Genomic DNA, 115343 nt, shown 5'->3' on the forward strand with positions numbered 1-115343 from the left:
AGTACCCCCATGCAGCGGGTGTTTGATCAGATCCGACTGGTGGCCTCCTCGGATGTGACCGTGCTGATAACCGGGGAGTCCGGCACGGGTAAGGACCTGACCGCCCGGGCCATTCATGCCCAGAGTTCCCGGAAAGACAATTCCTATGTCCCGGTGAACTGCCCCACCATTCCGGAGCATATCCTGGAGAGTGAGTTGTTCGGATATAAAAAGGGGGCCTTTACCAATGCCGCAGGGGACAAGCAGGGGCTTTTCCAGGAGGCGGACAAGGGAACGATTTTTCTGGATGAAATCGGGGACATCGGACCCAGTATCCAGACCAAGCTTTTACGGGTTCTCCAGGAAAAAGAGATCAAGCCCCTGGGAGATACCAAGGTCAAGAAGGTGGATGTCAGGATCATTGCCTCCACCAACCGGGATCTGAAGCAGAAAATTGCCGACAATGAGTTTCGGGAGGATTTCTTTTACCGGCTCAATGTCCTTCCCATTGAACTGCCCCCCCTGCGGGATAGGATCGACGATATTCCTTTGATCACAGAGCATCTTGTGGCGCGGCATTGCAGAAAGTTCAATAAAAGTCCCAAGGAGATGTCCCGGGAAGCCATGGATTTTTTAATGAAACAGCCCTGGCCCGGAAATGTCCGGGAACTTGAAAATGTCCTGATCCAGGCCATTCTCTATTCAAAAGAGGACCGCATTTCCAAATCCGACATCATGATTAACGACATGGGCCGGAAAGACGAATGCCTGGATACGGGCAGCGTATCCAACCTGGCCTATAAGGAGGCAAAGGAAAATATCCTGAACCGGTTCAATCACGATTATATCGGGGCCAAGCTGTCCATGTCCCAGGGCAATATCACCCAGGCGGCCAAGCAGTGCGGCATGGACCGTCAGGCATTGCAGCAGATCATGAAGCGGTATAACATCGATGCCGCAGACTACAGGTGATCCGGATTCTTTTTTTGAAAGATCTCGTCAAAAATCCGGTCATCTTCCCGGATGCAGCGTTGTTTGAGTTCCCTGTATGTCTCCAGCAGGGACCTTCCCTCTGAGGTCAGCCGGGTTCCCTTTTTTCTGTCGGCCAGGACCACGGCCTTTCCGAAATTCTCTTCAGTGGATTTAATCTTGCTCCAGACGGTCTTGTAAGACATGTTCAGCTCTTTGGCGGTTTTGTTGATGGAACCGGTCCGGTCAAGGGTTTCCAGGATGGTCATCCTGCCGGTCCCCATGATGATATTCCCGTCGTCATTGACCAGGAGCTGACTGGATCGAATCTGCATAAAAAATTTTGTATCTCCATTTGGGTATTTAGCCTGAAGACTAAAGGGTCTCACCCGGAATCTTTCATCCTTCAGTTTGAACACCTTCATCCCATCCACCTGACATACATACAATGTCCGGGCCGGAATGTATATGTTTTTCAGGTAAAAAGGCAAAATTTCTTTGGTAAATCAGAGTTTTAACTTGACCTTATGTTAATTTTAACATAAGGTCGATTCAGCATATGGAATCATGGAAACGGAAATATAAATGAAAGATTTTGAAACCCTTTTGAAAGGCTCGGGCGAGGCCCACGGCCACCTTTGTCCGGGCCAGGTGGTGGGGGTGAAAATGGCCATGGAAGGATGCCGCCTCATCGGGCTGGACGAGCCCAGCATCCTGCCCCAGATCAAGAAACTCCTGGTTTATGTGGAAATGGACCGGTGTGCTGCCGATGCCATCTCCTATGTTACCGGGGCAAAGCTGGGCAGGCGCTCCCTCAAGTTCGTGGACAACGGCATCATGGCGGCCACCTTTGTCAACCTTGAGTCGGGCAGGGCCTTCCGCATCGTTTCCAGGGAAGAGGCCAGGGAACTGGCCCTTGTCCTTGCCCCGGAAATCCCGGATAAGCGGGGCCGGCAGATGGAAGCCTACAAGAGGATGAGCATTGAAGAGCTGTTTGACATTGAGGAGGTCCGGGTGGATGTCCCTGCCTGTGACATGCCCGGTCCCACCCGGTTCAAGGCGGTCTGCGCCCGGTGCGGACAGATGGTCAGGGACAAGCGGGAAATCATGAAAAACAATGAGATCCTCTGCAGACCCTGCGGCCTGGGATCCTATTTTCAACCGATAAATGAACAAGGAAAAGAGAATGTGCCAAGACGCAGAGCACAGGGCAGCCAAAACCCTGCCCTTTAAAACCATTCCTGTGGAAGAGGCGGTGGGAACCACCCTTGCCCACGATATGACCCAGATCATTCCGGGCAAGTTTAAAGGCCCTGCATTCAAAAAAGGGCACAAGATAGAGTCTTCCGATGTCTGCCGGCTCATGCGCATGGGGAAAAATCATCTCTATGTCCTTGATCTTGAGGAGGGCCAGGTCCACGAGGATGATGCGGTCTATGAACTGGCCTCTGCCCTGGCCGGTCCCGGCGTCATCTTTTCCGGCTCCCCCAGTGAGGGAAAACTGGAACTGAGAGCCGCCTATCCCGGTCTTTTCAAGGTCAACGTGGAGGGGCTCACCCAATTCAATATGACCCAGGACGTGGTCTGTGCATCCATCCACAACAACACCGCCGTTGAAAACGGCCAGAGCCTTGCCGCCACCCGGGCCATCCCCCTGGTGATCCAGCAGGAAGAACTGGACCGGGCCACGGCCATTGCCCGGGAAAATTACCCGGTCTTTTCCGTCCAGATGTTTAATCCCTTGAAGATCCGCCTCATTATCACGGGAAATGAAGTCTATAAGGGGCTGATCAAAGACCGGTTCCGGGAGATCGTGGAGAAAAAGGCCGCGGCCCTGGGGGCCAGTCTGGAAGAATCGGTTATCCTGCCCGATGACCGGGACAGGATCGCCTCCCAGGTCAAAACCTTTCTGGAAAAGGATACAGACCTGATCATCACCACCGGCGGCATGTCTGTTGATCCCGATGATGTGACCCGGGCCGGGATAGAAGATGCCGGTTTTGACGAAGTCCATTATTCAGCCGCTGTGCTGCCCGGTGCCATGTTTCTTCTGGGATACCGGGGAGACAAGGCTGTCATGGGGCTGCCGGCCTGCGGCCTCTACCACCGGATCACCGTGTTTGACCTGATCTTTCCCAGGATCATGGCCGGAGAACATCCCGGTAAAAAGGATCTGGCAACCCTCTGCCACGGCGGCCTCTGCCTCAACTGCCCCACCTGCAGGTTCCCGGCCTGCTCCTTTGGAAAGGCCGGCTAGTGAAGCCCTTCCATATCATCGGCCAGCCCGGATCAGGCAAGACCACCCTGATGGTGGATCTCATCAGCGAACTGGTCCGGCAGGGGATCCGGGTGGGGAGCATCAAGCACAGCGCCCATGTCCATGAACTGGACAAGCCGGGCAAGGATTCCTTCTGCCACAGAAAGGCAGGAGCCTCACCCGTGACCATGATGGCCGGGGACATGGCCGCCATCTATCTTCCCCTGTCCCGGGGGAATTCAAAGCCCACACCTCAGATGTTCCTGGAAAACCCATTGTATCAGAATCTGGATATGGTGCTGATCGAAGGCTGGATCAGCGGCCCCTATCCCAAAATCGAGATGTGGCGGAAAGAGGCCGGTCGTCCTCCCCTGTTCACAAAGGTTGAGGGAGTCAGGGCCCTTGTCACCGACGATTCCCTGGATCCTGACTCCTCATCAGAAGCCAAGTCTGCCGGACTCAGGCTTTTCCAACGGAAATCCCCCCGGGACATCGTGGCCTATCTGCTTGAATAGAATCCGGTATGGATCTGTTTCTGGTTTTAAAAATTCTTCTCTCTAATAATTCCAATGGAACACCCCAAGACCCAGGATATTCATGACAATGGGAACCGCATAAATAAAACCGATGGTGATGATCTTGGTCTTCATGGCTTTCCGTGTGATGACAAAGATGGCGGCGCAGAAAAAATGGAAATAGCCGATGAGAAAGATCAGCCAGACTCCTTGAAAGGACCTTTCCCAGAAAGGATACTCCCAGACCAGGTGACCTCCCATATTGAGAAAGCACTCGATAAATACGCTGAAAGCGGAATAGCCGATCGCCCAGAACCACATATCCGGAATCCCTAGGATCTTTGCTTTTCTGTCCGGATTCAGGGAATGATAGTAGACAATGCCCATGATGGAGAACATGAACATGATTTCAATGTTCCAGCCGACCAGGGTCCTCAGAGCCGTCTCCCCGGGGGTGGTCCAGAAGGCGGCCCGGCCCGAGAGCACCATGACCCAGGAATTCCAGGTCTCATTGAAAAAATCCATCCCGAATATGGTCAGGCCGGCAAGCACAGCATCCCAGTTCCGGGTCTGCCTGGCCTCCTTGATCTCCCGCGTATAGATGTAGAAAACGATGGCCAGCAGGGGAATGACATACCATTTGAGCATGGACAGGTCCCTCAGGTTCTCAAGGGCTTTAATCGTGGCTTCAGTCATAATCGCCTCCTTTGGTTTGCAGGAATCAGGACCGGAACACCAGTCCGGTAAGATTCAACCCAACTGCCTCAAATATGCTTTTACAGCCTTTTTTGTCAACTCAAAATCGGTATCAAGACCGCGCCGGTGTTTCCCTTTCAGCAAAGCCAGATACAGGTCAGAGGGATCGGCATAACCCGGCAGGGAGAGGCAAGGAGTGTTCCGCTAAATCATCTGCTCCCGTCCATGGGAGCAGATGAAGCTGAAAAGCCCGTGCTTTATCCGTCCTGGAATCTCGGTCTTTTAAGCCGCTTCAACCCCTTGCCTCCCCCTGCCTGACCCTCCTGGCAGGCTAAAAATCAATCCTCTTCAAAGGCCATGCTGTCGGGGAGGCTGTTGAGGGCCCTAGCGGAGACATCGGGTGGGATTCTTTACAGGCTCTTGGCTGCGCTTTTCTGCGAAAAAGGGGAATTGTTTGAACGAAGTGAGTTTTTCCCTTTCGGAAAAGTGCTGATTAGAGCCTGTCAGAATCGTTCACCCTGCGGAGCTGCGGCTCTCAACAGCCGGAGTTGGAATGGTCTTTTTCTTTCGGATTTGTACTCTATAGATCGGGAAAAATTAATCCGCAGATTACACAGATGAACTCAGATAAAATACATGAAAATAATCTGCGCCCATCTGAGTTATTCACAGATATTCTCCAAGTATTCCTAACAATGACCTTTCAAAAAACGATAAGGTAAGGTTACTCTCCAATAAACCTGAATTTTGGTTGTTTGGCACAACCACCAGATCTTGTGGTTGGGCAATTTCAGAAAAAGCGATCAATCATACCATAAGTGCACACTTGGACAGGATAAAATTGATTCAGGAATATTTAACTGATCGGCTTTTTACTCAGCCACATTTTCGAACAGGGGAATCTATGACATTTTCTCGCACCGCCTGAAACTATGAATATAAAATCTCTTAGCACATCAATGATTAACGCAAAAACCCTGCCTGTTAAAGCATTATCTTCTGTTATTTATAGGCATTAATTACCCTCTATTGACATCAGTTTTATTATTCGATAAAAATTTTGGGTACTGTTACATCCTGTTCTTATTTTTTTTCATCTGTGCCGAAAAATGATATTCAATTCTGTCTGTAGAATTTTACGGTTCGTTTATATTAGCTTGTAATCTGTTGTGTTCATTAGGCAAACAGCTAATGATTTAACCATTGATATTTCTTCAAAGCTTAAATGACATGAGGATAAATCAAATGAATAAAATAGATAGATACTTACTTTACAAAATGAAAGAGCAGAAAATAGAATCGTTCGGTGAAAATTCAAGGATAAACAATCTGATGATTCCATTTTTAATGAGAGTTAAATCAAAGGGATGGAAGCCTGAAGGTATTCCAGATCTCAAAATCATTTCTCGATTGGGTGTGGTCCTTGCCTGCCTGGGGTCACGCTCCACGTTATATGCATTAGAAGAAGATCAAGAAGTCATTTCAATAAATGCGAGTCGAGTAGGAGGAGGATTAGAATTAGATAAATCTAAACTATTTATTCAGGCAGATACTATTTTATCTCCACCACTATCTGAAAAAGGAGATCAATCAATTATAGCAATAATAGATTCAGGAATTGATATTTTACATGAGGCTTTTATAGATTCAAGGGGTAACACCCGAATTTTGGAAATATGGGATCAAACCGATGATAGCGGTACCGGCCCTTTGCTAAAAAATTTAGCAGGATTAGGGCAGACTTTTGGAACCATTCATACCGAAAAAGATATTAATAAATACATAAAAAAGAATAACGTGCCCAATAATTTGGGAAGAGACACAGATGGTCATGGGACACATGTTGCTAGCATTGCTGCAGGTAGTTGTAGTAAAACGTTTCCTGGAGGCGTCGCCCCTGAAGCTAAGTTGCTTATTGTTAAAACTAATAATTATATCAGAGTCAACCCAGGAGACCCAAAGAGTTTGGGGTATTCGATTGAACATCAAACAGCACTACAATATATAGAAGAATTTGCAGCTAAAATAAAATTACCAGTTGTAGTCAATCTGAGCCAAGGGATGAGTGCTGGGGCACACGACGGGAAATCAGCATTGGAAGCTTCATTTGATTCCTTTTCTGGTTTTGGTAGAAAACGAGGGCGTATTATTGTGAAATCTGCTGGGAATGAAAGAGGTGAGGATGGTCATGCAAGACTGAAGCTGTTAAGCAACACAATAGATTTCTTGCAATGGGAATCTAAAGATGTGTATCGGCAGGAAGATTATATTGAGTTGTGGTTTTCTTCTTCGGATGAATTTGAATTTAGGCTAAAAGATCCAAATGGTAAGGTTTCTCCTGTATTACGGTCTGGCGACAATTTTTCTGATACTTTTAAACAATCAAATAATGAATTTTTTATGGAGTATGAACGCTACAATTTGGATAACGGTGATAGCAAAGTGACAATTTCTATCCAACCTGGTCCAACAAGAGGTATACTGAAAGGAATTTGGGAACTTGAAATTGAAAGCAAAAAAGTAAAAACAAACACGCCAATTGATGCTTGGATTGAGAGAAGGCATAAAAGACCCATTCGGTTTCGAAACTATCAAGAAAACGGGACTACAATTAGTATTCCAGGTACTGCTGAGTCGATTCTTTGTGTTGCGTCTGTCCAAAATGAGAAAAAGCCCTTTATGGTTTCTAATTTTTCATCGCTTGGCCCCACAAGAGATGGAAGAGAGAAACCAGATTTATCCGCACCTGGTGAACTCATATGCGCCGCAAAATGTAACACTTATAGAGGGGTATGCTCAATGCAAGGTACAAGTATGGCCGCACCACACGTTTCAGGGGCAGTCGCTTTAGCTTTCTCATGTAAACAGAAAATTGATCCAAATACGGTCCCATCTGCAGCACAAATCCGTAAAATTTTGAAAGATACCGCTCAAAATTCAAGTGTGAATTTTTGTCAAAAAATGGGATTTGGCGTGCTGAGTGTAAAAGACTTTCTTAATTCGATATAACGAGAAAAAAAACACACCTGCGTCTATTTGCTTGCTTCTATTTTAATGACGCGAGGATCTTGTTCAAGGGACCGTATTGAATCCAAACTGCCCGTGCAGGCCAATATTTTACCCATTTTGGAAAAAATTTTTAAATCAGGAATTTTTTTTAAAGGCTCCCAGTTTTTAGTTTCAACCTGTACTAAAAATGGAACAATAATTTTACCAGGAAGGTTATTGTTTGTACATTTGTAATATAAATATTTATCCGTGATCATAGTACTCTATCTTTATATTAAAATCTTGATTTATCCATGCAATAAATACGCCTAACTATTATGTTTTTTATAAGATATTATAATCAAAACACATTTAGCTTTCGTTGTTTTGTGAATTTAAAAAGTGGAAAGGAAAATCTTTCCACAATGCACTTTATTATTCCAATTATTGTAACATAAAGTATATAATTTGTCCGATTCATTCCTTTATCAAGGATAAAGTACAGCCTCAACTTTTTTATATCTCAAAAATTTCAATCTTTTTTTGGTGTTTGTTCTTTTTGAATGAATTTAAAATATGTTTACACAATCTCAAAATACTGTTATTCAAATCTACATGCTTAATCGCTAATTCTTTAACGATAAAGACTTTTATATTCTGTTTGCTCCAGTTCGAATCCGTGTTTCTCGTGTATTTTGTCCCCTTGCTTGCTATGTATTGACGTCATTGCGAATAGGAAAGTTATCTTATCGGTGGAAAGGATTAATTTATGGCACGAACAGTCATCAGCAAAAAGGACGTGAAAGCATCGATAGAAAAAATATCACATGATTATAATACCTCTGTGTCGATTGAAAACAGGTTTATACCTATGATGAACACAGAAGACATCATGTGGACATGTAAATTCAGGAATGGGGTCATAAAGCGATTCAAATTTCCTATTCGTACAAGCCCTGAAGGCGAGAGTGTTAGTTACGAGGACTCAGAGGAAGGTTCTCAAAAATTAGCAAGTGAAGATCTGGGGTTGAACAGTTCTCCAGAGATAATTTCTGAGTTACCTTTGGAACCAGATAAATACAAATCAAGACTCTTAAAATATATTCCTGCTGAGATAATAGCTTTATATATGACTCTTGATTCGTTGATTCGATCTTTGGAAAAAACGCCAATAGGGATTTATTGGGTTATAGTGATTTTTTGTCTTGTAAGTACTTATTTGTACCTTTGGCGTGTGCAAAAAGTGAAAAAGCAAGCTCAACTTTTTATTTCGGTAATGGCTTGCTTAGTTTGGATCTTTGCGATAGGGGGGCCCTTTGCCTATCTGAACTGGTATAATCCAGTTTATGGAGGTTTATTATTGCCAGCATATACTTTCTCGATAGCCATTTTCGAAGCCTGAGAATCTTTAGAATTTTTTGCAATAAACGTGTGCAATCTGTCTATTAGGGCTCGTGTTTTTTGAGATTAACCCAGATACAACATGTTGTATTCAGAGAACTCCGGTCAAAACGACATTTCATACCGGTGCTTGGTCTACTGTGTGGTAAATTGAAAAAAATCATTTACTTTTGTCGGGCCAATGCCATGAAGGTTGATCCAATAACCCCTGATCCACCACCTGCGTTTGACCCAGGCTTTTCTCTAATTGAAGTGAATTACATTCATTTGAATCTTCCAATGCGGCAATTAATCTGGTGGCATGTGAAATCACCCAAACCTGAGTATTCTTTGCTGCCTGGATAATTAACCTGGCAAGTGCTGGAAGCAAATCGGGATGCAAGCTTGTCTCTGGCTCATTCAGTACCATCAGTGAGGGTGGTCTAGGTGTTAGAAGGGCGGCAACCCAAAGTAAATATCTCAAAGTACCATCTGACAATTCCGCCCCGGACAATGGCCTCAACAACCCATTTTGATGGAGGTTTACATTGAATCGCCCATCTTCTTGCACCGGAATGCTTAAGCTCGCACCCGGAAATCCATCGGCAATAGCATTTTCGAGTGCTGCGACATCTCCAATCTCCATAATTGTTTGGAGAGCTGCTGCTAAGTCTCTTCCATCATGATGAAGAACGGGTGTGCGAGTTCCGAGCTGGGGTAATCTTGCCGGTGCTTCCGAATCAGATCTAAAGTGATCATAGAATCTCCAGCTTTTTATCTCTTCTTTCATCGTTACTATTTCAGGTGCTTTTACAGGGTCAACCGCTTGACTGAAGATACTTTCAAAACTGCTGGCGTGCTGCGTAATAACTTCCCAGCTTCGATTTGTTCGAACCTTTATTGCGGGCCCTGACCGATCAACTAACGAACTTGACGGTCGATATACATTCCCAGCCCAGATGCATTCCTGCTTTATTTCTGGGTCTAAAGCAAAAGCTGTTGGTCCCAAGTTTCCAGGAGTAGGCAATCCTAGTGAAATGGAATAGCCGAATTCGTCGCCGGAAAAACCTAAGCGTAACCTGACAGCTTTTTTTTTCGGTCCTCCCTGAACCTTTACTTCTCCTTGACGCATCCGCTTTGTGATATTCTCTGGTCCGGCCCAGAATGTCGATTTTAGACCTCCTTCCCTAGCCAAAGAATTTATCACTCCACCTTGTGCTGTTTCAGATAATAATCTTAGCGCCTTGTATAAGTTTGATTTACCGCTGGCATTTTCACCGGTGATGACGTTTAGACTCCCAAAGGGAATAACTAAATTTAATAGAGATCTATAGTTTCCGATTGCGAGGGTTTTTATCATTCTGATTTAGCTATTTTAACGGATAATAAGTTTATCTGTGGTTTCCGTTTATTCTTCATGCCTATTTATCTATCGGGATAACATGTTTAAAATCAATTTAAATTGAAGATTAACCATCCCTGACAACGAAAGGCAAGATAAATTTAATATATTAACGCCTTCCTCTGTTTAAATCCCGAAAAAGGCGAGCATTGTGTCTATCAAAGCTCAGATTTTCAATTTTAGCTCCATCACTACATCTGGGGATTGCTACTTCCCGATGAGGATTCAATTTTATACATTATTTCCCTGACAGCCCGGAAATATCAGAATTAAAATTTCTATTGCTGCTACAAGCAGCCGGAGAAAAAAACGGCCGGTCCTGAAAAGGACCGGCCGCTGGCAAAGAAGGGGCAGGAAATTGAATGGGCCTAACCCCGGGTCTAAGCTTTGGACACTTTGACAAAATGTTCCTGGTAGGCAATGGCTCCGCCTGCCTTGTCCCAGATATCCATTCCGCCTTTCATGAACTTGTTGTCGGCCAGGCCTTTGCCGAAAGCCCGGGATTCGGCTTCCAGGCGGTGGCCGAAACCGTGGATGACAAAGACAGCCTCGGGGTGGATGATGTCCGTGACCTTGGCCTTAATGGTTTCCGTGTAACCGTCCTGGCTCACGTTGACCGTGTCCCCGTCTGAGATTCCCAGTTTTTCCGCCTCTTGGGTATGAATCCAGAGGACATTTTCCGGCATCTGCTCATAGAGCATGGGGTTGTTCACGGTGTGACCCTGGGTGTGGAGGGCGCACCGGCCAAAGGTTATCCTGAATTCGCCTTCCTCCGGCTTTTTCGGGGATTCATAGGGCTTGAGGGAAGGGATTCCGTTGTCTTCCAGTTTCTGGGAAATCATTTCGATCTTGCCGCTGGGGGTCTTGAACTTATAATCCTGAAAATCCAAATATACGGGCTTTTCCGCCAGGGAGACCATTCCTTTTTCATCAAAATCCTCTATGGTGAGGCCAGTGCCTTGAAGCTGGAAGTTCCAGACATCCTCCCGGGTCTCAAAGGCCAGTTCAGGCAGGTCCAGACGCTTGGCCAGGCCCGAGACGATTTCCCAGTCGGATTTGGTGTCATAGCAGGGATCCACGGCCCGGCGCCGGACAAAGAACTGGGGCTTAAGGGCATTTTTGGTGGCGATGATGCTTTCCCTCTCCAGATAGGGAGACAGGGGCAGGACAACGTCGGAATACCAGGCTGTGTCTGACCAGCTGAAGGTGACGGAAACCAGTAGGTCCAGCTTGTCCCACATCTTTTTGACCCGATCCGGATCCGGGTATCCCATGAGGGGATCATGGCGGTAGGCGATATAGGCTTTGACCGGGTAGGGATCTTCGGTTTCCATGGCTTCAAAGAGCAGGTGGGCAAGGCCCGGCCCCTCTTCAAAGTGTTTGTATTTCCAGCCGATGCCGTCGGCCCGTTTTTCTTCGGGCTTGGGGTATAGATCCATGAATTTTTTCAGGCCCTTTGCCCCCACATCTCCGGGCTTGCTTACAAAGGGAAGTCCGCCTTTGGCGCCGTAGGATCCCAGCAGGGCATTGATGATATAGATGGAACGGCAGATATAAAAGGAGTCCTTATACCGGGCCGCCATCCAGCCCGGATGCCAGATCACGGCAGGGGCGGCATCGGCAATCTCCTTGACAAAGCTTTTCAGGGTGTCGGCCGGAATTCCGGTTTCCTGTTCCGCCCATTCCGGGGTGTAGGGAACCACAAACTGCTCCAGATCCCTGAAGCCTTCGATATACTTTCTGACAAATTTATCATTGTAAAGACGCTTGTGGATCAGTTCGTGGATGACGGCCAGGTTAAAGGCATAATCGGTTCCCGGGCGGATTTTCATGAAATTATTGGCCTTGGAGGCCGAGACATTGGAGCGGATGTCGATGACGGAAAGGCGGCATCCTTTTTCCATGGCATCCATGAGGTTGTTGACCTCCTGGACATTGACGGATTCAAAGATATTCCGGAACTGGAGGATCACATGTTTGCTGTTCTTCAGATCATAGGCCACGGCTTTTCTTCCCATCCCGGTGAGGGAAAGGGCGGAGTGCTGGACGTTTCTGGCACAGGAGGAGTCATGGTTGTTGTAGTTCGGGGTTCCCAGTCCTTTGAGGAATGCCCGGTGAATGTCCCGGAAAGGGCCTCCCCGGTCCGTAAAGGCGATGGCCCTGGCCCCATGGGTCTCCTTGATCTGTCCCAGACGGTCGGCCACATGGTCAAAAGCTTCTTCCCAGCTGGCTTTCCGCCATTTCCCCTCTCCCCGCTCTCCCTCCCGGATCAGGGGGGTCTGGGGGCGTTCATGGTCGTATATCAGGCCGGTACCGGCCGCGCCCCTGGGGCATACAGCGCCTTTCATGGCAGGGACATGGGGATTGCCTTCGATAAAGGACACCCGGCCATTTTGAACCTGTACTTTGATGGGGCAGCGGACCGTACACATGCCGCATACGCTGAAAACAGAACTTTTTGCCATTGTTGCTCTCCTTAATAAATTCCTTGGCTGAAGTTTTACCTAAGGTTATATTTTATATAGCCTTTAATCTAAAATCATCATCACGAGTCATCATGGATATATAAGCCAGAATCATGCCAGTCTCTGATCCCGGCTTTAATTCCCATGAAGAGTGTCCGGGTTCAGGTCAGCCCGCAAAAGAAAGGTTTTTGGCTTATTCCGGATCCCGGGAAAAAGTGCAGTAAAATTACTGCATCGCATATTTTTTGTTGCGTGATCGATTTAGATCTTGACTTTGCATTCCATTATCGGGATTGATGGGAAAAGATCAATCGATACACAAGGAGCCCGGGATCTGAAATGAAAATAACCACCCTGGTGGAAAACACCGCTGAAAAGGAAAATCTCGTGTCCAGGCACGGGATCAGTCTGCACATTGAAATGGAGGATCAAAATATCCTCTTTGATACGGGTCCGGATGATTCTTTTATCAAAAATGCCCGGGACCTGGGCATTGACCTGTCCGGGGTCGATCTGGCCTTCATCTCCCACGGCCATTATGATCACGGCGGGGGAATCAAGGATTTTTTACGGGTCAATTCCAAGGCCAGGATCATCTTAAAAGATGGTGCTGCAGGCCAGTTTTACGCGAAAATACTCCATGTGATCAAAAAAAACATCGGCCTGAAACCGGATGAAATGGATAAAAACCGGTGTGAGTTCATCTCCGGCAGCCTAAAGGTCAACGATCAGATCCGGGTGGTTACCGATTTCAGCAAACCCGGGTTTATCCCCAGGGGCAATCACAGCCTTTTTAAAAAGAACCGGGCCGGCAGACTTGTTCAGGATGATTTTTCCCATGAGATCTGCCTTGTGCTGGAATCCGGGGGAAAGCATGTCCTGCTTACCGGTTGTTCCCATTCGGGCCTGGGCAATATGATGCGCAGTGTCAGGCAGGAGACGGGAATTGACCGTTTCGACCTGGTTCTGGGCGGTTTCCACCTGTACAATCCAGTCAGGAAAAAAACAGAGTCCAGACAGGAGATGGACCGGCTGCTGGACGAAATCCGTGCCTTTGAAACTTCGGTCTTTTATACAGGGCATTGCACAGGCCAGGTTGCATTTGAGTATTTGAAAGAGAAACTGGGGGACAGGGTAAAACCCTTTCGAACGGGAACGGTGATTGAAGTATAGTCTTGACCCCGGGGGCTGGAACCCAAAGAGATCTTTTTTTCTGTGAACCGGGTTTATGGATGATTTTTTATGTGCCGGGCCAGGTCCAGGCCCTCTTTTTCAAGAAGAGAGAGCTTCAAATCCATTCCTTTCAAGGCCTTTTCTCCTGGGGCAGACTCAAGGGCCTTGGCTGCCCTGGCTGCTTTTTCCGCCGTGAGATATCGGAGCATTCCCTTGAGTCTGTGGGCGGCCCGGTTCAGATGTCCGGCTTTCCCGGCCCGGCCTGCCGCCTTGATCTCCCTGAACATACCCGGCCATTCAGACAGGAAATCATTGAAACACTCCCGGACAAGTCCCGTGTCATTGTCCATGATCCCCATGAGTTCATTCATATTGATTATCCCTTCATCGGGACGGGGTTCCGGTACGATCTCCTCCCGTTAAAAGCCGAAGATTTTGCCGGGCATTCTTCCTGAAATCAGGACTCTTTTTTCTGATCCCAGAAATCGCGGCTTTCTTTGAGGATATCATTGATATCCTCATCAAGAACCTCCTCCTGGAGCAATTCTTCATCTTCCAGATCCATATTTTCCAGGCTGTTCTCTTCCGGGTCCTGGTCTGCCCCGTCTTCGGTTTCCTGTGTCAGGGGATCTGATTCCTCCAGGGCAGGGGATTGGCCGTCATCACCGGGTTCATCCTCCAGCCCGTAGTCCGGAAGATCAATCTGGAGTTCTTCCTCATCCTCATCAACAGGGGCAGGGTCGTCTGAATCTTCATTTTCGGACAATGGATCCATTTCGTCTCCGGGATCGTCCAAATCCATTGATTCAAGACTGCCGTCCATGGCATCGGATTCATCAATCTTATTTTCCGTTTCACTGTCCGGGTCCTGGTCCATGGAATCTTCCGAATCTATGTCCTCGGAGGAACGGATATGGTTTCCCTCCCGGTCAAACAGCAGGCTGCCGCTCAAGTGGACATCAAAATCAAGTCTGAAAGCCACTTGGTTGTCATGGACCACGATCTGCCCCCCTTTTGAAGAAAGGGATCTGGCCGTGAGCCTGTTTTTGATGATGTCTTTTACGGCATCCAGGTCCAGGTCTTCCTTGACCGCATCAATAAGGTCTTTTTCTCCGCTTTTAATGACGTCAGGGTCTGTTATTTTCATGGGCGACTCCTAGAGGTTATACGCCTTGTTTGCGAAATCCGGCTCAATGAATTTTTCCAGATCGATTATTTTACCGATTTCCATGACATCGTGCATGTACTTCTGAATTTTGTCCAGGTCTTTGGCATTGGGATACAGCCCGTCCCAATGGATGGCCTTGGGCTGGGAAAAAACGTTTTTCAGAACCTCGGGGTTGAGGCCCAGTTTGCCTTCAGGGTCGAGGAATTCCACGGCGATTCCGGCGGCTCTGACCTTATCGTTTTCAATGTATTCCCCGGTTTCAACGAGAAGGGATACAAATTCCTGGGCTGCCTCGGGATGGTTCTGGATAAAATCATCCTGCATGGCCACGATGCAGCAGGGATGGTCATCCCAGCGGGTGGCAGAGTAAAATTCAAGGTTGCCGACCTCGGTGGCAATGGCCTTTGTGGCCACGGGTTCGGCCACCATGAATCCGGCCACATCTTCGTTTTCCTTCATGATGCCCGGCATTTTTACCGGGGGAACCACCTCAAACCGGACGTTGATGGCCTTTTTCCCGGGGACCCCGGGTTTGAGTCCCAGTTCCTTTAGAAACTGGTGGGCCAGCATATGATGGACGGACATCTTGTGGGGAATGTCCACGACCTTGTACTTGTAGAAGCTCTGGAGGGAGTCGAACCTGTGGTCGTAATGCCTGGATCGGACAAAGGTGGATCCGTTCTTATGGGCGTACAGGACCAGACGGATGGGCGAATCATAGGCAAAAAGGTCCATGGCAATGGGAGCAAGGACAAAGGCACAGTCTATTTCCCCGGTTTCAAGCCCTTCCTGGATGGGATTCCATCCGCCTTTCATGCTGGTGGTCAGGTCAAAATGCTGGGGCTCCACATCCCCGTTCTCGATCCTGTGCTTGAGAGCTCCCAGGGCAAGGTGGTCTGTGATCTGGATATGGGCGACGTTGAGCTCGACTTTCCCGCCGATTACGCTTCTTTTCCTGGGGGTTCTGGCCGTGTCCTGGGTTTCCCCGGAAAATGCCTTTTCAATGGCTTGGCCGATCTGGTTCTCGTCAAAGGGTTTGGGAACATGACCGCTTCCCCCGGCCTCCATGATGGCGATCTGCTGGCCCTTGTCCGACTGGGCCGTAGCCATGATAAAGGGAAGATCCTTGAACTCTTCGGTCTTTCGCAGTTCCTTCAGGAACTCCAGTCCGTCCATCTGGGGCATATTCCAGTCGCTGACCACCAGGTCGGGCTTTTCGGATTTGACCTTTTCCAAACCGTCTGCGCCGTTCACCGCCATTACCAGGTTTTCATATCCAGCCTTTTTGAGGATCTGCTTGAACATGATGCGCATGGTTCCTGAATCATCGGCCACGACAATTTTAATATCCGGGTTTACTGCCATTGCAACGCTCCTTGGTTTTATATAATATTATGCTAATTTAAATTTTTGTTTATCCTTGTCCCCTTGGGGACCCTAAACGTATCTGCCCAAATTATTTATTCCAGGACCAGGCCAGCGACTGCTGGAGCTTTTGAAAAAAACGGTCCAATATAAAGCCCAGGATTCCGATGGCGATGATCATGGCCATGAGTTTGTCGTACTCCATGGTGTCCCTGGCATCATTGATGAGATATCCCAGACCGCTGGAAACTCCTAAAAATTCTGCAGGCACGAGTACGATCCAGGCCACTCCCAGGGCCAGCCTCAGGCTGGTGAGCATATTGGGAACCGCAGCCGGAATCACTATGGTTCGAATAATCTGAAAATTATTCGCTCCTTGATTCAAAGCCATTTTAATCCACTGGGGATTTATATTTAAAACACCTATGGTCGTGTTCAATATTATAGGACAAATGGTCGCCATTACAATCAAAAAATACACGGCAGACTCAAAGCTTGCAAATAAAAGCAGGGCAATGGGCATCCAGGAAAGGGGGCTGATCATCCGGATAAACTGAATGGGGGAGTAGGAAAGTCCGCGGAGTTTGGGGAAAAACCCCACCAGGATGCCGATGGGAAATCCCAGGATGGAGGCGAGCAAAATTCCCGCCAATATTCTTCTCAGGCTGGTAAAGACCGAAACCCAGAACTGGTTTTCCTGGAGGGCCCTGCCCAATGCGGCAAAGGTGGGGCCGGGCAGAAATCCGTTGAATTGGGAGAATTCAGGTTTTGAAAAAATCAGTTCCGCTCCCAGGATCCACACCCCGGCAAAGAAGGCAAGCCCCAGAAGTTCGTATTTCCAGCCAAACTCTTTGGTTCCGAAAACCGCATTGAGCCCCACCTGTTTCGCGTTTTTATAGATGAATTTATTAATTGATTTCAACGATCTCTTCCCTTGAGTAGGGTGTTGCCGTGGTGCAGTCGCAGAAGGCTTCAATCCCGCCCATCTGCTCGATTGCCTTTTTTACAAACCGGTCGTCCACCAGTTCTTTTGCGGCAAGATCCGTATCCAGGGCCTCTAGAAAATGAGTGTCCCCTTCCACCCGGGTAACTTTCATCTGTTCCAGGATAAATTTCGTGGCAGAGGGAAACGGATAGGGCTGGAACCCGATCCTTGACGGTTTCCAGTCCGGATGGACCAGTTCTCCGGGTTTGGGATCCTGGAACACTTTGATCAGAACTTTTTCAGGCAAAGGCAGGTATCCTTCTCCGTCCCGGCTCAAAAGATGGGCCGTCTCCCTGGGATTGTTCCTGCACCAGACCTGGGCCCGTACAATGGCGTTCACCGCCTTTTGGACAAGGACGGGATCTTTGTCGATCAGGGGCTGGCCTGTGACAATCACACAGCAGGGATGATTCTTCCAGATATCTCCGGTATACCGCATGATCTTTGCCTTGAATCTGGTCTGGGCCAGGGCGTTGAAGGGGTCGGCTACGATAAAGGCATCTATCTTTTTCCCCAGAAGAGCCGCGGGCATATCCGGGGGCGGCAGGATGAAGAGGTTGACCTGACCGGGACCAAGCCGGTCCGACTGGGGACGGATCACCGGTTCCAGCCCCTGGGTCCTCAGACCCAGCTGGAGAATGAGATTATGCATGGAATACCATGACGGGACAGCCACCTGGCGGCCGCCCAGGTCGGCAAAACCGTGGATGCCTGAATCCCCCCGGACGGTCACGGCACTGCCGTTGGTGTGATCCCAGGCCAGTACTTTGACCGGAAACTTGCGTTTGAATCTCATCCACACCGGGATGGGAAAGAGCATATGGGTCAGATCAAATTTCCCGGCCAGAAAGGATTCAGTCAGAATTTTCCATGACCGGACCATGACGGGACGTTCAACCTCAAGCCCTTCCTGGGAAAAATATCCCAGTCCGTGGGCCACCAGCAGGGGAGTGGCGTCGGTGATGGGCAGATATCCCAATTTTAAAACCGGCCTGGCGGAAAAGGCCTTCTGGGGAATCGCCAGGCCGGAACATGCGGCCGCTGCGGTTTTTAAGAAATTTCGCCGACTCATGGGCAGGGAATTTCCTTGGAAATTGTCCATCTAAAGCAGGCTCCTCTTGGCCAGATAGGCGGTTTTAAACCTGTCCAGGATCTTATGCCGGATTTCCTTGAACCGCATCTGGTTCCGGTCCCTTGGATAGGCTTCGTTTATTTCAAACGTCTGGGTGATATTGGCCGGCTCGCCGGCCAGGAGAATAATTTTATTGCCCAGACGGATGGCCTCGTCAATGTCATGGGTGACAAAAACAGCCGTGAACTGCTCGGAGAGCCAGAGGTTGACCAGTTCCTCCTGGATATGGGCCTGGGTAAAGGTATCCAGGGATGCAAAGGGCTCATCCAGGAGCAGAACCCTGGGATGACCTACCAGGGCCCTTGCCAGGCATACCCGCTGGGCCATGCCCAGGGAAAGCTGGTGGGGCATGGAATCGGTAAACCCGACCAGCCCCATGATCTCAAGGAACTGATTGACACGATAATCCAGGTCCTCCAGATCGCCCCGGATCCTGCATCCGTATGCCACATTCTCCTTTACATTCAGCCAGGGGATCAGGGCAGGCTGCTGAAAGAGAATGGACCGGGACGGATGAATTCCCAGGATGGGCTCCCCATCCCCGAGAATGGTGCCCGAGGTCGGCTGTTCAAGCCCTGCCAGAAGATTGAGAAGGGTGGTCTTGCCACAGCCGGATTCTCCCAGGATAACGATAAAATCTCCGGGTTCAATGGAAAAGGCAATATCCCTTAAAACAACGTGTTCGCCCTTTTGGGGATCGGTATAGGTTTTGGTGATTTTCTGGAGTTCAATTTTCAATAGTTACTTCCGATACGGCGTTTAACGCCCAGGTGGGGTTGAGAAAATCGTCCAGATCAATTTTGCCGGACAGGATGCCCATGACCTCAACCATATAGGTCTGGATCATGTCGATGATGCCGGGGTCCGGCACCAGTTTGGGCGGGTCAAAGCTGATCCTGCTTTCATAAAGGGCCTTTAAAACAATGGACTCTTCCTGTTCCAGAAAATCCAACATCCAATCCATCTCCCAGGACTCCTCTCCGGCCGCGATCTGCTCTTCCAGGAGCCGGGCAGAATGGAAAAAATGACGGATCAGCTCTTCCATGGCCGGAAAAGATTCCCTTGCAAGCTCCTTTTCAAGGACAAAAGCACAGCAGGGGTGGTCTTTCCACAGGCTGGCCGATGTGCAGAACAGGTCTCCGAAACCCCGGTTGACGGCCAGGGTGCCAAAGGGTTCGGCTGCCATGTACCCTCCGATATCTCCATCCCCGTCCGATTCCATGATCTGGGGCATGAGAAAGGGTGGGGTGACCTGCATGGCCACATCTGATGTGGATTCAGGTCCAAAGCGGATTCCGGAGGCTTCCAGGAGTCTGTGAAAAAGCATGTGCTGAACGGACAGTTCCGAGGGGATCAGAAAGGTCTTATTCTTAAATGATGAGATATTTGTACGGGTCTTGTTTTTAATGATCATACTGCCGGATCTGTGGGCAAACATCAGACATTCCAAGGAAAATCCGGATGCGTGCAGATCCATAGCCATGGGCAGGGGGATGAAAGCCCCCTGGATATCCCCCTGTCTGAGCCCGTCACAGACCTGATCCCAGGAGTTCATGGGAACGGGAACAAGATCTGAGTGAACCAGTTGCTTTTCCCTCTGCCTGAACGCTGACATGCCCAGGACCAGATGATCCAGGATTTTTAAATGCCCGATTCGAATCCCTGCCGGTTTTCCCCCCACGAATGTCTAAACTCCCTGATATCTAACTGCTTTATTTGCAAAAAAATAAAATATTCATCCGCTACTATTAGCACAGACACCCGGGTCTTGGCAAGAGAGAGGGCCGGAACCGGGAACCCGGGTGAAAAGCTAGGGTGAAAATAGAGATGTCAAAGAAATCCCCGGCCAAAGATTCGGGGTTGAACTCAAGGGGTAAATATTATAAAACCGGATTGATTCAAAATAAAAAACAACATGGATACACATTCTGAAAAACCAGTCCCCCTGGATTATTTTTTAAAACCGGGATACATTTATCTGCCTGAAAAACCCACGGTCATCTCCACGGTCCTGGGTTCTTCGGTTTCCGTCAGTCTTTTTGACAGATCCATGAAGAGCGGCGGCATGAGTCATTTTCTTTTCCCCTTTTCAAAACATCCTGAAAAGACAACGGCCCTGTACGGAAATATTGCCGTGGCCACCCTGGTGAGGATGATGCTTGAAAACGGATCCAACCGCTCGGATCTGGAGGCCCAGATATTCGGGGGAGCCTACAATCCCAATCTATGTGACCGGGATATCGGCCGGGACAATCTAAGGACGGCCCGGAATATTCTGAAAAGAAAAGGGGTGAAAATCGTTTCCCAAGACGTGGGCGGGGAACGGGGCCGGAAAATCGTCTTCAACACCCAGACCTGCGAGATCATCACGCTTAAGGTAGACCGCCTCCGGGACTCCGACTGGTATCCCTACGAGGGAGACCGGTAAGGACAGAACATTTTTCCAAACGGAAGTGGAAACGGCCTACAACCTGCCCTTTTTAATGATGGCCACCACCAGCCAGATCCCCATGACAGCGGCGGCAATGAATCCCACAATGCCGATGACGGATACCCCGAACATCAGGGGAGGGACATTGGAGTTCACCACAATGGCAGAGCCCAGGATCAGGGAGGCGATGATAATGGAAAAAGAGATCCTGTTGGAGGTCTGGTCCTGGGTTCTCATCATCTTTTCAATATGGTCGATGTTGACGCTGATATGGATTTTCCCAGTCTTGGCCAGTCTGAGCAGTTCTTTAATGTCTGCCGGCAGAATCCGGAGAAGATTGAAGGATTCCCGGGCGATCCCCAGAATATCCCGGGCAATCCTCGGAGGGGAATATTTCATGTACTTGGCATTTGTCGCATAGGGCATGGCGTGGGCGATCATATCAAAATCCGGATCCAGTTTTCTGGCCACCCCTTCAATGGAGATAAAGGCCTTCATCATCAGAAAGAGATCCGGCGGGATTCTAAGCCCATGGCCCGCACAGAGCTCAAGGAATTGATTGAGCATCTTGGCGGTTTTGATCTCTTTCAGGGACTTTGACAGATGAAGGGAAACAAAATGGGAGATGCCCTTTTCCAGGTCTGCCATGTCGGGCAGATCTTCATATTCGGCCAGCTCGCATAGGAGGCCGGCCGTGGCCTTTGCATTGTCCGAGGCAATGGAATGGATCAGGTCCACAAAGATCTCCCGGGTGGTCTGGTCCACAAATCCGGTCATGCCGAAGTCAACGGGACAGATTCTGTTGTTCTCCAGGATAAAGATATTTCCGGGGTGGGGATCTGCATGGAAAAATCCATATTTAAAGATCTGCTTCATGATAAAGTCAGCCCCCAGCCGGGTGATCCGTTTCCGGTCCAGGCCGGACCGGTCAATGGCCTCTATATCGTCTGCCTTGATCCCCTGGATGTACTCCATGGTCAGGACGCGCTCACTGGATTGATCGGGATAGGTTTTGGGAATGTGGATGGCCTTGTCACCGGCAAACTGCCGGGCCATGCGTTCCATATTGGCGGCTTCAACTGTGTAGTCGAGTTCCTTTTCAAGGGTTTTTGCAAATTCTTCAACAATTTTTACGGGCCTGAAAACAGCGGCTTCCTCTATATTCCTTTCGATGATGGAGGCGATGTGGTGCATGATCTCAAGATCCGCCTCAATGGTCTTGCGGATGGCGGGGCGCTGAATTTTTATGGCGATTCTGTGATTTTCACGGATGGATGCCCTGTGGACCTGACCGATGGAGGCCGAGGCAAAGGGCTCTTTTTCGATGGATTCAAAAATCTCATCGTAGGGACGGCCAAACTCCGATGCAATGATATTTTTGACATGTTCAAAGTCAAAGGAGGGGATTTTATCCTGGAGATGGGCAAGTTCATCGATCAGGTCCACAGGGATCAGATCCGGCCGGGATGAGAGAACCTGGCCCATTTTAATGAAGGTGGGGCCCAGTTCTTCCAGGGCCATCCGGATTCTCTGGTTCCGGTTGAGACGGTCAACTTTTTCCACGGATTCGGGTACGCCCATATGAATCAGCTTCAGACCCGATTCAATATAATGATCGATGTTCATGGCATCCAGGATATTTTCAAACCCGTACTTGAAAATGATGCCGATGATCTGCTGGTACCGGATGAGATGCCTGTACCTTTGGGTGACCTTTCCTATGGACTTGATGCTCAACATGGGCAGGCGTCTATTTTTCTATTTTTTCGGCAAGGGCGTCAATGCGGCGGTTGAGTTCCAGGAGATCGGACCGGGACGGCAGATCCAGCCTTTTTAAGACATTTTCAATGGCCGCCTCGATTTTTTTGTCCAGACCTGACCGGGCATCCTCGTATTTCTGGCGGCATTCATCCAGAAACTCCTCTGCCTCGGCCTGATTCATCTTGGCGTTTTCTGCAAATTCCTTTGCCATCTCTTCAATTTCGGCCTTGGATCTCAATGCCATGCCCACACCGGTCAGAACGCTTTTTTTCAGATATTCCAGCATGATCTTACCTCCAAATTCTATTGATGATGTTCAACAGCGGGAAGAGCAGGTGCTGCATCCGTTCAGACGGTTTCCGCTGCTTTCATCGTTCACCTTTTTATCCAAACAAAATATATTATTTTCCCCGGGTTGAGATGGATGCTTGCCCATATGCAGGGCACAGGAAATTCTGAAACCGGAGCGTACTTCCGTACGTGAGGGTTTCAGAATTTTGCAGCACCGCAGCAGATGGGCGAGATTCCATTCCACCCCTTTATTTTGATCCAAAGGAGACGTCGAGTATATCCTCCACACAGGAGTCCCCTTCCAGAATCGCGTCCATCTTACCATAAACCGAGGGCAGAAGGGTATGAATAAAAAACCGGGCCGTTTCCATCTGTCCCGAATAAAAGGCGGCATCCTTGTTCTTGGCCGCTTTTTTGGCCACGGCTTCTTTTTCAAGGGATCCAGCCTTTTTGGCCAGCTTGGGTGCGGCGACCGAGGCCCGCCACAGGTGCATCCAGGCAAAGGTGATCTCCCCGGTGATTTCCAGGAAGGGATGGGCAAAGGCATAGGCGTTGAGAGCCTTTTCCGACCTTGACCGCTGCTTCATCTCTGCGGCCAGCTCTTCCAGCCGGGTTAGGGCATGGGATACTTTCCCGGCCAGTTCCTCCACCCCTTGAATTTCCCGGGCCTTTGTAACGGTCTTTTGGATCTGTTCCAGGAAATAGTCAAAGGATTTGCCGTTGTTCATGGACAGTTTCCTGCCCAGAAGATCCATGGCCTGGATCCCGTTGGTGCCCTCGTAGATCATGAAAATTCTTGAATCCCTGAGCAATTGCTCCACAGGGAACTCCCTGACATATCCGTATCCGCCGTAAACCTGGATCCCGTGGGAACAGACCTCAAAGGATTTGTCCGTGACAAACCCCTTGACAATGGGGGTCAATACCTCAATAAGAGCGGCGGTATCTGCTTTTAATTCTTCATCATCCGTGGTGCGGACAATGTCCGAGCATTTGGCGTAATAGTAGATCAGGGAGCGCATGCCTTCGGTATAGGCCTTCATGTTTAATAGCTGGCGGCGCACATCCGGGTGCTGGATAATGGGCACGCTCTTGGCATCGGCAGCCTTGCCCGCGGTCAGGTGTCTGCCCTGGATCCTTGTCCGGGCATATTCCAGGGCATACATATAGGAGGCCGAGGCAACGGCAAATCCCTGCATGCCCACAAAGGCCCGGGCCTCGTTCATCATCTGGAACATCTCCGGCATGCCCTTGTTTTCCTCGCCCAGGAGAGTGCCGATGCATTCGCCTTTTTCACCCAGGGAGAGGGAGGCCGTGGCATTGCCGTGGATTCCCATTTTCTTTTCAAGGCCCGTGCAGACCACGTTGTTGAATTCACCTAGGGTACCGTCTTCATTGACATGAAATTTTGGGACCAGGAACAGGGAGATCCCCCGGGTTCCGGCCGGTGCTCCTTCAATTCTGGCCAGGACCGGATGGATGATGTTTTCGCACAGATCATGCTCCCCTGCGGATATGAAGATCTTGGATCCCTGGATGGAGTACGTGCCGTCTGCCTTTTTCCTGGCAATGGTGGTCAATGCCCCCACATCGGAACCGGCCTCGGGTTCGGTGAGCAGCATGGTGCCTCCCCAAGTTCCTGCAAACATCTTTTTCATATAGAGGTTTTTCTGGGATTCGGTTCCAAAGACTTCCACCAGCTTGGCAGCCCCGTGGGTCATACCGTAGTAGAGCATAAAGGCGGAATTGGCGCCCGTCATGTACTCCAGGGCCGCACACCCCACGGTCTTGGGCATGCCCTGTCCCCCCACTTCCGGAGAATCGCACATGGCCAGCCACTCCCCCTCGCAATAGAGTTCCCAGGCCCGTTTAAAGGAGTCGGGAACCTTTACCTTGCCGTTTTCAAGGATGCAGCCTTGTTCGTCTCCGTCCTTGAAGGTGGGCAGGATTTCCTTGATGGCCAGGTTCCTGGCTTCGGAAACGATCAGATCAACGGTTTTTTTATTGAATTCCTCAAAAAGCTCATGTTCAACCATTCCGACCTGTTCATGAAGTACAAAGTCAACATCCCTTCTGTCTGCGATAAGTTGTGCCATATCAGACGCTCCCTTTTAAAATTGAGTTATCCTCATTCTCATTTATTTCCCTAAGCGATAATATACGGCTTGTCAACGGGTGGAAGGCAGAAAGTTTGATATGATTTAACTTTTTTTAAAAATAATTAAATTTCATTAAATGAATCTGATTTGTCCGTGGTTTTCAGCCCTGTTTAAGAAAAAAATATTGATTTTCCTTCAGATTCATACGATTCTATATAAATTAAGTTAGGAACTGAATCTAATTTTAGCTCCATGTGGGAGAAACATGTATATTAAATGCTGGGGATCACGGGGTTCAATATCGGTATCGGGTCGGGAATACGCTGAATTCGGAGGAGATACCACCTGTCTGGAAGTGATTGCAAAAACCGGAGAGGTCATCATCATCGATGCAGGAACCGGAATCCGAAGGCTTGGCAAATCCCTGGTCCGGAGAAAGGCATCTGAATATTTCATGCTGTTAACCCATACCCACTGGGATCATATCCTCGGCATTTCTTTTTTTGCTCCCCTTCTGTATAAAGAAAACAGACTGGTCATCCAGGACCGGAAATTTGACGGGCTGAGCACCAGACAGGTCTTTGAAAATGTCATGAGACCTCCGTTTTTTCCCATAAAACTGACGGATTTTGATGCGGATCTTTATTTTGACCCTTCCCTGAACCAGAAGTTCACCATCGGATCCATAGAGGTGGAGGCCATCCCCACCAGCCATTCCGAGGACAGCATGGGGTATAAGTTCACGGAAGAAGGAAAGAGCTTTGTCTTTTTAACGGACAATGAACTGGGATACGACCATCCCCAGAGCCAGGGGGCTGAAGCGTATGTAAATTTTGCCCGGGGGGCCGACATCCTGTTCCATGATGCAGAGTACACTCAAGAAGAGTACAAAGACAAGATCGGCTGGGGTCACTCCTCTGTTTCAGATGTCCTTGACCTTGCCGTAAAGGCCGGAGTCGGTCAGCTGGGCCTGATCCACCTGAATCAGGACCGGACAGATGCCCAGATGAAGGAGATGGTCAGACAAAGCTGCCGGATTCTTGAAAACCGGGCCCGGAAAACCGGGGCGCCTCCCATTTCCTGCTTCGGGGTCCCTTCGGACCTGGAACTATCCCTTTGATATTTTTTCTGAAAAGATGAACCCTCCGCCCGTGCGAAACTGGCAGGAATCCGTGGCCGCTTTTTTCCATCCAAGGGTTTTGACCATGCTGGCCTTTGGATTTTCGGCCGGCCTGCCCCTTCTTCTGATCTTTTCATCCCTTTCCCTCTGGCTCAGGGAGGCAGGTGTGGAGCGCTCTTCCGTTACCTTCTTCAGCTGGGCGGCCCTGGGATATTCATTCAAATTTGTATGGGCTCCCCTGGTGGACCAGATCCCCATTCCCTTTTTAACCCGCACCCTGGGCCGGAGACGATCCTGGATGCTGGCGGCTCAAACCGGGGTGATCCTGGCGATTTTATGCATGGCATGGATTGATCCGGGTTCAGGCAGCCACCCCCTGACCTTCATGGCGGCGGCAGCGGTGATGCTGGGGTTTTCCTCGGCCACCCAGGACATCATCATTGACGCTTACAGGATAGAGTCTGCTGCCACAGAACTCCAGGCCCTCATGGCCTCATCCTATATCGCCGGGTATCGGACCGGGATGCTGGCGGCCGGTGCCGGTGCCCTTTTCCTGGCTGAGGTTTTCGGCTCTACCATGGGCAGTTACTCCTTTTCGGCATGGCACGCCACCTATTGTATCATGGCCGGGCTGATGCTGGTGGGAGTGGTGACCACCCTTGTGATTCCTGAGCCCGAGATGGCGGATGATTCCAGAAGAGGCCGCTCTTCAAGGGATTATTTGGGGTCTATTCTGGTATTTCTGGCCGGAGCTTCCATGTTTGTTACGGTCTTTTATTTGAGTGCGGGCCCTGCCTCAGCCGTTAAACACCAGTTGAATCAGATATTTCATAATCCGGGCCTTTCCGGATTTTTTATAGAGTTCTGCCGGTTGGGCCTCGGGATTACATCCTCGGCAATCCTGGGAAGGCTTCTCATGGCAACCGGGATGGTGAACAAAGAGATGATCCGGGAAACCTATGTGGAGCCGGTACATGATTTTTTCAGGAGATACGGCTTGTCCCTGGCCTGCCTCATGCTGGCCCTGATCGGTCTGTATCGGATTTCGGATATCGTATTGGGGGTGATCTCCAATGTGTTTTACCAGGACCTGGGATTTTCAAAAATAGAGATCGCCGGCATCGTAAAGACCTTCGGCCTTTTCATGACCATGGCCGGCGGATTCCTGGGGGGAATCCTCTCCCTGAGATTCGGGGTGATGAAAATTTTATTTGCAGGGGCCGTGCTCTCCTCTTTGACCAATCTATTGTTCATGACCCTGGCCCAGGCCGGGCCGAATCTGCCCCTGCTTTATCTGGTCATCTCTGCGGATAATCTTGCTGCGGGAATGGCCAGTGCCGCCTTTGTGGCCTTTTTATCCAGCCTGACCAGTATCCGTTTCACGGCAGTTCAATATGCTATTTTTTCCTCTTTGATGACCCTGATTCCCAAGGTGTTCGGCGGGTACTCCGGTTCTATTGTAGATTCCCTGGGCTATCCCGCTTTTTTTCTGATTACGGCCCTCATGGGAACGCCTGTCCTGGTTCTGATCTGGTTCAGTAATAAACTTCTCAAGTTGAAAGAAAAGAACCGGGAATAAAATTCTTGACAAAAAATTCTCATTTTTTTACTTAGGAATGGGGAAAGATAATCGTGTGACACCTGAGAAGTGAATTGTTGTGAATGAAAGCTGATTTCCTGTTGAGCGGGTAATTTCTGGGCGGCACTGGTTTGTGGTTGATGCGGAGACTGGTCTGAATAACCGGTTGATGCGACAAGAACGTTTCAGGCTATCATACTATTGAGTTATGAGCTGTGAAATTCCGAATACCGCTTGCAGATGATATGAGGTGCCAAATAGCTTATTCCAATATCACGCAGTCCACGCGTAACGATATATTGTCCATGGCCGGCAGAATTATCCGGCCAGGCAGAGCTTGCGGACAGAAACCGGCCGGGATATCGAAAACGGATTATCCGTTTTCAGGATGTGGCGGGCACGGTTTTCCAGTCTGTTTTCCGGCAGTCTCTTTTATCCTAAGTGGAGCAGGTTCAATGACCGGCTGATTGAAGAAATTCAATGGCCGGTTTTTTTATGCCCTTTGGCATACGGCCTGTTGTGTCATTGGACCATGGAAGACCGCTCATGATCAATGCGGCTAAAATAATGGTTAGGAGATAGAGATAATGACGCAAAATTCAACATCCGGCAAAGACCTTTCAGGTTCTGTTATGGTTCTCGGCGGCGGTATCGCAGGAATGCAGTCCGCCATTGATCTTGCCAATTCAGGGTACTATGTTTATCTGGTTGAGAAATCATTCGCCATCGGCGGTATGATGGCCCGGCTGGACAAGACATTTCCGACCAATGACTGTACCATGTGAGTGATCTCACCCAAACTGGTCGAGGTCGGCCGGCATCTGAACATTGAACTCCTGACAAACACAGAACTTCTCGAGCTTGACGGTGAACAGGGAAATTTCACTGCCAGGGTAAGGGAAAATCCGCGATTTGTTGATCTGTTAAAGTGTACCTCGTGTGGAGAGTGTACCAAAGTCTGCCCTGTGGATGTTCCCAGTGAGCACAACCAGGGACTGGCTCCGAGAAAAGCCATTTTTAAACAATATGAACAGGCCATTCCCGGAGGGTACGGGATCTCCAAACGTTCCGTGGCGCCCTGCAAGGCCACCTGCCCGGCCCATGTATCCATCCAGGGATTCATCGCCCTGATGAACCAGGGCAAGCACCATGAGGCCCTGAAGCTGTTCAAACAGGAACACCCCTTTCCCGGTTCCTGCGGCCGGGTCTGCCACCATCCCTGCGAGTCTGTCTGCACCCGGGGGGACGCGGACCAGCCCCTGGCCATCCAATATCTTCACCGGTACATTGCCCAGCTGGACCTGGACAGTGAAGAAGGTCCCTGGGTCCCCGATATTCTTGAAGAACGGCCCGAAAAAGTGGCGGTTGTGGGTTCCGGCCCTGCCGGGCTGACCGCTGCCTATTACCTGGCCCAGAAAGGGTACAAGGTCACCATATTTGAAAAGCTGCCCGTCAAGGGCGGGATGATGGCCGTGGGCATCCCGGAATACCGCCTGCCCAAGGCGGAACTTGCAAAAGAGATCGACGTCATAGAAAAACTGGGTGTTGAGATCAAAACCTCTGTGGAATTCGGCAAAGACATCACCCTGGAGAGCCTGAAAAAGGAGGGGTACGCCTCTTTGTTCATGGCCACGGGCCTGCACGGGTCCAGGGGACTGGGCGTCAAAGGCGAAGACCTTGAGGGCGTGCTCAAGGGAACCGAGTTCCTGAGAAATGCGGCCATGGGCAAGGGAGAGAAACTCTCCGGCAAGGTCATTGTCATCGGCGGCGGCAACGTGGCCGTGGACGTGGCCCTGACCGCCCGGCGCCTGGGCTCCGACGATGTGACCATGGTCTGCCTGGAAAAGCGGGACGAGATGCCGGCCTGGGATTACGAGATCGAAGAGGCCCTGGAAGAAAAGGTCCACATCGTCAACAGCCAGGGACCTTTGCGTTTCTACGGGGACGACTCCGGAAAAGTCAACGAGGTCGGCTTCCAGGAATGCACGGCCGTGTTTGACGAGAACGGAAGATTCAATCCCCAGTACGACGACTGCAAGCTCACCTCCTATGAGGCGGACACGGTGATCGTGGCCATCGGCCAGATGGGAGAGACCGGTTTTGCCGATAAAGAGGGCATCGCCCTGACCCCCCCGGGGGGATACGAGGCAGATCCTCTTACCCTCCAGACCCCCATTGACTGGGTCTTTGCCGGGGGGGACGCCTATTACGGCCCCAAATCCGTTGTGGACGCCATTGCCTCGGGCAAGACCGCGGCCGAGTCCATCCATAGATTCATCAACGGCCTGGACCTTGCCGAGGACCGGGAAAAGAGCTATGAGTTTGAAAAGCCGGAGATCGAGAATGTTCCCCGGCTGGACCGGGTGCACCCGGACAAGATCAGCGTGGCCGACCGGGAGGGCAACTTTAAAGAGGTCACCCTGGACCTGGCCCTTGAAGCCATTGAAAGGGAAGTATCCCGGTGCCTGTCCTGCGGGATCTGTTCCGAATGCTACCAATGTGTGGAGGCCTGTCTGGCCGGAGCCGTGGAGCACGATCAGCAGCCCCTGGTAAGGGATCTCGACGTGGGTGCCGTGATCATGACCACAGGCGCGGAAGTCTATGATCCTTCGGGCCTGGACGATATATACATGTACAAACGCTCCCAGAACGTCATGACTTCCCTGGAATTTGAGCGGATCTTAAGCGCCGGCGGTCCCACCATGGGACATCTGGTCCGGCCTTCGGATGAAAAGGAACCCGAAAAAATCGCCTGGCTCCAATGTATCGGCTCCAGGGATACCAACAAATGCGGTAATGGATACTGCTCCTCGGTATGCTGCATGTACGCCATCAAGGATGCCATGATCGCCAAGGAGCATTCGGAAAAAGAGCTGGATGCGGCTATTTTCAACATGGACATGCGCACATTCGGCAAGGATTACGAAAAATACTATAATAGAGCCGCTGAAGAGGAAGGGGTCAGGTTTGTCAAATCCAGGATCCATTCCGTGACCGAGGAACCGGGCACGGACAACCTGGTTCTCAAATATGCCGACGAACTGGGGCAGATACAGGAAGAGATTTTTGACATGGTGATTCTTTCCGTGGGCCTGACCATTCCCAAGGAGAGCGCAGACCTGGCCAGCCGCATCGGCGTGGACCTGGATAAGTACAACTTTGTGAAAACCACTACCTTCAATCCCCTGGAAACCTCCAGGCCCGGGGTTTACGTGTCCGGATCCTTCCAGGGACCCAAGGATATCCCCTCATCCGTAACCGAGGCATCCGGCTCTGCCGGGGCCGCCGGGGTCCATCTGGCACCGGCCAGGCATACCCGGACCAAGACCGTGAGCATGCCCGAGGAGAGGGATGTACTGGGTGAGGATCCCCGGGTCGGGGTCTTTGTCTGCAAGTGCGGGATCAATATCGCCGGGGTAATCGACGTGGAAGAGGTGGAAAAGTATACCAAGGATCTTCCCAATGTGGTCTACACCGGAGAGAATCTTTTCACCTGTTCCCAGGATACCCAGGTGACCATCAAGGAGGTGATTGACGAATATAAGCTTAACCGGGTGGTGGTGGCCTCCTGCACCCCCAAGACCCATGAGGGGATCTTCATGGACACCCTGGAAGAAGCAGGGCTTAACAAGTATCTTTTTGAGATGGCCAATATCCGGAACCAGGATTCATGGATGCATTTCCACGAGCCGGAAAAGGCCACTGCCAAGGCCAAGGACCTTATCCGCATGGCCGTGGCCAGGGTGACCACCCTGGGACCCTTGCACGACAAACAGATCACCATCATTGACAAGGCCCTGGTCCTGGGCGGGGGTGTGGCCGGCATGACTGCGGCCAGGGGACTGGCAGACCAGGGATTCCATGTAACCCTGGTGGAAAAGGAAGCCGAGCTGGGCGGATTTGCCTTAAAACTTCACCACACCATAGAAGGGGACGATATTCAGGCCTTTGTCAAGGATCTTGTGGCCGATGTTGAGGGCCATAAAAATATCGATGTGCTCAAGCAGGCCCTGGTGGTCGGATTCTCCGGCTACAAGGGCAATTTTAACACCCAGGTCATGGTGGGGCCCTCCATGGCCGAGAAAAAGATCGACCACGGGGTCATGATTGTGGCCACCGGAGCCCTGGAATATCAGCCCACTGAGTTCATGTACAATGAAAGCGAATCTGTGGTTACCCAGGTGGAGCTTGCCGACATGCTGGAAAAAGGCGAGGTCAAAGATCTTGACCGGGTGATCATGATCCAGTGCGTGGGATCAAGGAACGAACAGAATCCCAACTGCTCCAGGATCTGCTGCCAGGCAGGCGTCAAGAACGCCATTGCCATCAAGGAAAAGAGCCCGGATACGGATGTGTTCATCCTTTACCGGGATATGAGAATGTACTCCATGCTCGAGGAGTTTTATACCAAGGCCAGAAACCTGGGGGTGATTTTCTCCCGGTACGATAAGGAACATCCGCCCCAGGTGGAGAAGGGAGACGGCAAGAAGATGTCAGTGACCTTCAAGGATCATGTCCTGGACGCCAGGGTGGAGGCCGAGGCCGATCTGGTCATCCTGAGTACCGGGGTGACCGCCTCGGATACCGAAGAGCTTTCCACCATCATCAAGACCCAGAGAAATCCCGAAGGATTCTTCATGGAAGCCCATGTCAAGCTCAGGCCCGTGGATGCCGCCACAGAAGGGGTGTTTATCTGCGGAACAGCCCACGGTCCCAAGCTGATCACGGAAACCATTGCCCAGGCCATGGCAGCCGCTTCCCGGGCCACGACCTTCCTGGCCCAGGAGTATCTGACCCTGTCTGCGGTGACCGCAGAGGTTGACCCGTATCATTGCGCATCCTGTCTGGTCTGCGTCAGGTCCTGTCCCTATAATGTCCCCGTGATCAATGAGGACGGGGTTTCCTATATCGATCCTGCCCTGTGCCAGGGATGCGGTGTCTGTGCATCGGAATGTCCGGCCAAAACCATAAAACTGAATTGGTATGAAGACGATTCATTGCTAAGCAAGGTGGAATCTTTGCTGGAGGGAGTGATATGACAAAAGAATTCGAACCCGTTATCCTGTCATTCTGTTGTAATTACTGAGGGTATTCAGCCGCGGACCTGGCAGGTTCCATGCGATTGAAGATTCCCTCAAGTTTTCGAATTGTCCGGCTGCCGTGCACAGGCAAGCTCGATATTATTCACATCCTCAGGGCCTTTGAAAAAGGGGCGGACGGAGTTTACGTGGTCGGTTGCATGGAAGGGGACTGCCACTTTAACGAAGGAAATTTCAGGGCCAGGAAACGGGTGGAACAGGCTGCCAGAATTCTGGATCAGGTCGGCGTCGGCGGAGAGCGGGTCCGCATGTTCAATCTGTCTTCCGGGGAAGGCCCCCTGTTTGCCCAGTATTCCATTGAGATGGTGAACAAGATCAAGGAGCTGGGACCCAGTCCCATCCGGATCGCCAAAAAGAAAAAGGCCCAGGCCGCCTGAATCAATAAAAAATATTAATCGCTGTAGATGAGGTGAGCATATGATAATAGCAGAGAAAAAACCCCTGGAAGAGATTATCGAAGAGGTCAAGGATTTCGACCGGATATTGATCCTGGGGTGCAACGAATGTGTAACCGTGTGCGAGGCCGGCGGCAAAAAAGAGGTGGAGGTTCTGGCATCGGCCCTGAGAATGTATTTCATCACCCAGGGAAAGGAAAAAGTCATTTCCGAGAGGACCCTGGAGCGCCAGTGCGACCACGAATATCTGGAGGAGATCCGCTCCAATATCGATGATTACGACGCTGTTGTCTCCCTGGCCTGCGGAGTGGGGGTCCAGTTTGCAGCGGAAAAATATCTGACCACGCCTTTGCTTCCGGGCGTCAACACGGTCTGTCTGGGGGCCAATGAAGACCGGGGACTCTGGACCGAACGGTGCCAGGCCTGCGGCTCCTGTGTTCTGGCCAGGACCGGGGGAATCTGTCCGGTCTCCCGGTGCGCCAAGCGGGTGCTCAACGGTCCCTGCGGCGGGTCCACCAACGGCAAGTGCGAGCTGGGGCCGGACACGGACTGTGCCTGGCAGCTCATCATTGACCGGCTCAAGGCCCTGGGCAAAATGGATGACTACGAGAAAGTCGCCCCCATCAAGGACTGGTCCACAGACCGGGCCGGCGGCCCCAGAACCGTAACAAGGGAGGATGTGAAGATATGAGCGAGCTGATGACACAAAGCAGACTGGAAAAGATATTAAAGGCCGGCCACCTGGGCGTCACCTCCGAGTGCGGACCGCCCAGGGGAAGTGACGCGGAAGAGGTAAAGGAAAAAGGCCGGCTCATCAAGGATTATGTGGATGCCATCAATGTCACGGACAACCAGACCGCCATGACCCGGATGTCCTCTCTGGCCGCCTGTATCCACCTCAAGCTCATGGGCATTGAGCCGGTTCTGCAGATGGTGACCCGGGATAGAAACCGGGTGGCCCTCCAGAGCGATATCCTGGGCGCCGCCTCCTTTGACATCCCAAATATGCTCTGTCTTTCCGGGGACCACCAGAGCTTCGGGGACTGCGCCCAGGGCCAGAACGTCCATGATCTCGATTCCATGCAGCTGCTCCAGACCGTCCGCCACATGAGGGACCAGGGCAAGTTTTTGGGCGGAGACGACATCAAGCGTCCGCCCAAAATATTCGTGGGCGCCGCAGCCAACCCCTTTGCCGATCCCTTTGAGATAAGGGTGCCGAGGCTTGCCAAAAAGATTGCCTGCGGTGCCGAGTTCATCCAGACCCAGTGCATCTACAACATCGACAAGTTCAAAGAGTGGATCAAAAGGGCAAGGGATAGGGGCCTTACCCAAAAGGTCTTTATCATGGCCGGCATGACCCCCATGAAATCCGTGGGTATGGCCAAGTACATGGCCAAAAAAGTGCCGGGCATGGACGTGCCCGAGGAGATCATAAAGCGCCTTGCCGGGGTGGAAAAAGGCAAACAGGCCCAGGAAGGCATTGATATCTGTGTGGAGCATATCCAGGAACTCAAGGAGGTGGACGGGGTTGCAGGATTCCACATCATGGCCATTGAGTGGGAGGAAAAAGTTCCCGAGATCGTGGAAAGAAGCGGCCTGTTTCCCAGGCCTGAAGTGTAAGACTCCCACGAAAATCAGTCTTGCCGGTAAACAATAAATCCAAAGGATAGGCTTTAGGGCCCGGGAAAGGAAAGTTCTTTACCCGGGCCCTGTTTTATAATATGAGTATGGATTGATGAGTTTTGAGGATTAAGGCTTTCTCTCCTTGTCCGGGTCCGGGCAAGGAAAAAACAAGTGTTGATTCAGAAAGGATTTAAGGGAGATAAAATGGCTGTCATTGTAAAGTATATAGTGGTCAGGAATGGAGAGGAAAAAATGACATTTGCGACAAAAAAAGAAGCAGACGCCTATGATAAAATGCTTGATATTGCCGACAATTTGTTTGAATTCCTGGAAACCTCAAAGATCAAACTGAATGAAACCCAGATGGAAGCCGTGTCCCTTCTTTTTGCCCAGAACCGGGATGACCTGATTCCCATCCTCAGGGGAACCAAGCCCAAAAAAGCTCCGGCAACCCCTAAAACCGCTGCGGCCGGCAAAGAAAATCCCAAACCCAAAGGAACAAAATCCAAAAAATAATCTTTCCTTTCCCATTCGCAGTCCCATTTTACTCCTTATTGTGAAAAAAATTCGCAATTATGTGTTTAAAAGTACACAAAAAATATTACATTTTTTTCACAACTTTAGAATTTATTCTTTTATCCCATCCGGGATGAAAACCGCCTCATATAAAAATAATTTCCAAAATTTCAAGCGGTTGTATTGTTTTTCCTTTCGAGGATGAGGCTTTGGTACGCATGATGCAGTCGTACAAAGGCAACGTGGATGAATGAATCCGTAGATGTTCCAAAGCTGATGAAAGCGGAAACTGATTTGAACTAAAAATCCAACGGAAAAGAAAACCATGAAAACCTTGATGAATATATTGATATGCATGCTGATCCTGACCTGTTTTGCGGCAACAACCTGGGCTTTCTCCATCACCATGGGAAATGACATCCTCATGGGCAAGGAAACACTCAATCCCGAGCCCGCAACCATGATTCTCCTGGGATTCAGCCTCATCGGTCTGGCCGGTCTGGGCAGAAAGACCCTGAACAAAAAATAAAATCCTTTGGGCAGTGCCTGTCCGGGCACTGCCTTTTTTTTCCTTCCAAAGTATTCTCCGGTTCTTCCCGGTTTCCATTTTAAAAACCCCCTTTTAAAAAAGAATTTCATGGTATATAGAGATAACTTATTCTCCATTGACTTCATCCAGAGGAATTAAAATGGAAAATCAATTTCGATCCGGAAAAATTTTATCTTTTTTATTCAGACTCTTGCGGGTAATCCTGATTTTCGGTATTGCCGGCGCCATTGCCTTTGGGCTGGTTAAGGGCAGAAAGAAAACCCAAAAAAAAGAATGGGTCCAGACCCCGCCTTCCGTCCGTGTGGTAAAGGCGTCCCCTGAATCCCAGGCAATGGTGGTGGAGGCTTTTGGAACCGTAAAACCGAGAAAACTGGTCCGGGTTTCCGTGGAAGTTCCCGGTCGGATCGAGGTTATTCATCCCGCTTTTGTAGAGGGGGGATTCATCCCCAAAGGGGATCTGCTGGTTGGGATTGACCGGCGTGTCTACGACCTGGACCGGCAGGCCGCCGCCGTCAGGGTCCGGCAGACCCGGGCGGAAATCAGGAGTCTGAACCAGGATATTGAAAATCTTAAAAAAGATGTTGAGCTGTCAAAAACCAACGTGGAACTGGCCCTCAAGGAAATGAAACGGATACGGGCGCTGAGTATGAATGATTTTGCCTCAAAGAACAGCCTGGACAAGGCAGAGCAGGCCCATCTGGGGGCCCGGATCCAACTCCAGGGGATTGAAAACCGTCTCACCCTTACCGGTCCTCTGATGGAACAGAAAAAGGCTGCCCTGGCCATGGCAGAGGTGGACTTTCAAAGGGCCGACCTGGCCTTTCAAAAGGCAAGGATAAAGTCCGAGTTCAACGGCTGGGTCCTGGAAAAGCATGCAGAACTGGGAGAAGTGGTGAGTGCAGGACAGTTTCTGGGATCCTTTTATGAGCAGGGAGCCCTGGATGTGGATGTGAGGATTCCCCTGGAGGAGATGAAATGGATTGAAAGTTTTTTCAAGAACGGGAAAACCCCAAGGGCCAGGGTCATGGCATCCAATGGGGAGACCCTGGCCTGGGAAGCCCGGGTGGCCAGAATCAAGGCAAAGATCGATGAAAAGACCCGGACCCTGCCCATGACCCTTGAGATCCTCAACAAGGAGAACCCTTCTCCTGGAATCTTTGATCTAAAGCCGGGCAGTTTTGTCAAATGCAGGATCATGGGGGATGTCCATGAAAATATATTTGTACTGGACCGGGATCTTTTAAAATCCGGGGACCGGCTCTTCCTGGCCACGGGAAGTGTTCTTGAGATCCGCAAGGTCAGGGTGCTGCGAAAATTTGAGGACAAGGTTTATGTCAGCCAGGGGATCGGCCGGGAGGATCTGATCATATCTTCTCCCCTTCCCGGTGCCGTGGAGGGGATGGCCTTGAACATCAAGCCGGTAGAGGATGCACAATGAAAGCCCTGGGCAGATGGTCGGTGGAGCACAGGGTCTCCGTGAATCTGATCATGGTTTTCCTTATCGTGGCCGGACTCTATACGGCCATGAACATGAGGCGGGAGATGTTTCCCCAGTTCCAACTGGACATGATCAGCATCAGTGTATCCTATCCCGGGGCCACCCCGGAAGAGGTGGAAGAGGGGATCTGCATTAAGATCGAGGAGCAGTTAAAAAGCCTTGAAGACATCAAGAGCATGCATTCCACAGCCATTGAAGGAAACGGGTCCGTCACCCTGGAATTGGCTGGCGGGACCGATATCAATGAAAAACTGGATGAGGTAAAAACCGAGATTGACCTTATCGACTCCTTTCCCGAGGAGGCGGAAGATCCGGTTACCGTTGAAATCAAGAACAATGATCCGGCCATTTATGTGGCGGTTTACGGGGATGTGGAAGAACGTCTGCTCAGGGATACGGCGGAAAGAATCCGGGACGATCTGGTGGATACTCCTGAGATCTCCCTGGCGTCCCTTTCCGGTGTCCGGGAGTTTGAGATTTCCGTTGAGATCTCAGAACAGAGCCTGAGGCGGTTTAATCTCTCCTTTGACGATGTGGCCGAAGTCGTTAAAACCGGTAGCCTGGAACTTCCAGGCGGAAAGATCAAGACCAGGGGAGGGGAGTTTCTGGTCCGGGCCAAGGGGAAGTTGTACACGGGTGAGGAATTTGAAAGGATCCCCCTGGTGACCCGGGAAGACGGGACCCTGATCCGGCTCGGGGATGTGGCAAAGGTCAGGGACGGATTTGAGGAGAGCGACATCGAGGCCAGATTCAACGGGAAGCCCGCTGCCATGGTGGTGATCAGAAGGACGGATTCCCAGGATACCATCGCCATTTCCGACCGGGCCATCCAGTATATTGAAGAACACCGGGAATCCATGCCCAAGGGTATCAGCCTGGGGTATTGGTTTAACATGGCCGACCTGGTCCAGGACCGGATTGATCTTCTTCTTAAAAACGGGATACAGGGAATTTTACTGGTCTTTATCGTCCTGGCCCTGTTTCTCAATCTGGGGCTTTCCTTCTGGGTGGCCGTGGGGATTCCCGTATCTTTCATGGGGGCCTTTCTGGTTTTCGAATTTTTCGGGGCATCCATCAATATGCTCTCCTTATTCGGATTTATAATGACCCTGGGGATCCTGGTGGACGATGCCATTATCCTGGGGGAAAATGTCTATACCCATTTTTCCATGGGCAAGTCTCCCAGACAGGCTGTGATCGACTCCATGGATCAGATCGGAGCCCCGGTGGTTATGGCTGTGACCACAACCATTGTGGCCTTTGTCCCCCTCATGCACATCACCGGCATCATGGGGAAATTCCTGCGCATCATGCCCCAGGCCGTTGTCATTATCCTGGCCGTATCTCTGCTGGAAGCGTTCTTCATTCTGCCGGCCCACCTGGAGCATGCCCTGACGCCCCCCAATCCCAGGAAATCCCGATTCCAGAAGATATTTTTTTTCTGGCTGGAATGGCTGAAAACAGATATCCTGGCCGCCCACACATGGATCAGGGAAAGGGTGGAGCGCGTGCTCAACAGAACCATTGACTCGGTCTACATTCCGGTCCTAAAGTACAGTGTGAGGAACCGATATCTGACCCTGGCCCTGGGGGCGGCCTGCCTCATTGTATCCATGGGGCTTATGGCCGGGGGGCATGTGCCTTTTGTCTTTTTCCCCAAGACAGACTCCAACTGGATTATTTCAGAGGTGATCTACCCCCTGGGCACCCCCTTTGAAACAACGGAGAAAACCATAAAGCAGATTGAAGCGGGCGCCGTTGAAATCAACGGGTTTTTCAGGGACCGGGTCAGGGACGGACAGGACCTGGTCCTGAACACCTATTCCCAGGTGGGCGTGATTCCGAGAAGAGACTGGAAGCCCCCGGTATATGGAGGACACTGCGCAGAGGCCTGGGTCGAGATCCAGCCGGCTTCCCTGCGGCCGGGAATATCCGCCTCGGAAGTGGTGGCCAAATGGAGGGAGTTGACCGGAGATGTCCTGGGAACCGAGCAGCTGACCTTTACCACCATCGGCGGCGGCCCAGGCGGAAACCCCATAGAGATCCGCCTGGTGGGAGCCGATTTCGATCAGCTTGAGAAAGCGGCCCAGGCCCTTAAAGACGAGATCGCCACATTTCCGGGTACCTTTGATATTACAGACGATTTCAGGCCCGGAAAAATGGAAAAACAGGTTCATATCCGGGAAGGGGCAAAGTCCCTGGGGGTCACCATGGCCGATATTGCCACCCAGATCCGGCAGGCCTATTACGGGGACGAGGCCCTTAAGGTGCAGCGGGGCAAAAACGAGGTAAAGGTCATGGTCCGGTATTCCAAGGAAGAAAGAGAGTCTGAAGCCAGCCTAAGCGAACTCCGGATCCGGACCCGGGACGGAAGGGAGATTCCCTTGAACCAAGTGGCCCGGATAGAGGAAAAACAGGGATACTCCGCTATCCAGCGGGTGGACCGGAACCGTGTTATTACCGTGATTTCCGATATAGACGAGAATAGGGCCAATGCCAGGAATATCGTTGAGTCCCTGAAAGCGGAGTTTCTCCCCCGGCTTCAGACCCGGTTCCCCGGTGTTACCTACGACCTGGAGGGCCAGGCCAAGCGGACCCAGGAATCCCTTGACAGCCTTGCCAAAGGATTTTCCATTGCCGCCATGGTCATGTTTCTTCTCCTGGCCAGCCAGTTCCGGTCCTATGTCCAGCCCGTGATCATCATGACGGCCATTCCCTTTGGTCTGGTCGGCGCCGTTGCCGGACACCTGGTCATGGGTCTGGATATCACCATGTTCTCCATCTTCGGTATCGTGGCCCTGTCCGGCATCGTGGTTAACGATTCCCTGATCCTCATCGATTCTGTCAACACCCGGGTCAGGGAGGGGGCCGAACTGTTCCGGGCCGTGATAGACACGGGCAAAAGCCGGTTCCGGCCCGTGCTCCTCACCTCGGTAACCACGGTGGCAGGACTCTTTCCTCTGCTCCTGGAAACCAGCTTCCAGGCCCAGTTCCTGATTCCCATGGCCGTTTCCATCAGCTTCGGTCTCATCGCAGCCACCGGGCTGACCCTGGTCTTTGTTCCGGCACTTTACGTGGTAATTCAGGACATTGTGGAGCTCTTCATCCCGGGGGACAGAGATCCGGGGGGAGAGGGGAAGACCCATTCTCCGGCTGTTGAGAACCAGACATCAAGAATGATTGGATCATGACCCCTAAAGACCGGGAATTCTGGATAAAAGAGTGGGAGCGGGAAAAACCCGGGGACACCCATGCGGTTCACAAGGGGTTTGCCTCTCCGGAATACTGGGACAGAGCAGCCGCAAGCTATAATAAAAATCCCGACGAGGTCCGGGAAAGGCGGATGGACAAAACCCTGGAAATGCTCAGCCAAAAAGGGCTTCTCCATGAAGGGATACGGATTCTTGACATCGGCTGCGGCACCGGGCTGCATGCCATGACCTTTGCCCGCCAGGGCGCAAGGGTCACGGCCCTGGATTTTTCAAGGGGAATGCTGGACCGGTGCCGTCTGGATCTGGAAAAAGAACCCGGCCTGAAAGGAAAAATTCTTCTGCTCTGTGAAGACTGGCACGGGATCGACACCCGGAAAAGAGGCTGGGAGGGTCACTTCGACCTGGTCGTGGCCTTCATGTCTCCCGGGATCGCCACGCCGGATACTTTTCTCAAGATGATGGCCTGCGCCAAAAAGGGCTGCGCCATCCGGAGCTGGGCAGCCAAAAGAGAGAATCCGATTATGGAGGCCCTCTGGAAGAAGATCATGGACAGACCCCTGGAGGACAAGCCCCAGACGATCTTTTATAAGATCAATCTGCTTTTCTCCATGGGATTCTTTCCGGATGTGTTTTTTGATCCCGTGGCCTGGGATCAGAAGATCCCCTTGGAGGACGAATTCCGGAACCAGCTGGCTTTTTTTAAAAATGTCAGCCGGCGGCCCGGAAAAGAGCTTGCCGGTCTGATCCGGGCGTATCTGGAGGAGATTTCCGTTGACGGACATGTGATTAAACAGCTGGAAAGTGTGACTGCGACAGTGATCTGGACCGTATAGGAATGGATCAGGGACGGCTTGAGGAAGAGTCTATGTCAATGATTTCACCCTTGAGATAGGGCTTGGTTCGGTATTTGGTAATGGTCATCAGTTTTTTGGTGATGCTTCCCATGCGCTCTACCTGTTCTTTGATCTTCATCAGATTTTCAGTCTGGCCATGGCCCTCAGGCAGATCTTGCATCATGATTTCCGTAAGACCCTGGACGATCATCAATGGCTGGTTGATTTCATGGCATACGGCTCCCAGGGTCTTCATGACGGCGGACAGTTTTTCTTTTTCAACCAGGGTGCGTTCATGTTCTTTGGCTTCGGTCATATCTTCCAGGGACAGAAGGACTACCCGTTCCTTATCCAGGAGAATGGGAAGGGTGAATATCTTCAGATGTCTTTCCCCAAACTCTTTGAAAATCATGCTGGTTTCCACCATGTGATGGGGCTTTTGCAGGATTTCCGTGTCCAGGACGGTCTGCCTGAGGATACACTTTGAACAATCCGAACCGAATCCGCAGCCTTCCGGGGCGTCGTCGTGATGGATGCAGCCGAATGCCTTTCCGCTGACCTGACCCAGGATATGGGATTTGTCCTTCCCCAGGAACGTGGACGTGGCCTCATTGGCCAGAAGGATGGTTCTGTTTTTATTGATAACGGCAATGGAAATGGGCAGGGCGTCAATGACCTTTAAAAGGCTTTCACTGGTGTGGATTCCGGAGTCTGTTACCTGGAAAGTTTTCGGCAAAGCAAGGCCCTCCCTGTTTGAGGTTTCCAAGATATGAGTGAGCCGAACAGGGCAAGAATATCTGAAAATCAAGAATTCTTCAAATGATTTATCTGCGATTGTCGGTCCGGCGCACAATGAATTTGGATCCAACCCCCTTCCTTTTAATGTGAGGGCGCATGGCTCCTGTTCCACCAGCCTGAACTCTTCATCCATTGGAATCCCAGCAGGGCCAGGAGAATGACGGCCGATCCCCATTGAATAAAACGGGGAATGATATGGGGTGCCGTTCCTATCATGGCCTTGGCTTCCATGCCCGTGAACCCGTAGATCCAGTCCAGGAGAAATCCCATGCCCAGGGAACAGAGGGCCACCATGGACAAATAGATGACCAGGGTGCGGGTACTGAAAAGATCTTTCACCACATAGATGGCAGCTGCATTGGTGGCCGGCCCGGCCAGAAGAAAGACCAGTGCCGCTCCCGGGTTCAGTCCCTTGAGGATCAAGGCTGCTGCAATCGGGGTTGAGGAGGTGGCACAGACGTACATGGGGATGCCCGCACCGAGCATGACCAGCATGGATAAGAGCCTGTGGTCATTGGCCCACAGGGTGATATCCTCGGGGAAGAAAAAAGTGATGGCCCCGGCAATCAGGATGCCCAGGGTAAAGGGCAGGGCAATATCGGCCACCAGCTCTCCAAAGGCGTATTTCATTCCGTCCCCAAGCCTGGGAATCAGTCTGCGGGGTTTGGGCCGGTTTCCGGACGCACCTGCATCCGAGGAGCAGCCTCATGTGCTGCCGGAACAGGCCGGTTTGACCATTTTGACAGGCTCGAATCCGGGTTTGGGATTTGGGAGAGGATTGAAAAAATTTTCAGCCAATCCCGTTGATATGGCCGTAACAAAGGCGGCAACGGGACGGATCAGGGTCATGAGAGGATCAAGTATGGCCCAGGATATGGCAATGGAATCCACCCCTGACTCGGGTGTGGCAATCATGAAGGAGAGGGCGGCACCGTTGTTGGCACCCTGTTTTTTTAACCCTGTGACCACAGGGATGACCCCGCAGGATCACAGGGGGATGGGGATGCCGAAAAGGGCCGAAAGAAATACCGGCTTGATTTTTCCCCGGCCCAGGTATTTTTTAATCTGGTCGGCCTTGAAAAAAGCATGGAGCAGGCCGGCGATAAAAAAACCGAAAAGCATGAACACGGACACGTCCATGAAAATATCCCATGCTTCAATAAATATATTATAAATACTATCCAAAAGAGTTCTTCCTTATCATGGGTTTTCGTTCAAATTGGTTCACCAAAATCATCCCAGGCGGACATGGGTTAATGCCCGGGTTTCCTAGTGGTTAATATGGTCAAGGCTCATTTTGATCAAGGTTCTTACATGGTCATCGCTCAGGGAGTAGTAGATAATTTTGCCCTCTCTTCTGTTCTTGACAATTTTCAGGGTCCTTAGAATCCTGAGCTGGTGGGAAACGGCAGAGTCGGTCTGTCCGCAGATAACGGCAATATCACAGACACAATGCTCCCGGCAGGCAAGGGCAAGGACAATTTTCAGCCTTGAAGGATCGCTCAGGGCCTTAAAAATATCGGCCATCAGGCCCACTTTTTCCGTTTCCGGAAGGGAAAGAAGGGTTTTTTCCACCTTTTCTCTGTTAATGCATTTTCCCGAACAGATATCCATGCAACACCTCATCATATGAACAATTATTCATATGATAAATCGATTAAAGAGAGATGTCAATTCAAAAGTTTTAGATGGGATACTATTGAAATGCACACTTTGATCCGGGCTCCGATGGAGGGCCTTCGGACGGGCGGCAGCGAGCTAACCGGGGGCTGCCTGGGGAAAAGCAGCCTGACTGGATGATGGATCAGCAGTCGTTCTTCTTTATGAAGTCCGTGAACTTTTTATAGGTTTTTGAATCCATGATATGCTCCATCTGGCAGGCAGTGGCATCGGCGGTTTCTTCATCCACCTCCAGGATTCTGAAAAAGAAGTCCTTCAGAAATACGTGGCGTTTTTCAATGGCCTTGGCGATTTTTTGGCCCTTGGGGGTCAGGGTGACAAAGCCATAGGGTTCATAGTTGATGAACTCCTGGGCGGCCAGTTTTTTCAGCATGCCGGTAACAGAACCTCTTTTAATGTCCAGCTTCTCGGCAATGTCCTTTGAGCGGGCCACGGTGTTTTTTTCCTGGAGTTCAAGAATGGTCTCCAGGTAATCTTCAAGGCTCTCTGACAGGTCTGTTTTGTAGGTCATGATCATTCTCCTTAATCAATTACTGCTATTCTTATACCGAAAAAAACCGGAAGTCAACTTTTTACCAGGTTCTGTCCTTTTTTTGCTCTGCAGAAAAAACACTTGACACGAAAAAAAGTTAGCTATATAAAACAATCCACCGTATGGATTATTTTATATTTCACACTATACTTTTAAAGCATAGCCAGTAAGGAGATTGATTTGACTAAGATAAATTTGCGTGAGATGAAGGTCAACCAGGCCGGAAGGATATCGTCGGTAAAGGCCGCTGGAGAGCTTGGCAGAAGGATCAGGGACATGGGACTCATCCCGGGCAAGGAGATCAGAATCCAGGGCAGGGCGCCATTGTACGATCCGGTCTCCCTGAGGGTAATGGGATTTACATTGTCCCTGAGAAACAATGAGGCAGATCATATTCAAGTGGAGGTAGAATAATATGAGTACGGCGATTGCACTGGCCGGCAACCCCAATTCCGGCAAAACAACCCTTTTCAACGCACTTACCGGTGCCAGGCAGCACGTGGGCAACTACCCCGGGGTAACCGTGGAGAAAAAACAGGGGACCTGTTCCACAGAATCGGGACAATCCCTCCATCTGGTGGATCTTCCCGGAACCTATTCTCTGACGGCCTATTCCCTTGAAGAAGTTGTGGCCCGGGATTTTCTGGTCAATGAAAAACCGGCCATGATCATCAATATCGTCGATGCCTCCAACCTGGAAAGAAATCTCTATTTATCCCTCCAGTTCATGGAAATGGGCCTGCCGGTCTGCATTGCCCTGAATATGATGGATGTGGCCCAAAAAAGGGGGGTTCAAATCAATGTTGAGGCTTTGTCCGGTCTTTTAAACGTCCCGGTGGTGCCTACGGTGGCCCGGAGCGGTGAAGGAAAAAAGGACCTGTTGAAAACCATTGCCCAAAGCCTGGATAAAAGCTCGACCCGGCCATCCCAGCCCTTGAAAATATCCTATGGACTGGATATTGATGCGGCCCTGGATGAGATGGAATCCATCATTGCATCGGAAAATTTTCTTACCCAGACCTATGGGGCCCGGTGGATCGGTCTGAAGTACCTTGAAAATGATCATCAGATTATGGATATGGGCGATTCGGCCTCACCTGAAATCTCTGCCCGTCTCAAGGATATTACCAAAAAACTGACCCGTCACCTGGATGCCACCTTGAACGTCCATCCCGAGGGACTGATTGCCGATCAGCGGTACGGCTACATCCACTCCCTTCTCAAACAGAATGTCATCAACTATGTCCAGGACAGGAACCGGCTGCAGATCACCGATAGAATCGACCAGGTGCTGACCCACCGGCTGCTGGGGCCCGTGATCATGATTGCCATTCTCATGGGACTCTACCAGTTTACATTTGCCTATAGCGAGGCCCCTGTAGGATGGCTGGAAAACTTTTTCGGATGGCTTTCCGGTATGGCGGATTCCCTTCTTCCCGACGGCCTTTTAAAGTCCCTGGTGATATCGGGCATTATCGACGGCGTGGGAGGGGTGCTGGGGTTTGCCCCCCTGATCATGTTCATGTTTCTGGGGATCTCTTTTCTGGAAGACTCGGGCTATCTGGCCAGGATGGCCTTTATGCTGGATCGGGTTTTCCGGATATTCGGCCTCCACGGGGCCTCGGTCATGGCCTTTATCGTGTCCGGCGGCATCGCAGGTGGGTGCGCCGTTCCCGGTGTTATGGCGGCACGGACCCTGAAATCGCCCAAGGAGCGTCTGGCCACGCTGCTCACCGTGCCGTTCATGAACTGCGGGGCCAAGCTCCCGGTCTTCGCCCTGCTGGTGGGCGCTTTTTTTGCAAAAAACCAGGCCCTGGTCATGCTGATCATCACCCTGGTCTCATGGACCGGAGCCCTTGTCGTGGCCAGGCTGCTGAGATCCACCCTGATCCGGGGAGAATCCACCCCCTTTGTCATGGAGCTTCCCCCCTATCGTCTGCCCACGGTCAAGGGCCTTCTCATCCATACCTGGGAGCGGACCTGGCAGTATGTGAAAAAGGCGGGCACCGTAATCCTGGGGATTTCCATCCTGCTCTGGGCCATGATGACCTTTCCCGGACTGGACGACGCCGGTAAGGCCGATTTCCAGGCCCGAAAAACAGCCATCACCCGGGACGTTCCTTCCCAGGTTTTACAGGATATCGAAACCCTTGAAGAGGAGAATTTGGGTGAACAGGCCCTTGCCGTAAAAAAAGCCCTGGTCCAGGTTGATTTCAGCCAGGCCCAGGCCGGATTGAAAAATTCCATTGCCGGAAAGATCGGTACCTCCCTGGAGGGAATCACCCGCCTGGCCGGGTTTGACTGGAGAACCAATATCAGTCTGGTGGGCGGGTTTGCTGCCAAGGAAGTGGTGGTCTCCACCCTGGGGACAGCCTATTCCCTGGGCGAAGTCGACCCGGAGGAAACGTCTTCCCTTTCCCAGAGACTTTCAAACATGGAAGGATGGGGCCCTTTAACGGCCCTGAGCCTGATTGTCTTTACCATTTTCTATGCTCCCTGTTTTGTGACCGTGGTCTGCATCGCCAGGGAGGCCGGATCATGGAAGTGGGGTGCGTTTTCCGTGGTGTTTAATACCGTGCTGGCCTTTGGACTTTCGGTTTTGACCTATCAGGTCGGGTCCCTGTTTGTTTCACTATAAACTTGCACCAGAGAACCAAGAGGAGGAATTTAAAGAGTGGATAGTATCGTTTTGGGAATCATATTGATATTGGCCGGAGGATTTGTTGCCCGGAATCTTATAAAAACCTTTAAAGGGGAGGGGGGGTGCTCCTGCTCCAGCGGCTGTGATTGTTCAGCCCAAGGAATCCGGGAAAAGACATGCTGCGGCCCAAACAGCAAATAGTCAGAGCGTAAATCATCAGATTCTGACTTCCCGGTAAAAAGAACCCGGTTCCATGGGAAATCTATATCCTTTCCATGGAACCGGGTTTTGGTTTTTAGGTTGTCATCTTTTAAAAACGATTTATAGTATACTAAACCGTTTTTCAAACAGAAAATTTAAATTCACAGGTGAAATATGACAGATGACAGCAGTACAATCACCCCTGAAATAGTGAACGATGACGAAGAATCTGTAAAGGAAGGTCAGCTGGTAGAGCAGAGCTTTAAACCTGAAATTTTATATCTGGTTCCCATTACGGGCCGTCCCCATCTGCCGGCCCAGGTTCAGCCCCTGGTGGTCAATAAAAAGCGGTGGGAAGAGACCCTGATGAAGGCGTCCAAGGATTCAAAAAACCTCATGGGCCTCACCTACCTGAGCAATGTAACGGGAAAATATATTTACAAGGAAGACTTCCCCGAGGTGGGATGCGTGGTCAGAATGCTCAACATGGTGGAGGTGGAGGGCAATATCCAGTTCATTGCCCAGGGCCTCGAGCGGTTCAGGATCAAGAAATTTTTATCGGACAAGCCCCCCTTTGTGGCCCAGGTGGAATACTTTGAAAAACAGGATGAGGATGCAGACAAGCTCAAAGCCTATGCCATTGCCATCATTTCGTCCATCAAGCAGCTTCTGTCCCTCAATCCCCTCTATTCCGAGGAACTTAAGCAATACCTGGGCCGTTTCAGTCCGGACCAGCCCTCCCCCCTGGCTGATTTTGCCGCCGGAATCACCACGGCCTCCGGGGATGAACTCCAGAAGATCCTGGAAACCGAGTCGGTCATCGAGAGGATGAAACAGGTGATGATGCTCCTCCAAAAGGAGATTGAGATCGCCAAGCTCCAGACCAAGATCCAGAAGGATATCAATGTCCAGGTGGATGAAAACAAACGAAAATTCTTTCTAAGGGAGCAGCTCAAGGCCATTCAGAAGGAACTCGGCATTCAAAAGGACGACAAGACCAGTGATGTGGATAAGTTTAAGGAGAAATTTGCCAAACTCGACCCCCCCGAACACGTGATCAAGCGGTTTGAAGAGGAAATTGAAAAACTCTCCGTCCTGGAAACCGGTTCTTCCGAATACGGGGTGACCCGGAATTATCTGGACTGGGTCACCTCCTTTCCCTGGGGGGTCCATTCCCGGGACAACATCGATATCGCCAGGGCGGAAACCATCCTGGAGCGGGACCATGCCGGGCTTTCCGATGTTAAGGAGAGGATCATCGAGTTCTTTGCGGCCGGTGTTTACAAGAAAGACATCTCCGGGTCCATTATCCTGTTCGTGGGTCCTCCCGGCGTGGGCAAAACCTCCATCGGCAAATCCATTGCCGAGGCCCTGGGGAGAAAATTTTACCGGTTCAGTCTGGGCGGCATGCGGGACGAGGCCGAGATCAAGGGGCATCGCCGGACCTATGTGGGCGCCCTGCCCGGGAAGATGGTCCAGGCCCTGAAGGACACCGGGGTGGCCAATCCCGTGATCATGCTGGACGAGGTGGACAAGATCGGGGCCTCCTACCAGGGAGATCCTGCATCGGCCCTGCTGGAGGTTCTGGATCCGGAACAGAATTCCGAATTCTTGGATCATTACCTGGATCTGCGCATCGACCTGTCCAAGGTATTGTTCATCTGTACGGCCAACCAGCTGGATACCATTCCAGGCCCTCTTTTGGACCGTATGGACCGGATCAACCTGTCCGGGTATATCACGTCGGAAAAGATGGAAATCGCCAGGAAGCACCTGTGGCCGAAGCTCTTGAAACGGAACAAGCTGACCTCCTCCATTATCACCATTACCGATCCCACCATCCGCCACCTCATCGAAGGGTATGCCCGGGAAGCCGGGGTCAGGAACCTGGAAAAGATGCTCAACAAGATCATCAGAAAGAGCATCGTCCGGATTTTAAAAGAGAAAAAAGAGAAGATCCGGATCAATATTCAGTCCCTGGAAAAGCTACTGGGGCCGCCCATGTTCAAAAAAGAAAAACAGATGAGAGGGGTGGGCATTGTAACGGGCCTGGCCTGGACTTCCATGGGCGGGGCCACCCTCCCCATAGAGGCCATAAAAGTCCACGATAAGACCTCCGGGATCAAGCTGACCGGAAAACTGGGTGAGATCATGCAGGAATCGGCCAACATCGCCATATCCCATGTCCGGGCAAACTCAAAGGAGTTTGGAATCAAACCCGATTATTTTGATTCTTCCTTCATCCATGTCCATGTTCCCGAGGGGGCAACCCCCAAGGACGGACCCAGCGCCGGGGTTACCCTGACCACGGCCCTTGTCTCCCTTGCCAGGGGAAAGGCCGTCAACCGGCCCCTGGCCATGACCGGGGAGATTACCCTGACCGGGGAAGTCCTCCCCGTGGGAGGGATCAAGGAAAAGATCATCGCGGCCCGCCGTATCGGGATCAGGGAAATCATCCTGCCCCAGGGCTGCATGTCTGATTTCAAGAAACTCCCCGACCATATCAAGGAGGGGATTGAGTTCCATTTTGCCAGGACCTATAAGGATGTGTACAAGGTGGTGTTCGGGTAAGAGTCAAAAGTTGAAAGTCTGAAGTCCAAAGCCGGGTAAAATTCCCGGCTTTGGACTTTCTGCTTTTGGCTTTCGCCTTTATTAAATGAGTCTCCGGATTCTCTCCCACCCCTGTTCCGGGATCTGGGCGCCCATGACCTGGCAGACCTCATAACCGCAGGCAGAGCCGAGACGGCCGCATTTTTCAATGTCAAATCCCTGGGCCAGGCCAAAGAGGAAACCGGCGGCCCACAGGTCCCCGGCCCCTGTTGTGTCCTTGGGATCCCTTCCCCGGACCGGATCGATCCGGAAGACCTGATTCCCATGGCTGACCCAGGAACCCCGCGGCCCCACCTTTAAAACGGCCCAGGTTACATTTTCAGACAAGGTCTCCAGGGCTTTTTCTTCATCCTCAACCCCGGTAAAGGCCCTGGCCTCGTCCTCATTGGCAATGAGGATGTCCACATATTCTTTGACCAGGTCGTCGAGCAGGTCTTTTGAGGCATTGACCACCTCAAAGCTGGCCAGATCCAGGGCGATCCTGGAACCGGCATCCCTGGCGGCCCGGATACAGGCTTTCATCAGTTCAGGATTGAAAAGCAGGTAGCCTTCGATCACGGCGATGTCCGTATCCTGGAAAAGTTCGGGAACCATTTTTTCCGGATCCATTTCCGTGGATGCCCCCAGGTCTGTGAACATGGAGCGCTGGGCATCCGGGGTGACCACGGAGAGCACCTTGCCCGTGGGGGAGCCGGACAGGGTGAGCCTGGGCTCCACCCCGCAGGAGCGGATCTGATTTTCAAACAGGTCTCCGTAGGTATCCATGCCCCGGGTTCCGATGAACCGGGCCTTTCCCCCCAGGTTTCCCACCCCAACGATGGTGTTGCAGGCGGCTCCGCCGGGTACGATGATCGGGACCTCCGGGCTTTTGTCCAGAATCTGCCGGATCTCCGGATCATCGTGGTAGGTCATTCCGCCTTTTTCCTTTCCCAGGTCTTTTAAAAACTGATCGCTTTCATTGATCAGTACATCCACCAGCGCAGATCCGATGCCGGTGATTCGTTTCATTTCTTTCATGGTCTTTTCTCCTTGATAAGTTGGTGCCAGATTGGAAAAAACCAAATGGGTTGTCAAGGAAATTTTTAAATTTATGCAAATATAAACATATATTGATATATTTCTTCCGCGCCATTGACAAACAAAGAATAAAGCATGATAATAGCCATTTGAATGGAATTCTATGATTCAATGTTTGATTGACATATAAAAACATAAAGCGAAGGAGTGTCAAATGCCGGAAAAAGGTTCTTCATTATTTACATCTGAATCCGTTACAGAGGGCCATCCCGATAAGGTGGCAGATGCCATTTCAGACAGTATTCTGGATGCCATCATGGCCGAAGACAAAAAATGCAGGGTAGCCTGCGAAACCCTGGTTACCACAGGCCTTGCCATGGTTGCAGGGGAAATCACCACAGATTGCTACGTGGATATCCCGGACGTGGTCCGGAACACCATCAAGGATATCGGGTATAACTCTTCCTCCATGGGATTTGACTGGCAGACCTGTTCGGTCATCACCAGCATCGACCAGCAGTCCCAGGACATTGCCCAGGGTGTAAATGAAGGAGACGGCCTGTTCAAGGAGCAGGGTGCCGGGGACCAGGGACTCATGTTCGGGTTTGCCACCAATGAAACCCCGGAACTCATGCCCATGCCCATCACCTATGCCCACCAGCTGACCAAACGGTTGAGCCAGGTGAGGAAAAACGGGGCCCTGGATTTCTTACGGCCCGACGGTAAATCCCAGGTCACCATCGAATATGTGGACGGGAAGCCCAGACGCGTGGATACGGTTGTGGTCTCCAGCCAGCATTCTCCCGACGTCTCCTATGATGATCTGAAATCTTCCATTATCAAGGAAGTCATTAAAAAGGTGATCCCGGAGGATATGATCGACGGAGATACCCGGTTTTTCATCAACCCCACAGGCCGGTTTGTTGTGGGCGGCCCCATGGGGGACTGCGGTGTCACCGGACGAAAGATCATCGTTGATACCTACGGCGGCCAGGGCAGCCACGGGGGCGGATGTTTTTCAGGCAAGGATCCCTCCAAGGTGGACAGGAGTGCCTCTTACATGGGCAGGTATGTTGCCAAAAACATCGTGGCTTCGGGCATTGCCGATAAATGCGAGGTCCAGGTGGCCTATGCCATCGGCGTGGCAGAACCGGTTTCCCTTTTGGTTGATTTTATGGGAACCGGCAGGGTTGATCAGATAAAGGCCGTTGATATCGTAAAAGAGGTGTTTGACCTGAGGCCGGCCGCCATCATCTCCACCCTTGACCTGCTGCGCCCCATTTACAGGAAGACCTCTTCCTATGGACATTTCGGCAGAAAAGATCCTGATTTCTATTGGGAAAGAACCGACAAGGCGGATCAGATAAGGGATCTTGCCGGATTATAGAGTTTGAACGAAAATTCACCCATATACGGCGATGCTTTATAAGATTTAGATCCTCACGTACTGCAGTGCAGTATGCTCCGGTTTAAACCTTTCACGCGCCTGATACCTGGGAAAATTATCATCCAAACTCAGGTTTTAAGAATTTAAGGAGTAAAATTATGTTGGATAGCAAAAAAAGCAATGGGGTTATCGATCTTGATCTGAATTTGAAGTACAAGGTCAAGGATATCGGGCTGGCCGAGGAAGGGCATAAGGACATGCAATTGTCTGAAAAGGAAATGCCCGGGCTCATGGCCATCCGGGAAAAATACGGCCCTTCAAAACCCCTTAAGGGTCTCAAGATCATGGGCAGCCTTCACATGACCATCCAGACGGCCATGCTCATTGATACCCTTTATGAACTGGGAGCGGATCTGAGATGGGCCTCGTGCAATATCTTTTCCACCCAGGACCATGCAGCCGCGGCCATTGCCGAGAAAGGGTCCGCCGCCGTGTTCGCCTGGAAAGGCGAAACCCTGGAGGAATTCTGGTGGTGCACGGAACAGGCCCTGCTCTGGCCCGACGGATCCGGACCCGACCTCATCGTTGACGACGGGGGGGACGCCACCCTGTACGTTCATCAGGGCGTGAAGATTGAAAAGGAGCCTGCCCTTCTGGAAAAGGAAACCGGCAGCCTGGACGAAAAATGTCTCATGGACCGGCTCCGGGTTTCCCAGGGCCGGAACCCGGAACTCTGGACGAAAATCGCAGAAAATATCCGCGGGGTTTCCGAGGAAACCACCACCGGTGTTCACCGGCTCTACCATCTGGCGGCAAAGAATGAGCTTCTGTTCCCGGCCATCAATGTGAACGACTCTGTGACCAAGTCCAAGTTTGATAATCTCTACGGCTGTCGGGAGTCCCTGGCCGACGGCATCAAGCGGGCCACGGACGTGATGATTGCCGGAAAAACAGTGGTGATTGCCGGATACGGAGATGTGGGAAAAGGATGCGCCGCTTCCATGAAAGGATACGGGGCCATTGTCATGGTTACCGAGATCGATCCCATCTGTGCTCTCCAGGCCGCCATGGAAGGCTATCCAGTGGTGACCATGGAAGAAGCCGCCAAGGTCGGCGATATTTTCGTAACCGCCACGGGCAACTACCATGTCATCAAGGGTGAGCATATAAAGCAGATGAAGGATGAGGCCATTATCTGTAATATCGGCCATTTTGACAATGAAATCGAAATGTCCTCTCTCACCGACAATCCCAAGAACGTGAAAATCAATATCAAGCCCCAGGTGGATAAATGGACCCTGGAGTCGGGCAGGTCTGTGATTGTCCTGGCCGAAGGGCGTCTGGTCAACCTGGGATGCGCCACCGGCCATCCCAGTTTTGTCATGAGCAACAGCTTTTCCAACCAGACCCTGGCCCAGATCAAGCTGGCCACGGAAAAACTGGAAAACAAGGTCTATACCCTGCCCAAGGAACTGGACGAGGAGGTGGCAAGACTCCATCTGAAAAATCTGTCCGTCAACCTTACCCGGCTGAGCCGGGAACAGGCCGATTACCTGGGTATTTCCCCTGAAGGACCTTTTAAGCCCGATCATTACAGGTATTAAGTATCAGGGTATTAAAGTTCCGGGGCCGGCTTTTAAAGCCGGCCCCTTTTTATCTGCGACGGATCTCATTTCTTTTCCTGCCTTTTCTTCCCAGGGTCTGGTCGCAAAATAAATTGACAATTTTATTGCCTTAGATCCCGGAGAATTATATAAAGACTAGTTATGGGGAAAAATCGTCCACCCGGGAAATCCCCCCATGTTTATTTTAAGCAGAATCCGTCGGAGCAGAGGAAGGGATCCTTTTGAGGATCAGGCTCTTGTTTTTATCCATCGGACCGGCAATGGCTCGGGGCAGGCCGGAAAAAAACAATTCGCCCGGGCCGCTTCCTCTGATGGAGAAAGAGAATTTAATTCAATGGGAATGATAACCGAATGAAAGACCTGGGAATTTTGCTTGAATCCGGGACCAACGAGATGGAACTGCTGACCGTGGTGGTCAATGCCCAGCCCTTTGGAATGAATGTGGCAAAGGTGCAGTCCATCCAGCAGTATGACCCCGGGGCCATCACCGCACTGCCCGAGGCGGAAAAGGGTGTGCTGGGTATGCTTTTGTACAGGGATACCACCATTCCGGTACTCGATCTTGCCCGGATTCTGGATATTGACCTTGACCGCGGCGAAGTTGAACCCCTTCGTGAAATTATTGTTGTTACCGAGTTCAACAATTCCGTTACCGGATTCAGGGTTCAGGGGGTGAAAAGGATTCACCGTCTTTCCTGGAAAGAATTTGTGCCTCTGGATCAGCTTTTTGAAGACAACGCCTGCTTTACCGGATCGGTAAATATTGAAAACAGCCAGGTCCTGGTTCTGGACCTGGAGTATATCCTCTCCAGCTTCTTTCCGGATCAGGTCATTGAAGAGGTCGATGAAGAGATGATCCAAAAGGGAAATACAATTTCCAGGGATCAGCTGGAAATCGTTTTTGCAGAAGATTCACCGACCATCCAGAAGGGGGTGTTCTCGGCTCTGAAAAAGGCCGGATTTGAAAAAATCACCCCATTTTTAGATGGCGAGAAAGCCTTGAATTATATCAGGAGTCATTATAAAACAGGTAAAAAACAAGAATTGAACCATGTTGTTTTGATCACGGATATAGAAATGCCGAGAATGGACGGTCTCACCCTGTGCCGGGTTATCAAACAGGATCCGGAACTGCACCCCATTTTTGTGGTCATTTTTTCCAGCCTGATCAACAGCCAGATGATCGCCAAATGTGAACAGGTCAAATCAGACGACTATGTTACCAAACCGGAAACAAACCGGCTCATCACCATTCTTGATCAAAGGTGCGGATGATTCCCTCTGAAAATGGAAAGAATCGCACCGGAACGGAGGCCCCCTTGGATCTTGACAAGGTTGCTCAGACCGTTGCTGAAATAAACGATAAAAGCCTTCAGAAAGAAAAAGAATCAATGCCTGCAGATAAACTGGCAAAGCTGGATACATGCCTGGTTCGTTTCAACAGACTCCTCGGCGGTTTCTGCCATGAAGATATCCCGGATCTGTCCACCATGACCCATACCCTGGATGAAATTATAAATGTCTCAGGGGAGCTGGACAATGCCACGACCTTTTTTGAAGTGGCCGTCGCCTGCAAGGGATATATTGAGCACATGATCCTTGAGAATATTTATGACACAACCCCCATTGAAGAGGGGATCCTGCTGCTCAAATCCATCCTAAACCATGTCAAAAAGGGGGAAGCCTTTACATTTGATTTTTCAGATGTTCTGGAACTGCTCAATATCCGGTTCATGGAACATGCCCTTCCCGGGGAGGAGTCCTCCCTGCCAGAGGAGGCCCAGCAGCCCACGGAGGATGAAACCTGGGGCATGGAGAGCACAGATTCCGAAACGCCGGATCCGGAAATTCCGGAAAAAATATCAGACGATGATATGGAGATCTTATCTGATTTTATTTCCGAGGCCGAAGAAAATCTGGACAGCATAGAGGTGAATCTCATCGAGCTGGAGCAGGATCCCGGCAACAAGGAGATCATTAATGATATTTTTCGTCCCTTTCACACCATAAAAGGGGTATCCGGGTTTCTCTCCCTGACCAAGATCAATAAGCTTGCGCATACAACTGAGAATCTTTTGGACAGCGCCCGGAGCGGGGATTTTTTGATCAACCCCAAGGCCACCGACGCCATTCTTGCCTCGGTGGATACCCTGAAAAGACTGGTGGAACGGGTGAAGCAGGGGGTGGGGACGGGATTTCGCCAGCCCGAGGACGATATTGATGTCGAGTCCCTGCGGGACAGGCTCAAAAAACTCCAATTGTCACTTACCCATATGGAAAAAGAACCCCTGGGGGAGATCCTGGTCAACAAGGGGGTTATCACCAGAGATAACCTGGAACAGGGACTGGAGACACAAAAAGATCAGCCCGACCGGAAAATCGGTGAGATCCTCATGGATGAGACCCGGGTTGACTCCAGATATATTGCCTCGGCCCTCATGGAACAGAACCTTCCCAGAAAGCCTGCGGCTTCCCAGGTCAAGGTCAGTACCCAGAAGCTGGATGATCTGGTGGACTATGCCGGGGAACTGGTCATTGCCCAGTCCATGCTCCGCCAGAAGACCTCTGAGAATGCCCGGTTGAATCAGAGCGTGGCCCAGCTGGGTCTCATCGTAACCAATATGCAGAATATTGCCATGTCCATGCGCATGATCCCCATAAAGGCCACATTCATGAAGATGATCCGTCTGGTCCGGGATCTTTCCAAGAAATCCGGCAAAGAGGTGAATCTGGAGATGTCGGGTGAGGATACGGAAATCGACAGGAATGTGGTGGACGCCCTGTACGAACCCATGGTTCACATGATCAGAAATTCAGTGGATCACGGTATAGAACCCGGACCGGACAGAATTGAAAAGGGGAAACCCGCCCAGGGGGCGGTCCTTCTTCGGGCCTATCACAAGGGGGGGCATATCAACATAGAGATTGAAGACGACGGCAAAGGGCTTGACAAGGAAAGAATCCTTGAAAAGGCGAAAAGCACGGGACTGATCTCAGGCAAGGAACAGATGAGCGATGCCCAGATCTATGATCTCATTCTCCGGCCCGGATTTTCCACGGCCAGGAAGATTACCGATGTCTCCGGACGCGGCGTGGGCATGGATGTGGTCAAGGACGGGATAGAAAAATTCAGGGGGCAGCTCAATATTGAGTCGGAAAAAGGAAAAGGTACAAAGTTTACCATCAGCCTGCCCCTAACCCTGGCCATCATCGACGGTATGCTGGTCCGGGTGGGACAGGAAAAATATGTCATTCCCACCACGGCCATTCAAAAGGCATTTAAGCCGATGTCCGGGGACTGCTATACCGTTGAAGGCAAGGGGGAGATGGTCAGGGACAGGGGAAGACTGATTCCCCTGATCCGGCTGGATGAAGCCTTTGGAAACGGGAGTGGAAAAAATCCTGTCAGGGACAGCCTGGTGGTCATTGTCGAGTCCAAGGATGAGACAAGGGCCTTGCTCATTGACGAACTTCTGGGCAAGGACGAATACGTCATCAAAAGCCTTGGGGGAAATATGGAGGAGATAAAGGGACTTGCCGGAGGTGCCATCCTGTCCGACGGACGGGTGGGACTGATTCTGGATATACACGGAATATTCAGTTTAATGTAAGATTTGTTTGTAAGGATTTCTCATGGTCAAAAATACGATACTGGTTGTGGATGATGAAGTCTCCATCCTGAACCTCATGAAGCAGGCCTTTACCCGGGCAGGGTATGAGGTCAGGACGGCAGGCGGGGCCAAAGAGGCCCTGGAAACCCTGAATGAAGAAAAGATCCATGTGATTTTTTCAGACCTGAACATGCCTGAGATGAACGGCCTGGAACTCTGCCGTAAAATCAGGAAAGAAATGCCCATGGCCATCGTTATTGCCATGACCGGACATGCCTCTCTGTTCGAACTGGCCGACTGCAGGGAAGCCGGTTTTGATGATTATTTCATCAAGCCGGTAAGCATCTCCACCCTGGTGGAAACCGCAGAAAAAGCGTTTAAGAAAATCGAACGGTGGACCGGGTCCTAGACGCCCTTTCCAACTTTGGTCTTTGGATCGTCCGTCTATTTCTGGATCAGGCGGATGATCTCCTCATTTTCCGGAAACCGCCCTGTCTGATGTTTGGAAAAGACAAGTTTATCGTTGCACACAATATCATAGACTCCGCCGGAGCCCGGGACAAGCTCGGGGGCTGTGCCCAGTTCATTCTTAATCTGGTCCGCCAGACCGGCAGCCCTGGGTTCATAGTTTCAGACCGAGCAATAGGTGATTTTGATTTTCATGACCGATTTTCCTTTTGGGTCTTACAGTCAAAAGCAGAAACGGTTTTGGGTTGAAACCCGCAGCCGTTTCTGCTTTTATTTTTCAGGACAATTATAAAGCTTGGAGTGCGGCATCGTAATCCGGCTCATGGGAGATATCGTCCACCATCTGGGCATGGATGACCTGGTCGTTCTCATCCAGGACAATCACCGCCCGGGCCGTGAGGCCTGCCAGGGGGCCGTCTTCTATGAGCAGCCCGAAATCCTTGCCGAATTCAGGGCTCCGGAACAATGAGCCGGTGATCACATTTTCAATGCCTTCGGCCCCGCAGAATCTTTGGTGAGCAAAGGGCAGGTCCATGGAAAGGCAGATCACCTTTGTGTTTTCCAGTTCAGATGCCCTTTGGTTGAATGTTCTCACAGAGGTGGCGCAGATACCCGTATCAATGCTGGGAAATATGTTGAGGACTTTCCTTAGTCCCTTGAAGTCTTGAAGGGCGCCCTGGGACAGGTCCTGGTGAACCCAAACGGCGGGTTTGGCAGTATCGCCTTTTTGGGGGAAGTCTCCCTTGAGAGAGACGGGATTTCCTTTGAGTTTGGTGCTTGCCATTGGTTCTCTCCTTTTGGTCTTGAATGGGGATTCTATCTTTGTACCGTAAAAAAAACGGAAACAGCTCAATCAGATAAAACCGCATTTGGGATCAATACTTTTTATTCTTTTTATTTATCTTTGAGCCTGTTCGCTGTTTTAATAGTAATGACCGGCTGGGATTTTTCAAGGCCGCATTCCATTGGCAATATCTTTTATTGCACCCCGGGGACAATGATTCGGGAATCCTGTTCTTTTTTCTGCTGGGCCTGCATCTGCTTGAATTGTTCAATGACTTTTTGGGTCTCCGCTTCCATGGCCCTGGGAAATTCATCCAGAGCCTGCTCCAGGGTGCCCGCCTCCAGGCGTGCATGGATGGGCACCGGTCCGTGGGGAGTCCCCAGTTGGGAAGATCCCATGAAAATCATTTCCCGGGTTTCATCCGGGGTTCCGTCCAGATGGATGGGGATCAGTTTTTTAATATTGGCGATTTTAAGGTCTGTGATGGATTCTTCACGGTACAGATTGTTCTTGTCTGCAATAAAATCGATGTTGTTTGGTGTTCCGCCGTTTCCAGCCATAAAATATCTCCGAATGTTAGGGGGTGGAAAAAAGGTGAATTTTGTCAGAGTTCTCCATCTTTTTACCTTTTTCAGGGTCCGGGCACAAGGGAAAATTATTTCTTGTTGACCAGATAAATCCCGGTTCCCACCAGAACCAGGGCTGCCACAAGATAGAGGGTGGCCGGTTCTCCCAGGAGAAGAACACCGGAAATCACCCCGAACAGGGGGCTTAAAAAGGTAAAAGGCGCAATCTTTGAGACCGGGTAGTTGGAAATCAGCCAGAACCAGGCCAGGTATGTGATAAAGGCCACCCAGACGATCTGATAGGCAAGGCTTGCCCCGACAAGGGGCGTCAGTTTCAGGATGCCGGGTTCCCCAAGGACCAGGGAAGCCGCCGGGAGAACTGCTGCAGAAACCGCCAGCTGGTACAGAAGGGTTTTGGCAGGGGAGGTTCTTGCCAGGGGGCCGGCCTTGATGGTTACCGTTGCACTGCCCCAGAGAACGGCGGCGCCAAGGAGCATGGTGTCTCCCACGAGCATCTGGGGCGTGGGAAGGGAGAGGGAATCATTAAAGACCGTTACAATTCCGGCAAAGGCCAGGCACAGGCCTGCCGCCTGGATCCGCCTCAGTTTTTCATTGGAGACAAACAGATGGGCACCCAGGGCAACGACAAAGGGGGACGTGTTCAGAAAAATAGCCGACCGGGAAGCCGAGGTGTACTCCAGCCCCCAGTAAATCAGGACGAACTCCGCGGAAAAGAGAAGGCCGATGAAAAGGCCATACCATAAAGTCCCGTCCCTTTCCAGGACCGGGATCTTCTTGAGTTTCATCCAGGCCAGAACCAGTGCGCCGGATCCCAGGGATCTGAAACCCGCCTGGAGCACCGGGGAGATTCCGTCAATGGCCACCTTGATGGCCACCTGGTTCAGGCCCCAGGAGGCACACAGGACAATGAGAATCAGGATCCCTTTCAGGTCCATGGATTGGCTTGTGTTTTTCATGACCTGTTAACATGGGCACAAAAAAGAAGAAAACAAGGGGATTGGCAAAACCGGATCATTCTCCGGCAGATATGCGTACGGCGGGTCCTTGATGTTATGGGGAATCTATTGTCAGAAAGATTCAATTTTACGATATCCATTGTTTCCGGTTTCCAGTTCACAGTTAATAAAAAACAGGCCTTGATCGAAAGCCTGGGCCGGCTTGTCCTGTTTTTGATATTTGTTATCATCAGGCAGCGGACGGGGCGGGGCGTTCCGCTAAATCTTATACTCCCGTCCTGGGAGAATAAGAAGCGAAGATGCCCGGCTCTTTGTCGTCCTGACGCCCCGGCCATCAACGCCGCTCCAACCCCGCCCCGCCCGCTGCCGGATCCCCCCGGTTAAACAGCCGGCGTCTTTTTGTTTTTTTATCCCTGGAAAACAGCTTGCAATAAAGTCGGTAAATGAGCGTAAGCTCCAACTTTTTTTTATAAAAAGGGTTGTCTTAAGCAAAAGATATTGGTTATACGGAATTACGGATAGCCAATGTGAGCAGAATCTCTTGACTTTTCAATAGGTTTTACATATTGGGTTTGAGGAAAAGGATCAAAAGAGGAGATTGCGTAAATACATATAATCTATGTTAGCTCAAAAGGGAACAAATGACAAACAATCAGGATATTGTAAAAAAGACTGCGAATTATATTAAGAGATCGGTTACCTTGAAGTTAGTTGCTGTCGGTATTTTGATTTTGTTGCTTCTCATACCGGCCGCAATGATCCAAAATTTGATACGGGAAAGGCAATCTCGACGTGATTCCGTGGTTCAGGAAATTAGTCAAAAATGGGGATACAGTCAGATAATAACCGGCCCGTTCATTACCATTCCCTTCAAATCATTTTTCAAAGATAGCGATGGTAAAACACAATTTAATTTAAACTACCTGCATATTTTGCCTGAAACACTGGATATAACAGGCGAGATGAAGCCTGAAATACGTTATAGAAGCCTTTTTGAGGCGGTTCTATATAATATCAATCTGAAGTTCAGTGGAAATTTCAAACTCCCGCTTGCGAGTCAGCTGAACATAGATTCAAATAACATACTATGGGATAAGGCCTATCTATCGCTCGGAATTACAGATTTGCGAGGTATACAGGATAAAATCGTCATTTCCTTTAATAAATCCGGCTATGATGCTAATCCGGGGTTAAAGACGACCGATCTTGCAGCGGCAGGAGTTAGCACCCTGATCAAACCTTTATTGCCGAATAAATCCAACAGTTTTTCTTTTGATTTGAACCTGAACGGTAGCGAGCAAGTAGGCCTTATACCTGTTGGTGAATCCAATACTGTCAAGATTAATTCTAGCTGGCCTTCGCCAAGCTTCAACGGTTCATTCCTGCCGGCCACACGGGAGGTGAAGAAAGATGGATTTTCAGCAAATTGGAAGATACTGCACCTGAATAGGAACTACCCCCAATTCTGGGAAGGTTCTCAATACAAAGTCACACAATCGGCCTTCGGAGTAAAGCTGATTCTGACGGCAGATATTTATCAAAAATCGATGAGGCTTGCAAAATATTCAATTATATTTCTCGTTTTCACGTTTGCAGCTTTTTTCTTTTCAGAAATAATCAACAAACAGAGAATTCATCCGATACAATATATCCTTATTGGGATCGCAATCTTGATTTTTTACACACTTGTATTGTCACTCTCCGAACACATGCATTTTAATTATGCATACATTTTATCTGCAGCATCTGTTTCTCTTATAATCTCTGGATATGCGAAATCAATAATACCCAATTCAAGATTTGCTTTAATGATTATGGGACTATTGGCAATCCTTTATGGATATCTGTTCATTATTTTGCAACTGGAGGATTATGCACTCATCTTGGGCAGTATCGGGCTCTTAATTATACTTACCCTTGTGATGTATATTACGCGAAAGATCAATTGGTATGATATCGAGGCGGTTCAACAAGGAAATGAGAGCTAACAAAAACGCTGGAGAGGGACCAGACTTACTGCGCGGCCTTTTGGGAATGCCTGGTTCAGGAAAAATTATCTTGTTATCGGAGCTTTTGGGGGTTAAAAAGCCTGGCCTCTCAGCTCCCCGTTATATCCTGAACGCATCAACTTTCATCAGAAAAACAAACAATTATGATATTCCGTGATAAACATGAAAAGTCATTACTTCCTAAGGCATTGATTATCTCTGCTATGACAGCTTCTCTGAGTATCACTTTTTACCTGACCTTTGTGCCGGAAAAAGAACTTTTTACCTGGTTGAAACCATACAAAATTGCCGGTGATCTCTACCGTAACTCTCTTTTACTATCCTGTTTTGTTGTCTATTTTATACGACTTTTATTTACCTTGTTTATCTTCTATCGACGAAAAATGCATTGGGTTGAGGCTATTGTAATAACCAGTATAATGCCTTTCATTATTCCCTATATGTCCTTTATCGGAGGACAAAAAAATCAACGGATTGGTTCCGTTGAAATTATTGGAGCTGTCTTTTTCTGGATTGGATCATACCTCAATTCACGCTCAGAACACTTAAGGAGCATTTGGAAACAAAAAAAGGAGAATGCGGAGCATATCTATACAGGAGGACTATTTAAATATGCTATTCATATAAATTATCTGGGAGATATTATTCTTTTTGCGGGTTTAGCCATGGTCGCAAACTCCATAAAACTCTTTACGATTCCAGGTTCAATGGCTTTATTTTTTATCATGGTTCTTATTCCTTTAAAGGAGAGGTATCTTGAAAAAAAATATGGAGATGAGTTCCGTGATTATAAATCCAATACAAAGAAGCTCATTCCCTTTATATTTTGACCAAGAATGATATAACAAGTGCTTGAAAGGCACCGGGCTTATTGCGCGGCTTTTTGAAAATATGCGGTATAAAACAATAAAATCTTTTATTTGGATTCCCGGGGGCAAGCCGCCCGGTCCCCCAGATTTGCATTATCATGAGGAGGATATAAAATGTCATTTGAAGTCTGGCTGACCTTCGTAGTTACCGCCTTGGTTATCCTCGTAGTTCCGGGGCCAACAAACATTTATGTGGTGGGGCAATCTCTTGCTTACGGCCGTAAGGCCAGTGTGCCGTTATCAATTGGAGTCATCGTGGGTGATGCTATGTGTATCACCATTTCATTGCTTGGCCTTAGCGCATTATTATCCGTTTTTTCGGCTATATTTATGTTTATCAAATACCTGGGGGCAATCTATTTGATCTATCTTGGTTTTAAAATGGTCCTTTTAAATACAAAATTAGGACCCCTGAAAGACCAAGCCAAAACATATAATTCAAAAGTCCTTTTTCGGGACATTTTTTGGGTGAATGCCCTCAATCCAAAAGGAATAATATTTTATTCAGCGTTTATGCCCCAATTCGTTTCAACTCAAAGTAATATATGGGTTCAATTTATAGTATTGGCCTTGACTTTTTTGGGTCTTGCGTTGATAAACGTTGTTTTTTACTCCCTGGTCGCATCAAAAGCGAGTGAATTGTTCCAATCCCGGAAACTCTCAAAAGTATTCAATTTAACCGGCGGTTTAAGTTTGATTTGTGCCGGGGTATATTCCGCAACTATTGAAAGAAAATGAAAGTATAACAAAGCGTTTCACATTGTTCCGACAGGCTCCACCCGGACTCGCTGAAGCTCACCGGGGAACTCCCCGTTAGGTTGCAAGCCAAATGCAGGAGGTCCATCAATGCATAAAAAGGCAAAAGAACCCAATGATCTTGAGAAGTTTTTTGTCGAGCGCGCCAATGCAGGAGATGTGGATGGGCTTGTAGCGCTCTATGAATCTGATGCGAGGTTGGATTGTGGGAATGGTGAGGTGATGATCGGTATCGAGCAGATCCGGGAGTTTTTTATCCATTTTTTGGCCGGCCGTCCGCAACTTGCTCCAAGCCGCCAGGCCCCGGCCTTGTGCAGCGGGAACCTGGCTCTTACATCCTCAAGACTTGACAATGGAGAGATTACCGCCGAGGTAGCCCGCCGGCAACCAGAGGGGAACTGGCTGTGGGTTATCGATCAATTCTCTGTTGGGAGTCGTTCAAAAGAGTGACATCTGAATCTTTTGAGGGGGACCGGCACTCATCCAGGACTTCCCGGATCAAGGAGGCCAGTTTCGCGCCGATGATCGGTTTTTGAGTATATTTTGCAATGCCGATTTCAATGGTTTTTTCCCGGTTTATGAATTCACTATACCCGGTACACAGAATAATCGGCATGTCGCCCCGGAGGTTCAAGACCTTTTCAGACAGCTCTTCACCCGTCATCTTCGGCATGTTCATATCCGTGACAATAAGATCAAACCTGAAAGGATCTTTGCGGAAAACCTCAAAGGCCTGCGACCCGTCTTCATAGGTGGTAACCTGGTATCCGAAATCCTGTAATAACTCCTGGGTCCCTGTTCTGATGACCGGCTCATCATCCACCACCATGATCTTTTCTTTGCCCCCTGCGGGACAAATCGTTTTGGTTTCCATCGGGTCCTGAACCATTGCCTTTTCCATCACCGGAAGGTAGACGTAAAAACTTGTTCCCTGTCCGGGGGAGCTGTCGACGAGCACGCTGCCATGGTGCTCCCTGACAATTGAATGGACCATGGCCAGGCCGAACCCCGTGCCCTTGTCCGCTTTCTTTGTCGTAAAATAGAGATCAAATGCCTTTTCCAGGATTTGGGGACTCATGCCGCAGCCGGTATCGCTTACTTCCAGAACAAGATAGGGTCCAGCCGGCAACCGCTGCCCCTGGATATCAAATGTCTGTGAACCATCGGTCTCTTTTAACCGGAGGGTCAGTGTCCCCCCCTTTTCACGCATGGCATGGTAGGCATTGGTACAAAGGTTCATGACAACCTGATGTATCTGGGTGGCATCGGCCATCACCTGTGCACTGCAGTCAATCTCTTCTCTGATTTCGATGATGGACGGAATGGAAGAGCGCAGCAGGGTCAGGGCATCCGCCACAACCAGGGAGAGCTGGAGGGGCTGCTTCTGACTATGGCGCTGCCTGCTGAAGGTCAATATCCGCTGTACCAGTTCGGCGGCCCGTTTCGCCCCTTTTACAATCTGACGGATATTGCCCCTGGCCCTTGAGGTGTCATAAATGTGCAGTTCAGCCAGTTGAGAATAGGAGAAAATTCCGGAAAGGATATTGTTGAAATCATGGGCAATCCCGCCGGCAAGGGTGCCGATGGCTTCCATCTTTCGGGATTGAAACAACTGCATTTCAAGTTGTTTGCGCTTGGTGACATCGTGTAAGATTACCACACTCCCCTTGAGATCCCCTTCACTCCCCCGCCAGACGTCAAAGCTGATGCTGACGTCCAGAAGTTCTTTTTCCTTGGTATACCGGCGGGTTTCAAATCCATGAAACCCCTTGCCTTTTGAAATCCGTTCAAGCATTTTCAAGGTCTGGGGAAGTTCCTGTTTGGGGACGTAGTCTATTTTTTTGCCCATGATTTCTTCCAGGCACCAGCCAAAGGTCTGTGTAAATGCAGGGTTTATATAGACGGCATTCCCTTCCATATCATAGACCGTTATGGGGACCGGGGAGGCCTCCATCAATCTGCGGTATTTTTCTTCTGCCACAGTCCTCTGTTCAATCTCATTTTTAAGTTCTGCGGTCCTTTGTTCCACCCGGATTTCCAGTTCTTCCCGGGCTTTTTTGATTTGGGCTTCAGCGATTTTGCGAAGGGTGATATCATTTGCCGCAACACGGTATTCATGAATATCTCCCCCAGGGTCCAGAAGGGTGTCGATGGAAAGGTTCAGCCAAATGGAGGTCTGATCTTTTCTTTGAATTTGAACTTCCATATTTTTGATTTGGGGTTTTTCCTGAAAATTCCCCTGGGCCCTCTGTTCTTGATGAACCTTTGTCGTCTCCTGTTGAAGTGCCTCCACGATTTTATCCATGTCGGGCAGCAGGCGGCCCACATTCATCCCGGACAATTGGGATTGTGAATACCCGGAAAGTTTCCGGGCCAGAAGGTTGCTTCTGGTGATGATGCCGTTCCGGTCAACAGAAAAATAAGCCACCGGTGCATTTTCATACAGATTTCGAAATTGCTTTTCGTTTTCAATTAACCGGGCCGATGTTTCACGGAGATGTTTTTCTTTCCGCCACAAAAGTTCAGCACCGGCTTTGCCCCTCAGCTGCCCAAGGGATGAGAGAGTTGCGGCTTCCACCATTTTAATGAGGATGTCCAGCCGTCTTTTTAAATCCGATTCTTTTACAAACCTGTTGTTTTCGATTTTCAACAGCCCTTCATCGGCTGTATTGATGGTGAGGATCCCATAGTCAGGAAGGTAAACAGAGAGGTAATTCCTGGCGGAAAAGTGCTTTACGATTTGTGTGTCCATTTTAATTTTGTCATGGCAGAGGCTTATCCGGGTTCCGTCATAACTATAGCAGGGGATATAAACGTACCGATGGGTAAGGTTCTGAAGATACCCGGATATTTCCGGGCAGATAAATACACTGATCCCCTTTTTATAATAGTCGGCAGAATTTCTTAAGATATAGGCGTTTATCCCGTGATTTTCCTCTTTGATCTCCTCCTGATCCGGGCCCCTGTCTTTTTTATAAAAATAAATGGGGCTCAGTTTTTTAGCGGTGACAATTCTTTTCCCGAATAATTTAAGGACCAGTCCCCTTATTCCTCTGCCGTCAAATTTATCGATGATCCCCCGGTCCCAATAGGTGGCGGGCAGGAATTTGAGCTGGGTATGGTTGGTTCCAAAGAGAATGCCGGTCTCTCTTGCCCCAAGGATCTCAAGGGAAGAACGTAATAACTTGCCCAGCGGGTTTCTTTTTTTGAAAAAATTATCTTCAAATTCAGTATGATACATTCACCAGACCCTCTCTTGAAAAACCGTGTAATCGGATGTCCAAGAGACTATACAGGGATTTATTATCTTTTTTCAAGAATTAGATTGAGCCAGGTTGAATCCTCTGGTTTATCTTAGGGGATGGGGGATATGGATATCCTCTGTTTTGGGAAAGAACTTTAAAAAACCTTAATTAAGAGGGTTTTTTCAGGTCAAAGTAAAATTTTATTGCCAGTGAGAGTGAAGCGAGTTTGGATCGGGCGGAATCTCCCCTTGAGGTGAGGATCAAAGGCATATCTCCGCAGAGGATCACACCGGCCAGGGCGGCACCGGACTGGGTGGTAAGGGTTTTCCAAAGCACGTTGCCTGCGTCGATGTCCGGCAGGATCAGCACATCTGCATTTCCCTTGATCAGGCCGTTGTAATGTTTTTCCTGGGCAATGGTCGGATCCATGGCCACATCCAGGGACAGGGGGCCTTCCACGATACAGTCTTCCCGATGGGCAAATCCGGCGGCAATCCGCTCGGCTGCCATGGAACTGTCAACGCTTTGGTTCACACTTTCAACGGCAGAGATTACAGCCACCTTCGGGACTTTAATGTTGAGATTGTGGACCACTTTTAATGCGTTTTCAAGAATGGCGACCCTTTTCTGCTCATCCGGATAGGTGTTCAGGGCTCCGTCGGAAAAGGCCAAAAGCTTGCTTCTGGTGGGAATATCCACAATGGCGGTATGGCTCATCACCTGGCCTTTTTTGAGCTGACCGCTCTTTTTCAGGTACTTGATGATTCCCCTGAGAATATCCTCGGTGTGGATCAGGCCTTTCATCAGGATGTCGACCTTGCCCTCGTCCAGAAGACGAATGGCCTCCTCAATGGGCTTTTCCGTGTCGACAATGGTGTAATTATCGTTGTCGATGACCAGGTCGGTCTCATATGCAATCTGATTGATCTCCTGGAAATCGCCCAGAAGCATAAATTTAGCAATACGGAATTGTCCTTCTTCATTGGCCCTCTTGGCGGCCAGGATGGCGTCTTCGTTATTGGCCCCGACAATGGCGATGGTGGGGGCATAGTTTTCCTTGACCGTCAGATAGGCGGCATCAATGATATCGTCCATGGAGGTCAGGGGGGCGCCTTTTTTCTTGAACCGGATCTCCCGCTTGAAAATATGGGTGTCGATGAGCTCGTCTTCCGCCTGTCTTTTTTTGTGCAGGGCGTCCCGCTCGGTTTCATAGTCCTTTAATGTCTCGGATTCGTAAAAGCCGCGGATCTGTCCGGCGGCCAATGCCTCATGCTCGAAATATCCGGGCATGACCACCACGGGATACCGGCCCCGAATATTCTGCTTGACCCGGCGCATCATGTCCTGGGACCCGGCAAGGCCCCCGGTGACCACCATCACCTTGACATCGGCCCCGTCTGCGGTGAGCCGGAGCATGCCGCTGGCAATATTCCTGGCCAGAAAATCCTGAACCAGGCCGATCTTCTTGCGCTGCCTGGGGGTGGCCCCCTGTTTTAAAAACCCGATCATGGCGTAGAAGTCATTGGTCCCCACAAGGGAAAGCAGGCCGCCGCGATTGGTCATGACCTGCTCAAGGTCTTTAATGGAAAACTCATTGGCTTTGATGGATTTGATGACCCGGTCGATGTCAATGGCCCCGCTCCGGCTGGTGGAAGGAAGGCCGGAATAGGCATCGATAAGCATGCTGACCCGGCCCCTTCTGTGGGCGGCCAGGGAGGTGCCGCCGCCCACATGGGCGGTCACAGCATCCACCTGTTCGGGATCCTGATTCATCAGGGAGGCCACCAGCCGCCATACAGCCTTGTGGCTCAGGTAATGGCCGCCGGATCCGTTCCGCTTGATCTTCACAAAACCGGTGATCCTGTCCACCACATCCAGTTCATCACAGACAAAAGGATCTGTTGTGGTCAGCAGCATATCGTTCTGGCTGCCGGCCAGCTGGGCCAGTTTTAACCCCATGGAAATTCCCATATTGCTGGCATGGGGGCGCAGGGGGCATTCCAGCAGGTCCCGGACCATTTCAGGGACCACCCGGTAGGTCCCGCTGGGAATGAGCTGTAAAAAACCGCCCTGGCAGGCAATGCCGTCAAGGGAGTCCAGGGGGGTCCCGATCTCTTCCAGATGACTGACAACGGAGCGAATCCGGTATTCAATGCCGTCCTCCTCATCCGGGGAAAGATGGATTTCCGATCTGTGGATCTGTTCCAGGCCCTGGTATATGGCGATGCGGGTGGATACCGTTCCGGGATTGATCAGAAGAAAACGCATGTTTCCCTCCTGGGCCTCCTCGGCCAGGGGGCTGCCCAGAAGGCGGCACATTACAGGGGCTGTGGAACCGCCGATCCTGTCCATTTCCAGCATCAGGGTCAAGGCGTTGCCCAGAATATTGTTGATCTGGGGGGAGCCAGTGGCTTTGAGCAGAACGTCAACCACCGATGCAAGCTCGCTTTTCAAAAGCGCTGCTTCGGATGCCGCGGGGTCCTGCTTGATTAACCCGGTGAGTTCGGCAAGCCATGCCTCACTTGAAACCGCCAGCTGACGTTCAAAAGCAGACATGGACACACTGGTTTTGCCAATTTCAGCGACTGCTTCAAGGACTCTGTTTCGAAGTTCCACACTTACTCCTCATGTTTTTTGATCAGATCTTTAACGGATTCTGCATTGGCCAGATGGCTGGTATCTTCATTGGCACCGGCATCTCCCGATGCAATCCGCCGGAGCAGCCTTCTCACCAGTTTTCCCGTGGAAGTCCTTGGCAACTCCCTGGCAATGACGATTTTTTCAGGCACGGCAAAATGACCGACTTTTTCAGTAATATAGGTGTTCAGCAATGTAATAAACGTATCTTCATCCTGAATCGGCTCCCGGGTGACCACAAAGACCACAAGCTCTTCCCCGGATTCTCCAGCCGTACTCACAACCACGGCCTCTTCAATGGCGGGATGAGACAGGATCATGGCTTCGATTTGGGAGGTGCCAAGGGTCTGCCCCTTGACTTTGATCACATCGTCCAGCCTTCCCATGAACCAGTGAAAGCCGTCTTTGTCAAAACGGACCCCGTCGTACGTCTGGAAGTGGTTGGGGAATTTGGTGAAGCATGTTTTCTTAAAATGAGTTTCCGCGCCCCAGGTGGCCCTTCCCATGGAAGGCCAGGACCTGGCAAAGACCAGATTGCCGCTGATATTGGTTTTGCAGATCTGACCAAAATCGTTCATGATCAGCGGTTCGACGCCCAGGGTGCCGAATCCGAGTGAACCGGGCCGGTTCAGCTCCGGTGAGGGATAGGTGTGGAGCAAGGCAGTGCCGCATTTGTTCTGCACCCACATGTTCACCACGAATTCCGGGGCCTTGACCAATACCCCGTCTGCAAATTTGATCAGCCGGGGAGGCAGGGACTCTCCGCAGCAGGCAATGATGGAAAATCTCTTGTCGGTTTTAAGGTGTTCCCGGTCCAGCTGATTCTTGATGTCCGAAACAAGACCGGGGTGGCAGAGCATTGCAGGATTCCCCTGTTCTTCCAATATGGTTTCAATGGTATGGATCCCGGAGTTGTCCTCGGCAATGACAATGCCCAGGCCGTTGGTCAGGGGGCCCCAAAGCCCGTAGGCCTGACCCACGCTCTTGGACGGATCCAGGGTATTGAAAATATTTTCCGGCTCGTTCTGATTCAATGCTTTATTGAAAACCGCGTCAAAGGAAGTGTGGGCCTGGACCAGAAAGCCGCCGGAGTCAAATACGATGCCGACGGGTTTACCGGCCAGCCGGTTTTCATATATGGCGAACAGCGGGTGGTTTGCCCTGGGATATGCCGGCTCAGGATCTTTGGAATCGGTATGGGCGGCAAATTCCTCCAGGGTTGGAAGGCCTTTCAATTTTTCCCCGACAATAATGATGCCCAGGGATCCTAGCAGGGAATGAACGGTTTCGACATGGGGTTTGTCATTCCCTAGGGGGGGACGATGTTCCATGATGAGCAGTTTGGAGTGTGAGGCCCTGACATCATCCGCCACAAGTGCGGCAGGCAGATGACAGCCGATGGGCAGGTAGGTCACGCCAAGATAGGCCGCAGCCAGGGCGCAGAAAACAAATTCAGGGCAGTTGGGAAGATTCAGGGCAATGCAGTCTCCCTGTGTCAGTCCTTCCCGGCTGAAAGCAGCGGCCAGGTTTAACACCTTTTCCTTTAATGCGCTGAAGGTATAGGTTTCGGCAGCCCCGTCTTCCGGATAAAATGTAAGGGCTGACTTTTCCCCCATTCCCTTCTCAATAATTCTGTGAAGGGCATTTTCAGTTGGATTGAGCCGGCCTTCAAGAAACCAGGACACCTCGGCCTGGGAAAAATCTTCCTGAACCACTGCGGCAAAATCTTTTTGCCACTTCAGCCGCCTGGCCTGACCGGCCCAGAATCGTTCCCGGTGATCAATAGCCTGTCTGGTTAAAAGACGAAATTCATTGAGACTAGCGGGTAATTTTTGCTTCAAATCAATATTTCCCATGGCGTAATCCCCAAATTTTAAGCAGCCGTTCAATCTTTTTTTTGCCGTGCGGCCGCGGAGTTCAAAATACAATGATGCCGACCTGGGCAGGATAGGACAGCATCAAAACCTCTGTCAACAGGAAAACAAAGAATACCATTTCCCGGGTGCCAGAGGGATAAAAATTTTGCATATGCCGGTGTATGGGGGCAGGACGGAACTCCTGCACTTGCCGGACGCGGAAAATAGAAAGCTCAGCCCCGGACTGGGCAGAAGGTCCTGGCCGGGACAAGGTGCAGATAATCTCTCCGGTTTAAAAGGTCAGCCCCCGGTTAATTGTCTTACCCCGAAGCCTTCCCGGTCATCTTCTCAATATCGATCCGGATGACGGCGGTTTTTTCCAGGTTCTCATGGGAGAATTCAAAAGTCCGGTTTGAGTACTGGGCCATGATGGCGGCCAGGCCCTTTCTTTTTTCTTCCGGCTTGTCCAGGATCACGGCCTTTCCCTCACCGATGACGCTTTTAAACTCGGCCCCCCATTTGCAGGCCTCTGAATTCTTGTTCAGCTTTTCCAGGATATCGAATTCAAAACAGACACGGGGATTTTTTTGAAGCAGATCGATTTTCCGGCCTTCGGTTGCACTGTGGAAATAGAGGCTTCCCTCCCTGTAGCCGAAATTCAAGGGGATCACATAGGGGCGGTTCCCGTCAACCATGGCCAGCCGGAAGACCCGGCTGGATGTGATGATCTCTTCAATGGCCGAACCTTCCTTTATCTCTTTTTCCCTTCGCCTCATCCGATATTCTCCATAAAGATCTTGAATTCTTGTTCTGATATGCCTTCCACTCCCGGGGGGCGTTCCGTGTCATCGTGGCAGTCGGATCCTCCTGTGATGAAAAAATTGTGGGTTCCGGCCCAATCCAAAAGGATCTTCCTGTGCTCCGGGGCATGGCCCGGGTAGTTCACCTCTATCCCCCGGAGACCGGCTTCAATGAATTCGGGCAGGATTTTTTCAACGGTTTCAACAGGGGGCAGGACCTCTTTATAATGGCCTTCACCGGGAAAGGAGCCGGCGGCCGGGTGGGCCAGGACCGCAGTGAGGTCCTGTGCCCGGATAAATCCGCCGATTTTGTCCAGTTCAATGCCGGAGGGCAGATAAGCCGGGCTGTCATTGCCGATGATGGAATTGACCATCTGCTTGTCCGTGATCCCGAAACGCTGGTTCAGGGAGAGGGCAAAGTGGCGGCGGCTGGCATTGGAGCTGAAAGCGGAGATATCCTCAAACTCCATCTCCCTTTCCAGAAGAGGGGAGGTCCCCTGGGGACCGAAGATCTTATTGATCTGGTCGATCCTGGCACGGACCAGGCCTTCTCCCCTGCCGTCTGCCAGAAGGGATTCAAAGGTTTTGACAAAATTTTCGTCCCCAAGCCTTTTTCCGGAAAAATAACAGAGCAGGTGCAGGGTCCCGGTAAAATAGGGCCGTTTGAAGCGGATGGAAACCTCTACCCCGGGAACAACGGTGATCCCTTGGGCCTCCCCGGCTGCCAGGCCGGGGGCCAGGCCTTTCAATGTGTCATGGTCGGTGATGCCCAGGGCCTTTAAGCCCAAGGCCCCGGCTTTTTTAACCAGCAGTTCCGGACTGAAATCGCCGTCCGAGGCCGTGGTGTGGTTGTGTAAGTCTGCATATATTTTCACGTTGGGGATTCCTCTGTCTGTTGATGGGGTTTCCGAACCACATGGCGGTTTCCGATTTCCCTATGATTATAGCCTAAAAGAATTGTGGTTTTTGAAAAAAAGTCAAGATATCATTTGATTTTTATGGATTACATGTTAGTAAGAAAAAATTATTTTTTTTACAAAGCATGCCTTCATAACCCAACAAGCAATGGATACGGACATGGATATTTTAACTGAACTCGGAAAAATTCAATCCCCTGAAGATGCAATTGAGGTTTTTAAACAAAAAAAACTGGATGACTTCCAGCTTTCGCGAATTTTGAAAATCACCCATCCCGAAGTACTCAAAAGAATTGCCAATGCCGTCCTCGTCTGCAACCCGGACAAAGTCTTCGTGAACACCGGCTCGGAAGAAGACAGGGACTTTATCCGGCAGCTTGCCCTGGACAAGGGAGAAGAAAGTCCCCTGGCCATGGAAGGGCATACCGTTCATTTTGATCTGGCCGAGGAACAGGGAAGAATCGTGGACCGGACCTATTATATTGCCGATCCCCAGGATCAGGTTTCTTCCCTGGCCAACCGGATGGACCGGAATAAGGCCCTTGCCGATATCCAGTCCAATATGAAGGATATCATGAAGGGGATGACCATGGTGATCGGATTCTATGTGAGGGGTCCTGTCGGGTCCCGGGTATCCAATCCGGCCCTTGAGATCACCAGTTCCGTCTATGTCTGTCACAGTGCGGAACTCCTTTATAGAAACGCCTACGCCTCTTTCCAGGATGAAGTGGAGCGCCAGGGCCATTTTTTCACCAATATCCACTCCCAGGGTTTGAACCGGACCCAGGACCTGCCCAATGCCCGGGTATTCATGGACAGGCAGTACCAGACCACCTACAGTTTTAAATGCACCTATGCCGGGAATACCCTGCTTCTTAAAAAGGGAAATCATCGGTTTGCCGTGGACAAGGCCGTATATGAAAACCGGGGAAAAGAACTCTCCGAACACATGTTTATCACGGGTATCCACGGCCCGGGAAACCGGGTGACCTGGTGTGCGGGAGCCGCCCCCAGCGGATGCGGAAAAACCACCACGGCCATGGCCGGGAATGTTTTTGTGGGAGACGACCTGGCCCAGATGTGGATCGCCGACGATGGAAGCATCCGGTGTGTGAACCCTGAATCCGGTATATTCGGTATTGTGGAGGACGTGAATCTTGAGGGAGATCCCCTGCTCATGAAGATTCTCCGCAAACCCGGTTATGAGGTGATTTGGTCCAATGTGCTCATCGATGAAAATAAGGTTCCCCACTGGGTGGGAAACAACGAGCCCCGTCCGGAAAGGGGAATCAATTTCCAGGGGGAATGGTTTGAAGGGAAAACAGATAAAAACGGGAAGCCCGTTCCCCTGTCCCACCCCAATTCCAGGTGTACCCTGCGCTCCTCCTGCCTGGACAATTACTCCCCGGAAGCGGAAAATCCTCAAGGGGTCCTGACCCGGATGTTCACCTACAGCGGCAGGGATGCCGACACTATGCCCCCGGTATGGGTGGCCAAGGATACGGACCGGGGCGTGGTCATCGGGGCCTGTATCGTGTCTGCCGCAACCGCCACAGAGGTAGGCGCCTCAGGCGTCAAACGGGCTCCCTGGGCCAATGCCCCCTTTATTCCCGGCGCCCTGGGCGACTATATGGAGGCCCAGTTTGCCTTTTTCGGATCCCGGGATATCGCCTCTGAATACAAACCGGTCATGGCCGGGCTCAACTATTTTCTTACCCACAGGGCCCGGGGCGGAGATACGGACAAACTTCTGGGGGAAAAACGGGATGTCAAAGTATGGCTGGCCTGGCTGGAAAGATATGCCCATGGAGAGGTGGAGTTCCTTTCCACCCCCATCGGAAACCTGCCCGGATACCAGGACCTGAAAGTCCTTTTCAAAGATCTTATCGACAAGGATTATCCAAAGGATCTATACGACAGGCAGTTCTCCCTGTACACGGACAATATCATCCGCCGCATCGAACTCCAGGAAGAAGCCTATGCCAGGGAAGAGGGGATTCCCGAAAGACTATTCAAGATCCTGGCGGAGCAGAAATCCGATCTAACAAACCTGAAGGAAAAGTGCGGTTCCGTTATTCTTCCCGATGATTTGAAATAGGGCCTTTGATGTGGAACCGGTAAAATCCGGGAAAACAAGAGGATTTGACATAAGATACATTTAATATCAGCCCAACCCGATCTGCTTTGAAGGCTGCGGTGAAAAGAGTATTTTCCACCGGGTTTCTGATGCTTTCCTGGTAGGGGGGGGGGTATGGGAAATTCATCCGGCCTTACAAACCAAGCCAAATTGACCCGGGGAAATATCAAATGACGCAAATCGCCTGCATCGAGCTTTACCACGTCAGGATCCCTCTGGACAAACCCTTTTACCCGTCCTGGATTCCGGGGTATCCCCTCAGGGAAAATCGTTTCGACCTGGTCCGGGTCATCACCCGAAGCGGGATTGAAGGATTTTCAGCCGGCCCGGCCATTGCCCGGGAGAGGCAGGGACTCGGTCATCTCATCGCCCCCTATCTCATCGGCCATGATGCCGCGGACATTGATCTCATGCTCCAGCGTCTCCGGGAGGTATCCTATTTGGGGGTGCGGGCCGGCTGGATGGAACCGGCCTTCTGGGATATCAAAGGAAAATTTGAGAACAAACCCGTGTATGAACTGCTCGGGGGGAGAGCCGGACCTGTGGAGGTATATGCCTCCACAGGGGAGATCAGGAACGAGACCTCCAGGGTCTACGAAGCAGAGCAGCGGCTCGGGGAGGGATTCAAGACCATCAAGATCCGGGTCCATGATTTTGATGTGGAGACTGATATCCGGCATGTCAGGGCGGTGAAGGATGCCGTGGGCGACCGCATGGCCATCGGTGTGGATGCCAACCAGGGCTGGCGGGTGACCATCATCAACGACGCCCCCCTCTGGGATCTTTCCCGGGCCAGGTACTTTGCCGATGCCTGCGCGGACATGGGCATTGCCTGGCTGGAAGAGCCCCTTCCCATGGACGATTACAAGAGCCTTGCCGAACTGACCCGATACAGCAGGGTCCCCGTCGCCGGCGGAGAGATCCAGACCAACGGAAGGGCCGAGCTCAAGTATATGGTGGAGCAGAAATGTTACGATATTTTCCAGCCCGATGCCGTCATGACCGGGGGCATTGCCCATGCCCTGGAGGTGGCGGAACACTGCCGGGCCCACGGCCTGAAGTTCACCCCCCATACCTGGACCAACGGCATCGGATTTGCCGTAAACCTCAATGTTCTTCTGGCCTCGGGCTTTAACGGGGTCAAGCCCCTGGAATATCCCGTCAACCCTCCGTCCTGGACCGTGGAAAAAAGGGACGCCATTCTGAAAAAACCTTTTATGCACCAACGGGGAGTGATCACGCCTTCCCCGGATCCGGGGCTGGGTTTTGAAATCGATGGGGCCAGACTTAGAAAATACGGAACCCGCTTTTTTTCAATGAACAAAAGAAAGCTGATGTTCTATACCATAAAGGAGAAGGGCCTGTTCACGGCCCTGAAGATCAACTCAAACAGGAAGAAATACGGGGTGAAATCATCCTGAAAAGGATAAAGATCAGGCCCGTTCTACTCCTGTCAAACAGAGTTCCATGGGAGTAAACATAATTCCTTGATTTTCTGATCTTTTTCTTCTTGATTTTATTGCCTTTTCTGACTATGGTTATTTTTTTTATTCGCAAAGGCAAAGTGGATAAAGATTTTCAGCTGTGAGCTGTATAGTATATTTTTTTGAATGAGGAGGAAGGAATGACAAAGATCATCAATCGTGAGGAAATGGCCCAGGGGACCATTGTCATGAATGAAATAGAGGCTCCCCGCATATCCCGCAAGGCAAAGCCGGGGCAGTTCGTAATTCTCCAGGCCGATGAAACCGGCGAGAGAATTCCCTTGACTATGGCAGATACCAACCCGGAAAAAGGCACCATCACCATTATCTACATGGTCGTGGGCAAGTCCACGGCAAGGTTTGCCGAACTCAAAGTCGGGGAAGAGTACTTTGCCCTGATCGGTCCCCTGGGGGCACCCACCCATATTGAAAAGCTGGGCAAGGTGGTCTGCGTGGGGGGCGGAACCGGGATCGCCGTACTCCATCCCATCACCCGGGCCCTTAAAGAAGCCGGCAACGAGGTCACCACCATCCTGGGGGCCAGAAGCTATGACCTGCTCATCATGGAAGAGCAGATGACAAAGGCTTCCACCAACCTTCATATCTGCACCGACGACGGATCCCACGGTCACCACGGATTTGTCACCGACGTGTTAAAAGAGGTCCTGGAAAAAGGGGACATCGATCTGGTGGTGGCCATCGGCCCCATCCCCATGATGAAGTTCTGCAGCCTCATTACCAAGGAAAAGGGGGTCAAGACCCTGGTCAGCCTCAATCCCATCATGGTGGACGGCACGGGCATGTGCGGATGCTGCCGGGTCTCAGTCGGCGGGACCACCAAGTTCGCCTGTGTGGACGGCCCTGAGTTTGACGGTCACAAGGTTGATTTTGACGAACTGGCCAAGAGGCTGGCATCTTACCTTGAAGATGAAAAGGCAAGTATGGATGCTTTTCAAAAAAGCAAATAATTATGCATACGCCCCCAGGGGCTGATCATATGGAGGAATAAATGGCAAGCAAGAAAGAAAAAGCAGACCGGGCCGTCATGCCGGAGCAGGACCCGGATGTCAGAAGAAGAAATTTTATAGAAGTCCCCCTGGGACTTACCGAAGAAATGGCCATGGTTGAGGCGTCCAGATGCCTCCAGTGCAAAAAACCGGCCTGTGTGGAAGGGTGTCCGGTTTCCGTTCTCATCCCCGATTTTATCAAGTGCATTGCCGAGGGCGATTTTTCAGGGGCCGCCAACAAGCTCTGGGAAAGAAATGCCCTTCCGGCGGTATGCGGCAGGGTCTGTCCCCAGGAAGAGCAATGTGAAGGCCGCTGTATCGTGGGCAAAAAAGGAAAGCCGGTTGCCATCGGATATCTGGAAAGGTTTGCCGCCGATTATGAGCGGAAGAACGGCAAGGGCGGCGTCCCGGAAGTGGCAGAGAAAACCGGCAAGAAAGTAGCGGTTATCGGTTCGGGCCCCTCGGGTCTGACCGTGGCCGGGGATTTGCTGCTCAAGGGACACGATGTCACCATCTTTGAAGCCTTTCACAAACCGGGCGGGGTTCTGGTCTACGGCATCCCCGAGTTCAGGCTGCCCAAGGAGATCGTTGCCTCGGAAGTGGCCACCCTGGAAAAGATGGGGGCGGACATCCAATGTAATTCCGTGGTCGGGGCCTCGGTCACCATAGACGAATTGTTTGAGGAAGGGTATGACGCGGCCTATATCGGCGTGGGTGCAGGTCTTCCCAGGTTCATGAATCTGCCCGGCGAAAATCTCATCGGCATCTACTCGGCCAATGAGTACCTGACCCGGACCAACCTCATGAAGGGATATCTGTTCCCGGAATACGACACCCCCATTGCCCGGGGCAAGAACGTGGTGGTCCTTGGGGCCGGCAATGTGGCCATGGACTCGGCCAGGACAGCCATGCGCCTGGGTGCGGAATCCGTCAAGGTGGTATACCGGAGATCCAGGGAGGAAATGCCGGCAAGGAATGAAGAACTCCACCATGCGGAACAGGAAAAAATAGAATTTGTTCTCCTGACCAATCCCACCCAGTTTTTCGGAGATGACCAGGGCCGGCTCACGGGCATGGAATGCCTGAAAATGGAGCTGGGTGAGCCGGATGCATCGGGCCGGAGAAGACCGGTTCCCGTCGAAGGTTCCGAGTTCAGGATCGATACGGATCTGGTGGTGGTCTCCGTGGGCTCCAATGCCAATCCCCTGCTGACCAACACCACCCCGGACCTGGCCCTGAACCGCTGGGGAAATATCGTTGCCGATGAGAATACCGGCAAGACCTCCAAAAAAGGAGTCTGGGCCGGCGGCGACATCGTCACGGGAGCCGCCACGGTAATCCTGGCCATGGGCGCCGGCCGGGCTGCGGCCAACTCCATGCACGACTATCTGACCATCGGTTGGTAATCTGAAAACCAAACCAAACGGGCAGTGAATCCACAAGGATTCCCTGCCCGTTTTTTATTGCCGTGGCTATTGCCTATGGCCGTTCATTGCTACACTCTATTTTTGCATTTTCGAACCAAGAATAATGATCCCCGATATATAACTCTGGAGACCCTTTGACAGAGAGGTTCTCTTTATTGGAGAATATCCTCACAGCTATGCTATTTATAAACCCATTTTTCAGAAAAGCAGAATATAAGTATTATAAAATGCAACGTTAACGATTGCAGGTGGAGACCTCGGAGCACAGTATCGCGGGTTATAAATTGGATACCTTAACTATAAAGCAACTGGCCACACGTCTAATTCAGGGTCACATAATAGAATTTACACCAACCAACCACTATGTTGACTTGTTCTTTGAAATCCTCGCTCCAATTCTTCCAAGTGCGGGGCTCATTTATTTTGCCCCTGATAGTGTAAGTTTTGTTCGAGCCACCACCTTCTTTAAAATGCAAATGGGCTTCTTTAGGCTTATCTATCGTACCAAGTAAATGCAGATGAGGGGCCTTTCTTCGATTGCCATTAGGATAAATAGCATCCTTAGGCAATGATTGGCCTATATCCCATCCTTCTAACTTATTTAATACTGAGCCAAATCCTGCCATCGAAACCTCCTTCCCTTGATTTGTCAGCATATTTTTGTATATCTGACAATCCATTCATTTCTTTCTACCCAAAAATAAGGTAAATAGTTGTTGCGGATCCGCTTATCCCTTATTATTCGACAGTTAACCGCATATCCTGAAAATTTTGATGATGACCAACCAAGTGAAGACAGCTTGAACGAAACCAGAGAAACAATTTTATTGGAGAATATCCTTACTTTATGTCTTTTGCAAGATCATTTTCCGAAAAGCAGGATACTATTATATCTTCCTGAATACCAAAAGAGTATCCGCAGTTGACGCAGATTCGCGCAGATTTTTTTCCCTTATCTTCATCGGCGTTCATCTCACATCCCGGACAGTTGCAGCCCGTTGGGTTATTCCTAAAAACCTTCAACCTTCAGTCCATCCACCTTCATACCTATACAATCCCCAGATCAATGGCCTTGATAACCTCCTTGGCCTCCTTGAACCCATGATCCTTGTCCAGGGCCTTCTGGAAATAGGATCTGGCCTTTGTGGAATCTTTCATGTCCAGGTAAAGCCGGCCGATATTGTAGTAGATATAGGGCTCGTCCGGATGGACTTTCAAGGCCTTTTTGTATTGGCCCAGGGCCTGCTTGATATCCCCTTTTTTCCGGTGGAGCACCCCCAGAGTATTGAACACGTTCAGGGAGTTTGACCCCGATTCCAGGATCTCGTTGAGCAGTTCCTCTGCCGAGCCCAGTTTATCCGTGTCCATGTAGATTTCAGCCGCCACATGGAGGCATTCCTCGGCCTTTTTACCATCTCCCATGGCCTTGTACGCCCGGGCCATGGCTTCATAGGCCCTGATAAAGAGGCGGTCCAGCTGGGTGGCCATGGTAAAGGCCTCAATGGCTTCGCTGTGGAGGTTTTGATTGGTTTTAATATATCCGATGTTAAAATAATATTCCGGATTTTCCTTTTGATTGACCAGGGTGTTGAAAACAGTCAATGCCTTTTCATATTCCCCGGACTCAATGAGTTCAAGGCCTTGCTCATAGGTCTTTTCCGCCTTGACAATGGCCGGATCCTTGGTCTTGCACATGGCCATGGTCAATTTTTTCTCCAGGGTGTCTTTATCATAGGGGATTACCAGAAGGCCGGTGACTCCGATCTGGCCGGCCCGGAGCACTTTGATCTTGGTAAAGGCATCATGGGTGAGAAAAAAAGGAAGATCTGCCAGGCTGTCCTCCCTTCTCAGTATCTTTAACAGGGCAAGCCCGGACATCTCTTCCATGTCATAGGAGGAGATCACACAGTCAAATTCTTTTGATTTCAGCAATGCCCAGGCATTTCCCCCGCCGTGGACGGGCAGAAGGTCTTCAAACCCGATCTCGTTCAGGGTCTGGATCAGCTCTTGTCTTTCCTCTTCTTTTTCATTGACCACCAGGATCGATGTGGATGTCATAAGGGCCTTCCTATAATTTGTCCAGAACAGGACGTTTTCGGTCCGCAACTCCCATGCCCGGGAAGGAACCGCTTTCCATTTTCTTCCTGATTTCATATACGGCATCCGGGTCATGCCGGGATGCCAATTGAAAAAAATTCAGTTTTGGGCTGTCCCCCATATGGGGGGATATTTTCCGGGCAACGGCCCGGTACCGTTCTTCAGCGGTTTTTTGGGCCTCATCAAACGTAAGGGCTTCCAGAAAGAGCTCCCCCCATGAGTTCAGGGCCAGGATCTCTGCCCTTTTAAGGATAGAAATTTCCTTATTCTCCTCATAGATCAGAAGGATCAGAAGTTTTACCCAGGAGGCCTTTTTCTCAAATACTTCTTCGGACAGGGGTTTGACGGGCTGGAGAGCCATGTAAAGGCGGTCCGGCTCCACAGGTTCGGCATGGCTTTCAAAGATTTTTTGGGGAACATCTATTTTTACGGAGGTCCGCATTCGGTCGTAAAGCTGGTTTTCAAGGATCCATCCCCAGACTCCCAGAAAAGAGGAATCCTGATGAAGTTTTCCGGGCAGGGGCTGGCCTGACAGATATCCGGACAGATACCATCCCCGGTATTTTTTCTGCTGTAAGATGAACAGGGTAAAGGTCTGCCTCCGAAGATAGATTGAACATTCGGCAATTTTTCCCGGGCCGTGGTTCAGGCATGCCGCAGCCCTGTGGGAAAGAATTAAAAAATTTCTCTTCTCTCCGGCCGGAATCGTCTCTTTGGATTTTTCATCCCCAGGACTTTGTTTTGCCAGCTTGACCATCTGTTCCAGCCGGGAGATAATGGTTTTTTCCAAAAGCTGTTTTTCAGGCTCTGCCCATTTCCCATAGGACAGGAGTTTGTTGACCTGGGTCTGGTTGAGATTCCATTCCCGGATATACCGGTCGAGCAATGCTTTTTTCGGGGATCCCGGTTCCGGAGCCTTGATATCGGGATAGCTGCAGAGTCTGAAAAATACGGCGTTCTTGATCAAGTTAAGGTTCCCGGGATCTTCTTTTTGGTGATATTTGATGATCCTGTCAAAGAGCAGTCGATAGGGATCGGCCCGGTAATCGTCAATGCCTGCCTTCGCATACCCGGCTTTGATTTCGTCGCACAGGAGCCGGTTGCTTCCCCAGGTTTCGGTCCGGTAGGAGAAAATCATGGACGCCTTGATCAGGGCCTTGACCGGATCTTCCCTTGATTTGCAGATATGCCACAAAACGCCTTTCAGGATATCCTGGTGGCCGGGGGATTCCACCATGCCAAGATCGATAAACCCCTGGGACAGGTTTTCCAGGGCCGGAACAGATGAAATGCTTTTGATTAAATGGGTATATGTCTGAACATCGCTCCCGGCAGGAATCAGGGCCCAGAAGGGAATCTTGCCGGCGATCATCAAAAAGGTTCTGTAAAATTCTTCCTTGAGAAAAACCTTCGGCGCGGTAATGGTCTCCCGGGCTTTAAATCCGGCATAGATATTCTTTTGGATATCGGCCTGGTCCATGATGAAAAAGGTGACTTCCTGGTGATGGGTTTCCCGGGCGAATTTTACGATCTTATTGAGTTTTTTTTCCAGGTTATAGTACCGGGTTTCGGAAAATGCTTTTTTGTCGATGATGATCCAATAATCAAAATCAGAGGCTGCGGACTGGGTAAAGGTTCCCAGGCTGCCGATATGATAAAACCCCAGTACACATGGATCCTCTGCCCGGGATTGGAGGATTTCCTTTTCAGACATGAGGTTCTGGCTCAGGATCTCTTTATAAAATCCGGACCGTTCAAACTTGTAGATGCCGTGGGCCGGTTCCCCGGCTTCAACGTATCCGGGCATTTCCGGTGTGTTGATATGGATGAGAAAAGGAATTTTTATGAAAAGCGACAGGCTGGATCCGGAAAGGTATCTTAGGGCTTCCCGCATTCTGACGATATTGTAGTTTGAAAAATGGGATTTGAGTTCCAGAATCCGTTTTTCCAGTTTTTTAAATGAATCTTTTTCTTGCTCCATGTCCGGTCCGGTATGTCCATTATAGGATAAATTAATTGAAAACCGCCTATAAAAAGGCTAAGATATGATCATGGGTATTATAAGGGTTAATTCTTGTTGTTTTCAAGCTTAATTTAAATGTGGAGTTTTAATGGGAGAATCTAAGATCCCCCATTCAGGTATTGAGCTGGATGCCATTGACCTGTCCAATCTGAACCCCCAGTCACCGGGTAAAGATCCGGGAAAGATTCCATCCAATCCGGACGATTACAGGATTTTCGTCAACGGCATGCTCAAGAAGATGAAGGGCCAGGAGTCCTTTTTATCCTTTTCCCGCCAACTCAACGACGTGAATCAGATCCTGGTTATGAAGTATTCATCGGCCCAGGACATTGCAGATGTGATTCTCAAGGATATGGCCCTGACCTCAAAGGTGTTGAAACTGGTGAATTCGTCCTTTTACCGTCATTTTTCCTCCAAGGGCATTTCTACGATTTCAGAGGCCATGATCATTCTGGGTACCGATGAGATCCGCTCCCTTGCCGCCAGCATAAAAATTTATGAGATGATGCAGGAAATGGCCAACTCCCGGATTCTCAAGGAAATGACCCTAAAGGGGCTTCAAAGAAGCATCATGGCAAGGCAGATGGCAGATGAAGGCGGGTTCAGGGATCCGGATGTGATCCAGATCAGCGCCATGATCCATGATTTTGGAGAATATTTGGTGGTTCTTCTGGCCCCGGAAAAATATATTCAGGTTGAATTGGTCATGGAGGCAAAGGGAATGGACCAGCAGGAAGCCGCAAAATCCGTTCTGGGACTGACCTATACCGATCTTGGACGCATTGTCGCCTCCAAGCTGAATATGCCGGAAAATATCGTCCAGACCATGCTGCCCTTTACCCGGAAAAACATGCAGAACGAATCCATGACCCGGGAGGAAGAACAAAGATGCATCTGTTCCTTTACCCGGGAATTGTGCGATATCCCCATGAACGGCCAGGGTAATGAAACAGACCAAGAGACCGGTTATGTGGCGGCCAGATACAATAGACTGCTTGGGGTCGACCTGCCAAAGGCCCTGGAATTGATCCGGACCTCCCGGGAAAAACTGGCCAAAAACGCCAGCCTCTGGCAGATCGAAATCCAAGAGGAGGAGGGTGCCGGAACCTCTTCTTCAAGCGGGGTAAAAGAGAAAGCCGCCCTGAAGGACGGCTTAAAATCCCTCAAGCACAGCCTGGATACGAAACGGGACATCCATGAGACCCTGACCCAGATCCTGGATCTGCTTTTTACCAATTTTTATTTTACCCAGGTTGCCATCTGCATCCGCCAGAAGGAAACCCCTTCCATGCAGGCCCGGTATGCAAAGGGGGGACGGTTTGAACGCCTGCTGGACAATTTGTCATTTGAGTTTGCCCGGTCCGAAGATGTGTTCAGCGATGCCGTCCTGAAAAAAAAGGATATTGTTGTCCGGGATATCCAGGGAAAAAAGTATAAGAGCAGGATCCCGGAATGGTATACCCAAAAGATCATGGCAGACAACAATATTTCGGGTTTTGCCGTATTCCCGGTCCAGGTGAACAATCGGGATATCGCCCTCATCTATGTCAGCTGGAAGGATGCGGCCCTGGCCATGACCCGGAAAACCACGGAGTATCTGCAGCTGATCCGGGAATTGATGGCAAAGGCCTTTGTCCGCTGTTCCCGGTCGGCAGGCCCCTGAGGATTCCCGGTTTTTCCTTGTATTCTCTGCAAATTCTTTGCAATGGGTCCCATATTAAAATTGACAATCATTCCCATCCCATCTATAAAGCATCTGCTTGAAAAACGGCCAGGATTTCAGACAGAAGATAAGGAAAGATAATGGATTGTTGGGTTTGCGTGGACGATACGGACATGCCGGGAACCGAAGGAACCGGGCGTATGATCCAGAGAATATGCGGGACATTGGAACAAGAAAAAATGGGAGTCAGCGCTCCCATCAGCCGCCACCAGCTCTTTGTCCATGAGAATATCCCTTTTACCTCCCACAACTCCGCCATGGCTTTTAAAGTTCATTTGGCGAAAAATCAGAGTCTGCCCCGATTCATAGAATTCATGGCTGAGAGGATTGAATTTTTATCCCGGAAAGGGTCTGATCCCGGTCTGGCAGTGACCCTTCCCATGGGTCCGGAAGACCAGGGGCGGCTCATTGATTTCGGGAAAAGGGCCAAGCAGGAAATCTTATCCAAGGAAGCTGCCCAGGGGCTTGCCCGGGAACTTGGCATCCATCTGTCCGAGCACGGCGGAACCGGGCAGGGGATCATCGGAGCCCTGGCCGGGCTGGGACTGCGACTTTCCGGAGATGACGGGCGTTACCGGGGGTGGTATCACCTGGGAAGACCCGGTGAAATTCTCCAGGTGGGAACCCTGTGCAGCCTGCCTTTCATCGACAGGCTGGTCACAAGGTCCGGCAAGGCATTGATGCCTGAAGAAAAGGTCAGTATTGGATCTGAAAAAACCAAAACCGTGCGTCTGGATCACGGGCAGGTGGTCGTGGTCTTTCCCAACGAAGAGGCCGGGCAGACCGGCATTCTTTACCGAACCATTACCAAGGAAGAGTCAAGACAATACTGAGCCTTAGGCTTCAGAAAATCGAAATTCCCTGCAAAATCCGGATTCAGAAAATTGGGGGTTTTACCCCCTAGGCGGCCGGTTTGATAAATACCTTATGATCCACCAGGGAAAGGGAATGGATCTCTCCCTTGATGAATTTCTGTTCTCCGAAGATGGATACCAGGCGGATGCCGTCTTCATCCGGTTCAACCTTGTCCACAGCCTCCATGACCAGGGTTTCCCCGTCTTCTTTCAATAGATATGCATTTGCTTCACACATGGTTTGGCTCCTCAATATTTATAAATCGAGTTTTTTACAAAAAGTTCATATGGGATTCGATCAGCTCATCCACCAGAAGGGGAAGGGGCAGACCGGTCAGTCCCACAATTCCGATATTTTCCTGGCTCAAGGGGAGAAGGATCTTCCTGGCCCGGGACAGACTCACGGCCTCTGCCATCTCCCGGGTAACCTCACCCATCATGGCATGGGGCATGATGATTCCCACCGGACCGATGATCACGTCGGCCCGCTTTACGGTCTGGACAATGGCGTTGGAGCCGGAAGCCCCCCGGTTGGCCCTGGCCTTGAGCATCTGGGCCGTGGCAATGGCATTGGTTCCCAGAGCGATCACCTCTATTTTCTCCTCAAAGCGTTCCTTGAGCTTTTTGATCACAACCGAGCCGATGCCTCCGCCCTGGCCGTCAATGACACAGATTCTTTTTTCCATATCCATACGCGTTTCTTTTCTCTGATGTGATTTGGGTTATCCCGATAAAAGATCCCTTACCCGTCGCTGGATTTTCTGTTCTACCCTGTCCGGGGAAGCATTCCCGTCGATAACGGCAATGGTCTCCCGGGTTTTAAGTTTTTCAAAGGCCGTGAAATAATTTTTCCTGACCTGTTTCATTATCCCGATTTTTTCATACATGTCAAAGGATTTGCGTCCGGATTTGATTCGTTCCAGGCAGATATCCGGGTCCACGTCTATAAATATATTCAGATCCGGCCTCAGTATTTCAGCGTTCTGGGCGTTCAGCCCGATGACCCAGTCCATGTCCATATACATGGCATGGTAGGCATAGGAGGAAAAATAATACCGGTCACAAAGAACGATCCGGCCCTGGTCCACCAGGGCTTTGATTCCGTTTTCCCTGTTGAGAAGATGATCGGTCCGGTCTGCGGCAAACAAGGCGGCAATGGTCCGCTGGTCGATTTCCACCCGCCCTTCCAGCATCTGGCGGACCAGAGATCCCACCGGGCCCTGACTCGGCTCAAAGGTTAAAATCACATCCTGGTTTTCGGTCTGGAGCAGGCTGTGAAGCCTTTTGACCTGGGTGGATTTACCGGATCCGTCTATACCCTCGAAAACAATAAATTTTCCTTTTTCTGCCAATGGATTCCCCCAACGATTGATTGATCCGGCCTGATTGGACGGCCAAAAATCCCAAGCATGCCTTATACCAGTATCTCATCTGCTTGGCAAATCCAAAAGGAGATATTGGATTGAATAAAGGGTGCCTAGGACCGGTTTCCGGCCGAGAAGAGAATGGCATGGGGATCGTTATCGGAAAAGGGTCTGCCAAGGCTGATACTCCCCTGTCCCACCATGGTCCAGTCCCTGTGATGGAGATGGATGTCCATGCCGTCATAGGCATGGCTGCCCGGGATGGTATTGATGTAAGAGCCGTTGGTGCTGTGGTCCACAAAGACAAGTTCATCGTACCGGCTCTCGATTCTGGCATGGGACCGGGATGCCGTTTCCGAGGCAACCAAAATGTGGCTGTCCGGACCCCTGCCAAAGATAAACGGGGTATCTTTCTCTTTGACCACGATTTTCTGATTTTCAAAGGTCAGCACGACTTGGGCACTGGACATTGGCCGGTCATGGGTCATGGGGACCGTGAAAATGGCCGTTGCATCTTCCTGGTTCCAGAGGATTTCAACCGTATCCAGAGGTTTGGATTTGCCTTTGACCCTGGCACGGGGCAAGGGCCGGCAGAGAGTTCTTTTTTCTTCGGATAGATCTTCCAGGGTTTTCCGTGTGGTGACAATCTGTCCCGCCCGGGCAAGGGAGGTCAGGCGGGCCGCCACATTCACGGTGTCACCGTAGGGTTTTCCCTGGTCCAGTTCAGCCCGGCCCCTGCAAAAACCGATGTGTACTCTTACTTTCTGGCCGCAGGAGGTGTTTGAAAAGCAAAAATGCTTCTGGATGGAACAGGCGCAGTTGACCGCGTCCAGGGAATGCTCAAACCAGGCCATGATCTCGTCCCCGATCACCTGGACCGTCATTCCCTGGTTTGCCTTGACAAGTTTTGCAATGGAGCCCAGGCTTTCCATGATACACTCATGGGCCATGCTGTCCCCCAGGAGTTCATGCATCCGGGTGCTGCCGGAAATATCCGCAAAAAAAATGATCAGTTCATGGGATTTTTTCCGTTTTTGACCCTTAAGCCGTGATTTGTCCGTGAAAAAGGTTTTTAAAATTGACATCCCGGTATCCTTGACTAAATATGGAATGATGTCCGATGATATTAATAACTTTGGATATATTGCCTGTCAAGGGGAATCCGGTTCATTCACCCGTAAGAACCCTTTTGTCCGGGAATGAACCCAATTCTTCTTCCCGGAGAAATAAAATTCTGGATTTAAAGCAAACTGTCCTTACCTTTACAGCAGGGGCGTTCTTATCATGGAGCTCTGGGGCTCCCCCACAAAAAGGAGTCGATTATGACCTATGAAGAACTTGTGGACAATTTTCGGTCCAAAAAAGTGTTTATCTATGGAAAAAGTGTGGTTCAGATTGTGGATATGAAGACCTATGCCGATTCCCATGGGACCAAAACGGATTTTATTTTTCAGACCGACCGTCAGAATCGGGGTATTATTACCCGGGAGCACGGCAACGGTGTGCCTGAGAACTTTGCCCGGTTAGACCGGAAAAAACTTCAATTGGAAGAAGATATCCTGGCTGCCCTTACCCCCCTGGTGGAAAAGTTCAGAAGGGAAACCGGTTCAGCACCCAAGGGTATAAAAATTCATACATCGGCTGTTGGATCTGACAATAGAAAACTGGTCGACTATTCCGTGGATGCCTGTACCGTGGACCTGGACGTTCACCGTCCCGGAGTCGATGGGGAAGAATAGAAGGCTCAATCCGGGACCGGCTATGGTTTTGCCGGGCAGGGGTTTACTGGCATGTGAAGCGGAGACCCCTTGACCTTGCCAATTGAAAAGGCATTTAACCGTTGAGACTGTCATTGTCGGGATAGATAAAAGTGGGGATGTCACATCAAAGGCATTGTTGGTGAAGGTACTTTTTTTCGTCCGTTGAACTATTGTCAGAGACGGTGTTTGCCTGATCTTGATTCGATCCTTAGAATGCATGACTCTCAAAAAGAAATTTTCTATATCATTCAAAAAATTTATTAAAACTATCAATTAGACCCCCGGCTCCCATCCATGGTAGCAGTTCACAATCATGAAAATCGTGGACTGGGCCTATAGAGTGTGCTGCTGGATATTGGGTGTCGTATTTATCTATGCCGGCACCACAAAACTATTTTCCCCCCGGGTGTTTGCCGTTCTCATTGAGGCTTACGGAATCGTTCCCGATGTTCTGCTGATGCCTGTGGCTGTTTTTTTACCGGCCCTGGAGGTGGCTGCGGGAATTGGAATCCTCTTTGATGTCAAGGGCAGCCTGGCTGCGATTTCTGGACTGGTGGTGATGTTTCTGCTGATCCTGGGATACGGCATCCACATGGGTCTGGATGTGGACTGTGGCTGTTTCGGACCGGAAGATCCCGAAGCCCTGGCTTTCCACGGATTAAGATCAGCGTTTAACCGGGACCTGGGGCTGATGGCCGGAGTCGTCTTTGCTTATGCCTGGCGGAGATACAGGGGGATCGCCCCGAAATCCCTTACCCGTTATCTGAAGATTTCAAAAATTATAAAAAAGGAGAACCTGGCATGAAAAAATTGACCTGGATAGTAAAACTGGCATTTATCGGAAGTCTGATCATGGGAGTTGCCTCCCCGGCATCTGCATTCCTGGACAATAAATTTGAAAAAGAGGTGGAAAAGGAAGCCGGGGCCGTTAAACTGGTGCGGGAGATCCAGCGGGGCGGCTACGATGTGGTCAAAACCGATGAACTTAAAAAATGGATTGATGGGGGCAGGGATATGATCATCGTAGATACCATGCCCTATGAAGCCAGCTATAAGAAAAATCATATCCCCGGGGCTGTCCAGTTTCTCTTTCCCATACCGGATATGAAAGAATGGGATACAAAGGAGACGGACGGGAAATCCCAGGCCGATTTTGAGAAACTTCTGGGACCGGATAAAAACAAGACCATCGTGATCTACTGCGGGTTTGTAAAATGTACCCGGAGCCATAACGGAGCTGCCTGGGCAAAGAAACTGGGATATAAAAACGTCTTTCGCCACCCGGGTGGAATCTTTGCCTGGAAGGGCGCTGAATACGAGGCGGAAGGATCAAACTAGACCCTCTATTTTCCATGCAGATCTTACCCACAGATTTCAGCAGGATGGATCCTGAAGTTGAGAGCCTGGTCATCCGGTTGAAAGACCATGCCAGAAACCTCTATGAGACCCGGCAGCTTCTCTGTTCCGAAGCTGTCCTGGTCGCTCTCAACCAGGGCCTTTCCGGCGGGCTCACCGAGGACCAGGCCGTGACCATGGCTGCCCCCTTCTGCGTGGCCATGGGAGACAGCGGCTGCCTCTGCGGAGCCCTGAGCGGGGCTGTGCTGGCCGCCGGGCTGTTCATGGGAAACGACCGTCCCTATTCCCACCGCAAAGAAATGCGGGAAAGCGGCCTGACCCTCCATAATGCTTTCCGGGCAGCCCACGGCGCCACCTGCTGCCGGGTCCTTTCCAAATCAGTCAGACACGATAAAAAGGCCCATTTTAACCAATGTGCCGAGTTCACGGCCAATGCAGCGGAAATGGCTGCCAGGCTGATCCTGGAAAACCGGCCGGACCTGGCCAGGGCCGCAGCCGGCCAGCCCCTCCCTGTCCATCACGGCAAAATCGGCGGACTCCTGAAAAAGCTTTTTAAACGCCTTTCCTAATCCTCTTGCTATCCTCTTCAGATCGGTCTATTTAAGAAGAGATCTCATTAAAATATATAAGGAGTATTATGAAGTACGATGTCATTATCGTGGGCGGCGGGCCTGCGGGGCTATTTGCGGCCTATCACCTGAAAGAGCATTCAGACCTGAAGGTTCTTCTCATTGAAAAGGGAAAAGACTCCCTGAAGCGGAAATGCCCCAATCACAACCTTCAAAAGTGCACCCAGTGCATTCCGTGCAACATCCTGTCCGGTATCGGCGGGGCAGGTCTTTATTCCGACGGCAAACTCAATTTCATCCCCAGGCTGGGCAAGACCGATCTGACCCAGTTCATGTCCGGAACAGCGGCCCAGGCTCTCATTGACGAGACAGAGGGGATTTTCACCCGGTTCAAGATGGACGGCCCGGTTTTTCCCACCAATCTGGACGAGGCCAGACAGATCCGGAAGGATGCCAAGCGCTTCGGCATTGATCTCTTGCTCATCAAGCAGAAGCACCTGGGATCGGACAATCTGCCCGGGTATATTGGGGGCATGGCAGATTATCTCCGGGACAAGGGCCTTGAAATCAGGCTTGAGGAAGAGGTCAGGGACATCCTTGAGCAGGACGGCCGGATCCGGGGGGTGGTCACGGAAAAGGGGGAATATGAAGCCCCCAACGTGATCCTGGCCCCTGGACGGATCGGGGCCAACTGGGTGGCGGGAGTCGCCCAGAAGCACGGGATTGGCTTAAGCCAGAGGGGCATCGAAGTCGGGATCAGGGTGGAGGTCCACAACGATATCATGGATGATCTGTGCAATGTGATCTATGACCCGACATTTTTCATCCAGACCCAGACCTATGACGACCAGACCCGGACCTTCTGCACCAACCAGGGCGGATTTATCTCCCTGGAAAACTACAAGGACTTTGTCTGCGTCAACGGCCATGCCTATTCGGGCAGAAAATCCTCCAACACCAACTTTGCCTTTCTCTCCAAGGTGGTGCTCACCGAGCCCGTGACCGACAACCAGGCCTATGGCGAGTCCATTGGAAAACTGGCCACCATCATCGGAGGGGGCAAGCCCATTCTCCAGCGGTTCGGGGATCTGAAACGGGGTCGGCGGTCCACCTGGAACCGGATATCCAAGGGATATATCGAGCCCACCATGACCAACGTGGTCTGCGGGGACATTGCCATGGCCCTTCCCGAGCGGATCCTGTCAAATCTGATCGAGGGACTGGAGACCCTCAACTGTGTGGTTCCGGGGGTGTCCAATGATGAGACCCTGCTCTACGCCCCGGAGATCAAGTTCTTTGCCACCCAGATCGAAACCTCCAGCCACCTGGAAACGGCCATAAAAGGAATGTACGTGGCCGGAGACGGACCGGGCGTGGCCGGGAACATCGTGTCTGCCGCTGCCACCGGATTGATTCCGGCCAAGCGCATTATTGAGATGCAATAAATTGCATCTCAAATGAATAATGGAGAATTAAGAATTAACAATTGAGGATGCTGGGCGCGCCAGTTTTAACTATGTTGCAGGTCAGGGTACGAGCAATATCGAATTCCCTGACTATTCCTGAACCTTCCGTCGGTTGCACTTGTTCAGCAACTTTTTTCATGACAGCTCGGTCCATCGCTGCTCTCAAAATAAAATTCCGATTCACCTCGGGCGGAGCAAAGATTTTGCGCTCATTCTCGAAAATCCTCCATGATTCTCTCCGAGGAGGGATCCAGTCTACTGGGTTGTGCTGCCGCCCGAAGGAATCCAATCCGGAAAAACCTTGCTCCATCCTTGGGTTTGACAGGGAAAGTCCAATAACAGATATGGAGTGCGATGAATTGAGGCGTGAAAAGACCCATCATGCCAGTATGGAATTTTTTTGCATTACTTGCATGCCTTGTGGAAATCATTCGACAGGATCAGTAATATAAAATTTATAGCTGCAATTTCAGCCCGAAACCTATGTGTGGGCGTTGGAGATTCGGATCTGCACAACGACCTCTGCATCTTGAAAAGTCAATCGAAATTGTGTTCCGTTTTGTTGTGGCGGAATCTCCGTTATTTTTAAACAAATGATTTGAAAATATGAGAGATTGGTCATCAAACAGCTACTCTAAAAGCACCATGCTGTACCAGCAAGGAAGAAGTCCGCCTTTTTCATCGAACTCCACTTTCAGCCCAAGGGATTCGACTGTTTTTCCGATATCTATACCATAGGCATCCATTGATGGTCTTGCCATCTGGGGATGCCGGCAGGGCTCCGGATAGGCACATTCTTCACACCAGACACATAGCGCCATGGCAAAGGCCATCATGCAATTGTGTGCAATCATGGCCTCTTTTTCCATTTTCACTGTGATTTCCTGGCCTTCATAAGGGTCAGTGGTTTTAATGATAATGGCCTTGCTGTATTGATCAAAAGCGTCTTGAAATATTTCCGGAGAAAGTTCCAGATTGGGTGGGCAGGTCCAGTATCTGCCCCATCTATTGCAGCCGAACCTGCATTTCAGAAAAGAGCGGGAATCAAATACAATGGCAGCCGTATCAATGATTTTTGCTTCTGATGCACCCAGTGCAAGAGCTTTTTTTACAAGGGATTTAAACCCGGATTTCATAATGATGCCTTCTGTTTTTCTATGATGTTTTTATACTGTAAGCCTTCGATAAAGGGCCGGCAACAGGGTCGGTAACAATTCAATTTTTTGCAGGACAATGGATTCGGTCTGGGGTGAAATCATTCGAAGGTAGTCGCTGCCCTTCTGGTCGGAAGTAATGATAAAAGGATGAATGTTTTTGCTGCGGGCTTCCTGAAACGCTTTTTTCGTGTCAGATATGGCATATTCCAGATGGCCGTATTCCAGGTCATAAGGCCGCCCGTCAGTGAGGATAACCAATATTTTAACTGCTGTTGTTACTTCCTCCAGTTTATGAGTTGCGTGGCGCACCACAGCTCCCATACGGGTCAGTCCATGGGGTTCTAAATTCCCCAGTCGATACTGGACGGTTTCATCATAGGGATCTTTAAAGTTTTTTACTCTAAACAGATCCACCCGGAAACGACCTTCAGTGCTGAATCCGTATATGGCATAAGGATCACCAAGGGCTTCAAGGGCTTCAGCCATGATCGCCATGGCCTCTTTTTGAATATCGATCACCCTGCGTCCATTTATCTCTTCACCGGTTGAGCCGCTCAAGTCCACAAGAAAAAATGCCGACACATCACGGATTCTCTTGTCTCGGCGGATATAAACATTTTCCGACATGCCCGCTCCGGATCGCATATCTGTCAGAGCCTTCACCAGGGCATCGAGATCAAGCGAATCGCCAGTGGGCTGTTCCCTGTATTTTCGAAACGTTTCCGGCTTTAGTTTCATGAATTGTTTGCGGATTAGCCGGATAATACCCCGCAGCCGTTCCTGGGTCTCCAGAACAAAGGTGTTGGGATTCTCCCTGGCAATTCTTTGTCTGACCTGACACCATTCAAGCTTATAATCGGCAATTTCCCTGTCCCATTCCTTGTAAAAAAAGATCCTGACAGTTTCCTGAAGCTCTTCAGGGTCCGGAGATGTGAATTCGATCTGGTCAAGCATTTCACTCAGCAGTTTCCATAGAGCATCCGGTTCTCCTTCACCGCCTGCGATCAATGACTCCAAAAGCCCTTCCAACAGCTCAGGCGGAATATCTTCGTATTCTTCAATCGCTTTTTCTTTAACCCATGAAATCGTCTCATCGGTTTCTTTCATGAGGTCAAAGAGGATGTCACCCCACCACGGCTTGGTCGTTGGGGCTTTTCTGCCGAGCCGGTTGGAATCCCGGTCGATCTTAAAGTCATCTGATAATTTTTTCATTTCAAGCGCAAGACCGGGCAATTGTTTGATCAGGCGTTCATCAGCATCAAGGTGTATTTGAACCGGGTCAGAGATAGTCGTTCCATCCACGCTGACATACGAATCTCCCTGGAGTATCATGGCCTGGTGCAGTGCCATGAGCTTGAACAATTCGAAACTTGATGCCATTTCCGGCAAATATATGTTCCGGCCGTCAGTGGCAGCAGCACCGGTAAACCCCTTACAGCCAAGCAGAGAGGCATTTGAACGGAGTTTGACCGGTTTGCCTGTAAGTGCTTCGCAGATAATGGACAGGATGTTTCGCTTGTTTTTCAATGCCACACCGGGGATGAGAATATCACTGGTTTGTTTTGCTCTTAAGGAAGTACCGTTGAAATAATTGATTCGTTCTTTTTCCGACGTACACTCTTCAATCCCTCTGTTTACCCATGAAATGGTTTGATTTTCACTCAAGAGCGAACATGCCTGATTGCCTTGCTGGATAAATCCCAGGGCTGCATCCACTGAAGTCATGGATATCCGAATTGCCTGGTCAAGGAAAGAACGCCACCTCTCAAGTGGATATCCGCAGTTTGCGTCTGATGACTCAACAAAATAGGCATTAACCGCTTTCCGGAGCCTTTTTTTGTCTATAGCTGTTTTAAAAGCCTCCAATCCCTGTTGCCCCCAGGTAATCAGATCCTGTGGGGCATCAAAGTTTTTTACGGCCTCCGGGGTTCGGTTGAAAAAGGTTATGGCAGCATCAATATCATACGTAGTCAAGTGAACAGCGATTCTCGTCCATTTCAAGATCAGGTTGATGTCAGAGGGAATTTTGACAACCGCTGTAAAAAAGGGCAGAACCAGTGACCAGTTCAACCGGCAGAGCATCTCTGCTTCTGAGAGGATAACGGTTTTATCCTTTGTTTTTTCAATGGCCTTTATCTCTTTTTCAACCCCTGCCAGAAACTTTGCAGCAGTCTGGGGCCGCAGGTGGGACACTGACCTCATGGCGGCATTAAAGGTTTTCTCTCCGGAACGGCTCATCCGGATCTGTCTTTGGGCCTTGTCTTGGGAAATCATAAAATTCAGAAAATTCCAGCAATGATTTCAGTAATCGCTTCCTGGATTTCATCGTCATCTGTCATTGCCCGGGTAACGGCAGCCTCGCAGGCGACCAGGGGCGGTATGCCGTCTGAAATAAGCCGGCCTGCATAAACCAGAAGCCGGGTGCTGATGCCCTCTTCAAGCCCTTGCTGTCGAAGGTTGCGCACCATTTTTCCAAGTTTGACAAGCCGTTCTGCCGTATTTTCATCCACCTGGCCTTCCTCAATGATAATGGTCTGCTCTTCCCTGGAAGGCGGATAAGTAAAATCGATGGCTACAAACCGTTGCCGGGTGGAGTGTTTGAGATCCTTCATCACACTTTGGTAGCCTGGGTTATAAGACATGACAATGAGAAAGTCAGGATGGGATTCCAAGAGCAGCCCTCTTTTTTCCTGGGGAAGTATCCGCCGGTTGTCTGTGAGGGGATGGATCACGACAGTAGTGTCTTTTCGGGCCTCCACAGCCTCATCAAGGTAGCAGATTGCGCCATATTTGACCGCCAGGCTCAAAGGACCATCCTGCCAGACGGTCTGGTTATCCTGCAGCAGGTAACGTCCCACAAGATCCGAAGCGGTTAAATCTTCATGGCAGGCAATGGTAACCAGCGGGCGGGACAGTTTCCAGGCCATGAATTCTAAAAACCGGGTTTTACCGCAACCGGTGGGGCCTTTTAATAAAACGGGCAGTTTGAGCCGGTATGCGGATTCAAAAAGGCTTATTTCATCCCCCGTGGAGACATAAAACGGTTCTGTTGTGATGTGATAATCTTCAATTTTAATGCCATTAAAATCTGGCTTGGGAGGAGTTTTCAGTTGAATATCCTGCATGCGGTTTCCAGTATTATTATTCATATTAATCTCAGCATATTTTATGCTATTTTTATATCTGCTTCAGGCGTTGCCTGTGCAGCCGACCTGTCCGTTTCCCCATGGGACGGACAGGGCAGTTCAATCAAACGTTTGCCGATTTATTTTGAGCCCGGAGATTTTTTCAATTTCCGGGCTCAAAATTGTATTGGGTTTAATACCTGCCGTATTGTTCGACTGCTTCCATCATAGCGATAGCATTTAACAGCGAACCGTTGGGAGGGAATTCACATCCTGTTGCAAGGATAAACCCACCATCTTTTCCCAGTTCCTCTATCTGCTTTTTACACTCTATTTTCATGTTTTCCGGTGTTCCGAGGAAGGCATGAGTGGCAGGGCTTACATAGCCGCACAAGGTGGTTTTTTTGCCCCATTTTTCTTTCAAATCCGCCATTGTTTCACAATCATCGGATTCATATGCAAAAGAGATGGCCACAGGCTCCATGGCTTCAATCTGAGCATCAAAATAGATGCCGTTGCCGCAATTGTGAACCATTACCATCATGTCATTGGCACGGATTTCATCTGCAATTATTTTGGCGAATTTTGCTTCCATTTTTTGCCACATTTTTTTGCTCATGATCGACTGGGATGCAAATAGGGTGTCAAGAACAATGGCGTGAACGCCTGTTTTGGCATAGGCCTTTATGTAGTCGACCAATACCTCTGTGATGATTTCTTCCGCAGCAATCACCGCTTCCGGGTGTTTGTAACAGTCCTTGAACAAATTTTCAGCACCGCGCATCATATTCAAAATCCCAAGAGGACCGTATATAAATCCCATTACAGCAGTATCTTTTGCCTTTTCGTTGCAGACAATATCCATATATTTGAGGGCATGCTGCATTCTGGGAGCTTTTGCAACATCTATCCGTTCAACTTTCGAGTAGTCATCCGGAGAATTGATAAAATGGTTATCATAATTTGGATGGGCTGTATCCTCAATGGGGTAAACCATTTCCTGGCCGAAATCAGCCGCTTCAACAGAAAGATCAACCAAACCGAGAATGCCGTCAAATCCGATGAGATCGTGGGCCTGAATCATGCTTTTAGCGGCCAGTTCGCCATCCATTGTCCATTCATCATAAGTGATCCCATAGACCCTCCTGGAGGCGCCACAGAGGAGGGGAGCAGCAGGAACTCGATCCGGGATACCGCCCTGAAGTACTGTTCCGATTCTTTCCAGTGATGTCATTGTCATGATCTTTCTCCTTTCTTTTCGATTGCGACCCTAAGGTCATTATTCTGACAAACTTCGTTCTTTCTGTTTTGTTGACAGTATCTGTTGTGCGATTGCCTCTATGCCTGAATTGTTTTTCCGACCAAGCAGAAACAGATTTTTTTCTGATAAATTCAGTGTTCTGCAAATTTTTTCCGCCGTTGCAGCATCTATCCGGTCGATTCGGCTCAAAACCAGGATATCCGCGTTTTGAATCTGCCCATGCAGCAGGCTTGGCCTTTCTTCCCATTGAAATGAAAAGGTGGGCCCGTCAATCAGTGTTATAAATGGGCCAATTTCGTATCGGATATCTCTTAACCCCATTTTAAGAACGTCCTGGAGTTCTTTGGTTTCAATCATTTCAGACGGTTCAAGAAAGAGGAAATCTGGATCAATGATTCTCTTGATCTTCTTTTTCAATCCGACCAGACCGGCGGCCAGGGAACAGCCGATTCAGCCTCCGCGCAGGTACTCCACAGATATCTGCCGGCCGTTGATATCACCGTCTTCATATCCTGCTTTCCCATCTTCATTTACAATAACGGAACAGCTTTTACCGCGGGCGGCAAAGTGGGTCATCAATGCCTTGATCGTTGTTGTTTTACCGCTGCTATATGTTCCTGCTATGCTGATAACTCTCATTTGTTTACCCTGAATAATTTCAGTTATTCTTCTTTGGATAACTGGTCTTCAAGTTGTTTGATGTAGTCTTTTTTCGATGTGACAAAATCAAATTCATCAAAATAGGTGTGTTCTTTTTTCTTCACGACGGCAACACCATATTTTTGGGTGATGTCATGAAGGCCGTCCAGAGTGGTCTTTTTAACCGCATCTTCTTTTATTCCCTGAATGATGCTGTTAATGGCTATATATAAATCCTTTACAGCGTGATCGATTTTGCCGGTGGAGAAAGCCCCATGACTGACACCGATAGTATCGGCCTTGACCGTTCCGGCTTCCGTTCTGATATGGGATTTGATATGGCCAATGCACCGGGCACCTGCAGCCATGCTCTTCTGCGCAATGGACACCATGATTTCTTCGGCCATTGTTTTTACGAAAACACTGTCCATGGGTGTCGTGCGGCTTAACTTGGCTGCAACACCATACCCACTGACACCATGCTCGGTATAGCATCCGTGTTCTGTGTTGTTTTCTGAGTTCATGTGGTTACTCCTTCCAGTCTATGATCCGTTGAGACAGCTGTTTGATACCCAGGTTCTTGAAGGATGACAGATGGACAATATCTGCCGTGGTATTAAATTTGCGGATACGTTCTGCGGAATCCTCTGCCTCTGCAGCATCGACAGCATCAACTTTGCTGATGGCGAGAATATCGGCATCCTTTATCTGGGTGGTAACCAGTTGTCCGAGCATGTCCATATCCAGCAGTTCGGCAGGCCGGGTGGCGTCAAACAAGACAATCGCAGGGCCCATGGAAAGTTTTGCATCCCGTCTTCCCATTTTTGCCGCCAGTTTCACCTGGTGCGGCACTGCAACACCAGTGGGTTCAACCAGGACATGATCCGGTTTAAAGGCTCTATAGAGCCCGGAGAGTGTTTTGGCAAAGGTTGTGGCGACCTCACAACAGATACATCCTCCGCCAATATCTTTAACCTGCATGTCGCTTTCTTCCATGATTTTACCGTCAACCGGGATTTCACCAATTTCGTTAACCACCAGCGCAATCTTTCTTTCATTGTTGCCTCTCAATACTTGTGAAAGTTTCAATAAAAAGGTTGTTTTACCGCACCCCAGGAAACCGGCTATTTGGGTAATTTTCATTGGATGTCCTTTTATTTTTGTTGATTTGAAGATGCGAATCGAGGAAATGTGTTGTCCTTAAAAAATCGAGGGCTTCATCGATGGTTATCGGTATGTTTATTGGACCATCAGGGTCGTCTAGTAAGCGTTGGAACATTTTTGTCAATATAGGAGGTTCCAGCCTGGATTTGTTTAATAGTTTTTCATCGGTCAAGATACTCCGGGCGGACCCGTCCGCTACTATTTTCCCATCGTCAAGAATAATGATTCGCCGGGCAATTCGGGCAGCAAGGTTCATATCGTGAGTGACAATGATAAAGGTATACCCATGGTGTGTGTTTAAATGACGCAGATGATGGATGAATTGGCGCATGGAAGCAGGATCCAGGCTTGCAGAAGGTTCGTCAAGGAGCAGCAGCGGCGGTTTCATGGCAATCAAACCTGCCAGCCCAACCCGTTTCATCTGGCCGCAACTCAACCGGTGAATCGGTCGGTCAGCCAGATCAGAGACCTCCATGAGTTCCATGGCGGTATCTGCCAATTTCGTTACTACCTCAGGGCTATGGTTCAGGTTTCGGGGACCATAGCTGACATCTTCCCGGACATGGGTACAAAAAAGCTGATTGTCAGGATCCTGGCAGAGAAAACCGACATGGTGGAAGGTCTTTTTACGCATTTTTTTATCCAGCAGTTCCCCTTCCAGATATATGTCACCGCTGGTGGGTATTTCGATCCCGCTTAACAGTTTGAGCAGTGTTGTTTTTCCTGCACCATTTGGGCCGCAAAGGACAACCACCTCTTTCTTATGAACTGAAAAAGTTATATCCTGCAAAATTGACGAATCTCCAATAGCATGGTTTAAATGAGAACAGTTGACAACCTGGGAGGTCGGGTTTTTATATTCAGGTGTGATGTTGCATTGATTCGGGCATTCTTCATTGGGAGACGCCTGGTCATCAAAACTGTTTTTTTCCTCAATACTTGAAGATTCTCCACGACTGACCATGGCTTCCTGTATTCGGACGGCCCTGTCATAGGCTCTCAGCAGCACTTGCGCCAGAATTCTGCCGGTGGTTTGAAGAGCGCGGCCATAGTTTTGGAAACCGCCCCTTGTCCGGGCGGAGCACTTCATTTTGTTGAATTCTCGCATCAGCAATGACATATAGCGATAGCCCATGGCAATGGTGTCAAGGAAAATAGCGGGTACCTGAAACCATTTTAACGCGTTCAAGAGTGTGTTAAAGGGGGTTGTCAGGAAGATTGCGGCCATCCAGGACATATCACAGATGACACGTGCGCCTGCAGAAAGTCCGAGATCAAAACCTTCCTTGTAAAATGTGACGGGTCCAAGGTTAAACAGGGGTGTTGTCCCGAAACCGATAGTGAAGCCTCCGATCACAATAAAAGTTGACCAGGCGGGGATAATAAAGAAAACCAAAAAAAGACGGACAGGGATACGCGACCAGACGGCCAATGATGTTCCAATAAGAAATAATATAAGAGAGAGTTGTATTTCAGCAAAATATATATTCAGTGTGACAGCGCTGATTAACAGGGATAGTTTGATACGCGCATCTACAAGGTGCAGCCCGTTAGGGTTAAGGCTCTCATGGTAGTCTTGTATGTGCGTATCAATTGTTTTATGCAAAGGTAATATCCTTATTTCTGTTCGATCTTATTTTCAAGCCTCCCTGCATCCCGGTTTAATCATTTCTCATTATTCTTTTCCCACCGATAAGGTGCCACCATCGGCCGAGAATGAATCCACAAATACCACCTGCTGTCAGCAGGAGTGCATTCCACAAATCTCCCATGGCTTCAATGTCGATATACGGATCTTTTGGAATAATTCCGGCTTTTTCAGCCAGTGTCTCATTGACGGATTCATCTATTCCGGAGAATGGATTTTGTGGTTGTTGATTTACATTCACGGAAGGATTCTGAAGGGGCATGGTTTTTTTTTGATCATGGGTTGCAACAGCATTATCAGCAGGCTGTATCCAGAGAGATAGGGCCAAAAAAATAGACAGCAGCATTCTTTTTTTTATTTGTCCGGATCGTTCAGGCAAAGGATTTACAACACCAAGATCAATCAGGACTTCTGATCGTTGTTTGTATATATACCGTAAAGCGAGTCCGGTAATTATCATTTCACCGAAAGCAATGGGCAATTGGGTCGGAAGATATGCAGCGTAAATGGCCATCAAATAGCCGCTTAACGAATATTGAGGAGCAGGGGCCGCCGTCAATTCTCCAGACAGAATCAGGCCGGAAACCGCATACACCATCACATCACCGATAAGACCCCCGGCAAATCCGGCAAACCATAGAGGAAGGCCCATTTTCCTGATTATGCGAAAAGATCCCCAGCCCCCTATGCAGCCAAAAAGGCCAAGGGCGACTACGTTCGCCCCCCAAGTGCCAAATCCGCCATGGGCAAAAAAAGCAGCCTGGAGCAACAAGCTGCCTCCTGTTAAGGCAATGGCGATCGCCGGGCCAAATAAAATCGCAATGAATGGTGTCCCGCACGGATGTGAGCATGTCCCGGTAAAGGCTGGAATGGGCAATAAGGAAACGAAAAAAATTACTGCGCCCGCCATCCCTAAAAGTGGTTTTTTATCCGGATGATCAGCAGCGAAGCGCTTCATTTTTCTTGTGCCGTACCAGACCAATGCCAGGCCTGCTCCGGAGTAGCCGATGGCACTTCCCCCGCTGATAATGCCTTCTGCTATGTGCATACGCCTCCTAGTGCTTGATAGTTGCAGGTGTTAACTCAATGAGAATCCATTCCTTGATAACGGGTTTAACAATTGACTGTAATGTCTTAGCTCAACGATGAATTAAATTTAGTTAACCCAATATCGGTTTTAATTTAAGTTCAATTCAATTAAGTTCAGTTCAATCTTTGTGCCACAATACGGGTGTAATTGTAACTATCTGTAATGCTATTGAATATATATTTTTACGCTGAATGAATCAAAAAGATTTCAGGAGGAATGCCGGGGCCGGTTGGCCCCACGAAATAAAAGAAAAGTTCATGAGATAGTTGGTTTAAACGCTTTTTAAGTGGACGGGGTCAAACGGGGACGGATGGGGTTTTTCCACCCCATGGGCTTTCATTTTTTTAAAAAGCGTTTTCCGGTTTATATTGAGCATTGAAGCGCTCTTAATGCGGCTCCAATTGTTCTTCTCAAGTGTGGCAAGGATGAGATTTTTTTCGTGAAGATCCATGGCCTGTTTGAGTGTCACGGGCTTATGAGCCTCGCTATGTGCCGGCATAGCGGTTTCCTCTGACGGGCTTTCAACTTTACCATATCCGAAATCAAGCCGCTTGAGAGATATGAACCGATGGAGTACATTCTGAAGCTCCCTGATATTACCGGGCCAGTCATAGGTGCTGAGCGAAGCGATGACATCAGCAGTGAAGAGATGGCCTTTTTTGTCTTCCAGGTTATTTTCCTGCAGAAAATGGTGGATCAAAAGCGGAATGTCTTCTTTTCGTTCCCTGAGCGGCGGCAAATCCAGGGGGATGATGTGCACCCGGTAAAAAAAATCCTTGCGCATCTTGCCTTCATTCACCTGTTTCAGGAGATCACGATTTGTGGCTGCAATAATCCGGACATCCGGTTTTATGACTTCGGTGCTGCCGACAGGGGTATAGCCATTGCCTTCAATCGCCCTCAAAAGTTTTACCTGCATATGCAGTCCGAGTTCTCCTATCTCATCTAAAAACAATGTGCCCTTGTCAGCCTTATCCATATGGCCGGGCCGGTCTGAGTAGGCTCCGGTAAATGCACCTTTTTTGCTGCCGAAGAATTCGCTTTCCAGCAAATGATCCGGTATTGCGCCGCAATTGACGGAAACAAAAGGCCCATTCTGACGATTACTTATGTCATGAATAGCACGGGAGACAAGTTCTTTGCCGGTTCCAGACTCTCCATAGACAATCACGTTGGCCTCTGAAGTGCCGGCTTCTATGATATGATTGTAAACCTCCTGCATAATGGAACTCTTGCCTACAATTTGTCCGAAACCATACCTTTTCTGCATGCCGGATTTGAGAAGGATGTTTTCACGCCAGAGGCTGGCCTGTTGCTCCTTAAGGCGTTTTTCAGCCTTTTTTGACTCGGTAACATCAAAAAAAGAGGCAATGCATCTTTTTTGCCCGGGAAGTATCCCGAGTTTAATGGCAATATCTTTTTCCAGCCCCTTCTGGTCAACAAACTTACACTCATACTCAAACGGTGCATCCACTGAACGCCTGGTGCACAATTTTTGAAAACTCTTCAGATCAAGCGTGTTTTCTTTGGAGATAAGTTTGGAAAACTTGATTTGATTTTCCACATCCTGTCTCGGATATCCGGAGAACTGTTCAAATTTGAGATTGGCCATGGAAATGGTCATGTCTTCTTCAATTATCACGGAAGGCGATCCTGCATACTCAAAAACACTTCTGTATTTCATCTCACTTTCCCGCAGATTATCTTCTATCTGCTTTCTCCGGATAATGTTCCACATTCCTTCCATGAGCAAAATCACCTGACGCACATCAGATGGATCGTAAGGATCTTTTTTGTTGCCAACTCCAGCAAGCATCACTATACGGCCTTGATCAAAAATCGGAACATTCATGTAGCGCAGGATATTCACATGTCCTTCGGGCTGTCCTCTTTTGTGTGTGTTCGGCTCCTTGTAATCATTTATTATGATGGATTTTCGCTGCCGGATCGCTTCACCCCACAGGCCCATATCATCTAAATGATAGGTTTTCTGCTTGTGCTTGATTTTGCAGTTTCTGATGACCATTTTTGACCAGGAGTACATCTGTACTATCTTCTCATCCTCATTGACAAAGGCACAATACCCCACCTTGCTGCTTGTCAGTTCAATGGCTTTTTCAAGTGCGTGTCCGGTGATCTCGTTCAATGGCATGCCAGTCATCTGATTCAAATCAAGAAGGGCATTGAGTCGGGACTCATTGAGTCTGAATGTTCCAAGGGCACGTTTCTTCCGGGTGACATCAGAAATAGTCCCTGTAAACAGAGCCTTTTTTTTGTCGTCTACAACTGGCTGTCCTTCTTCTGGCTGTCCTTCTTCGCGAACCCAGATGAGCCTTCCATCCGCGTGGGATATTCGGTATTCAACACTATATGCCTTGCCCTGTCTTGTTCGGTTAAGGATGGTTTTTTTTCTGATTTCCCGATCATCCGGATGAACAATACTGGTGTAATCGTGGGGAGTATCGCCGGAAAAATAAGAAAGAGAGTAACCGGAAATATAGTTTATACCATTATTGAAAAATTCAACTTTCCAGACCGGATTGCCGGAACATCGGTAGAGGGCCACCGGGATTTTCTGCACCAAGGATAACAATTCATGATCAGTCATCGGCTTACTCCTGTTTCGAATTTTTTTTTGTTTCATCCGGTTTAATTGGTGCGTTTGGTTTAGGACTGAAATCGCAACATTAGGATAGGAGAATGCTTTTTGTCAAGACTTCTATGAATTTCTGAATTCTTATCGGATCAGGTTAATATGCTGAAAATATAAAACATATCTTGAAAAAACACCCTGAGAATCATCTTGGGTTAACTTTTTTGACCCCAAAAACATCATTATAAGAAACAGGGCACGCGCCAATAGACACTATATCCAAAATTGTATCTGGCACCATAGGATAGGGCATTTTGGGGGAAGCAAAGGCCTCCGGCTTTTTTTGAAATCAAATGCTTTTGAATGTTACCGTGCAATTGTGTCCGGACCACGATATATCAAAGCTTGGGATAAGATTCATATTGGCTCTGCGAATCTATTTTGCACGAAGCCAGCATACCATGCCCTCTGGGTTTGACCCAAAGCCTGGCTCCCCGGATCAGGATTTTTACCGATAATATCTGCCTCAAAGAAGTGGAGCATGTCGCTCCTAAAATCAAAATCGGCTATGAACCGTTTTTCATGGAATTTGAAGGTGGATTCCGTGTGTAGAAAAATGGCGGTTGCATAGAAATTTGCAGGCTCATTCTCTTTGAAGAAACTGCTTAAACTTTTATGGAAAGTCAGTAAAATTTCAGAGCGCAGCCAGGTCACATAAACTGTGTCTTTTGACTTTGGTCTTTTCGCTTTCAGCTAGGCTTATCCCCTGCCTATTCTTCAGGATAATAAATGGCACAGGCATCATCCGACTCCCAGGCCATGACCCGGGAGACCGTGACATTTTCGGCTATTTTCTCTTTTGCGCCCCTGTTAAGAAGGTCCTGGACCCTGCGGGCGATATAAACGGCGATGCGCTCGGAAGTGGGTTGCTTGCCCTCAAACATCTCAAGCTCGTTGAGGAACTTATGGTCCAGCTCCTTGTCCACCACCTGGCGTACGGCTCTTTTGATGTCACCGAAATCCGCCAGTACACCGGCGGAGTTCAGTTTGTCTCCCTTTACACAGACTTCCACATACCAGTTGTGGCCGTGGAGGTTCTCGCATTTCTGGCCCACCATGGTCAGTTGATGGGCCCCTGCAAACCGGGTCTTTACCTTGAGTTCAAACATGGTTCCGCCTTGATGAAGATCTAAATATTTTTAAACAGGTTTTTCAGCTTGTTGGATATCTTATTGGCGTCTGCCTTGTCAAATTCCAATAAAAGATCTTTCTGCTTCTGGCTCAGCTTGGTCGGGGTTTTGACAATGACTTTTATGATCTGGTCCCCCCGCTTGCCGGTTCTCAGGGAGGCAATCCCCTGGCCCCTGAGTGTGAAGCTGTCACCATACTGGGTTCCCTTGGGGATCTGGAATTTTTCCTCTCCCACCAGGGTGGGGATGCTGATCTCATCTCCCAGGGCCGCCTGGACAAAGGAGATATCAATGGCACAGATAATATCGGTGTTGTCCCGCTGGAAAAATTTATGGGGCTTGACATTAATGACCACGTAGAGGTCTCCTGGAGGTCCGCCGGAAGAGGGGGATGCCTCTCCTTCACCGGTAAGTCTGAGTTTGGATCCCACATCCACACCGGCCGGAATCTTTACCTGGACCTTCCGGGTGATCTCCACCCGTCCGGCTCCCCGGCATTTGGGGCAGGGGTTGGGAATCAGGGTACCCCGGCCCTTGCAATAGGGACAGGTGGTCTTGACCTTGAAAAACCCCTGGCTCTGGATGAACTGGCCCGAGCCGTGGCAATGGGAACAGGTCTCCGAACTTGTGCCTTCCCGGCATCCGGATCCGCTGCACTCGCCACAGGTATCCAGTTTGGGAATGGAAATGGTCTTTTCCGTTCCAAATGCGGCTTCCATGAAATCAATGCTCATGTTGTACCGAAGGTCAGAGCCCCGCTGAACCCGGTTGCCCCGTCCTCCTCTGGATCCGCCGAATCCGAAAAAATCCTCAAAGATATCACCGAAACTGGAGAAGATATCCTCAAATCCGGAAGGCCCTGAGTGACCGGCGCCTTCAAGACCCTGATGGCCGAATTGATCGTAAATCTGGCGCTTGCTGTCGTTGGACAGAACCTCATAGGCTTCCGAGGCTTCCTTGAAGCGGTCCTCGGCCTCTTTGTTGTCCGGGTTCTTATCCGGATGAAATTTTATGGCAAGTTTCCGATAGGCTTTTTTCAGTTCCAGTTTATCGGCCTCCCGGGTCACCCCGAGGATTTCATAATAGTCGCGTTTTTCTGTCATATCCTACTCTATTTCATTCATGCCGGTTTGGATTGTAATCCGGTCTGCATTATGGTATTTTGCCAAGCTGCCGTTATCAAGAACCTGGTACTTGATAAATAATTTAAACTAATTCTAAAATTCAGGTTGTCAACGATGAAGAAAGAACTTGATTTTGTCAAGGATATGTTTGACAAAATTGCTCCCAGGTATGATTTTCTGAACCGTCTGCTCAGTCTCCGGCAGGATATATTCTGGCGGACCCAGATGGTGAAGGCGGCAGGGCTTGCACCGGACAGCCGGATCCTGGATGTGGCCTGCGGTACCTGTGATGTGGCCCTGGAAGCTTTTTCCCGGCTCAGGGGCAGGGCAAGCGTTGTTGGGGTGGACTTTTCCCTGGGCATGCTCCATCTGGGCAAAACCAAGATCAGCGGAACAAAAGGGATCGCACTGGTCAACGGGGATGCCCTGAATCTCTCTTTTAGACCCGACACCTTTGATGCTGTTTTCATTGCCTTTGGCATCCGGAACATCATGGACCGGAAGGGTGCGGTGGAAGAATTTTACAAGGTCCTCAAACCGGGAGGGCGTCTGGCTGTCCTGGAACTGAGCACCCCGGAAAAGGGAATTCTGCGCCGGATCTACCTGGCCTATTTCCGGAAGATCCTGCCCATGATCGGATCTCTTTTTTCAAAGGATGACCATGCCTATTCCTATCTGCCGGAATCCGTTCTGAAATTTCCCTCTGCCGTCGACTTTTCCAAGACAATAAAGGCTGCAGGGTTCCGGGATATCCGGTTCAGACCGATGAGCCTGGGTATTGTCACCCTGTTCGTGGGGATACGGCAATGAATTCCGTTCAAATGCTTCGGCTTCTTGACAATCCCTTTGCCCTGGCTTATAAGATCGCCATTATTTAGGATTTGCCTCTGATATGAAAAGAAATTTATGGACCACTGCCGAGGGGAAGATTTTTCTGCTGGGGCTTTTACTCAGCCTTGCTCTCCTGGCCTATATCGGGTTTTATGCGACAACTGATCTTGAGATAGCAAAAATCCTGGCCCTGGCCTTATTGGCACATACCTTCGGCGGCCGGGCCGCCGGCATCGGGCTGTGCATTCTCAACGGATTCGGCCCTGTCCTGACCATTGCCTATAATTTTTATCTTGAAGTCCTTATTGTCTGCTTTACCTATTCGGGATTTGTCCTGACCACCACCAATTATCTGAGGATAGAATGGATCACCCGGTTCATGGACCGGCTGGCAGAGAAGGCCTGGGAGAAAAAAGAGAAGATGAAGTCCTACGGATGGATCGGCATCTTCCTCTTTGTCATGGCCCCTCTCCCGGTCACAGGCCCTGTTGTGGGATCCATCATCGGCTATATGATCCGGCTCAGCCTGGTCAGAAATTTTTCAGCCACCTTTTTAGGCACCCTGACGGCCATCATTATCTGGTTTTTCTGTTTTGACTTTCTGGAACAGCGGTTTCACATGATCCAGTATGTGTTTGCCGGAATCGTGATTATCGTTCTCATCCCCTATCTTAAAAAGATAAAGGACTTTATCAAAGGTCTCTCAAAGAGCAAACCTGAATAACCGGCCGGACTTGAACGGATATTGAAAAACCGGGCTTAAAAGTTTTTTTTAAGGAGGGTGTGGGAGCAGAAGTTCTTGTCGTCCCGGCGGGGATATCCGATATTGTAATGGAGGCCCCGGCTTTCTTTTCTCATGAGGGCGGACCGTATGATGAGTTCCGCCACCGTGGCCAGGTTTCTCAGTTCAATCAGGTCCGAGGTTACCTTGAAATCCCAATAGTACTCGTTGATCTCTTCCTGGATGTTTTCAATGCGGCGCAGGGCTCTCTGGAGCCGTTTGTCCGACCGGACGATCCCCACATAATTCCACATGAGCCGCCGGATTTCATCCCAGTTGTGGGAGACCACAATGGCCTCGTCACTGTCCGTGGTATTGGATTCATCCCAGAGTTCCAGGTCAGTGATATTCATTTCACTGCCCATGGCCTTGAACTCTTCCACAGAAGTCTCATAGGCCCTGTGGGAAAAAACCAGGGCCTCCAGCAGGGAGTTGGAGGCCAGGCGGTTGGCGCCGTGCAGGCCTGTACAGGCGGTTTCCCCCACGGCAAAGAGCCTCTGGATATCGGTTCTTCCGTTCAGGTCCGTTGCCACACCCCCGCACATATAGTGGGCCGCCGGAACCACCGGGATGGGATCCCGGGTCATGTCGATTCCGTATTCCAGGCATTTGGCATGGATATTGGGGAAGCGTTTCCGGATAAAACCGGCCTCCTTGTGGGAGATATCCAGGAACACGGAATCTGCCCCGGATTTTTTTAATTCATTGTCAATGGCCCGGGCCACCACGTCCCGGCAGGCCAGCTCTTTGTCCGGGCTGTACTTTTCCATGAACCGGTTTCCTTCATGGTCGATCAGGTGGGCCCCTTCCCCCCGGACCGCCTCTGAGATCAGAAAGTTCTTGGCTTCCGGGTGAAACAGACAGGTGGGGTGGAACTGGACAAACTCCATATTGGCCACCGAGGCCCCGGCCCTGAAGGCCATGGCAATGCCGTCTCCCGTGGCAATATCCGGGTTGGAGGTGTAGAGGTAGACCTTGCTGGCCCCGCCAGTGGCCAGGAGAGTGATACCGGAATAAAAGGTTTCGATTTTTCCGGTCCGGTTGTTCAGGACATAGGCCCCGCAGCAGATATTGTCCTGCTGGGTCACCAGAAGCCCGCTTCTGATGCTGGAGGAAAAGGTGATCAGATTGACGGCCACATGGTCTTCAAGGATGGAGATGTTTTTGTTTTTTTCCACATTGGCTACCAGGGAATCTTCGATTTCCTTTCCGGTCAGATCCTTGGAAAAAACGATTCTCTTGGCGGAATGGCCGCCTTCCCGACCCAGGTCAAAATCATATTTTCCCTTGCCAGCCATGTTAAAGCTGGCGCCCTGGCCGACCAGTTCCCTGATCCGGTCCGGTCCGTTCTCCACCACCATTTTAACCGCATCCAGGGTGCAAAGCCCATCCCCGGCATTCAGGGTGTCCTGGATATGGAGGTCAAAGGAATCCTGCTCCCCGAATACGGCGGCAACTCCGCCCTGGGCCAGGGCGGTATTGGTTTTTTGGACTTTTTTCTTGGTGATGACGGTGACTGTGCCGAACCGGGCGACTTTCAGGGCGTAACTCAAGCCTGCAATGCCCGAACCGATCACCAGAAAATCCGTTTTTCTGATCATAACAGGGAGTTTTTCTTTTTCTTACGTGTGCTTAACCCCAGGAACAGGCCCACGATGAACACCCCGGCCCCGCTGAGAAACCAGAGTTTTTCCTCGTTGTTCAGGTTCTGTTCCAGGGAGGTAATCTCCAGTTTCTGTTCCTCGGACAATTGGACCAGTTTTTTATATTCGGCATCCAGCTTCAGAAAGTCGGCGGATTCCTGTTTCAGTTCTTTATATTTTTGTTCAATATCGACCAGGGCGCTGTTTTTCCGGGCCAGTTCCCGGCTCTTTTCCTTCATCTTCTCCAGGGAGGCGGCCAGGCTTTCATTTTCCTTTTTTAATTTCTCCACGGTCTGGGCCAAAGGGGCGTCTTCGGTTAAAAACCTTGTCAATACCCAGCCGATCTTGTCATCACCTGTCTTTACCTGGGACCAGTCATCCTGAAAGTCAACAACCTCAAGCTTGGTCCCCGAGGTAAGCATGGCCACGATCTTATGGTCCACCCCGGGCCCTGTCCGCATGGTGATCTTGGCGATTCCTCTCACATATATATCCTGGGCGGCCCCGGCAAAACCGGGCCCAAGCAGACTCAGACCGAACATTAAAAAGCAGATAAGGGATTTTCGCATTCTATCTCCTTGGTTTTTTGATTATTTCCTTTGGAATCTTCATTTACCATTGGTTATGGGCTTAATCAACATGAAAACGAATTCCGTTTAAGATACAAGTAAGAACCTTTAAAATCAATCCTTAAAAGACTCGACAATTTCAAGGAAATAGTCTTTAATGCAGGGTTGCGATCCAAGGATAGAAGGTTGGACAATAATATTTGGTACAAGGAGGCTCAATGCAGTTTCATATGCCGGCCAGGCTTTATTTCGGCTCTGGAGAGATACAAAATATAGATAAGGTGATCACAGAATATATAAAGGCAAAAAAATCTATTCTGGTTACGGATAAGGGGGTGGTGGCTTCAGGTCTGGTGGAAAGGGTGAAGCTTCTTGTTCCGGGGGTTAAAATATATGATCAGATCGAGGCCAATCCCAAATCCGACACCATCAATGCCATCGCCCGGGAGCTTCGGGAAATCAAGCCCGACCTGATCATCGGGCTGGGCGGAGGAAGTCCTCTGGATGCGGGCAAGGCCCTGGCCCTGCTGGCAACCAACCCGGGGAATATCGAGGCGTACGAGGGGCGGGAAAAGTACGTTCAGGATCCCCTGGCCTTTCTGGCTGTCCCCACCACCTGCGGGACCGGTTCCGAGGTCACCTGGGTATCCGTGATCACGGACGTGGACCGGAAATTCAAGATGAGCATCAAGGGGCCCAAACTCTATCCGGCCGCTTCCATTGTGGATCCGGATCTGATCAGGACACTGCCCGGGCCGGTGATCGCCTCCACGGGTCTGGACGCTCTTACCCATGCCGTGGAAGCCTATCTTTCCAAACCCGCCACCCTGATCACGGACGTGAACGCGGAAAAGGCCGTGGGCCTGATCCTGGGATCCATTGAATCGGCCTGGGAAGACATTGAAAACAACCGGGAACAGAGGGAAAACCTCATGTACGGGTCCACCCTTGCCGGGTTTGCATTCGGCAATTCCGATGTAACGGCGGTCCACTGCATTTCCGAATCCATCGGTGCCCTCTATGATGTGGCCCACGGAATTGCCAATTCCATTTTCCTTCCCCATGTCCTGGAGTATAATCGTCCGGCCTGTGAGGAAAAAATGGCTGTCCTGGCCCGGAAAACCGGGATCAGGAATTCAGATGACTCAGGGGCGGCCAGGGAGTTTATCGAAAACATCCGGCAGCTTTCAGCCCGGCTGGACATTCCCGTATTCAGGGATCTGAATATCGGACCGGATCAATTTGAGCTTATCGCCGACATGTCTTTCAGGAACAATTCCAACCCGTCCAACCCGAGATCCCTGGACCGGGAGGATTATATGAATATTCTTGAAAATGCCTACAAAAGCGGTGAATAATGGGTAAAAGGGAGTGAGTTTTGGATTTTAATCCTTGCATGAAACATCAGCTGGTCCGTAAAACCGTTCGTGAGTTCGCAGAAAACGAGATCAGGCCCTGGGTATCGGAACTGGACCGGGAGTCCAGGTTTCCCCAGGAGATCGTTGAGAAGATGAAGCCCCTGAACTACTTCGGGCTCCAGGCTCCCCGGGAGTTCGGGGGGGCCGGGCTGGACACCATCAGCTACGCCATTGCCGTTGAAGAGATCTCAAGGGTATCGGCAGCCATCGGGCTCTGTATTACCGTTCACAACAGTGTGGGGATCTATCCCATTCTGAGATTCGGCACCCGGGAACAGAAAAAAAAATTTATCCCTGACATGGCTGCAGGAGATAGCATCGGGGCCTTCTGCCTCACCGAGGCCAATGCCGGTTCCGATGCCGGCGGCGTAGAAACATCGGCCCGGAAAGAAAAGGACGGATATGTGATCAACGGGACCAAGATCTTTGTCACCAACGGCGGGGTCTGCGGTACGGTCCTGGTCTTTGCCGTGATCCAGGGGGCAAAGAATCCGGCCAATGTATTTATCGTGGAAAAGGAAAGAACCGGATTTTCAGTGGGAGAAACCGAAGACCTTTGCGGCATGAGGGCCAACCCGGTCTCTTCCCTCTTCTTTGAAGACTGCAGAGTGCCGGAATCCAATCTCCTGGGAAAACCGGGCCAGGGCCTGAAGATCGGGCTTACCGCCCTGGATACGGGACGTATCGGCGTGGCGGCCCAGGCCCTGGGGATCGCCCAGGCCGCCTTTGAGGCCTCCATTTCCTATGCCAAGGAAAGACAGCAGTTCAACCGGCCCATTTCCAGGTTCCAGACCATCCAGAATTACCTGGCCGAGATGGCCACGGAAATCGATGCCTCCCGTCTGATCCTCTACCGGGCCGCAGCCGTCAAGGACAGTGGAAAACCATTTTCAGCCGAGGCCTCCATGGCCAAACTCCACTGCAGTGCCACGGCAAGGAGGGTGACCGACCTGGCCGTCCAGATCCACGGGGGATACGGATACAGCAAGGAGTACGATGTGGAACGGTACTTCAGGGACGCCAAGGTCACCCAGATTTACGAGGGAACCAGCGAGATCCAGAAACTGGTCATCGCCCGCCATCTTCTGACCCAGCCGAGTTAAGGAAAAGCCATGTTTAAAATCGTTGTATGTGTCAAGCAGGTGCCCATGGTATCGGAACTGCCCTGGGACTCGAAAACCGGGACTTTAAAGAGGGAATCGGCCCAGGGAATGATGGATCCGGCCTCGGCCAGGGCCCTTGAAGCCGCCCTGCAGATCAAGGCGTTCCGGGAGAAGGATTGCCTGGAAACGCGGATAACGGCCCTGACCATGGGGCCGCCCATGGCCGAGGAAATTCTTCACCAGGCAAAGGCCCTGGGGGCGGATGAGGCCGTACTTCTTACGGACCGGAAAATGGCCGGGGCAGACACCTTTCTGACGTCCCGGATTCTGTCCCGATGCATCGGGAAAATATGCCCTGATTTCCATCTGGTCCTTTGCGGAGGTCTTTCCAGCGACAGTGAAACCGGTCAGGTGGGCCCCCAGCTGGCCGATGAGCTCAGGGTGGCCTCCATCGGGTTTGTAAAGGAGATAAAACTGGAAAAGATTGACCCGGAAAGGGGACGGATCCGGGTCATGCGCCATGTGGATGATTTTATGGAGGAACTGGAAATGGATCTTCCCGGAGTTCTCACGGTGGATCACGGGGCCTTTGATCCCAGGTATCTTCCCCTTGACGGCATTGAACCGGCCTTTGAACATCCCGAGGTTCTGGTCCTTACGGCCCGGGAGCTTGGCTTTGACGGGAAGTTCAATGCCCTGAAAGAGTCTCCCACCCGGATCATTGATGTCTACTCCCCCACGGCACAAAAAGAAAACCGGGTCCTTAAGGGCGCAGTAAAGACCAGTCTGGACACACTTTTTAAAGAATACGGCAAGATCATCTCCGGCGCCATGGGCCGGGATTTGAAAACCCATGAACATGAAGGTGATTCATGAAAATAACAAAAGATATCTGGGTCCTGGGGGATTATAGAAATTATTTCCAGAGCCGGGTAACCCTGCAGATTCTGGCCAGGGCATCGGACCTTTCCAAGAAGACCGGGGGCAGGGTATGTGCCGTTCTCTTCGGTCACGATCTGGATGAGTATGTAAACGAATATATTGCCCACGGGGCAAGGACCGTCTATGTTATGGATGATCCGGCCCTCAAAGAGTACTCCGTTGAAACCTATTCTTTTTTGCTTGCCGGACTGGCCCGGGAGATGAAGCCGGAAATCCTCCTGGTGGGAGCCACGCGGTTCGGGCAGGAGATCGGTCCCAGGGTGGCCAAACAGCTTGAAACCGGCCTGACCGCCGACTGCATTGATCTTTCCATTGATGAAAAGGGACGGCT

101 protein-coding genes (2 of these 101 cut by a window edge) are annotated in these 115343 nt (G+C 50.2%); 48 read left to right on the forward strand and 53 right to left on the reverse strand.

Annotated features, from left to right (window positions below):
• A protein-coding gene (locus F608_RS0122730) for a sigma-54-dependent transcriptional regulator (protein WP_022668014.1) crosses the window boundary here: on the forward strand, positions 1 to 951 show its 3' portion. Its footprint begins 435 nt before the window's first position; 951 of the gene's 1386 nt are visible here — the last part of the coding sequence; its start codon lies off the left edge, out of view; its stop codon occupies positions 949 to 951.
• Here the strand turns inward: F608_RS0122730 and F608_RS35255 are convergent.
• Complete coding sequence (locus F608_RS35255) at positions 942 to 1283, reverse strand: winged helix-turn-helix domain-containing protein (protein WP_161626890.1); 342 nt, start codon at positions 1281 to 1283, stop codon at positions 942 to 944. The two genes, F608_RS0122730 and F608_RS35255, sit on opposite strands and share 10 nt — an antisense overlap.
• A 250-nt stretch (positions 1284 to 1533) precedes the next feature.
• Here F608_RS35255 and F608_RS33045 point away from each other — a divergent pair, with 250 nt between their 5' ends.
• Genes F608_RS33045 through mobB form a run of 3 tightly spaced genes read left to right on the forward strand, consistent with a single transcriptional unit; the run spans position 1534 to position 3720 of the window.
• The gene (locus F608_RS33045; RefSeq protein ID WP_022668016.1) at positions 1534 to 2181 is read left to right on the forward strand and encodes an FmdE family protein; all 648 of its coding nucleotides are present in this window, start codon (positions 1534 to 1536) and stop codon (positions 2179 to 2181) included.
• Positions 2135 to 3205: a molybdopterin-binding protein gene (locus F608_RS0122745; RefSeq protein ID WP_022668017.1), complete on the forward strand. Its 1071-nt coding sequence runs from the start codon at positions 2135 to 2137 to the stop codon at positions 3203 to 3205. The genes F608_RS33045 and F608_RS0122745 overlap by 47 nt, the downstream gene beginning before the upstream one ends.
• Positions 3205 to 3720, forward strand: a complete 516-nt coding sequence (gene mobB / locus F608_RS33050) for a molybdopterin-guanine dinucleotide biosynthesis protein B (RefSeq protein ID WP_022668018.1) — start codon at positions 3205 to 3207, stop codon at positions 3718 to 3720. Before F608_RS0122745 ends, mobB begins: the two co-directional genes overlap by 1 nt.
• A 42-nt stretch (positions 3721 to 3762) precedes the next feature.
• Here the strand turns inward: mobB and F608_RS0122755 are convergent, their stop codons facing one another.
• The gene (locus F608_RS0122755; protein ID WP_022668019.1) at positions 3763 to 4416 is read right to left on the reverse strand and encodes a hypothetical protein; all 654 of its coding nucleotides are present in this window, start codon (positions 4414 to 4416) and stop codon (positions 3763 to 3765) included.
• 1245 nt (positions 4417 to 5661) lie between these two features.
• On the opposite strand from F608_RS0122755, the gene F608_RS0122760 reads away from it, so the two are divergent.
• Positions 5662 to 7425, forward strand: coding sequence for a S8 family serine peptidase (locus F608_RS0122760; RefSeq protein ID WP_022668020.1), 1764 nt, complete (start codon positions 5662 to 5664; stop codon positions 7423 to 7425).
• Between the two features lie 23 nt (positions 7426 to 7448).
• Here F608_RS0122760 and F608_RS0122765 read toward each other — a convergent pair whose 3' ends face one another.
• Complete coding sequence (locus tag F608_RS0122765; RefSeq protein WP_022668022.1) at positions 7449 to 7682, reverse strand: hypothetical protein; 234 nt, start codon at positions 7680 to 7682, stop codon at positions 7449 to 7451.
• A gap of 491 nt (positions 7683 to 8173) precedes the next feature.
• On the opposite strand from F608_RS0122765, the gene F608_RS37200 reads away from it, so the two are divergent.
• Positions 8174 to 8806 (forward strand): adenylylsulfate reductase subunit beta, encoded by a 633-nt coding sequence (locus F608_RS37200; RefSeq protein WP_022668023.1) that lies wholly within the window; start codon positions 8174 to 8176, stop codon positions 8804 to 8806.
• A gap of 159 nt (positions 8807 to 8965) precedes the next feature.
• Here F608_RS37200 and F608_RS0122775 read toward each other — a convergent pair whose 3' ends face one another.
• Positions 8966 to 10144 carry an AAA family ATPase gene (locus F608_RS0122775; RefSeq protein ID WP_022668024.1) on the reverse strand — a complete coding sequence of 393 codons (1179 nt, stop codon included), beginning with the start codon at positions 10142 to 10144 and terminating at the stop codon, positions 8966 to 8968.
• Between the two features lie 422 nt (positions 10145 to 10566).
• A complete protein-coding gene (locus F608_RS0122780) occupies positions 10567 to 12651 on the reverse strand; it encodes a molybdopterin-dependent oxidoreductase (RefSeq protein ID WP_022668025.1) in 2085 nt (694 codons plus the stop codon).
• A gap of 339 nt (positions 12652 to 12990) precedes the next feature.
• Between F608_RS0122780 and F608_RS0122790 the strand changes: the two genes are divergently transcribed.
• A complete protein-coding gene (locus F608_RS0122790) occupies positions 12991 to 13824 on the forward strand; it encodes an MBL fold metallo-hydrolase (RefSeq protein ID WP_022668027.1) in 834 nt (277 codons plus the stop codon).
• Between the two features lie 53 nt (positions 13825 to 13877).
• On the opposite strand, the gene F608_RS0122795 is transcribed toward F608_RS0122790, so the two are convergent.
• The 7 genes from F608_RS0122795 to F608_RS35265 all read right to left on the reverse strand — a co-directional run bounded on the left by F608_RS0122795 (position 13878) and on the right by F608_RS35265 (position 20155).
• Complete coding sequence (locus F608_RS0122795; RefSeq protein ID WP_022668028.1) at positions 13878 to 14195, reverse strand: Hpt domain-containing protein; 318 nt, start codon at positions 14193 to 14195, stop codon at positions 13878 to 13880.
• 86 nt (positions 14196 to 14281) lie between these two features.
• On the reverse strand, positions 14282 to 14971 hold the full coding sequence (locus F608_RS0122800; protein WP_022668029.1) for a hypothetical protein: 690 nt from the start codon (positions 14969 to 14971) through the stop codon (positions 14282 to 14284).
• A gap of 9 nt (positions 14972 to 14980) precedes the next feature.
• A complete protein-coding gene (locus F608_RS0122805) occupies positions 14981 to 16357 on the reverse strand; it encodes a response regulator (protein ID WP_022668031.1) in 1377 nt (458 codons plus the stop codon).
• A gap of 91 nt (positions 16358 to 16448) precedes the next feature.
• Entirely contained in the window at positions 16449 to 17279 is an 831-nt protein-coding gene (locus tag F608_RS33060; protein WP_033398557.1) for an ABC transporter permease, read from the reverse strand.
• Positions 17266 to 18414: an ABC transporter substrate-binding protein gene (locus F608_RS0122815; RefSeq protein WP_244154314.1), complete on the reverse strand. Its 1149-nt coding sequence runs from the start codon at positions 18412 to 18414 to the stop codon at positions 17266 to 17268. Before F608_RS0122815 ends, F608_RS33060 begins: the two co-directional genes overlap by 14 nt.
• 30 nt (positions 18415 to 18444) lie before the next feature.
• Positions 18445 to 19212 (reverse strand): ABC transporter ATP-binding protein, encoded by a 768-nt coding sequence (locus tag F608_RS0122820; RefSeq protein WP_022668034.1) that lies wholly within the window; start codon positions 19210 to 19212, stop codon positions 18445 to 18447.
• Positions 19202 to 20155, reverse strand: a complete 954-nt coding sequence (locus F608_RS35265; RefSeq protein ID WP_022668035.1) for an ABC transporter substrate-binding protein — start codon at positions 20153 to 20155, stop codon at positions 19202 to 19204. The genes F608_RS0122820 and F608_RS35265 overlap by 11 nt, the downstream gene beginning before the upstream one ends.
• 234 nt (positions 20156 to 20389) lie before the next feature.
• On the opposite strand from F608_RS35265, the gene F608_RS0122830 reads away from it, so the two are divergent.
• On the forward strand, positions 20390 to 20902 hold the full coding sequence (locus tag F608_RS0122830; RefSeq protein WP_022668037.1) for a chemotaxis protein CheD: 513 nt from the start codon (positions 20390 to 20392) through the stop codon (positions 20900 to 20902).
• A 36-nt stretch (positions 20903 to 20938) separates the two neighbouring features.
• On the opposite strand, the gene F608_RS0122835 is transcribed toward F608_RS0122830, so the two are convergent.
• From F608_RS0122835 to F608_RS0122850, 3 genes are all read right to left on the reverse strand, one after another.
• Positions 20939 to 22645, reverse strand: a complete 1707-nt coding sequence (locus F608_RS0122835) for an ABC1 kinase family protein (RefSeq protein WP_022668038.1) — start codon at positions 22643 to 22645, stop codon at positions 20939 to 20941.
• Between the two features lie 10 nt (positions 22646 to 22655).
• Positions 22656 to 22952 (reverse strand): phasin family protein, encoded by a 297-nt coding sequence (locus F608_RS0122840; RefSeq protein ID WP_022668039.1) that lies wholly within the window; start codon positions 22950 to 22952, stop codon positions 22656 to 22658.
• Positions 22953 to 23205: 253 nt separating this feature from the next.
• A complete protein-coding gene (locus F608_RS0122850; RefSeq protein ID WP_022668041.1) occupies positions 23206 to 25053 on the reverse strand; it encodes an acyl-CoA dehydrogenase in 1848 nt (615 codons plus the stop codon).
• Positions 25054 to 25321: 268 nt separating this feature from the next.
• On the opposite strand from F608_RS0122850, the gene F608_RS0122855 reads away from it, so the two are divergent.
• The 11 genes from F608_RS0122855 (at position 25322) to F608_RS0122920 (ending at position 41481) form a co-directional block, all read left to right on the forward strand.
• The gene (locus F608_RS0122855; protein WP_022668042.1) at positions 25322 to 26176 is read left to right on the forward strand and encodes an MBL fold metallo-hydrolase; all 855 of its coding nucleotides are present in this window, start codon (positions 25322 to 25324) and stop codon (positions 26174 to 26176) included.
• A gap of 31 nt (positions 26177 to 26207) precedes the next feature.
• Positions 26208 to 27755: an AmpG family muropeptide MFS transporter gene (locus F608_RS0122860; RefSeq protein ID WP_244154315.1), complete on the forward strand. Its 1548-nt coding sequence runs from the start codon at positions 26208 to 26210 to the stop codon at positions 27753 to 27755.
• Between the two features lie 587 nt (positions 27756 to 28342).
• Complete coding sequence (locus F608_RS0122875; protein ID WP_153307568.1) at positions 28343 to 32794, forward strand: FAD-dependent oxidoreductase; 4452 nt, start codon at positions 28343 to 28345, stop codon at positions 32792 to 32794.
• Positions 32791 to 33231: a hydrogenase iron-sulfur subunit gene (locus tag F608_RS0122880; protein ID WP_279615092.1), complete on the forward strand. Its 441-nt coding sequence runs from the start codon at positions 32791 to 32793 to the stop codon at positions 33229 to 33231. Before F608_RS0122875 ends, F608_RS0122880 begins: the two co-directional genes overlap by 4 nt.
• Positions 33232 to 33271: 40 nt before the next feature.
• On the forward strand, positions 33272 to 33940 hold the full coding sequence (locus F608_RS0122885) for a methylenetetrahydrofolate reductase C-terminal domain-containing protein (RefSeq protein WP_027363034.1): 669 nt from the start codon (positions 33272 to 33274) through the stop codon (positions 33938 to 33940).
• Positions 33937 to 34869 carry a methylenetetrahydrofolate reductase gene (locus F608_RS0122890; protein ID WP_027363035.1) on the forward strand — a complete coding sequence of 311 codons (933 nt, stop codon included), beginning with the start codon at positions 33937 to 33939 and terminating at the stop codon, positions 34867 to 34869. Before F608_RS0122885 ends, F608_RS0122890 begins: the two co-directional genes overlap by 4 nt.
• A 207-nt stretch (positions 34870 to 35076) precedes the next feature.
• Complete coding sequence (locus F608_RS0122895) at positions 35077 to 35388, forward strand: YebG family protein (RefSeq protein WP_027363036.1); 312 nt, start codon at positions 35077 to 35079, stop codon at positions 35386 to 35388.
• A 325-nt stretch (positions 35389 to 35713) separates the two neighbouring features.
• Complete coding sequence (locus F608_RS0122900) at positions 35714 to 35917, forward strand: PEP-CTERM sorting domain-containing protein (RefSeq protein ID WP_022668051.1); 204 nt, start codon at positions 35714 to 35716, stop codon at positions 35915 to 35917.
• Positions 35918 to 36077: 160 nt separating this feature from the next.
• Positions 36078 to 37376, forward strand: coding sequence for an efflux RND transporter periplasmic adaptor subunit (locus tag F608_RS0122910; protein WP_022668053.1), 1299 nt, complete (start codon positions 36078 to 36080; stop codon positions 37374 to 37376).
• Positions 37373 to 40627 (forward strand): efflux RND transporter permease subunit, encoded by a 3255-nt coding sequence (locus F608_RS33070; RefSeq protein WP_022668054.1) that lies wholly within the window; start codon positions 37373 to 37375, stop codon positions 40625 to 40627. The genes F608_RS0122910 and F608_RS33070 overlap by 4 nt, the downstream gene beginning before the upstream one ends.
• Positions 40624 to 41481: an SAM-dependent methyltransferase gene (locus F608_RS0122920; RefSeq protein WP_033398559.1), complete on the forward strand. Its 858-nt coding sequence runs from the start codon at positions 40624 to 40626 to the stop codon at positions 41479 to 41481. Before F608_RS33070 ends, F608_RS0122920 begins: the two co-directional genes overlap by 4 nt.
• A 7-nt stretch (positions 41482 to 41488) precedes the next feature.
• Here F608_RS0122920 and F608_RS0122925 read toward each other — a convergent pair whose 3' ends face one another.
• The 6 genes from F608_RS0122925 to F608_RS0122940 all read right to left on the reverse strand — a co-directional run bounded on the left by F608_RS0122925 (position 41489) and on the right by F608_RS0122940 (position 44470).
• Entirely contained in the window at positions 41489 to 42217 is a 729-nt protein-coding gene (locus F608_RS0122925) for a histidine kinase dimerization/phospho-acceptor domain-containing protein (protein WP_027363039.1), read from the reverse strand.
• Positions 42218 to 42360: 143 nt separating this feature from the next.
• Positions 42361 to 42909, reverse strand: a complete 549-nt coding sequence (locus tag F608_RS33075) for a permease (protein WP_051148620.1) — start codon at positions 42907 to 42909, stop codon at positions 42361 to 42363.
• A gap of 75 nt (positions 42910 to 42984) precedes the next feature.
• The gene (locus tag F608_RS35270) at positions 42985 to 43254 is read right to left on the reverse strand and encodes a hypothetical protein (RefSeq protein WP_084681228.1); all 270 of its coding nucleotides are present in this window, start codon (positions 43252 to 43254) and stop codon (positions 42985 to 42987) included.
• A 12-nt stretch (positions 43255 to 43266) separates the two neighbouring features.
• The gene (locus tag F608_RS35275; RefSeq protein ID WP_051148622.1) at positions 43267 to 43464 is read right to left on the reverse strand and encodes a hypothetical protein; all 198 of its coding nucleotides are present in this window, start codon (positions 43462 to 43464) and stop codon (positions 43267 to 43269) included.
• An 84-nt stretch (positions 43465 to 43548) separates the two neighbouring features.
• Positions 43549 to 43893 carry an ArsR/SmtB family transcription factor gene (locus F608_RS0122935; protein WP_022668056.1) on the reverse strand — a complete coding sequence of 115 codons (345 nt, stop codon included), beginning with the start codon at positions 43891 to 43893 and terminating at the stop codon, positions 43549 to 43551.
• 190 nt (positions 43894 to 44083) lie between these two features.
• Positions 44084 to 44470 carry a metal-dependent transcriptional regulator gene (locus tag F608_RS0122940; protein ID WP_022668057.1) on the reverse strand — a complete coding sequence of 129 codons (387 nt, stop codon included), beginning with the start codon at positions 44468 to 44470 and terminating at the stop codon, positions 44084 to 44086.
• Positions 44471 to 44671: 201 nt separating this feature from the next.
• Between F608_RS0122940 and F608_RS0122945 the strand changes: the two genes are divergently transcribed.
• The 3 genes from F608_RS0122945 (at position 44672) to lon (ending at position 49904) form a co-directional block, all read left to right on the forward strand.
• Positions 44672 to 44905 (forward strand): FeoA family protein, encoded by a 234-nt coding sequence (locus tag F608_RS0122945; protein WP_022668058.1) that lies wholly within the window; start codon positions 44672 to 44674, stop codon positions 44903 to 44905.
• Position 44906: 1 nt separating this feature from the next.
• Complete coding sequence (feoB, locus tag F608_RS0122950; protein WP_022668059.1) at positions 44907 to 47129, forward strand: ferrous iron transport protein B; 2223 nt, start codon at positions 44907 to 44909, stop codon at positions 47127 to 47129.
• Positions 47130 to 47507: 378 nt separating this feature from the next.
• Positions 47508 to 49904, forward strand: coding sequence for an endopeptidase La (lon, locus tag F608_RS0122960; protein WP_022668061.1), 2397 nt, complete (start codon positions 47508 to 47510; stop codon positions 49902 to 49904).
• Positions 49905 to 49985: 81 nt separating this feature from the next.
• Here lon and F608_RS0122965 read toward each other — a convergent pair whose 3' ends face one another.
• Positions 49986 to 50960 (reverse strand): adenosine kinase, encoded by a 975-nt coding sequence (locus F608_RS0122965; RefSeq protein ID WP_022668062.1) that lies wholly within the window; start codon positions 50958 to 50960, stop codon positions 49986 to 49988.
• 214 nt (positions 50961 to 51174) lie between these two features.
• Here F608_RS0122965 and metK point away from each other — a divergent pair, with 214 nt between their 5' ends.
• From metK to F608_RS0123000, 5 genes are all read left to right on the forward strand, one after another.
• The gene (gene metK, locus F608_RS0122970) at positions 51175 to 52347 is read left to right on the forward strand and encodes a methionine adenosyltransferase (RefSeq protein ID WP_022668063.1); all 1173 of its coding nucleotides are present in this window, start codon (positions 51175 to 51177) and stop codon (positions 52345 to 52347) included.
• A 158-nt stretch (positions 52348 to 52505) separates the two neighbouring features.
• Positions 52506 to 53951: an adenosylhomocysteinase gene (ahcY, locus tag F608_RS0122975; RefSeq protein WP_022668064.1), complete on the forward strand. Its 1446-nt coding sequence runs from the start codon at positions 52506 to 52508 to the stop codon at positions 53949 to 53951.
• A gap of 372 nt (positions 53952 to 54323) precedes the next feature.
• Positions 54324 to 55247 carry a chemotaxis protein gene (locus tag F608_RS0122990; protein WP_022668067.1) on the forward strand — a complete coding sequence of 308 codons (924 nt, stop codon included), beginning with the start codon at positions 54324 to 54326 and terminating at the stop codon, positions 55245 to 55247.
• A 44-nt stretch (positions 55248 to 55291) separates the two neighbouring features.
• Entirely contained in the window at positions 55292 to 57583 is a 2292-nt protein-coding gene (locus tag F608_RS0122995) for a chemotaxis protein CheA (protein ID WP_244154316.1), read from the forward strand.
• Positions 57584 to 57605: 22 nt separating this feature from the next.
• Entirely contained in the window at positions 57606 to 57992 is a 387-nt protein-coding gene (locus F608_RS0123000) for a response regulator (RefSeq protein WP_022668069.1), read from the forward strand.
• 35 nt (positions 57993 to 58027) lie between these two features.
• Here the strand turns inward: F608_RS0123000 and F608_RS37205 are convergent, their stop codons facing one another.
• The 4 genes from F608_RS37205 to F608_RS0123020 form a co-directional block, all read right to left on the reverse strand.
• Complete coding sequence (locus F608_RS37205; RefSeq protein ID WP_279615093.1) at positions 58028 to 58246, reverse strand: SelT/SelW/SelH family (seleno)protein; 219 nt, start codon at positions 58244 to 58246, stop codon at positions 58028 to 58030.
• 91 nt (positions 58247 to 58337) lie between these two features.
• Complete coding sequence (tpx, locus tag F608_RS0123010) at positions 58338 to 58835, reverse strand: thiol peroxidase (RefSeq protein ID WP_022668071.1); 498 nt, start codon at positions 58833 to 58835, stop codon at positions 58338 to 58340.
• Positions 58836 to 59029: 194 nt separating this feature from the next.
• Positions 59030 to 59395, reverse strand: a complete 366-nt coding sequence (locus F608_RS0123015) for a hypothetical protein (RefSeq protein WP_022668072.1) — start codon at positions 59393 to 59395, stop codon at positions 59030 to 59032.
• 95 nt (positions 59396 to 59490) lie between these two features.
• Positions 59491 to 60378 (reverse strand): DMT family transporter, encoded by an 888-nt coding sequence (locus F608_RS0123020; protein WP_022668073.1) that lies wholly within the window; start codon positions 60376 to 60378, stop codon positions 59491 to 59493.
• Between the two features lie 641 nt (positions 60379 to 61019).
• On the opposite strand from F608_RS0123020, the gene creD reads away from it, so the two are divergent.
• The 4 genes from creD (at position 61020) to F608_RS35915 (ending at position 64462) form a co-directional block, all read left to right on the forward strand.
• Positions 61020 to 62366, forward strand: coding sequence for a cell envelope integrity protein CreD (gene creD / locus F608_RS0123030; RefSeq protein WP_022668075.1), 1347 nt, complete (start codon positions 61020 to 61022; stop codon positions 62364 to 62366).
• 164 nt (positions 62367 to 62530) lie between these two features.
• Complete coding sequence (locus F608_RS33085) at positions 62531 to 63217, forward strand: methyltransferase family protein (protein ID WP_022668077.1); 687 nt, start codon at positions 62531 to 62533, stop codon at positions 63215 to 63217.
• Between the two features lie 153 nt (positions 63218 to 63370).
• Positions 63371 to 63994: a LysE family translocator gene (locus tag F608_RS0123040; protein ID WP_022668078.1), complete on the forward strand. Its 624-nt coding sequence runs from the start codon at positions 63371 to 63373 to the stop codon at positions 63992 to 63994.
• 108 nt (positions 63995 to 64102) lie between these two features.
• Entirely contained in the window at positions 64103 to 64462 is a 360-nt protein-coding gene (locus F608_RS35915) for a YybH family protein (RefSeq protein ID WP_022668079.1), read from the forward strand.
• Here F608_RS35915 and F608_RS35285 read toward each other — a convergent pair.
• The 5 genes from F608_RS35285 to F608_RS0123075 form a co-directional block, all read right to left on the reverse strand.
• A complete protein-coding gene (locus F608_RS35285; protein WP_022668080.1) occupies positions 64422 to 67253 on the reverse strand; it encodes a PAS domain-containing hybrid sensor histidine kinase/response regulator in 2832 nt (943 codons plus the stop codon). The two genes, F608_RS35915 and F608_RS35285, sit on opposite strands and share 41 nt — an antisense overlap.
• Before the next feature lie 172 nt (positions 67254 to 67425).
• Positions 67426 to 69873, reverse strand: coding sequence for a phosphate acyltransferase (locus F608_RS0123055; RefSeq protein WP_022668081.1), 2448 nt, complete (start codon positions 69871 to 69873; stop codon positions 67426 to 67428).
• A gap of 2 nt (positions 69874 to 69875) precedes the next feature.
• Positions 69876 to 71735, reverse strand: coding sequence for an AMP-binding protein (locus tag F608_RS33095; RefSeq protein WP_244154317.1), 1860 nt, complete (start codon positions 71733 to 71735; stop codon positions 69876 to 69878).
• Between the two features lie 335 nt (positions 71736 to 72070).
• Positions 72071 to 72526, reverse strand: coding sequence for a pyridoxamine 5'-phosphate oxidase family protein (locus F608_RS0123070; protein ID WP_022668084.1), 456 nt, complete (start codon positions 72524 to 72526; stop codon positions 72071 to 72073).
• Entirely contained in the window at positions 72523 to 73425 is a 903-nt protein-coding gene (locus F608_RS0123075; RefSeq protein WP_022668085.1) for a PHP domain-containing protein, read from the reverse strand. The genes F608_RS0123070 and F608_RS0123075 overlap by 4 nt, the downstream gene beginning before the upstream one ends.
• Before the next feature lie 202 nt (positions 73426 to 73627).
• Here F608_RS0123075 and F608_RS0123080 point away from each other — a divergent pair, with 202 nt between their 5' ends.
• From F608_RS0123080 to gltA, 4 genes are all read left to right on the forward strand, one after another.
• Entirely contained in the window at positions 73628 to 75565 is a 1938-nt protein-coding gene (locus F608_RS0123080; RefSeq protein ID WP_022668086.1) for a phosphoenolpyruvate carboxykinase (GTP), read from the forward strand.
• Between the two features lie 209 nt (positions 75566 to 75774).
• Positions 75775 to 77025 carry a mandelate racemase/muconate lactonizing enzyme family protein gene (locus F608_RS0123090; RefSeq protein WP_022668088.1) on the forward strand — a complete coding sequence of 417 codons (1251 nt, stop codon included), beginning with the start codon at positions 75775 to 75777 and terminating at the stop codon, positions 77023 to 77025.
• A 203-nt stretch (positions 77026 to 77228) separates the two neighbouring features.
• On the forward strand, positions 77229 to 78056 hold the full coding sequence (locus F608_RS0123095; protein WP_022668089.1) for a sulfide/dihydroorotate dehydrogenase-like FAD/NAD-binding protein: 828 nt from the start codon (positions 77229 to 77231) through the stop codon (positions 78054 to 78056).
• Between the two features lie 41 nt (positions 78057 to 78097).
• Positions 78098 to 79501: an NADPH-dependent glutamate synthase gene (gene gltA, locus F608_RS0123100; protein WP_022668090.1), complete on the forward strand. Its 1404-nt coding sequence runs from the start codon at positions 78098 to 78100 to the stop codon at positions 79499 to 79501.
• A gap of 341 nt (positions 79502 to 79842) precedes the next feature.
• Here gltA and F608_RS0123105 read toward each other — a convergent pair whose 3' ends face one another.
• From F608_RS0123105 to F608_RS0123120, 4 genes are all read right to left on the reverse strand, one after another.
• The gene (locus tag F608_RS0123105; RefSeq protein WP_022668091.1) at positions 79843 to 80148 is read right to left on the reverse strand and encodes a hypothetical protein; all 306 of its coding nucleotides are present in this window, start codon (positions 80146 to 80148) and stop codon (positions 79843 to 79845) included.
• 214 nt (positions 80149 to 80362) lie between these two features.
• Positions 80363 to 80494 carry a hypothetical protein gene (locus F608_RS37210; RefSeq protein ID WP_022668092.1) on the reverse strand — a complete coding sequence of 44 codons (132 nt, stop codon included), beginning with the start codon at positions 80492 to 80494 and terminating at the stop codon, positions 80363 to 80365.
• Positions 80495 to 80569: 75 nt separating this feature from the next.
• Complete coding sequence (locus F608_RS0123115) at positions 80570 to 81580, reverse strand: tetratricopeptide repeat protein (RefSeq protein WP_022668093.1); 1011 nt, start codon at positions 81578 to 81580, stop codon at positions 80570 to 80572.
• A gap of 10 nt (positions 81581 to 81590) precedes the next feature.
• The gene (locus F608_RS0123120; protein WP_022668094.1) at positions 81591 to 83600 is read right to left on the reverse strand and encodes a class I adenylate cyclase; all 2010 of its coding nucleotides are present in this window, start codon (positions 83598 to 83600) and stop codon (positions 81591 to 81593) included.
• A gap of 130 nt (positions 83601 to 83730) precedes the next feature.
• Between F608_RS0123120 and F608_RS0123125 the strand changes: the two genes are divergently transcribed.
• Positions 83731 to 85305 (forward strand): HDOD domain-containing protein, encoded by a 1575-nt coding sequence (locus F608_RS0123125; RefSeq protein ID WP_022668095.1) that lies wholly within the window; start codon positions 83731 to 83733, stop codon positions 85303 to 85305.
• A 140-nt stretch (positions 85306 to 85445) separates the two neighbouring features.
• The gene (locus tag F608_RS0123130) at positions 85446 to 86198 is read left to right on the forward strand and encodes a hypothetical protein (RefSeq protein WP_022668096.1); all 753 of its coding nucleotides are present in this window, start codon (positions 85446 to 85448) and stop codon (positions 86196 to 86198) included.
• Between the two features lie 67 nt (positions 86199 to 86265).
• Here the strand turns inward: F608_RS0123130 and F608_RS0123135 are convergent, their stop codons facing one another.
• The 4 genes from F608_RS0123135 to F608_RS0123150 form a co-directional block, all read right to left on the reverse strand.
• Positions 86266 to 86457 (reverse strand): CooT family nickel-binding protein, encoded by a 192-nt coding sequence (locus F608_RS0123135; protein WP_022668097.1) that lies wholly within the window; start codon positions 86455 to 86457, stop codon positions 86266 to 86268.
• A gap of 34 nt (positions 86458 to 86491) precedes the next feature.
• Positions 86492 to 86911, reverse strand: coding sequence for a DUF3842 family protein (locus F608_RS0123140; RefSeq protein WP_022668098.1), 420 nt, complete (start codon positions 86909 to 86911; stop codon positions 86492 to 86494).
• A 30-nt stretch (positions 86912 to 86941) separates the two neighbouring features.
• Positions 86942 to 87571 carry a dTMP kinase gene (tmk, locus tag F608_RS0123145; RefSeq protein WP_022668099.1) on the reverse strand — a complete coding sequence of 210 codons (630 nt, stop codon included), beginning with the start codon at positions 87569 to 87571 and terminating at the stop codon, positions 86942 to 86944.
• 125 nt (positions 87572 to 87696) lie between these two features.
• Entirely contained in the window at positions 87697 to 88668 is a 972-nt protein-coding gene (locus F608_RS0123150) for an adenylate/guanylate cyclase domain-containing protein (protein WP_022668100.1), read from the reverse strand.
• Between the two features lie 237 nt (positions 88669 to 88905).
• Between F608_RS0123150 and F608_RS0123155 the strand changes: the two genes are divergently transcribed.
• The 5 genes from F608_RS0123155 to F608_RS0123175 all read left to right on the forward strand — a co-directional run bounded on the left by F608_RS0123155 (position 88906) and on the right by F608_RS0123175 (position 92713).
• Complete coding sequence (locus F608_RS0123155; protein ID WP_022668102.1) at positions 88906 to 89322, forward strand: hypothetical protein; 417 nt, start codon at positions 88906 to 88908, stop codon at positions 89320 to 89322.
• A 334-nt stretch (positions 89323 to 89656) separates the two neighbouring features.
• Positions 89657 to 90148, forward strand: a complete 492-nt coding sequence (locus F608_RS0123160; protein WP_022668103.1) for a MauE/DoxX family redox-associated membrane protein — start codon at positions 89657 to 89659, stop codon at positions 90146 to 90148.
• Positions 90145 to 90681: a rhodanese-like domain-containing protein gene (locus tag F608_RS0123165; protein ID WP_022668104.1), complete on the forward strand. Its 537-nt coding sequence runs from the start codon at positions 90145 to 90147 to the stop codon at positions 90679 to 90681. Before F608_RS0123160 ends, F608_RS0123165 begins: the two co-directional genes overlap by 4 nt.
• A gap of 44 nt (positions 90682 to 90725) precedes the next feature.
• Positions 90726 to 91268, forward strand: coding sequence for a C-GCAxxG-C-C family protein (locus F608_RS33100; RefSeq protein ID WP_161626891.1), 543 nt, complete (start codon positions 90726 to 90728; stop codon positions 91266 to 91268).
• Positions 91269 to 91333: 65 nt separating this feature from the next.
• Positions 91334 to 92713, forward strand: a complete 1380-nt coding sequence (locus F608_RS0123175) for an NAD(P)/FAD-dependent oxidoreductase (protein ID WP_279615103.1) — start codon at positions 91334 to 91336, stop codon at positions 92711 to 92713.
• A gap of 650 nt (positions 92714 to 93363) precedes the next feature.
• On the opposite strand, the gene F608_RS0123185 is transcribed toward F608_RS0123175, so the two are convergent.
• From F608_RS0123185 to dnaJ, 12 genes are all read right to left on the reverse strand, one after another.
• Positions 93364 to 93870: a DUF2284 domain-containing protein gene (locus tag F608_RS0123185; protein ID WP_022668109.1), complete on the reverse strand. Its 507-nt coding sequence runs from the start codon at positions 93868 to 93870 to the stop codon at positions 93364 to 93366.
• Between the two features lie 30 nt (positions 93871 to 93900).
• The gene (locus tag F608_RS0123190; protein WP_022668110.1) at positions 93901 to 96165 is read right to left on the reverse strand and encodes a nitric oxide reductase activation protein NorD; all 2265 of its coding nucleotides are present in this window, start codon (positions 96163 to 96165) and stop codon (positions 93901 to 93903) included.
• Positions 96166 to 96170: 5 nt separating this feature from the next.
• Positions 96171 to 97040 carry a CbbQ/NirQ/NorQ/GpvN family protein gene (locus F608_RS0123195; protein WP_244154318.1) on the reverse strand — a complete coding sequence of 290 codons (870 nt, stop codon included), beginning with the start codon at positions 97038 to 97040 and terminating at the stop codon, positions 96171 to 96173.
• A 169-nt stretch (positions 97041 to 97209) separates the two neighbouring features.
• Positions 97210 to 98256, reverse strand: coding sequence for a uroporphyrinogen decarboxylase family protein (locus tag F608_RS0123200; protein WP_022668113.1), 1047 nt, complete (start codon positions 98254 to 98256; stop codon positions 97210 to 97212).
• A gap of 39 nt (positions 98257 to 98295) precedes the next feature.
• Positions 98296 to 98916 carry a CobW-related selenoprotein gene (locus F608_RS37215; protein ID WP_255616202.1) on the reverse strand — a complete coding sequence of 207 codons (621 nt, stop codon included), beginning with the start codon at positions 98914 to 98916 and terminating at the stop codon, positions 98296 to 98298.
• Positions 98917 to 98939: 23 nt separating this feature from the next.
• A complete protein-coding gene (locus tag F608_RS0123215) occupies positions 98940 to 99440 on the reverse strand; it encodes a hypothetical protein (protein WP_022668116.1) in 501 nt (166 codons plus the stop codon).
• A 4-nt stretch (positions 99441 to 99444) separates the two neighbouring features.
• Positions 99445 to 100059, reverse strand: a complete 615-nt coding sequence (locus F608_RS0123220) for a CobW family GTP-binding protein (protein WP_022668117.1) — start codon at positions 100057 to 100059, stop codon at positions 99445 to 99447.
• Positions 100019 to 101686 carry a cobalt ECF transporter T component CbiQ gene (gene cbiQ, locus F608_RS35290; RefSeq protein ID WP_022668119.1) on the reverse strand — a complete coding sequence of 556 codons (1668 nt, stop codon included), beginning with the start codon at positions 101684 to 101686 and terminating at the stop codon, positions 100019 to 100021. The genes F608_RS0123220 and cbiQ overlap by 41 nt, the downstream gene beginning before the upstream one ends.
• 55 nt (positions 101687 to 101741) lie before the next feature.
• Positions 101742 to 102776 carry an energy-coupling factor ABC transporter permease gene (locus F608_RS35295; RefSeq protein ID WP_022668120.1) on the reverse strand — a complete coding sequence of 345 codons (1035 nt, stop codon included), beginning with the start codon at positions 102774 to 102776 and terminating at the stop codon, positions 101742 to 101744.
• Positions 102777 to 103089: 313 nt separating this feature from the next.
• Positions 103090 to 105426 (reverse strand): sigma-54-dependent Fis family transcriptional regulator, encoded by a 2337-nt coding sequence (locus F608_RS35300; protein ID WP_022668121.1) that lies wholly within the window; start codon positions 105424 to 105426, stop codon positions 103090 to 103092.
• Positions 105427 to 106181: 755 nt separating this feature from the next.
• On the reverse strand, positions 106182 to 106580 hold the full coding sequence (gene queD, locus F608_RS0123245; RefSeq protein ID WP_022668124.1) for a 6-carboxytetrahydropterin synthase QueD: 399 nt from the start codon (positions 106578 to 106580) through the stop codon (positions 106182 to 106184).
• A gap of 20 nt (positions 106581 to 106600) precedes the next feature.
• Positions 106601 to 107704 carry a molecular chaperone DnaJ gene (dnaJ, locus tag F608_RS0123250; protein ID WP_022668125.1) on the reverse strand — a complete coding sequence of 368 codons (1104 nt, stop codon included), beginning with the start codon at positions 107702 to 107704 and terminating at the stop codon, positions 106601 to 106603.
• 135 nt (positions 107705 to 107839) lie between these two features.
• Between dnaJ and ubiE the strand changes: the two genes are divergently transcribed.
• Both ubiE and F608_RS0123260 read left to right on the forward strand, forming a co-directional pair.
• Positions 107840 to 108535 carry a bifunctional demethylmenaquinone methyltransferase/2-methoxy-6-polyprenyl-1,4-benzoquinol methylase UbiE gene (ubiE, locus tag F608_RS0123255; RefSeq protein WP_022668126.1) on the forward strand — a complete coding sequence of 232 codons (696 nt, stop codon included), beginning with the start codon at positions 107840 to 107842 and terminating at the stop codon, positions 108533 to 108535.
• An 82-nt stretch (positions 108536 to 108617) separates the two neighbouring features.
• Positions 108618 to 109280 carry a small multi-drug export protein gene (locus tag F608_RS0123260; protein WP_022668127.1) on the forward strand — a complete coding sequence of 221 codons (663 nt, stop codon included), beginning with the start codon at positions 108618 to 108620 and terminating at the stop codon, positions 109278 to 109280.
• 35 nt (positions 109281 to 109315) lie between these two features.
• Here F608_RS0123260 and nadB read toward each other — a convergent pair whose 3' ends face one another.
• Both nadB and F608_RS0123270 read right to left on the reverse strand, forming a co-directional pair.
• A complete protein-coding gene (nadB, locus tag F608_RS0123265; RefSeq protein ID WP_022668129.1) occupies positions 109316 to 110938 on the reverse strand; it encodes an L-aspartate oxidase in 1623 nt (540 codons plus the stop codon).
• On the reverse strand, positions 110935 to 111549 hold the full coding sequence (locus tag F608_RS0123270) for a TIGR04211 family SH3 domain-containing protein (protein WP_022668130.1): 615 nt from the start codon (positions 111547 to 111549) through the stop codon (positions 110935 to 110937). The genes nadB and F608_RS0123270 overlap by 4 nt, the downstream gene beginning before the upstream one ends.
• 218 nt (positions 111550 to 111767) lie before the next feature.
• Here F608_RS0123270 and F608_RS0123275 point away from each other — a divergent pair, with 218 nt between their 5' ends.
• The 4 genes in view from F608_RS0123275 to F608_RS0123290 are tightly spaced (at most 20 nt apart) and all read left to right on the forward strand, a layout consistent with a single transcriptional unit that may run on beyond the window.
• On the forward strand, positions 111768 to 112907 hold the full coding sequence (locus F608_RS0123275) for an iron-containing alcohol dehydrogenase (protein ID WP_033398566.1): 1140 nt from the start codon (positions 111768 to 111770) through the stop codon (positions 112905 to 112907).
• Positions 112908 to 112927: 20 nt separating this feature from the next.
• Positions 112928 to 114070: an acyl-CoA dehydrogenase family protein gene (locus F608_RS0123280; protein ID WP_027363048.1), complete on the forward strand. Its 1143-nt coding sequence runs from the start codon at positions 112928 to 112930 to the stop codon at positions 114068 to 114070.
• Positions 114071 to 114079: 9 nt separating this feature from the next.
• Positions 114080 to 114946 carry an electron transfer flavoprotein subunit beta/FixA family protein gene (locus F608_RS0123285; protein WP_022668133.1) on the forward strand — a complete coding sequence of 289 codons (867 nt, stop codon included), beginning with the start codon at positions 114080 to 114082 and terminating at the stop codon, positions 114944 to 114946.
• Positions 114943 to 115343 carry the 5' end (the start) of an electron transfer flavoprotein subunit alpha/FixB family protein gene (locus tag F608_RS0123290; RefSeq protein WP_022668134.1) on the forward strand. Its footprint extends 598 nt past the window's final position, so only the first 401 of its 999 coding nucleotides appear in the window; it begins with the start codon at positions 114943 to 114945; the stop codon falls past the right edge of the window. The genes F608_RS0123285 and F608_RS0123290 overlap by 4 nt, the downstream gene beginning before the upstream one ends.

This window comes from Desulfospira joergensenii DSM 10085 (genome assembly GCF_000420085.1).
GTDB lineage: Bacteria > Desulfobacterota > Desulfobacteria > Desulfobacterales > Desulfobacteraceae > Desulfospira > Desulfospira joergensenii.

Coding starts and splice junctions, on each gene's coding strand:
- F608_RS0123165 (WP_022668104.1), top strand. CDS start 90,145: ATGAAAAAATTGACCTGGATAGTAAAACTGGCATTTATCGGAAGTCTG.
- F608_RS33075 (WP_051148620.1), bottom strand. CDS start 42,909: ATGAAATACGCCTTTGGAGAGCTGGTGGCCGATATTGCCCTGCCCTTT.
- F608_RS0122800 (WP_022668029.1), bottom strand. CDS start 14,971: ATGAAAATAACAGACCCTGACGTCATTAAAAGCGGAGAAAAAGACCTT.
- metK (WP_022668063.1), top strand. CDS start 51,175: ATGCCGGAAAAAGGTTCTTCATTATTTACATCTGAATCCGTTACAGAG.
- F608_RS0123140 (WP_022668098.1), bottom strand. CDS start 86,911: ATGGATATGGAAAAAAGAATCTGTGTCATTGACGGCCAGGGCGGAGGC.
- F608_RS0123195 (WP_244154318.1), bottom strand. CDS start 97,040: ATGAATAATAATACTGGAAACCGCATGCAGGATATTCAACTGAAAACT.
- F608_RS0122775 (WP_022668024.1), bottom strand. CDS start 10,144: ATGATAAAAACCCTCGCAATCGGAAACTATAGATCTCTATTAAATTTA.
- F608_RS0122835 (WP_022668038.1), bottom strand. CDS start 22,645: ATGTTGAGCATCAAGTCCATAGGAAAGGTCACCCAAAGGTACAGGCAT.
- F608_RS0123270 (WP_022668130.1), bottom strand. CDS start 111,549: ATGCGAAAATCCCTTATCTGCTTTTTAATGTTCGGTCTGAGTCTGCTT.
- feoB (WP_022668059.1), top strand. CDS start 44,907: ATGAGTACGGCGATTGCACTGGCCGGCAACCCCAATTCCGGCAAAACA.
- F608_RS0123120 (WP_022668094.1), bottom strand. CDS start 83,600: ATGGAGCAAGAAAAAGATTCATTTAAAAAACTGGAAAAACGGATTCTG.
- F608_RS37200 (WP_022668023.1), top strand. CDS start 8,174: ATGGCACGAACAGTCATCAGCAAAAAGGACGTGAAAGCATCGATAGAA.
- F608_RS37210 (WP_022668092.1), bottom strand. CDS start 80,494: ATGAACGCCGATGAAGATAAGGGAAAAAAATCTGCGCGAATCTGCGTC.
- dnaJ (WP_022668125.1), bottom strand. CDS start 107,704: ATGACAGAAAAACGCGACTATTATGAAATCCTCGGGGTGACCCGGGAG.
- F608_RS0123040 (WP_022668078.1), top strand. CDS start 63,371: ATGTCATTTGAAGTCTGGCTGACCTTCGTAGTTACCGCCTTGGTTATC.
- F608_RS35300 (WP_022668121.1), bottom strand. CDS start 105,426: ATGACTGATCATGAATTGTTATCCTTGGTGCAGAAAATCCCGGTGGCC.
- F608_RS0123185 (WP_022668109.1), bottom strand. CDS start 93,870: ATGAAATCCGGGTTTAAATCCCTTGTAAAAAAAGCTCTTGCACTGGGT.
- F608_RS0122920 (WP_033398559.1), top strand. CDS start 40,624: ATGACCCCTAAAGACCGGGAATTCTGGATAAAAGAGTGGGAGCGGGAA.
- F608_RS0122755 (WP_022668019.1), bottom strand. CDS start 4,416: ATGACTGAAGCCACGATTAAAGCCCTTGAGAACCTGAGGGACCTGTCC.
- F608_RS35255 (WP_161626890.1), bottom strand. CDS start 1,283: ATGCAGATTCGATCCAGTCAGCTCCTGGTCAATGACGACGGGAATATC.
- F608_RS0123190 (WP_022668110.1), bottom strand. CDS start 96,165: ATGATTTCCCAAGACAAGGCCCAAAGACAGATCCGGATGAGCCGTTCC.
- F608_RS0123285 (WP_022668133.1), top strand. CDS start 114,080: ATGTTTAAAATCGTTGTATGTGTCAAGCAGGTGCCCATGGTATCGGAA.
- ubiE (WP_022668126.1), top strand. CDS start 107,840: ATGAAGAAAGAACTTGATTTTGTCAAGGATATGTTTGACAAAATTGCT.
- F608_RS0122830 (WP_022668037.1), top strand. CDS start 20,390: ATGGATACACATTCTGAAAAACCAGTCCCCCTGGATTATTTTTTAAAA.
- F608_RS0123215 (WP_022668116.1), bottom strand. CDS start 99,440: ATGAACTCAGAAAACAACACAGAACACGGATGCTATACCGAGCATGGT.
- F608_RS35295 (WP_022668120.1), bottom strand. CDS start 102,776: ATGCACATAGCAGAAGGCATTATCAGCGGGGGAAGTGCCATCGGCTAC.
- F608_RS0123080 (WP_022668086.1), top strand. CDS start 73,628: ATGGATATTTTAACTGAACTCGGAAAAATTCAATCCCCTGAAGATGCA.
- F608_RS0122790 (WP_022668027.1), top strand. CDS start 12,991: ATGAAAATAACCACCCTGGTGGAAAACACCGCTGAAAAGGAAAATCTC.
- F608_RS0122795 (WP_022668028.1), bottom strand. CDS start 14,195: ATGAATGAACTCATGGGGATCATGGACAATGACACGGGACTTGTCCGG.
- F608_RS0122900 (WP_022668051.1), top strand. CDS start 35,714: ATGAAAACCTTGATGAATATATTGATATGCATGCTGATCCTGACCTGT.
- F608_RS0123095 (WP_022668089.1), top strand. CDS start 77,229: ATGACAAAGATCATCAATCGTGAGGAAATGGCCCAGGGGACCATTGTC.
- F608_RS0123105 (WP_022668091.1), bottom strand. CDS start 80,148: ATGGCAGGATTTGGCTCAGTATTAAATAAGTTAGAAGGATGGGATATA.
- F608_RS0122895 (WP_027363036.1), top strand. CDS start 35,077: ATGGCTGTCATTGTAAAGTATATAGTGGTCAGGAATGGAGAGGAAAAA.
- F608_RS0122840 (WP_022668039.1), bottom strand. CDS start 22,952: ATGCTGGAATATCTGAAAAAAAGCGTTCTGACCGGTGTGGGCATGGCA.
- ahcY (WP_022668064.1), top strand. CDS start 52,506: ATGTTGGATAGCAAAAAAAGCAATGGGGTTATCGATCTTGATCTGAAT.
- F608_RS0122940 (WP_022668057.1), bottom strand. CDS start 44,470: ATGACCTACAAAACAGACCTGTCAGAGAGCCTTGAAGATTACCTGGAG.
- F608_RS33070 (WP_022668054.1), top strand. CDS start 37,373: ATGAAAGCCCTGGGCAGATGGTCGGTGGAGCACAGGGTCTCCGTGAAT.
- F608_RS0123150 (WP_022668100.1), bottom strand. CDS start 88,668: ATGTCAATTTTAAAAACCTTTTTCACGGACAAATCACGGCTTAAGGGT.
- F608_RS0123070 (WP_022668084.1), bottom strand. CDS start 72,526: ATGAGGCGAAGGGAAAAAGAGATAAAGGAAGGTTCGGCCATTGAAGAG.
- F608_RS0122935 (WP_022668056.1), bottom strand. CDS start 43,893: ATGGATATCTGTTCGGGAAAATGCATTAACAGAGAAAAGGTGGAAAAA.
- nadB (WP_022668129.1), bottom strand. CDS start 110,938: ATGATCAGAAAAACGGATTTTCTGGTGATCGGTTCGGGCATTGCAGGC.
- F608_RS0123160 (WP_022668103.1), top strand. CDS start 89,657: ATGAAAATCGTGGACTGGGCCTATAGAGTGTGCTGCTGGATATTGGGT.
- queD (WP_022668124.1), bottom strand. CDS start 106,580: ATGTTTGAACTCAAGGTAAAGACCCGGTTTGCAGGGGCCCATCAACTG.
- F608_RS0122890 (WP_027363035.1), top strand. CDS start 33,937: ATGAGCGAGCTGATGACACAAAGCAGACTGGAAAAGATATTAAAGGCC.
- F608_RS0123020 (WP_022668073.1), bottom strand. CDS start 60,378: ATGAAAAACACAAGCCAATCCATGGACCTGAAAGGGATCCTGATTCTC.
- creD (WP_022668075.1), top strand. CDS start 61,020: ATGACAAACAATCAGGATATTGTAAAAAAGACTGCGAATTATATTAAG.
- F608_RS0122855 (WP_022668042.1), top strand. CDS start 25,322: ATGTATATTAAATGCTGGGGATCACGGGGTTCAATATCGGTATCGGGT.
- F608_RS0123115 (WP_022668093.1), bottom strand. CDS start 81,580: ATGACATCCACATCGATCCTGGTGGTCAATGAAAAAGAAGAGGAAAGA.
- F608_RS0123275 (WP_033398566.1), top strand. CDS start 111,768: ATGCAGTTTCATATGCCGGCCAGGCTTTATTTCGGCTCTGGAGAGATA.
- tpx (WP_022668071.1), bottom strand. CDS start 58,835: ATGGCAAGCACCAAACTCAAAGGAAATCCCGTCTCTCTCAAGGGAGAC.
- F608_RS0123220 (WP_022668117.1), bottom strand. CDS start 100,059: ATGAAAATTACCCAAATAGCCGGTTTCCTGGGGTGCGGTAAAACAACC.
- F608_RS0123125 (WP_022668095.1), top strand. CDS start 83,731: ATGGGAGAATCTAAGATCCCCCATTCAGGTATTGAGCTGGATGCCATT.
- F608_RS0122760 (WP_022668020.1), top strand. CDS start 5,662: ATGAATAAAATAGATAGATACTTACTTTACAAAATGAAAGAGCAGAAA.
- F608_RS0123090 (WP_022668088.1), top strand. CDS start 75,775: ATGACGCAAATCGCCTGCATCGAGCTTTACCACGTCAGGATCCCTCTG.
- F608_RS0122780 (WP_022668025.1), bottom strand. CDS start 12,651: ATGGCAAAAAGTTCTGTTTTCAGCGTATGCGGCATGTGTACGGTCCGC.
- F608_RS33045 (WP_022668016.1), top strand. CDS start 1,534: ATGAAAGATTTTGAAACCCTTTTGAAAGGCTCGGGCGAGGCCCACGGC.
- F608_RS0122850 (WP_022668041.1), bottom strand. CDS start 25,053: ATGGCACAACTTATCGCAGACAGAAGGGATGTTGACTTTGTACTTCAT.
- F608_RS35285 (WP_022668080.1), bottom strand. CDS start 67,253: ATGTATCATACTGAATTTGAAGATAATTTTTTCAAAAAAAGAAACCCG.
- F608_RS0123000 (WP_022668069.1), top strand. CDS start 57,606: ATGGTCAAAAATACGATACTGGTTGTGGATGATGAAGTCTCCATCCTG.
- F608_RS0123260 (WP_022668127.1), top strand. CDS start 108,618: ATGAAAAGAAATTTATGGACCACTGCCGAGGGGAAGATTTTTCTGCTG.
- F608_RS0122885 (WP_027363034.1), top strand. CDS start 33,272: ATGATAATAGCAGAGAAAAAACCCCTGGAAGAGATTATCGAAGAGGTC.
- F608_RS0123155 (WP_022668102.1), top strand. CDS start 88,906: ATGACCTATGAAGAACTTGTGGACAATTTTCGGTCCAAAAAAGTGTTT.
- F608_RS35915 (WP_022668079.1), top strand. CDS start 64,103: ATGCATAAAAAGGCAAAAGAACCCAATGATCTTGAGAAGTTTTTTGTC.
- F608_RS0122805 (WP_022668031.1), bottom strand. CDS start 16,357: ATGGCAGTAAACCCGGATATTAAAATTGTCGTGGCCGATGATTCAGGA.
- F608_RS0122745 (WP_022668017.1), top strand. CDS start 2,135: ATGTGCCAAGACGCAGAGCACAGGGCAGCCAAAACCCTGCCCTTTAAA.
- lon (WP_022668061.1), top strand. CDS start 47,508: ATGACAGATGACAGCAGTACAATCACCCCTGAAATAGTGAACGATGAC.
- F608_RS0123015 (WP_022668072.1), bottom strand. CDS start 59,395: ATGGCTGGAAACGGCGGAACACCAAACAACATCGATTTTATTGCAGAC.
- F608_RS33085 (WP_022668077.1), top strand. CDS start 62,531: ATGATATTCCGTGATAAACATGAAAAGTCATTACTTCCTAAGGCATTG.
- F608_RS0122815 (WP_244154314.1), bottom strand. CDS start 18,414: ATGAGTCGGCGAAATTTCTTAAAAACCGCAGCGGCCGCATGTTCCGGC.
- F608_RS0123130 (WP_022668096.1), top strand. CDS start 85,446: ATGGATTGTTGGGTTTGCGTGGACGATACGGACATGCCGGGAACCGAA.
- F608_RS0122965 (WP_022668062.1), bottom strand. CDS start 50,960: ATGAAAGAAATGAAACGAATCACCGGCATCGGATCTGCGCTGGTGGAT.
- F608_RS0123200 (WP_022668113.1), bottom strand. CDS start 98,256: ATGACAATGACATCACTGGAAAGAATCGGAACAGTACTTCAGGGCGGT.
- F608_RS0122765 (WP_022668022.1), bottom strand. CDS start 7,682: ATGATCACGGATAAATATTTATATTACAAATGTACAAACAATAACCTT.
- F608_RS0122990 (WP_022668067.1), top strand. CDS start 54,324: ATGAAAGACCTGGGAATTTTGCTTGAATCCGGGACCAACGAGATGGAA.
- F608_RS0123135 (WP_022668097.1), bottom strand. CDS start 86,457: ATGTGTGAAGCAAATGCATATCTATTGAAAGAAGACGGGGAAACCCTG.
- gltA (WP_022668090.1), top strand. CDS start 78,098: ATGGCAAGCAAGAAAGAAAAAGCAGACCGGGCCGTCATGCCGGAGCAG.
- F608_RS0122910 (WP_022668053.1), top strand. CDS start 36,078: ATGGAAAATCAATTTCGATCCGGAAAAATTTTATCTTTTTTATTCAGA.
- F608_RS33100 (WP_161626891.1), top strand. CDS start 90,726: ATGGATCCTGAAGTTGAGAGCCTGGTCATCCGGTTGAAAGACCATGCC.